The sequence below is a fragment of the Streptomyces sp. NPDC020489 genome (genome assembly GCF_044386545.1).
Classification (GTDB): Bacteria; Actinomycetota; Actinomycetes; order Streptomycetales; family Streptomycetaceae; genus Streptomyces.
On sequence record NZ_JBIRUZ010000001.1, the window covers coordinates 546,347 to 659,232 of the forward strand.

General features: G+C 72.2%; 103 protein-coding genes, 1 pseudogene and 2 riboswitches (2 of these 106 running past the window's edge). Of the genes and pseudogenes, 59 read left to right on the forward strand and 45 right to left on the reverse strand.

Going from position 1 to position 112,886, the window contains the following annotated elements:
- Together ACH41F_RS02440 and ACH41F_RS02445 are read right to left on the reverse strand one after the other, a co-directional pair.
- On the reverse strand, positions 1-506 hold the 5' portion of the coding sequence (locus tag ACH41F_RS02440) for an NAD(P)/FAD-dependent oxidoreductase (protein ID WP_398832323.1). Its footprint begins 838 nt before the window's first position; 506 of the gene's 1,344 nt are visible here — the first part of the coding sequence; it begins with the start codon at positions 504-506; the stop codon falls past the left edge of the window.
- Between the two features lie 149 nt (positions 507-655).
- Positions 656-1,552, reverse strand: coding sequence for a TIGR01777 family oxidoreductase (locus ACH41F_RS02445; RefSeq protein ID WP_398832325.1), 897 nt, complete (start codon positions 1,550-1,552; stop codon positions 656-658).
- Positions 1,553-1,614: 62 nt separating this feature from the next.
- Here ACH41F_RS02445 and ACH41F_RS02450 point away from each other — a divergent pair, with 62 nt between their 5' ends.
- Entirely contained in the window at positions 1,615-2,094 is a 480-nt protein-coding gene (locus ACH41F_RS02450; protein ID WP_398832327.1) for a GNAT family N-acetyltransferase, read from the forward strand.
- 34 nt (positions 2,095-2,128) lie between these two features.
- On the opposite strand, the gene ACH41F_RS02455 is transcribed toward ACH41F_RS02450, so the two are convergent.
- Positions 2,129-2,773: a TetR family transcriptional regulator gene (locus ACH41F_RS02455; protein ID WP_391229773.1), complete on the reverse strand. Its 645-nt coding sequence runs from the start codon at positions 2,771-2,773 to the stop codon at positions 2,129-2,131.
- Positions 2,774-2,846: 73 nt separating this feature from the next.
- Entirely contained in the window at positions 2,847-4,031 is a 1,185-nt protein-coding gene (locus ACH41F_RS02460) for a MarP family serine protease (RefSeq protein WP_398832331.1), read from the reverse strand.
- Between the two features lie 202 nt (positions 4,032-4,233).
- Between ACH41F_RS02460 and ACH41F_RS02465 the strand changes: the two genes are divergently transcribed.
- Entirely contained in the window at positions 4,234-5,094 is an 861-nt protein-coding gene (locus ACH41F_RS02465; protein ID WP_398832333.1) for a peptidoglycan recognition protein, read from the forward strand.
- A gap of 50 nt (positions 5,095-5,144) precedes the next feature.
- Here the strand turns inward: ACH41F_RS02465 and ACH41F_RS02470 are convergent, their stop codons facing one another.
- On the reverse strand, positions 5,145-6,284 hold the full coding sequence (locus ACH41F_RS02470; RefSeq protein WP_398832335.1) for a lipid II:glycine glycyltransferase FemX: 1,140 nt from the start codon (positions 6,282-6,284) through the stop codon (positions 5,145-5,147).
- A 236-nt stretch (positions 6,285-6,520) separates the two neighbouring features.
- Between ACH41F_RS02470 and ACH41F_RS02475 the strand changes: the two genes are divergently transcribed.
- A complete protein-coding gene (locus ACH41F_RS02475) occupies positions 6,521-6,742 on the forward strand; it encodes a hypothetical protein (RefSeq protein ID WP_391229783.1) in 222 nt (73 codons plus the stop codon).
- A gap of 4 nt (positions 6,743-6,746) precedes the next feature.
- On the opposite strand, the gene ACH41F_RS02480 is transcribed toward ACH41F_RS02475, so the two are convergent.
- The 8 genes from ACH41F_RS02480 to ACH41F_RS02515 form a co-directional block, all read right to left on the reverse strand.
- A complete protein-coding gene (locus ACH41F_RS02480; protein WP_398832339.1) occupies positions 6,747-7,286 on the reverse strand; it encodes a carboxymuconolactone decarboxylase family protein in 540 nt (179 codons plus the stop codon).
- Between the two features lie 20 nt (positions 7,287-7,306).
- Entirely contained in the window at positions 7,307-7,825 is a 519-nt protein-coding gene (locus ACH41F_RS02485; RefSeq protein WP_391230578.1) for a DUF4240 domain-containing protein, read from the reverse strand.
- A 56-nt stretch (positions 7,826-7,881) separates the two neighbouring features.
- Entirely contained in the window at positions 7,882-8,859 is a 978-nt protein-coding gene (locus ACH41F_RS02490; protein WP_398832341.1) for a helix-turn-helix transcriptional regulator, read from the reverse strand.
- Between the two features lie 177 nt (positions 8,860-9,036).
- Positions 9,037-11,742: a pyruvate dehydrogenase (acetyl-transferring), homodimeric type gene (aceE, locus tag ACH41F_RS02495; RefSeq protein WP_391229790.1), complete on the reverse strand. Its 2,706-nt coding sequence runs from the start codon at positions 11,740-11,742 to the stop codon at positions 9,037-9,039.
- A gap of 274 nt (positions 11,743-12,016) precedes the next feature.
- On the reverse strand, positions 12,017-12,646 hold the full coding sequence (locus ACH41F_RS02500) for an FCD domain-containing protein (RefSeq protein WP_391229792.1): 630 nt from the start codon (positions 12,644-12,646) through the stop codon (positions 12,017-12,019).
- A 245-nt stretch (positions 12,647-12,891) separates the two neighbouring features.
- Positions 12,892-14,697: a 2-oxoglutarate dehydrogenase, E2 component, dihydrolipoamide succinyltransferase gene (sucB, locus tag ACH41F_RS02505; protein ID WP_398832345.1), complete on the reverse strand. Its 1,806-nt coding sequence runs from the start codon at positions 14,695-14,697 to the stop codon at positions 12,892-12,894.
- Positions 14,698-14,763: 66 nt separating this feature from the next.
- The gene (lpdA, locus tag ACH41F_RS02510) at positions 14,764-16,152 is read right to left on the reverse strand and encodes a dihydrolipoyl dehydrogenase (protein WP_391229797.1); all 1,389 of its coding nucleotides are present in this window, start codon (positions 16,150-16,152) and stop codon (positions 14,764-14,766) included.
- A 301-nt stretch (positions 16,153-16,453) separates the two neighbouring features.
- A complete protein-coding gene (locus ACH41F_RS02515; RefSeq protein ID WP_391229800.1) occupies positions 16,454-17,995 on the reverse strand; it encodes a leucyl aminopeptidase in 1,542 nt (513 codons plus the stop codon).
- A gap of 342 nt (positions 17,996-18,337) precedes the next feature.
- Between ACH41F_RS02515 and ACH41F_RS02520 the strand changes: the two genes are divergently transcribed.
- From ACH41F_RS02520 to ACH41F_RS02540, 5 genes are all read left to right on the forward strand, one after another.
- Positions 18,338-20,362, forward strand: coding sequence for a hypothetical protein (locus tag ACH41F_RS02520; RefSeq protein ID WP_398832349.1), 2,025 nt, complete (start codon positions 18,338-18,340; stop codon positions 20,360-20,362).
- Positions 20,363-20,486: 124 nt separating this feature from the next.
- Positions 20,487-22,007, forward strand: a complete 1,521-nt coding sequence (gene pelF, locus ACH41F_RS02525) for a GT4 family glycosyltransferase PelF (protein ID WP_398832351.1) — start codon at positions 20,487-20,489, stop codon at positions 22,005-22,007.
- The gene (locus tag ACH41F_RS02530; protein ID WP_398832354.1) at positions 22,004-23,455 is read left to right on the forward strand and encodes a hypothetical protein; all 1,452 of its coding nucleotides are present in this window, start codon (positions 22,004-22,006) and stop codon (positions 23,453-23,455) included. Before pelF ends, ACH41F_RS02530 begins: the two co-directional genes overlap by 4 nt.
- The gene (locus ACH41F_RS02535; RefSeq protein ID WP_391229808.1) at positions 23,452-24,081 is read left to right on the forward strand and encodes a spherulation-specific family 4 protein; all 630 of its coding nucleotides are present in this window, start codon (positions 23,452-23,454) and stop codon (positions 24,079-24,081) included. The genes ACH41F_RS02530 and ACH41F_RS02535 overlap by 4 nt, the downstream gene beginning before the upstream one ends.
- Positions 24,078-24,857, forward strand: coding sequence for an endo alpha-1,4 polygalactosaminidase (locus tag ACH41F_RS02540; RefSeq protein WP_391229809.1), 780 nt, complete (start codon positions 24,078-24,080; stop codon positions 24,855-24,857). The genes ACH41F_RS02535 and ACH41F_RS02540 overlap by 4 nt, the downstream gene beginning before the upstream one ends.
- A gap of 10 nt (positions 24,858-24,867) precedes the next feature.
- Here the strand turns inward: ACH41F_RS02540 and ACH41F_RS02545 are convergent, their stop codons facing one another.
- Positions 24,868-25,662, reverse strand: coding sequence for an adenosylcobinamide-GDP ribazoletransferase (locus ACH41F_RS02545; protein ID WP_398832357.1), 795 nt, complete (start codon positions 25,660-25,662; stop codon positions 24,868-24,870).
- A gap of 60 nt (positions 25,663-25,722) precedes the next feature.
- Between ACH41F_RS02545 and ACH41F_RS02550 the strand changes: the two genes are divergently transcribed.
- A complete protein-coding gene (locus ACH41F_RS02550) occupies positions 25,723-26,475 on the forward strand; it encodes a hypothetical protein (protein ID WP_398832359.1) in 753 nt (250 codons plus the stop codon).
- Here ACH41F_RS02550 and ACH41F_RS02555 read toward each other — a convergent pair.
- Both ACH41F_RS02555 and cobT read right to left on the reverse strand, forming a co-directional pair.
- Complete coding sequence (locus ACH41F_RS02555) at positions 26,427-27,113, reverse strand: hypothetical protein (protein WP_398832362.1); 687 nt, start codon at positions 27,111-27,113, stop codon at positions 26,427-26,429. The genes ACH41F_RS02550 and ACH41F_RS02555 overlap by 49 nt on opposite strands.
- Before the next feature lie 157 nt (positions 27,114-27,270).
- The gene (gene cobT / locus ACH41F_RS02560) at positions 27,271-28,359 is read right to left on the reverse strand and encodes a nicotinate-nucleotide--dimethylbenzimidazole phosphoribosyltransferase (RefSeq protein WP_391229815.1); all 1,089 of its coding nucleotides are present in this window, start codon (positions 28,357-28,359) and stop codon (positions 27,271-27,273) included.
- Positions 28,360-28,496: 137 nt separating this feature from the next.
- On the opposite strand from cobT, the gene ACH41F_RS02565 reads away from it, so the two are divergent.
- Positions 28,497-29,012, forward strand: coding sequence for a methyltransferase domain-containing protein (locus tag ACH41F_RS02565; protein ID WP_391229817.1), 516 nt, complete (start codon positions 28,497-28,499; stop codon positions 29,010-29,012).
- On the opposite strand, the gene ACH41F_RS02570 is transcribed toward ACH41F_RS02565, so the two are convergent.
- On the reverse strand, positions 29,001-30,203 hold the full coding sequence (locus tag ACH41F_RS02570; RefSeq protein ID WP_398832364.1) for a bifunctional adenosylcobinamide kinase/adenosylcobinamide-phosphate guanylyltransferase: 1,203 nt from the start codon (positions 30,201-30,203) through the stop codon (positions 29,001-29,003). The genes ACH41F_RS02565 and ACH41F_RS02570 overlap by 12 nt on opposite strands.
- A 149-nt stretch (positions 30,204-30,352) precedes the next feature.
- Between ACH41F_RS02570 and ACH41F_RS02575 the strand changes: the two genes are divergently transcribed.
- A complete protein-coding gene (locus tag ACH41F_RS02575; RefSeq protein WP_391229821.1) occupies positions 30,353-30,565 on the forward strand; it encodes a hypothetical protein in 213 nt (70 codons plus the stop codon).
- A gap of 52 nt (positions 30,566-30,617) precedes the next feature.
- Here ACH41F_RS02575 and ACH41F_RS02580 read toward each other — a convergent pair whose 3' ends face one another.
- From ACH41F_RS02580 to ACH41F_RS02590, 3 genes are all read right to left on the reverse strand, one after another.
- Entirely contained in the window at positions 30,618-31,700 is a 1,083-nt protein-coding gene (locus tag ACH41F_RS02580) for a S1C family serine protease (RefSeq protein ID WP_398832369.1), read from the reverse strand.
- Between the two features lie 62 nt (positions 31,701-31,762).
- Positions 31,763-32,464, reverse strand: coding sequence for a methyltransferase domain-containing protein (locus ACH41F_RS02585; protein WP_391229825.1), 702 nt, complete (start codon positions 32,462-32,464; stop codon positions 31,763-31,765).
- 80 nt (positions 32,465-32,544) lie between these two features.
- A complete protein-coding gene (locus ACH41F_RS02590; protein ID WP_391229826.1) occupies positions 32,545-33,219 on the reverse strand; it encodes a DUF3043 domain-containing protein in 675 nt (224 codons plus the stop codon).
- A gap of 233 nt (positions 33,220-33,452) precedes the next feature.
- On the opposite strand from ACH41F_RS02590, the gene ACH41F_RS02595 reads away from it, so the two are divergent.
- The 5 genes from ACH41F_RS02595 to ACH41F_RS02615 all read left to right on the forward strand — a co-directional run bounded on the left by ACH41F_RS02595 (position 33,453) and on the right by ACH41F_RS02615 (position 40,023).
- Complete coding sequence (locus ACH41F_RS02595) at positions 33,453-34,217, forward strand: PspA/IM30 family protein (RefSeq protein ID WP_391230579.1); 765 nt, start codon at positions 33,453-33,455, stop codon at positions 34,215-34,217.
- A 23-nt stretch (positions 34,218-34,240) separates the two neighbouring features.
- On the forward strand, positions 34,241-34,519 hold the full coding sequence (locus tag ACH41F_RS02600) for a hypothetical protein (protein ID WP_391229828.1): 279 nt from the start codon (positions 34,241-34,243) through the stop codon (positions 34,517-34,519).
- A 98-nt stretch (positions 34,520-34,617) separates the two neighbouring features.
- Positions 34,618-35,838 carry a histidine kinase gene (locus ACH41F_RS02605; protein ID WP_391229830.1) on the forward strand — a complete coding sequence of 407 codons (1,221 nt, stop codon included), beginning with the start codon at positions 34,618-34,620 and terminating at the stop codon, positions 35,836-35,838.
- A 259-nt stretch (positions 35,839-36,097) separates the two neighbouring features.
- A complete protein-coding gene (locus tag ACH41F_RS02610) occupies positions 36,098-36,781 on the forward strand; it encodes a response regulator (protein WP_398832373.1) in 684 nt (227 codons plus the stop codon).
- Between the two features lie 134 nt (positions 36,782-36,915).
- Positions 36,916-40,023: an efflux RND transporter permease subunit gene (locus tag ACH41F_RS02615; RefSeq protein ID WP_398832376.1), complete on the forward strand. Its 3,108-nt coding sequence runs from the start codon at positions 36,916-36,918 to the stop codon at positions 40,021-40,023.
- 92 nt (positions 40,024-40,115) lie between these two features.
- On the opposite strand, the gene nadA is transcribed toward ACH41F_RS02615, so the two are convergent.
- Complete coding sequence (gene nadA, locus ACH41F_RS02620) at positions 40,116-41,300, reverse strand: quinolinate synthase NadA (protein WP_391229836.1); 1,185 nt, start codon at positions 41,298-41,300, stop codon at positions 40,116-40,118.
- A 305-nt stretch (positions 41,301-41,605) separates the two neighbouring features.
- On the opposite strand from nadA, the gene ACH41F_RS02625 reads away from it, so the two are divergent.
- Entirely contained in the window at positions 41,606-41,962 is a 357-nt protein-coding gene (locus ACH41F_RS02625; protein WP_007381494.1) for an iron-sulfur cluster assembly accessory protein, read from the forward strand.
- Positions 41,963-42,067: 105 nt separating this feature from the next.
- Here ACH41F_RS02625 and ACH41F_RS02630 read toward each other — a convergent pair whose 3' ends face one another.
- Positions 42,068-43,957 carry a hypothetical protein gene (locus ACH41F_RS02630; RefSeq protein WP_398832379.1) on the reverse strand — a complete coding sequence of 630 codons (1,890 nt, stop codon included), beginning with the start codon at positions 43,955-43,957 and terminating at the stop codon, positions 42,068-42,070.
- Between the two features lie 151 nt (positions 43,958-44,108).
- On the reverse strand, positions 44,109-44,318 hold the full coding sequence (locus ACH41F_RS02635) for a hypothetical protein (protein WP_391229841.1): 210 nt from the start codon (positions 44,316-44,318) through the stop codon (positions 44,109-44,111).
- 133 nt (positions 44,319-44,451) lie between these two features.
- Between ACH41F_RS02635 and ACH41F_RS02640 the strand changes: the two genes are divergently transcribed.
- Positions 44,452-45,426, forward strand: a complete 975-nt coding sequence (locus ACH41F_RS02640; protein ID WP_398832381.1) for a carbohydrate kinase family protein — start codon at positions 44,452-44,454, stop codon at positions 45,424-45,426.
- Between the two features lie 20 nt (positions 45,427-45,446).
- Here the strand turns inward: ACH41F_RS02640 and ACH41F_RS02645 are convergent, their stop codons facing one another.
- On the reverse strand, positions 45,447-46,811 hold the full coding sequence (locus ACH41F_RS02645) for a cysteine desulfurase/sulfurtransferase TusA family protein (RefSeq protein ID WP_398832383.1): 1,365 nt from the start codon (positions 46,809-46,811) through the stop codon (positions 45,447-45,449).
- A 257-nt stretch (positions 46,812-47,068) separates the two neighbouring features.
- Between ACH41F_RS02645 and coxB the strand changes: the two genes are divergently transcribed.
- From coxB to ACH41F_RS02665, 4 genes are all read left to right on the forward strand, one after another.
- On the forward strand, positions 47,069-48,028 hold the full coding sequence (coxB, locus tag ACH41F_RS02650; protein ID WP_391229847.1) for a cytochrome c oxidase subunit II: 960 nt from the start codon (positions 47,069-47,071) through the stop codon (positions 48,026-48,028).
- Complete coding sequence (gene ctaD, locus ACH41F_RS02655) at positions 48,025-49,761, forward strand: cytochrome c oxidase subunit I (protein ID WP_391229850.1); 1,737 nt, start codon at positions 48,025-48,027, stop codon at positions 49,759-49,761. Before coxB ends, ctaD begins: the two co-directional genes overlap by 4 nt.
- Entirely contained in the window at positions 49,758-50,156 is a 399-nt protein-coding gene (locus ACH41F_RS02660; protein WP_391229852.1) for a cytochrome c oxidase subunit 4, read from the forward strand. Before ctaD ends, ACH41F_RS02660 begins: the two co-directional genes overlap by 4 nt.
- 152 nt (positions 50,157-50,308) lie before the next feature.
- Positions 50,309-51,571, forward strand: coding sequence for an Ig-like domain-containing protein (locus tag ACH41F_RS02665; protein WP_398832386.1), 1,263 nt, complete (start codon positions 50,309-50,311; stop codon positions 51,569-51,571).
- A gap of 9 nt (positions 51,572-51,580) precedes the next feature.
- On the opposite strand, the gene ACH41F_RS02670 is transcribed toward ACH41F_RS02665, so the two are convergent.
- On the reverse strand, positions 51,581-51,982 hold the full coding sequence (locus ACH41F_RS02670; protein WP_391229856.1) for a hypothetical protein: 402 nt from the start codon (positions 51,980-51,982) through the stop codon (positions 51,581-51,583).
- Between the two features lie 171 nt (positions 51,983-52,153).
- Here ACH41F_RS02670 and ACH41F_RS02675 point away from each other — a divergent pair, with 171 nt between their 5' ends.
- From ACH41F_RS02675 to ACH41F_RS02705, 7 genes are all read left to right on the forward strand, one after another.
- Positions 52,154-52,774: a cytochrome c oxidase subunit 3 gene (locus ACH41F_RS02675; RefSeq protein WP_391229859.1), complete on the forward strand. Its 621-nt coding sequence runs from the start codon at positions 52,154-52,156 to the stop codon at positions 52,772-52,774.
- A 63-nt stretch (positions 52,775-52,837) separates the two neighbouring features.
- Complete coding sequence (locus tag ACH41F_RS02680) at positions 52,838-53,647, forward strand: c-type cytochrome (protein ID WP_391229861.1); 810 nt, start codon at positions 52,838-52,840, stop codon at positions 53,645-53,647.
- Complete coding sequence (locus tag ACH41F_RS02685) at positions 53,644-54,699, forward strand: Rieske 2Fe-2S domain-containing protein (protein ID WP_391229863.1); 1,056 nt, start codon at positions 53,644-53,646, stop codon at positions 54,697-54,699. The genes ACH41F_RS02680 and ACH41F_RS02685 overlap by 4 nt, the downstream gene beginning before the upstream one ends.
- Positions 54,696-56,336, forward strand: coding sequence for a cytochrome b N-terminal domain-containing protein (locus ACH41F_RS02690; RefSeq protein ID WP_391229864.1), 1,641 nt, complete (start codon positions 54,696-54,698; stop codon positions 56,334-56,336). Before ACH41F_RS02685 ends, ACH41F_RS02690 begins: the two co-directional genes overlap by 4 nt.
- A gap of 122 nt (positions 56,337-56,458) precedes the next feature.
- A complete protein-coding gene (trpD, locus tag ACH41F_RS02695) occupies positions 56,459-57,523 on the forward strand; it encodes an anthranilate phosphoribosyltransferase (protein WP_398832392.1) in 1,065 nt (354 codons plus the stop codon).
- Between the two features lie 238 nt (positions 57,524-57,761).
- Positions 57,762-57,878, forward strand: a riboswitch (SAM riboswitch).
- Between the two features lie 152 nt (positions 57,879-58,030).
- Positions 58,031-59,392 carry an aminotransferase class V-fold PLP-dependent enzyme gene (locus tag ACH41F_RS02700; RefSeq protein ID WP_398832394.1) on the forward strand — a complete coding sequence of 454 codons (1,362 nt, stop codon included), beginning with the start codon at positions 58,031-58,033 and terminating at the stop codon, positions 59,390-59,392.
- A 64-nt stretch (positions 59,393-59,456) separates the two neighbouring features.
- On the forward strand, positions 59,457-61,664 hold the full coding sequence (locus ACH41F_RS02705; RefSeq protein ID WP_398832397.1) for a PQQ-binding-like beta-propeller repeat protein: 2,208 nt from the start codon (positions 59,457-59,459) through the stop codon (positions 61,662-61,664).
- Positions 61,665-61,698: 34 nt separating this feature from the next.
- On the opposite strand, the gene ACH41F_RS02710 is transcribed toward ACH41F_RS02705, so the two are convergent.
- Entirely contained in the window at positions 61,699-61,980 is a 282-nt protein-coding gene (locus ACH41F_RS02710) for an Lrp/AsnC ligand binding domain-containing protein (protein WP_391229872.1), read from the reverse strand.
- A gap of 42 nt (positions 61,981-62,022) precedes the next feature.
- The gene (locus ACH41F_RS02715; RefSeq protein ID WP_391229874.1) at positions 62,023-62,781 is read right to left on the reverse strand and encodes a rhomboid family intramembrane serine protease; all 759 of its coding nucleotides are present in this window, start codon (positions 62,779-62,781) and stop codon (positions 62,023-62,025) included.
- Positions 62,782-62,944: 163 nt separating this feature from the next.
- Here ACH41F_RS02715 and ACH41F_RS02720 point away from each other — a divergent pair, with 163 nt between their 5' ends.
- The 6 genes and pseudogenes from ACH41F_RS02720 to ACH41F_RS02745 all read left to right on the forward strand — a co-directional run.
- The gene (locus ACH41F_RS02720) at positions 62,945-63,184 is read left to right on the forward strand and encodes a hypothetical protein (protein ID WP_391229876.1); all 240 of its coding nucleotides are present in this window, start codon (positions 62,945-62,947) and stop codon (positions 63,182-63,184) included.
- A gap of 38 nt (positions 63,185-63,222) precedes the next feature.
- The gene (locus ACH41F_RS02725; protein WP_398832401.1) at positions 63,223-64,566 is read left to right on the forward strand and encodes an NYN domain-containing protein; all 1,344 of its coding nucleotides are present in this window, start codon (positions 63,223-63,225) and stop codon (positions 64,564-64,566) included.
- Positions 64,567-64,798: 232 nt separating this feature from the next.
- On the forward strand, positions 64,799-65,833 hold the full coding sequence (locus ACH41F_RS02730; protein WP_391229880.1) for an NlpC/P60 family protein: 1,035 nt from the start codon (positions 64,799-64,801) through the stop codon (positions 65,831-65,833).
- A gap of 259 nt (positions 65,834-66,092) precedes the next feature.
- Positions 66,093-67,106, forward strand: a complete 1,014-nt coding sequence (locus ACH41F_RS02735) for an NlpC/P60 family protein (protein WP_391229882.1) — start codon at positions 66,093-66,095, stop codon at positions 67,104-67,106.
- A gap of 32 nt (positions 67,107-67,138) precedes the next feature.
- The gene (locus tag ACH41F_RS02740; RefSeq protein WP_398832404.1) at positions 67,139-68,329 is read left to right on the forward strand and encodes a hypothetical protein; all 1,191 of its coding nucleotides are present in this window, start codon (positions 67,139-67,141) and stop codon (positions 68,327-68,329) included.
- 119 nt (positions 68,330-68,448) lie between these two features.
- Positions 68,449-68,727: pseudogene (locus tag ACH41F_RS02745) on the forward strand (MATE family efflux transporter); the annotation flags it as partial.
- On the opposite strand, the gene ACH41F_RS02750 reads toward ACH41F_RS02745, so the two are convergent.
- The gene (locus tag ACH41F_RS02750; protein ID WP_398832406.1) at positions 68,688-69,923 is read right to left on the reverse strand and encodes a glycosyltransferase 87 family protein; all 1,236 of its coding nucleotides are present in this window, start codon (positions 69,921-69,923) and stop codon (positions 68,688-68,690) included. The pseudogene ACH41F_RS02745 and the gene ACH41F_RS02750 sit on opposite strands and share 40 nt — an antisense overlap.
- A 144-nt stretch (positions 69,924-70,067) precedes the next feature.
- Between ACH41F_RS02750 and ACH41F_RS02755 the strand changes: the two genes are divergently transcribed.
- Positions 70,068-71,210 carry a glycosyltransferase family 4 protein gene (locus ACH41F_RS02755; protein WP_398832408.1) on the forward strand — a complete coding sequence of 381 codons (1,143 nt, stop codon included), beginning with the start codon at positions 70,068-70,070 and terminating at the stop codon, positions 71,208-71,210.
- Between the two features lie 83 nt (positions 71,211-71,293).
- Positions 71,294-72,880, forward strand: coding sequence for a GMC oxidoreductase (locus ACH41F_RS02760; protein ID WP_398832776.1), 1,587 nt, complete (start codon positions 71,294-71,296; stop codon positions 72,878-72,880).
- A 19-nt stretch (positions 72,881-72,899) separates the two neighbouring features.
- On the opposite strand, the gene ACH41F_RS02765 is transcribed toward ACH41F_RS02760, so the two are convergent.
- On the reverse strand, positions 72,900-74,696 hold the full coding sequence (locus tag ACH41F_RS02765; protein ID WP_391229891.1) for an AMP-binding protein: 1,797 nt from the start codon (positions 74,694-74,696) through the stop codon (positions 72,900-72,902).
- A gap of 352 nt (positions 74,697-75,048) precedes the next feature.
- Here ACH41F_RS02765 and ACH41F_RS02770 point away from each other — a divergent pair, with 352 nt between their 5' ends.
- The 6 genes from ACH41F_RS02770 to ACH41F_RS02795 all read left to right on the forward strand — a co-directional run bounded on the left by ACH41F_RS02770 (position 75,049) and on the right by ACH41F_RS02795 (position 80,005).
- Positions 75,049-75,804, forward strand: coding sequence for a metallophosphoesterase (locus tag ACH41F_RS02770; RefSeq protein WP_391229894.1), 756 nt, complete (start codon positions 75,049-75,051; stop codon positions 75,802-75,804).
- A gap of 104 nt (positions 75,805-75,908) precedes the next feature.
- On the forward strand, positions 75,909-76,352 hold the full coding sequence (locus ACH41F_RS02775) for an SRPBCC family protein (RefSeq protein WP_391229895.1): 444 nt from the start codon (positions 75,909-75,911) through the stop codon (positions 76,350-76,352).
- Between the two features lie 102 nt (positions 76,353-76,454).
- Positions 76,455-77,624 (forward strand): ArsA family ATPase, encoded by a 1,170-nt coding sequence (locus ACH41F_RS02780; protein ID WP_398832411.1) that lies wholly within the window; start codon positions 76,455-76,457, stop codon positions 77,622-77,624.
- Positions 77,625-77,681: 57 nt separating this feature from the next.
- Positions 77,682-78,167, forward strand: coding sequence for a DUF5304 family protein (locus ACH41F_RS02785; protein WP_391229899.1), 486 nt, complete (start codon positions 77,682-77,684; stop codon positions 78,165-78,167).
- A gap of 54 nt (positions 78,168-78,221) precedes the next feature.
- On the forward strand, positions 78,222-79,175 hold the full coding sequence (locus ACH41F_RS02790; RefSeq protein ID WP_391229900.1) for an ROK family glucokinase: 954 nt from the start codon (positions 78,222-78,224) through the stop codon (positions 79,173-79,175).
- A gap of 116 nt (positions 79,176-79,291) precedes the next feature.
- Positions 79,292-80,005 carry an endonuclease/exonuclease/phosphatase family protein gene (locus tag ACH41F_RS02795; protein ID WP_391229902.1) on the forward strand — a complete coding sequence of 238 codons (714 nt, stop codon included), beginning with the start codon at positions 79,292-79,294 and terminating at the stop codon, positions 80,003-80,005.
- Between the two features lie 3 nt (positions 80,006-80,008).
- Here the strand turns inward: ACH41F_RS02795 and ACH41F_RS02800 are convergent, their stop codons facing one another.
- Positions 80,009-80,581 carry a hypothetical protein gene (locus ACH41F_RS02800; protein ID WP_391229904.1) on the reverse strand — a complete coding sequence of 191 codons (573 nt, stop codon included), beginning with the start codon at positions 80,579-80,581 and terminating at the stop codon, positions 80,009-80,011.
- The gene (locus tag ACH41F_RS02805; RefSeq protein WP_391230581.1) at positions 80,574-81,353 is read right to left on the reverse strand and encodes an alpha/beta fold hydrolase; all 780 of its coding nucleotides are present in this window, start codon (positions 81,351-81,353) and stop codon (positions 80,574-80,576) included. The genes ACH41F_RS02800 and ACH41F_RS02805 overlap by 8 nt, the downstream gene beginning before the upstream one ends.
- Before the next feature lie 160 nt (positions 81,354-81,513).
- Here ACH41F_RS02805 and ACH41F_RS02810 point away from each other — a divergent pair, with 160 nt between their 5' ends.
- The 7 genes from ACH41F_RS02810 (at position 81,514) to ACH41F_RS02840 (ending at position 90,851) form a co-directional block, all read left to right on the forward strand.
- Entirely contained in the window at positions 81,514-82,260 is a 747-nt protein-coding gene (locus ACH41F_RS02810; RefSeq protein WP_391229906.1) for a 1-acyl-sn-glycerol-3-phosphate acyltransferase, read from the forward strand.
- Between the two features lie 32 nt (positions 82,261-82,292).
- Positions 82,293-83,507, forward strand: a complete 1,215-nt coding sequence (gene macS, locus ACH41F_RS02815; RefSeq protein WP_398832416.1) for a MacS family sensor histidine kinase — start codon at positions 82,293-82,295, stop codon at positions 83,505-83,507.
- A complete protein-coding gene (locus ACH41F_RS02820) occupies positions 83,504-84,178 on the forward strand; it encodes a response regulator (protein ID WP_391229911.1) in 675 nt (224 codons plus the stop codon). Before macS ends, ACH41F_RS02820 begins: the two co-directional genes overlap by 4 nt.
- Positions 84,179-84,405: 227 nt before the next feature.
- Positions 84,406-85,434 (forward strand): ATP-dependent 6-phosphofructokinase, encoded by a 1,029-nt coding sequence (locus tag ACH41F_RS02825; RefSeq protein ID WP_391229913.1) that lies wholly within the window; start codon positions 84,406-84,408, stop codon positions 85,432-85,434.
- A 153-nt stretch (positions 85,435-85,587) separates the two neighbouring features.
- Complete coding sequence (locus ACH41F_RS02830; protein WP_391229916.1) at positions 85,588-89,289, forward strand: CHAT domain-containing protein; 3,702 nt, start codon at positions 85,588-85,590, stop codon at positions 89,287-89,289.
- A gap of 37 nt (positions 89,290-89,326) precedes the next feature.
- Positions 89,327-89,716: a hypothetical protein gene (locus ACH41F_RS02835; RefSeq protein WP_391229919.1), complete on the forward strand. Its 390-nt coding sequence runs from the start codon at positions 89,327-89,329 to the stop codon at positions 89,714-89,716.
- A 10-nt stretch (positions 89,717-89,726) separates the two neighbouring features.
- Positions 89,727-90,851, forward strand: coding sequence for a hypothetical protein (locus ACH41F_RS02840; RefSeq protein WP_398832421.1), 1,125 nt, complete (start codon positions 89,727-89,729; stop codon positions 90,849-90,851).
- Between the two features lies 1 nt (position 90,852).
- Here ACH41F_RS02840 and ACH41F_RS02845 read toward each other — a convergent pair whose 3' ends face one another.
- Positions 90,853-92,745, reverse strand: coding sequence for a chorismate-binding protein (locus ACH41F_RS02845; RefSeq protein WP_391229922.1), 1,893 nt, complete (start codon positions 92,743-92,745; stop codon positions 90,853-90,855).
- Positions 92,746-92,850: 105 nt separating this feature from the next.
- Positions 92,851-92,919 carry a trp operon leader peptide gene (locus ACH41F_RS02850; protein ID WP_391230582.1) on the reverse strand — a complete coding sequence of 23 codons (69 nt, stop codon included), beginning with the start codon at positions 92,917-92,919 and terminating at the stop codon, positions 92,851-92,853.
- Between the two features lie 96 nt (positions 92,920-93,015).
- Between ACH41F_RS02850 and ACH41F_RS02855 the strand changes: the two genes are divergently transcribed.
- Entirely contained in the window at positions 93,016-94,365 is a 1,350-nt protein-coding gene (locus ACH41F_RS02855) for a class II 3-deoxy-7-phosphoheptulonate synthase (protein ID WP_391229925.1), read from the forward strand.
- A gap of 164 nt (positions 94,366-94,529) precedes the next feature.
- Positions 94,530-94,763 carry a (2Fe-2S)-binding protein gene (locus ACH41F_RS02860; RefSeq protein ID WP_391229928.1) on the forward strand — a complete coding sequence of 78 codons (234 nt, stop codon included), beginning with the start codon at positions 94,530-94,532 and terminating at the stop codon, positions 94,761-94,763.
- Positions 94,764-94,785: 22 nt separating this feature from the next.
- Here the strand turns inward: ACH41F_RS02860 and bfr are convergent, their stop codons facing one another.
- Positions 94,786-95,265, reverse strand: a complete 480-nt coding sequence (gene bfr, locus ACH41F_RS02865; RefSeq protein ID WP_059197560.1) for a bacterioferritin — start codon at positions 95,263-95,265, stop codon at positions 94,786-94,788.
- A gap of 176 nt (positions 95,266-95,441) precedes the next feature.
- Between bfr and ACH41F_RS02870 the strand changes: the two genes are divergently transcribed.
- Positions 95,442-96,074, forward strand: coding sequence for a molybdopterin-dependent oxidoreductase (locus ACH41F_RS02870; RefSeq protein WP_391229931.1), 633 nt, complete (start codon positions 95,442-95,444; stop codon positions 96,072-96,074).
- A 16-nt stretch (positions 96,075-96,090) separates the two neighbouring features.
- Here the strand turns inward: ACH41F_RS02870 and ACH41F_RS02875 are convergent, their stop codons facing one another.
- The 6 genes from ACH41F_RS02875 to thiO form a co-directional block, all read right to left on the reverse strand.
- Complete coding sequence (locus tag ACH41F_RS02875) at positions 96,091-96,594, reverse strand: DUF4396 domain-containing protein (RefSeq protein ID WP_398832427.1); 504 nt, start codon at positions 96,592-96,594, stop codon at positions 96,091-96,093.
- A 75-nt stretch (positions 96,595-96,669) separates the two neighbouring features.
- Positions 96,670-97,530, reverse strand: a complete 861-nt coding sequence (locus ACH41F_RS02880; RefSeq protein WP_391229934.1) for a deoxyribonuclease IV — start codon at positions 97,528-97,530, stop codon at positions 96,670-96,672.
- Between the two features lie 164 nt (positions 97,531-97,694).
- Entirely contained in the window at positions 97,695-99,620 is a 1,926-nt protein-coding gene (gene pknB, locus ACH41F_RS02885; protein ID WP_398832430.1) for a Stk1 family PASTA domain-containing Ser/Thr kinase, read from the reverse strand.
- A 118-nt stretch (positions 99,621-99,738) separates the two neighbouring features.
- Positions 99,739-100,533 (reverse strand): thiazole synthase, encoded by a 795-nt coding sequence (locus ACH41F_RS02890; RefSeq protein ID WP_398832434.1) that lies wholly within the window; start codon positions 100,531-100,533, stop codon positions 99,739-99,741.
- 3 nt (positions 100,534-100,536) lie between these two features.
- Positions 100,537-100,737: a sulfur carrier protein ThiS gene (gene thiS, locus ACH41F_RS02895; RefSeq protein WP_391229937.1), complete on the reverse strand. Its 201-nt coding sequence runs from the start codon at positions 100,735-100,737 to the stop codon at positions 100,537-100,539.
- Positions 100,734-101,891: a glycine oxidase ThiO gene (thiO, locus tag ACH41F_RS02900; RefSeq protein WP_398832436.1), complete on the reverse strand. Its 1,158-nt coding sequence runs from the start codon at positions 101,889-101,891 to the stop codon at positions 100,734-100,736. Before thiO ends, thiS begins: the two co-directional genes overlap by 4 nt.
- Positions 101,889-102,000: riboswitch (TPP riboswitch) on the reverse strand. It overlaps the preceding gene by 3 nt.
- 52 nt (positions 102,001-102,052) lie before the next feature.
- Between thiO and ACH41F_RS02905 the strand changes: the two genes are divergently transcribed.
- From ACH41F_RS02905 to ACH41F_RS02930, 6 genes are all read left to right on the forward strand, one after another.
- Positions 102,053-102,424 (forward strand): hypothetical protein, encoded by a 372-nt coding sequence (locus ACH41F_RS02905; RefSeq protein WP_398832438.1) that lies wholly within the window; start codon positions 102,053-102,055, stop codon positions 102,422-102,424.
- A gap of 95 nt (positions 102,425-102,519) precedes the next feature.
- Positions 102,520-103,683, forward strand: coding sequence for an NAD(P)/FAD-dependent oxidoreductase (locus tag ACH41F_RS02910; protein WP_398832780.1), 1,164 nt, complete (start codon positions 102,520-102,522; stop codon positions 103,681-103,683).
- A 137-nt stretch (positions 103,684-103,820) separates the two neighbouring features.
- Positions 103,821-104,192, forward strand: a complete 372-nt coding sequence (locus tag ACH41F_RS02915; protein ID WP_391229943.1) for an Rv2175c family DNA-binding protein — start codon at positions 103,821-103,823, stop codon at positions 104,190-104,192.
- A gap of 279 nt (positions 104,193-104,471) precedes the next feature.
- Positions 104,472-105,161 carry a thiamine phosphate synthase gene (gene thiE, locus ACH41F_RS02920; RefSeq protein WP_398832441.1) on the forward strand — a complete coding sequence of 230 codons (690 nt, stop codon included), beginning with the start codon at positions 104,472-104,474 and terminating at the stop codon, positions 105,159-105,161.
- Between the two features lie 153 nt (positions 105,162-105,314).
- Entirely contained in the window at positions 105,315-106,238 is a 924-nt protein-coding gene (gene metF, locus ACH41F_RS02925; RefSeq protein ID WP_391229947.1) for a methylenetetrahydrofolate reductase [NAD(P)H], read from the forward strand.
- A 56-nt stretch (positions 106,239-106,294) separates the two neighbouring features.
- A complete protein-coding gene (locus ACH41F_RS02930) occupies positions 106,295-107,251 on the forward strand; it encodes a hypothetical protein (protein ID WP_391229949.1) in 957 nt (318 codons plus the stop codon).
- 81 nt (positions 107,252-107,332) lie between these two features.
- On the opposite strand, the gene ACH41F_RS02935 is transcribed toward ACH41F_RS02930, so the two are convergent.
- The 5 genes from ACH41F_RS02935 to ACH41F_RS02955 form a co-directional block, all read right to left on the reverse strand.
- The gene (locus ACH41F_RS02935) at positions 107,333-108,847 is read right to left on the reverse strand and encodes a phytoene desaturase family protein (RefSeq protein ID WP_398832444.1); all 1,515 of its coding nucleotides are present in this window, start codon (positions 108,845-108,847) and stop codon (positions 107,333-107,335) included.
- A 46-nt stretch (positions 108,848-108,893) separates the two neighbouring features.
- Entirely contained in the window at positions 108,894-109,511 is a 618-nt protein-coding gene (locus ACH41F_RS02940) for a DUF4126 family protein (RefSeq protein ID WP_391229953.1), read from the reverse strand.
- A 373-nt stretch (positions 109,512-109,884) separates the two neighbouring features.
- Positions 109,885-110,502, reverse strand: coding sequence for a TetR family transcriptional regulator (locus ACH41F_RS02945; protein ID WP_391229955.1), 618 nt, complete (start codon positions 110,500-110,502; stop codon positions 109,885-109,887).
- A 44-nt stretch (positions 110,503-110,546) separates the two neighbouring features.
- The gene (locus tag ACH41F_RS02950) at positions 110,547-112,631 is read right to left on the reverse strand and encodes a YhgE/Pip family protein (RefSeq protein WP_391229957.1); all 2,085 of its coding nucleotides are present in this window, start codon (positions 112,629-112,631) and stop codon (positions 110,547-110,549) included.
- On the reverse strand, positions 112,603-112,886 hold the end of the coding sequence (locus ACH41F_RS02955) for an ATP-binding cassette domain-containing protein (RefSeq protein ID WP_398832449.1). It continues 487 nt past the right edge of the window; the window shows 284 of its 771 coding nt (coding positions 488-771); the start codon falls outside the window, past its right edge; its stop codon occupies positions 112,603-112,605. The genes ACH41F_RS02950 and ACH41F_RS02955 overlap by 29 nt, the downstream gene beginning before the upstream one ends.

A 112,886-nucleotide genomic window follows, 5' to 3' on the forward strand; every position in this document is an offset into this window, starting at 1 on the left:
AGGGCCTGACCGGCGGGCGACTCGGGGCGGGACAGCAGGCGCTCGACCGGGGTGTTCGCGATCCGGGTGAGCGCGGCGCCGAGGCGGGCCTGGTCCACGGGACTGCCCAGCGGGCTGAGCACGGTGGCCGCCGTCGGCCGGGGGGCGCTCGCCAGGGCGCGCACCGCGTGGAGTGCGCCCCGCGCGCTCCCGGCGCCGACCGGGGCGTGCACGCGGTGGTGGCGCCCGTCGCTGTGCAGCAGGACACCCGGCGCGAACGGACGCAGCACGAGTCCGTCGAGCCCCGGCGTCATGCGTAGTTCCGGGTACGCCGTGGACAGCAGCTGTCCGATCCGGTCGAGCCGGAAACCGTCGACCTTCTCCGTCGACATACGGCCGCCCACCGCATGGGCGGCCTCCAGCACCGCGGTCGTCACTCCCGCGCTGGTCAACCGATGCGCGGCGGAGAGCCCGGCGACCCCGGCTCCCACGATCACGACGTCCGCCTGGTACGTGGGCTCAAGCACGTGCCCCTCCTCGAGGTTGCGCGGCCGGTGGAGACGTCATGCCCCCAACTGGCTCCGGGGATACCCGAGTTCGGCTCGAGGTTAAGACGCCGTCCGGTCAGGGACAGTCGCGCATCGACAGGGCACGGTCGCACGCCGGTCGCATGGCGTCACCCGGCGGCTCGGACGGCCCCTTCGATCTCCGGGAACGCGAAGGTGAACCCCGACTCCAACAGCCGCTTCGGCACCACCCGTTGGCTGCCCAGCACATCCGAGGACAGCTCCCCGAGCACCGTCCGCAGCACCGGCGCGGGCACCGACAGGAGGGTCGGCCGGTGCAGTACGCGTCCCATCGCCTCGGTGATCTCCCGGTTGGTCAGGGGGTTCGGGGCGGTCAGGTTGAACGGTCCGGACAGCCCGTCGGTGTCGAGGAGATGCCGGATCGCGGCCACCTCGTCGTGCAGCGAGATGAACGACCAGTACTGCCGCCCGTCGCCCAACCGCCCCCCGAGCCCCGCCTTGAACAGCGGGAACAACCGCCCCCAGGCCCCGCCCTCGCGGGACACCACCAGCCCGGTCCGCGTGAACACGGTCCGCACCCCCGCCTCCCGCGCCGGAGCCGCCGCCGCCTCCCACTCCACGCACAGCTCCGGCAGGAACCCCTCCCCGGGCGGCGCGCTCTCGTCGACGACCCGGTCGCCGGTCTCGCCGTAGTAGCCCATCGCGCTGCCGTTGACGAAGACCCGCGGCGGCTCGTCCAGCGCGGCGACGGCCTCCGCGAGCGCCGCGGTGCCGTCGACCCGGCTGGACCGGATCCGCGCCTTGTACGCCTCCGTCCAGCGCCGGTCGCCGATCCCGACGCCCGCGAGGTTCACCACGGCGTCGCACCCGGCGAGCCCCGCGGTGTCCACCCGCCTGCCCTCGGGGTCCCAGCGCACCTCGCCGTCGCCCCGGGGTGCCCGGCGCACCAGGCGCACCACCTCGTGTCCGTCGGCCGTCAGAGAGCGGACCAGGGCGCTGCCGATGAGTCCGGACGCGCCGGCCACCGCGATTCGGGAACGATGCATGCCGCCCATTGTGCTCCGAACCCCCACCGGGTCCCGCTCGCGCGCGCCGTAGGGTGGCCGGCATGCACATACGTCACGCCACCTTCGACGACGAGGACGCGCTGGGTCGCCTCGACCGCGCCACCTGGTCCACGCTGCACGCGGTCGCACCGCGCCCCCAGCCCCCGTACGAGCCCTTCTACGGTGAGCGGTTCGGGCCGCGCGACCATCTCGTCGCCGAACTCGACGGTGTGCTCGTCGGCTACCTCAGGCTCGCCTTCCCGACCCCGCTGGCCAGCAACGCGCACGTCCGCCAGATCCAGGGCCTGGTCGTCGCCGCCGAGGCACGCGGGGCCGGGGTGGGCCGGGGGCTGCTGCGCGCGGCGCAGGAGGAGGCCAGGAGGCTCGGCGCCCGCCGTCTCACCCTGCGCGTCCTCGCCCACAACACACCGGCCCGCAAGCTCTACGAGTCCGAGGGGTTCGTCGTGGAGGGCGTGCTGCCCGAGGAGTTCCTCCTCGACGGCGTCTACGTGGACGACGTCCTCATGGGGCGCGACCTGTGACCTGAGCGGCCCCCACGGCTCGCCGGCGGACCGCTCAGCGCCCGCCGTCGGTCAACAGCCGCATCCCGCCCGCCAGTTCCCGCAGGCACCGCACCGCCAGTTCCGCCGGGGAGCCGGGGCCGGTGGTGTCCGCGTCCGTCGCCGCCCAGGTCTCCATCGCGACCCGGATCGCGTCCGTGGCGGCCGCCGCCGCGAGCCGCACCGCCAGCGGGTCGGCGTCCGCTCCGGCGAGCTTCGTCAGCACCGGGAGCAGCTTCTCCTCGGACTCCTGGTTCACCCGGTACCACACCGCCCGCAGCGCCGGGTCCGCCGTCGCGGCCCGCAGCAGCGCCCGGGTCTGCCGCAACCCGTCCGCCGCGTGCGCGTCCGGCACCGACAGCGACTCCTCGATCGCCCGCTCCAGCGCCCGCGGCAGCCCGGCGGTACCCGGCTCGGCCACCGCCAGCAGCTCGCGCCAGCGGTCCGCGGCCCGGGCAAGCAGCGGGCCGACGGCGTCCTGTTTGCTGCGGAAGTACCGGTAGAAGGTGCGCGGCGCGACCCCGGCGCGCTCGGCGATGGCCTCGGCCGTGGTGCCGTCCGGCCCGTGCTCGGTGAACAGTTCGGCGGCGGCGCGTGCGATGTCCAGCTGGGTCGCCGCCTTGCGGCGCTCGGTCAGTGAGGAGGGGTGCTTGGTGCTCACCGGGGAAGCGTACGCCGCGGCTGTGACAGTGCCCCGCCGCCGAGCGGGGCGCCCGCCACCGCGCCGCGGACGGCTACGAGGTCGCCAGTTCGCCGGTGTCCACCGGAGCCGTCGCGCCCGCCGCGCGCCGGGCGTCGTCGGCCACCTCGTCGGCGGTCAGGACGTACCCCGTCTCGGCGTCGGAGGTCGAGCGGGCGAAGACGACGCCGTAGACCTCACCGGTCGTGGTGAGCAGCGGGCCGCCGGAGTTGCCGGGGCGGACGGTGGAGCGGATCGAGTAGATCTCGCGGGTGACCGTCTCGTCGTTGTAGATGTTCTGGCCGGTCGCCCGCACCCGGTTGGCCACGGTGGCCGCCTGGAGGTTCAGGTCCCCGTCCTGCGGATAGCCGGCCACGACTGCGGAGTCCCCGCGCGAGGCGTCGTCGTCGAAGCGCAGGACCGGCGCCCGAAGGCCGGGCACGTACAGCACGGCCACGTCCTTGTCCGGGTCGAAGAGCACCACGCGCGCCTCGTACGACCGTCCCACCCCGCCGACGCGAACGGTCGGCTCGTCGATGCCGGCCACCACGTGGGCGTTGGTCATGACGTGCTCGCGGGAGTACACGAAACCGCTGCCCTCGCGGCCCTGGGTGCCGGAGACGCCCTCGATCTTCACGGTGCTGCGCTGGGCGGCCCGGGTGGCGCTCGCGGTGACGCTGTCGCCGGTGGGCTTGGCGACCCGGGCCGTCGACTCGTTCTCGAAGGGGTTGAAGACCTGCGGGAAGCCCGCCTCGGTGAGCGCGGAGGTGGCCCGGGAGAACCAGGCCGGCGTGGTCTCCGGCATGGCGTCCTGGACCGCCCCGAGCAGCCGTGAGTCCTGGATCGCGGTGGTGAGGACGGCCGAGGAGGAGGCGCCCAGCACACTCGCCGCCACCCACGCCACGATCAGCACGGCGATCGAGTTCGCCGCGGCCCCGCCCACCCCGTCGGCGACCCTGAGCGGTCCCCGGTCCAGCTCCCGGCGCAGCCGCAGCGCCAGCCTGCCCGCCAGTTCGTGCCCGAGCACCGCCGGGAGCAGCACCGTGAGCACCGCGGTGATCGTCGCCGTGGTGCTGCCCGGCGTGACCAGGTCCATGATCCACGGCAGTACCCACACGCCGACGACCGCGCCGCCCACGAACCCGGCGAGCGAGACACAGCCGGCCACGAGGCCGCGCCGGTAGCCGGAGGCCGCGTAGGCCAGGATCGCCAGCACCAGCAGGATGTCGAGCAGGTCCACGGAGCCGCCTTTCTCTCGGACCCCTTAGTACGGGCGGGACGAGCCCGGTGATCACACATACCCGCGCGGGGTGCCCGGAACCGGCCACGCGTGCGTGCGGGTGTGCGTCGCATCCGGAGAAACGCCCCGGACCGGGACGATGGTTCCACCGGGTGGCACACCACACATCGCGGGCGCGGCGGATCCGGCAGACAGTGGGACCATGCGTGTCCGACGAGCCCGCGGGATGCGACGGCGGCGGCCGGTCCGCGCGCCCCTGCGCGCACCGGCCGGGCCCTCGCGGATATCCCCCCGCGCGCTGCGCGTGCTCGCCTGTCTGCCCGGGCTGACGGCCGTCGCGGCGCTCGTGCTCTGCGCACACGGCGTCGAACGCGCGGCCGGGGCCGCGCACCGCCTGGCGGCCCGTCCCGCGGGCGCGCACCACGCGGCGAGGCCGCCGATCGTGCCGAGGTCGGTCTGGGCGGCCGCCACCGGCGAGGCGAGCACCGCCGCGCTCACCCCGCCCCCGGCCCGCTACGACGACAAGGTCGTCGCCGTCTTCGTCCACCACACCGACTCGCCCAACGGCTACGACTGCGCCGAGGCGCCCCGCATCATCCGCTACCTCGCCGCGGGCCAGACCGGCGCCCGGCACTGGGACGACATCGGCTACAACTTCCTCGTCGACCGCTGCGGCACGATCTACGAGGGGCGCGCGGGCGGTACCGACCGCCCCGTCACCGGCGCCCACACCCAGGGCTTCAACCACCGCACGACCGGCGTCGCGGCCCTGGGCACCTTCACCGCGGGCGTCTCCGTACCCCGGGCGATGACGGACGCGATAGCGGCGCTGGCGGCCTGGAAGCTGGGCCTCGCGGACATCGACCCGCGCGCACGCGTGCGACTGACCTCCAGCAACGGCCTGAGCCGCTACGCCGCCGGCACCACCGCGACCCTGCCCGCCGTGGCGGGGCACGCCGAGGGCTACATGACCAGCTGCCCCGGCGCCGCCCTCACCGCCCGCCTCCCGGAGATCAGACAGACCGCGGCGCGCCTCCAGGGCAGGCTCCCGGCACCCCCCTGACGGCGACCGCGCTCCGACCCCCTGGACGGGGGCCTACGCCATGACGGTCGTCACCGGCTGACTCCCCGCCGCCCGAGATACGCCCGCACGGCCCGCTGGAGCACCTTCCCCTGGCTGCCCACGGGCCGCTCCCACTCGCCGAGGTACTCCACGGCACGGCCCCCCGCGCCCGTCTTGAAGCGCAGCCGCCCCAGCAGCCGGTCCTGGTCGAGGGCGGGCGTGACGGACCGCAGGTCGTACGTCTCCACACCCGCGGACCGCGCGTCGTTCATCATCCGCCACACCAGGGCACTGCTGGGCCGCAGCTGACGCCCCTGCCGCCCGGACGCGGCGTAGGAGTGCCAGGAGCACGAGCCGACGTTGATCATGAGCGCGGCGGAGAGCACCTCGCCCTGGTGCTCGGCCAGATACAGCCGCACCCGGTCGTCGTCCTCGGCGTTCAGGGCCTGCCACAGGCGGCGGAAGTAGTCCGGCGGGCGGGCCCGGAAGCCGTCGCGCGCGGCGGTCGCGGCGTACAGCCGGTAGAAGTCGGGCAGGTCCGCCGCCGTGCCCCAGGAGACCCGCACCCCGGCCCCCTCGGCCGTGCGCAGCGACCGCTCCCAGTGCCCGGCGAGGCCGGCGCGCAGATCGTCCGCGGTGCGCCCCGCCAGCGGGACGAGGCAGCCGTACCGCGGCTGGCCGAGACCGAAGCCGTGCTCCCCGCCCTCCTCGCACCGCCGCCACCCGAGCCGCCCCAGCCGCTCGGCCGCGTCCAGCGCGTACCCGTCGATGGCCGCCGCGGGCAGGTCGCGCAGATGGCGTACGGCGGGGTCGGCGATCCCCGCCGCGACCGTCGCCGGGTCCCACTGGCGCACGACGACCGGCGGACCGATCCGCACCGAGAACGCGCCGCGCGCCTCCAGATGGGCGACGAGCGGGTCCAGCAGGCGCTCCAGGCGCGGGTCCCGCCAGTCGATGCCGGGCCCGTCCGGCAGGTAGGCCAGGAAGCGCCGGGTGCCGGGCAGCGGCCGGTACAGCACCAGCGCCGCCGTCACCATCGCCCCGCCCTCGAACCAGCCGACGCTCTCCGCCAGCCAGTCCGGCTTCACGCCGGCCCACTCGGGGATCTGGAGGTGGCTCGTGTCGGGGTGCAGCCTGAGGTGGGCGAGGTGTTCCTCGCGCGTGATCTCCCGCACGGACGGGCTGGTCATGGGCAGGGCGCTCCTGTTCAGGGCCGCACACCGGCGGGAGCGGCCACGGTACGCCCGGGATCACGCCGCCGGTCAAGGGTGCGGAGGTGAACGTTCCGGACCCGCCCCGTGACCTCGGTCACCGCCGTCGCCCGGAGGTGGTCCCCGGTTCACAGACTTCTCGCAGCCGGCTCACGGATGACCCCGAGGCGGCGGCCCTAGCGTCGAGCCGTACACATCGACCGGAGGTGGGGAAGATGAACAGCAGGCACTCCGACGCGAGGACGGCCAGGACGGCCCGCGGCCCCTGGGCGGCCCTGACCGCGGCCGTGGCCGTGGTCCTCGGTCCGGCCGCGGTCACGGCGTCCGCCCTGGACCAGGCCAACGCGGCCCCGATGCACCACATGGTGCTGAAGGCCGACCAGACGCAGGCGTACCTCCCGGCGGACCCCGCCCGCAGGCGGGCGTCCGCCGCCTGAGGCTTCAGCCGGGACCGTCGCCCGTCAGCCCGAGGAACCGCTCGCCGGACGGATCGAGGTCGACCCCGAGCCCGTTCATGACGCCCGCCAGCATGACGTAGTAGCCGACCGTCGTGACGATCTCGACGACCTGCCGGTCGGTGTGGTGGGCCCGGAGCGCCGCCAGGACGTCCTCGGACAGGGTGTGCCGGGAGACGAGGTCGAAGGCCGCCGCGAGGGCCGCCGATTCCGCCGCGTCGAACTCCGGCCCATGGGCGCGCAGTTCGGCGACGGCCGCCAACTGGCCTTCCGTCACGCCCGAGTTGAGCGCGATCGGCCGGTGCTGCACGGCCTCGTACGCGCAGTCCGTGCCGGCGGCCACCGCCATGATCAGCAACTCTCGCAGCCGCACCGGCAGCGTCGACTCCAGCAGCACGGCGAGGCCCATGTCGATCGCCGTGTCCGTGAGCGGCGGGGCGTGGGAGAGCATGCGGAAGGCGTTCAGCGGCACCGGTAACTTCGCGACGCCGTCGGCGGGACGTTCCGGGTACGGGATGCGAGCCATGGTTCCCCCTGAGGTAGACGTCAGCCCCTGAACCGCTCCCACAGTTTGGGGTACCGCTCCGCCAGCAGCCGCTCGTTCTCCAGGTCCAGCGGCGCGCCCGCCGGCTCCGGGGGCGCCGGCGGGATGCCGAGGTCCGGTGCGACGACACCGGTGAGCTGCTCGTACGCCTCGTCCGCGACGTAACCGAGCTCCTCGCCGTCGCCGTCGATCTCCTCGTCGAAGTCGTCGAGCAGGTCGGCCAGCGCGTCCGGGTGGTGCACGGCGCCCTCGTAGACCTCGCGGCCCTGGCCGATCAGCCAGCAGCGGAAGAAGTCGAAGGTGTCGTCACCGGCCCCGTCGAGCAGCACCCGGGCCGCGCCCCACAGGTCCCAGGTGTACGCGCGGTTGTAGCGGGCCTCGAAGTGACGGGCGAAGTCCAGGACCATGTCGGGGTCCAGTTGCAGGAGCCGGTCGACGAGCAGGTCGGCCTGCTCCTCGGGGTCGCCCTCGGCGGCCTCGCGGGTGGCGTCCACCAGCTCCCAGAACTCCGTCTCGTCCATCACGGGTCCAGCATCGGCCCTGAACGGGTGAGGCGCACGTGGAGTGCGGAGGATTGTTATGTCCCGTACAGAGCGGCCAGACGTCTCGCGTCCGCGGCGAACAGCGCCCGCAGCCCCGCCGGGGCCAGCACCTCCACCTCCGGCCCCAGCGACAGCAACTGGGTACGGGCGACCTCCTCCGACTCCACGGCGACCGTCACCCTCACCCAGCCGTCCTCGTCCGCTGCCCCGGCCCGCTCCAGCGCCTGGGTGGCGGAGCCCCGGTCGGCGAGGACGTACGGCAGCCGCCGCGCCCCCTCCGGGGACAGCCGTACGACGACCTCGGCCCGCAGGATCGACCGCGCGAACCGCTCCGCCTGCTCCTCCCAGAAGGCCGGCAGCTCGAAGGCCTCGTCGCGGGAGAACCGGTCCGCCGAGGGCGTCACGGTCGTGAACCGGTCCACGCGGTAGACCCGGAACGCGCCCGGCTCGGCCACCCGTGCGCACAGGTACCACACCCCGGCCTTCAGCACGAGCCCGTACGGCTCCAGCTCCCGCTCGACCTCCGCCGCGCCCTTGCGGTACCGGGCGGTGACCCGCCGGTCGTCCCACACCGCGTCGGCGACCGCAGGCAGCAGCTCGGGCGTCTTCGGCTCGCTCCACCAGTTCGGGGCGTCCAGGTGGAAGCGCTGGGCAGCCGTCCTCGGGGCGTCCCGCAGCGAGGGGAGCAGTGCCGCGGACACCTTCAGCCGGGCGGCCGAGGCGGCGTCCTCCAGGCCCATCTCGCGCAGGGCCCCCGGCACCCCGCTCAGGAACAGCGCCTCCGCCTCGCCCCGGGCCAGCCCCGTGAGCCGGGTCCGGTACCCGCCGATCAGCCGGTAACCGCCGGCCCGCCCCCGGTCCGCGTAGACCGGGACGCCCGCCTCCGACAGCGCCTGGGCGTCCCGGGTGATCGTCCGCTCGGACACCTCCAGCTCGCTCGCCAGCTCGGCGGCGGTCATGGAGGGCCGGGACTGGAGCAGCAGAACCATCTTGATGAGGCGGGCGGCACGCATACAGCCCATGATGCGGGGCGCTCCGCGGGGTGGGCGGAGTCGGGGGCGTTTTCGGGTGCGTTTTCGGGTGCGGGCCGGTGGGGGCTGGTCGCGCAGTTCCCCGCGCCCCTGAAAGACAGGCGTGCCTGGGCCTACCTGCTGTCAGGGGCGCGGGGAACTCACGCATCCGTGGCGGAACTACAACCCGTACCGCTCCCGCGCTTCCTTCACGGCCGTCGCCTTGACCTCGCCGCGCCGTGCCAGCTGGGCGAGCGCCGCGACCACGACCGACTCGGCGTCGACGCCGAAGTGGCGGCGGGCGCCCTCGCGGGTGTCGGAGAGACCGAAGCCGTCCGCGCCCAGCGACGAGTAGTCCTGCTCGACCCACTGCGCGATCTGGTCCGGGACCTGGCGCATGTAGTCGGAGACCGCCAGCACCGGGCCGTCGGCGCCGTGCAGCGCCTGACGGACGTACGGCATCCGCTCCTCGCCGCGCAGCAGGGCCGCGTCGGCCTCCAGCGCGTCGCGGCGCAGCTCGGTCCAGGAGGTCGCGGACCACACGTCGGCGGCCACACCCCACTCCTCGGCGAGCAGCTTCTGCGCCTGGAGGACCCAGTGGATCGCGGTGCCGGAGCCCAGCAGCTGGATGCGCGGGGCGTTGGCGGCGGCCACGTCCAGGCCAGCCGACTCCGCCGTGTTGAAGCGGTACAGGCCCTTGACGATGCCCTCGTCGATGCCGAGGCCCGTGGGCTTCGCCGGCTGCGGCAGGGGCTCGTTGTAGACCGTGAGGTAGTAGAAGACGTTCGGGTCCTCGCCGGGGGCCGCCTCGCCGTACATCCGGCGCAGACCGTCCTTGACGATGGCCGCGACCTCGTAGGCGAACGCCGGGTCGTAGGTCAGCGCCGCCGGGTTGGTCGCCGCGATGACCGGGGAGTGGCCGTCGGCGTGCTGGAGGCCCTCGCCCGTGAGCGTGGTGCGGCCGGCCGTGGCGCCGATGAGGAAGCCGCGGCCCAGCTGGTCGCCGAGCTGCCACATCTGGTCGGCCGTGCGCTGCCAGCCGAACATCGAGTAGAAGATGTAGAACGGGATCATCGCCTCACCGTGCGTGGAGTACGCGGTGGACGCGGCGATGAAGTCGGCCATCGAACCGGCCTCGGTGATCCCCTCGTTGAGGATCTGGCCGTTCGTGGCCTCCTTGTAGTACATCAGCTGGTCACGGTCGACCGGCTCGTACGTCTGGCCCTTGGGGGAGTAGATGCCCAGGGACGGGAAGAGGCTCTCCATGCCGAAGGTGCGGGCCTCGTCGGGCACGATCGGCACCCAGCGCCGGCCCGTCTCCTTGTCGCGGACCAGGTCCTTGATCAGGCGGACGAAGGCCATGGTGGTGGCCACGTTCTGCGAGCCGGAGCCCTTGTCGAAGGAGGCGAAGGCCTTCTCGGCGGGGGCCGGCAGCGGGGCCACCGGGTGCACCCGGCGGGCCGGGGCGGGACCACCGAGGGCGGCGCGGCGCTCCTGGAGGTAGCGCACCTCGGGGGAGTCGGCGCCGGGGTGGCCGTAGGGCACGACCCCGTCGACGAAGTCGCTGTCCTTGATGGGCAGTTCGAGAAGATCACGCATCGCCTTGAACTCGTCCACCGACAGCTTCTTCATCTGGTGGTTGGCGTTCTTCGACGCGAAGCCCTCGCCGAGGGTGTGGCCCTTGACCGTCTGGGCCAGGATGACCGTGGGCGCGCCCTTGAACTCGACGGCGGCCTTGTAGGCGGCGTAGACCTTGCGCGCCTCGTGGCCACCGCGGGAGAGGTGGAAGCACTCGAGGATCTTGTCGTCGCTCAGCAGCTTCGCCATCTCGGCGAGCGCCGGGTCCTTGCCGAAGAAGTCCTCGCGGATGTAGGCGGCGCCCCGCGTCTGGTACGTCTGGACCTGCGCGTCCGGTACCTCGCGCAGCCGTCGCACCAGCGCGCCCGTGGTGTCGAGCTGGAACAGCTCGTCCCAGGCGGTGCCCCACAGCGTCTTGACGACGTTCCAGCCGGCGCCGCGGAACTGGGCCTCCAGCTCCTGCACGATCTTGAAGTTGGCGCGGACCGGACCGTCGAGGCGCTGCAGGTTGCAGTTGATGACGAAGGTCAGGTTGTCCAGGCCCTCGCGGGAGGCGAGCGCGAGTGCCGCGGTCGACTCGGGCTCGTCCATCTCGCCGTCGCCGAGGAAGGCCCACACGTGGGAGGCGGAGACGTCCTTGATGCCGCGGTTGGTCAGGTACCGGTTGAAGCGCGCCTGGTAGATGGCGGAGAGCGGACCGAGACCCATGGAGACGGTCGGGAACTCCCACAGCCAGGGCAGCCGGCGCGGGTGCGGGTACGACGGCAGTCCGTTGCCCCCCGCCTCGCGGCGGAAGTTGTCGAGGTGGTCCTCGTTCAGCCGGCCGTCGAGGAAGGCGCGGGCGTAGATGCCGGGGGAGGCGTGGCCCTGGATGTAGAGCTGGTCACCCGAGCCGTCCGCCTCCTTGCCCTTGAAGAAGTGGTTGAAGCCGGTCTCGTAGAGCCAGGCCGCGGAGGCGAAGGTGGCGATGTGGCCGCCGACGCCGTACTTGGAGCCACGGGTGACCATCGCGGCCGCGTTCCAGCGGTTCCACGCGGTGATCTTCCGCTCCATCTCCTCGTCGCCGGGCGCGGACGGCTCGGCGGCGGTGGGGATGGTGTTGACGTAGTCGGTCTCGAGCAGCTTCGGCAGCGCGATGCCGCCCGCCTCCGCCCTCTCCAGCGTGCGGCGCATCAGGTACGCGGCACGGTGCGGGCCGGCAGCCTTCGCGACCGCGTCCAGGGAGGCCTGCCACTCGGCGGTCTCCTCGGGGTCGCGGTCCGGGAGCTGGTCGAGCTCGCTCGGCTGGATGGCGTTGGGGTCGGTCATGTCGCCGCCTTCCTCAGTCGAAGGGGGTTCCCTCATCGGTAAGGGTTCGGGGTCGCCCTAGGTCTTTGGCAGGACAGGGCTGGGGCCTCGGTGGAGGCCCGTCGGCGACTGTAACTCCCTGATCGATGATCGATCAAAGGGTTGCGGGGCAAAACCTCTTGATTTCGAGAAAGTAGGCACGGGGTGCCTCGCCAGGAGACACCGGGTGCCGTCGTTTCCGGTGGTTTCCGCAGGTGGGGATACGCCCGAGGGGTACGTATGAGCGGGGTCGCGCTCAGGGTTCGTGGCGCGGGGCGCAGCCCAGGACGTGCGCCTTGACGAGTTCGGCGATACGCGGATCCCGGCGCCGGAAGGCCTGCACCAGCTCCTCGTGCTCCTCCGCGTAGGACTGCTGCACCGTCCCCAGCCAGCGGATCGACAGGGCCGTGAACACCTCGATGCCGAGCCCCTCCCAGGTGTGCAGCAGGACGGAGTTCCCGGCGGCGCGGACCATCTCCCGGTGGAACCCCACGGTGTGCCGCACCTGGCCGGTGCCGTCGGAGGCACGGTCGGCCTCGTAGAGCGCGGCGACATGCGGCTCCAGGGCCGAGCAGTCCGCCGCCAGCCGCTCCGCCGCCAGCTCCGCCGCGATGGCCTCCAGACCGGCCCTGACCGGGTAGCTCTCCTCCAGGTCGGCCGCGGTCAGATTCCGCACCCGTACGCCCTTGTTGGGCGCCGACTCGATCAGCCGCAGCGACTCCAGCTCGCGCAGCGCCTCCCGCACCGGCGTCTGGCTGACCTCCAGCTCGGTCGCGATCCGCCGCTCGACGATGCGCTCGCCCGGCTTCCAGCGCCCGCTCACGATCCCCTCCACGATGTGCTCGCGGATCTGTTCGCGCAGCGAGTGGACGACGGGCGCGGTCATGAGTGCTCCTTAGGGAGGGCTTTGACGCTTAGACAATAAGGCCGGTTCGCTCCGCGGGTGGGGCGGGTGAGGGTGCTTATGCGCAGGTGAGACGAGGCTTACACGTCCGGCCTGGTCGCGCCGTGGAGCGCGCGGCGGAACCGGACGATACAGCTCCGTGGTCCGGCGGCCGGCCCCGCCGCAACGGCGACGCCCCGTCCGGAGAGGTTCCGGACGGGGCGCCGTACAGCCTGTGCGCAGGACGGTCAGAGGCCGAGCTCGACCTCGAACTCGCCCGCCTCCAGGATCGCCTTGACCGCGGTCAGGTAACGGGCCGCGTCGGCGCCGTCCACCAGACGGTGGTCGTAGGACAGGGTCAGGTACGTCATGTCGCGGACGCCGATGACCGGGCCGTCCTCGGTCTCGATGACGGCCGGACGCTTGACCGTGGCACCGATGCCGAGGATCGCGACCTGGCCCGGCGGCACGATGATCGTGTCGAAGAGCGCGCCGCGCGAACCGGTGTTGGAGATGGTGAAGGTCGCGCCGGACAGCTCGTCGGGCGTGATCTTGTTCGCGCGGACCTTGCCCGCGAGCTCCGCCGTGGCCTTGGCGATGCCGGCGAGGTTGAGGTCGCCCGCGTGCTTGATGACCGGGGTCATCAGGCCCTTCTCGGAGTCCACCGCGATACCGATGCTCTCGGTGTCGAAGTAGGTGATCGTGCCTTCGCCCTCGTTGATCCTGGCGTTGATCGGCGCGTGCGCCTTCAGCGCCTGGGCCGCCGCCTTGACGAAGAACGGCATCGGGGAGAGCTTGACGCCCTCACGGGCCGCGAAAGCGTCCTTGGCCCGGGCACGCAGCTTCATCAGACGCGTGACGTCGACCTCGACGACCGAGGACAGCTGCGCCTGCTCGTGCAGCGCCTTGACCATGTTGTCGCCGATGACCTTGCGGATGCGCGGCATCTTGACGGTCTGGCCACGGAGGGGGGAGGCCTCCAGGCTCGGCGCCTTCTTCGCGGCGGGGGCGGCCGCGGCGGCGGGGGCCGGAGCGGCGGCGGTCTTCGCGGCCTCGGCGGCGGCGACGACGTCCTGCTTGCGGATACGGCCACCCACACCGGTGCCCTTGACGGCGGCCAGGTCGACACCGTGCTCGGCGGCGAGCTTGCGCACCAGGGGGGTGACGTAGGCGCCGTCGTCACCGGAGGTCGCGGCCGGGGCCGGAGCCGGGGCGGCGGCGGCCGGAGCGGGCGCCGGGGCCGGGGCCGGAGCGGCGGGCGCCGGGTCGGGCGCCGGAGCCGTCTGCTGCTGCGGGGCCGGAGCCGAGGGCGCCTGCGGGGCCGGGGTCGGCGCGGGCGCCGCGGGGGCGGGCGCCGGAGCCGGGGCGGGGGCCTCGGCGGCCGGGGCCGGGGCGGCGGGGGCCGGGGCAGCGGCCGGAGCCGCACCCGGGGCGCCGATGACGGCCAGCTTGGCGCCGACCTCGGCGGTCTCGTCCTCGCCGACCGTGATCTCCAGCAGCACACCGGAGGTGGGCGCCGGGATCTCGGTGTCGACCTTGTCCGTGGAGACCTCGAGCAGCGGCTCGTCGGCCTCGACGGAGTCGCCGACCGACTTCAGCCAGCGGGTGACGGTGCCCTCGGTGACGGACTCGCCGAGCGCGGGCAGGACGACGTCCGTGCCCTCGGCGGAGCCGCCGCCGGAGGCGGCCTCGGCGGTGGGAGCGGGCGCCGGGGCGGCCTGCTCGGTGGACGGCGCGGCAGCGGCCGGCTCCGGAGCCGCGGCGGGCTCGGGCTCGGGCTCGGCGGCCGGGGCCGGGTCGGCGGCGGGCGCGCCCGAGCCGTCGTCGATGACGGCCAGCTCGGCGCCGACCTCGACCGTCTCGTCCTCGGCGACCTTGATGGACGCCAGCACACCGGCGGCGGGGGAGGGGATCTCGGTGTCGACCTTGTCGGTCGACACCTCGAGCAGCGGCTCGTCGGCCTCTACTCGCTCACCCTCGGCCTTCAGCCAGCGGGTGACAGTGCCCTCGGTGACGCTCTCGCCGAGCGCCGGAAGGGTTACGGAAACCGCCATGGTTTCGGTTGCTCCTTACGAATTGCGGAAGTCTGTGTCGTCGCTTCGCGGGTGGTCGACCGAGGGTCAGTCGTGCGCGTGCAGCGGCTTGCCCGCCAGGGCCAGGTGGGCCTCGCCGAGCGCCTCGTTCTGCGTCGGGTGGGCGTGGATGAGCTGGGCGACCTCGGCCGGCAGCGCTTCCCAGTTGTAGATCAGCTGGGCCTCGCCGACCTGCTCGCCCATGCGGTCGCCGACCATGTGGACGCCGACCACGGCACCGTCCTTGACCTGGACGAGCTTGATCTCGCCCGCGGTGTTCAGGATCTTGCTCTTGCCGTTGCCCGCCAGGTTGTACTTCAGAGCGACGACCTTGTCCGCACCGTAGATCTCCTTGGCCTTGGCCTCGGTGATACCGACGGAGGCGACCTCCGGGTGGCAGTAGGTCACACGGGGGACACCGTCGTAGTCGATCGGGACGGTCTTGAGACCGGCCAGACGCTCCGCCACCAGGATGCCCTCGGCGAAGCCGACGTGCGCGAGCTGGAGCGTCGGGACCAGGTCGCCGACGGCGGAGATGGTGGGGACGTTCGTCCGCATGTACTCGTCGACCAGGACGTAGCCGCGGTCCATCGCGACGCCCTGCTCCTCGTACCCGAGACCGGCGGAGACCGGGCCGCGGCCGATGGCCACCAGCAGGACCTCGGCCTCGAACTCCTTGCCGTCGGCGAGGGTGACCTTGACGCCGTCCTGGGTGTACTCGGCCTTCTCGAAGAAGGTGCCGAGGTTGAACTTGATCCCGCGCTTGCGGAACGCGCGCTCCAGGAGCTTGGAGGAGTTCTCGTCCTCGACCGGCACCAGGTGCTTCAGGCCCTCGACGATCGTGACCTCGGTGCCGAAGGACTTCCACGCCGAGGCGAACTCGACGCCGATGACACCGCCGCCGAGGATGATCGCGGACTTGGGCACGCGGTCCAGGACGAGGGCGTGGTCCGAGGAGATGATCCGGTTGCCGTCGATCTCCAGGCCCGGCAGCGACTTCGGCACGGAGCCGGTCGCCAGCAGGACGTGACGGCCCTGGATGCGCTGGCCGTTGACATCGACGGAGGTGGGCGACGACAGCCGGCCCTCACCCTCGATGTAGTGGACCTTCCGGGAGGCGACGAGCCCCTGGAGGCCCTTGTACAGACCGGCGATCACGCCGTCCTTGTACTTGTGGACCCCGGCGATGTCGATGCCCTCGAAGGTGGCCTTCACACCGAACTGCTCGCTCTCGCGGGCCTGGTCGGCGATCTCGCCCGCGTGCAGCAGGGCCTTGGTGGGGATGCATCCCCGGTGCAGGCAGGTACCGCCGACCTTGTCCTTCTCGATCAGGGCGACGTCAAGCCCCAGCTGCGCCCCGCGCAGGGCCGCGGCGTAACCGCCACTACCACCGCCGAGGATCACTAGGTCGAAAACGGTGCTGGCGTCGTTCGCCACGTCACGTCCTCCATGCATGTGCGCCGTACGCCGGTCTCCAGTGACCGGGCGGCGGCTGGGTCCGGCCGCTCTTTCTTCGGCCCTGTGGTGGGGGCCCTGTCCTGCCGAGCCCCATCTTCGCACTTGTCCGAGGAGAACGAGACGCCGGGCCGGGGTGTGAGACACCACACGCTCACCTGTGAGGACCTCACTTTGAGCGGGGGTCGCGGTGAGACACGCAGGGGCGCGGGGAACTGCGCGACCAGCCACGACGGTCCCGCAGTCGCCCGCTCCCCGAAGGCACCGAGCTCTTAGGCGAACATCACCCCAGGTCACCCGCGGCGGTCAGCTCCGCCAGCCGCACGAGCGTGCGTACAGCGGTACCCGTGCCTCCCTTGGGCGTGTACCCGAACGGCCCACCCTCGTTGAAGGCCGGTCCGGCGATGTCGAGGTGCGCCCAGGTGATCCCCTCGCCCACGAACTCGCGCAGGAAGAGCCCGGCCACCAGACCTCCGCCCATGCGCTCGCCCATGTTCGCGATGTCCGCCGTGGGGGACTCCATGCCCTTGCGCAGGTGCTCCGGCAGCGGCATCGGCCACGCCGGCTCACCCACCTCCTCGGCGGCCTCGTGGACCGCGGAACGGAACGCGTCGTCGTTCGCCATGATCCCGAACGTCCGGTTGCCCAGCGCCAGCATCATCGCGCCGGTGAGGGTCGCGACGTCCACGATCGCGTCCGGCTTCTCCGCCGAGGCCGCCCACAGCGCGTCCGCGAGCACCAGCCGGCCCTCGGCGTCGGTGTTGAGCACCTCGACCGTCTTGCCGCTGTACATCCGCAGCACGTCACCCGGGCGCACGGCGGAGCCCGACGGCATGTTCTCGGCCAGCGCCAGCCAGCCGGTGACGTTGACCTCGAGCCCGAGCCGGGCGGCGGCGACGACCGCCGCGAACACCGCGGCCGCGCCGCTCATGTCGCACTTCATCGTCTCGTTGTGGCCGGCCGGCTTCAGCGAGATGCCGCCCGAGTCGTACGTGATGCCCTTGCCGACGAACGCGAGGTGCTTCTTGGCCTTGGAGGAGGTGTACGACAGCTTCACCAGCCGCGGCGGCGTCGCCGAGCCGCCGCCGACGCCGAGGATGCCGCCGTAGCCGCCCTTGAGGAGCGCCTTCTCGTCGAGCACCTGCACCTTGATGCCGTGCTCCTTGGCCGCGGCCTGCGCGACGGCCGCGAAGGCCTCCGGGTACAGGTCGTTCGGCGGGGTGTTGACGAGGTCACGGGCCCGGTTGAGCTCCTCGGCGACCGTCAGGGCGCGCTCGACGGCCGCCTTGTACGCCTTGTCGCGGGGCTTGCCGCCGAGCAGGACGACCTCGGCGAGCGGCGCCTTGCCGTTCTTCGCGTCGCCCTTGGTGCCGGCGGTCCCCTTGTACGCGTCGAAGGAGTACGCGCCGAGCAGGGCGCCCTCGGCGACCGCCCCGGCGTCCGCGGCGTCGGCCAGGGGCAGGGCGAAGGCGGCCTTCTTGGCGCCGGTCAGGGCGCGGGCGGCGGCACCGGCGGCGCGGCGCAGGGCCTCGGAGTCGAAGGCGGAGTCCTTCTCGGGCTCCGGGCCGAGCCCCACCGCCAGCACGAGCGGGGTCTTGAAGCCGGACGGCGCCGGCAGCTTCGTCACCTCGCCCTCCGCGCCGGCGGCACCCAGGGTCTCCAGGACGCCGGCGAGCTTGCCGTCGTAGGCCTTGTCCACGGCCTCGGCGCCGGGTGCGACGACCAGGGCCCCGGCCTTGGACGCCGTGCCCTTGGCGACACCGATCACGATCGCGTCGGCCCGCAGGCCGGGCGCCGCGGAGGTGCTGAGAGTGAGAGCAGTCACGGTGGTGAATTCTCGCTTCCGATGTGAAGTTCAGTTGGCGGTGCGGGTGGGTCGACCGGGCCCGACGGCCGACCCGGGATCTGTGTGCCGGGGCGGCATCGACCGGGGCCTTCACCCCGTCGATGAACACCCGGCACGAGCCTACGCGCGTGTGGCTGGTTCGCTCATTCCTACGGACGTTCACCTGTGAGTGGCGTCATGGCCACTTCTCGATCCTCACTCCCGGTGACCTCAGTCACACTCGTCGTGTTCCGGCGGGCGTCTCGCTCGCCGCTTTGCATGATTTCCACTGATCCTCCTCGGGTTTGCCCCAAGGGGATCTTCTGGGGGAGGACACACATAATGGCGCAGAGTGCGCACAGATGGAGGGGCGCGACCGCTGCCCTGACAGCCGCCGGACTGGTGGCGTTGGGGCTCGGAGCACCAAGCGCGGCGGCCGCCACGACGCCCCGCGTCGATCTCAAGGTTCTGGTCGTGGACAACGGCGACAGTCCGGTCCAGGCCATCACCGCCCAGCTGCGGAGCACGGGCGTCCCGTACACCACGGTCGACCTGAACGACGCGAACCGCCCGACCATCACGGCGACGTTCCTCAGCGACACCGTCAACGGCACGCCCCGGGCGCGGTACCAGGGCGTGGTGCTGCCCAACGAGGCCCCGTTCGGCGCCGGTTCGGCCGAGCAGACCGCGCTGGAGGCCTACGAGAAGACCTACGGCATCCCGCAGGTCGACGCCTACACCTGGGCCCACCCGGGGGTCGGCCTGGAGTACAGCAGCTACTCCGGCTCGCTGGACGGGCAGGAGGCGGACGTCACCGCCGCGGGGAAGTCGGGATTCTTCGGCTATCTCGACGGCGCCCTCGCCTTCGAGGACAACTCCCCCTCCGTGATGGAGAGTTACGGCTACGTCGCGACCCCCGGCAGCGGCTTCACCAGCTACGTCGACACGGCCGTGCCCGGCGCCGCGGGCCGCGGCAGCCTGATCGGCGAGTACGCCCACGACGGGCGCCGCGAGCTGGTGGTGACCTTCGCCTACAACCAGTACCAGCAGCAGTTCCGGGTGCTGGCGCGCGGCATCGTCGAGTGGCTCACCCAGGGCGTCCACCTCGGGCAGGCCCGCAACTACTTCGCCGTCCACGTCGACGACGTCTTCGCCCCCGACAGCCGCTGGGACACCGCACGCAACTGCACCCCGGGCGACTTCGACTGCGCGGGCGGCGACGGCGAGGGGACCACCCCGATCCGGATGACCGCCGCCGACGCGGCCTACGCCGCCCAGTGGCAGCAGGAACAGGGCTTCACGCTCGACATGGTCTACAACGCGGGCTCGGGCGAGCAGTGGAAGACCGAGAACGGCGGCACGGACGCCCTCGCCGCCCAACTGCTCGCCGACAAGGCCAAGTACCGCTGGATCAACCACACCTACACGCACCAGTTCCTCGGCTGTGTCCAGGACACCGCCACGGTGCCGTGGAGCTGCGCGAAGAACGCCGACGGCTCGACCCGGTACATGAGCCGGGCCGACATCTCCGCGGAGATCCGCGACAACTACAACTGGGGTGCCGCCAAGGGCCTTCCGATGACCCGCGGTGAGCTGGTCACCGGCGAGCACTCGGGCCTGAAGACCCTGCCGCAGCAGCCGGCCGACAACCCCAACCTCGCCGGCGCCCTCGCCGACAACGCCATCAAATGGACCGCCTCCGACAACTCCCGTGAGCCGGACCAGCGTTCCATCGGCAGCACCAGGACCGTGCCGCGCTACCCGATGAACGTGTACTACAACGTGGGCACCGACGCCGAGATGGCCGACGAGTACAACTGGATCTACACGTCCAAGGCCGACGGCGGCAGCGGCGTCTGCGAGAACAACCCGTCCTCCACCTGCCTGCCCGAGCCGCTCGACCCGGCCACCGGCTACCGCTCCTACATCGTCCCGCTGGAGGCCCGCACCGCGCTCGGCCACGCCATCGCCAACGACCCGCGCCCGCACTACGCCCACCAGTCGAACCTGGCCGAGGACCGGACCCTGTACCCGGTCATGACCAAGGTCCTCACCGACTACCGGGCGCTGTTCGCCGACAACACCCCGGTCCAGAACCTGTCGCAGACCGCGGTCGGCACCGAGCTCCAGCGCCGCGCCGCCTGGCAGGCCGCCGTGGCCTCCGGCAAGGTGACGGCGTACCGGATCGGCACGACGGTGACGATCACGGCACCGGGCGGGACCCAGATCCCGGTCACGGTTCCGGAGGGCACGAGGAAGCAACTCCTGCTCGGCACCAACGCGTTCGGAACCCCGTACGCGGGCAGGCGCTCGGCCTGGACCACGCCGGAGGCGCTGCAGAGCGCGGTCACTCTGAAGCTGCCGTAGAGCAGCAGCGCCCCTCTTCTCAGGGGCGCGGGGAACTGCGCGACACGCCACGACGCACCCGCGGTCGGCCACCCTCGCGCAGTTCCCCCCACACATTCCGCGAACAGGGGGGAACCGCACGCCCATGCGTACGGGCCGACACGTCACCATGCTCACCGAAGGCACCTATCCACATGTCCACGGCGGCGTCAGCACCTGGTGCGACCAGCTCGTCAAGGGCATGCCGGAGGTCGACTTCCACATCCTGTCGCTCACCGGGAGCGGCCGCGAACCCGTGACGTGGGAGCTGCCGCCCAACGTCTACCGCCACACCTCGGTGCCCACCTGGGGCCCGTGCCCGGGCCGCGGACACGCCCCGCGCGGCAGGGCAAGACGCCGCTTCATCGAGGCCTACGAGCGCTTCCTGCTGTCCTTCCTGGACCCCGAGACCTCCTGCGACTTCGGTGAGGCCCTGGACGAGCTGGCCCACCTCGCCCGCGACGGACGGCTGTCGGCGGCCCTGCGCACCGAGGCGGCCCTGCGCTCCCTGATGTGGATATGGACGATGCCGCACCTGCCGACGGCCGCGGCCCGCCCCACCGTCCACGACGCGCTCACCGCGACCGACCTGCTGGAGCACGCCCTGCGCCCGCTCGGCGTCCGCGTCCCCGAGGACTCGGTCGCGCACGCCGTGAGCAGCGGCCTCGCCACCCTCCCGGCCCTCGCCGCCCACCGGTTGGACGGCGTGCCGTTCCTCCTCACCGAGCACGGCATCTACCTGCGCGAGCGCTATCTCGGCTATCGCTCCGACTCCCAGCGCTGGCCGGTGAAGGCGTTCATGCTCGGCTTCTACCGCGAGCTGAACTCCCTGGGCTACCGCGCGGCCGACCTGATCACCCCCTGCAACCAGTACAACCGCCGCTGGGAGGAGCGCGGCGGCGCCGACAGCGACAAGATCCGCACGGTCTACAACGGCGTCGACCCCGCCGCCTTCCCGCACGCCGGCCCCGAGCCCGAGGTCCCCACCCTGACCTGGTGCGGGCGCGTCGACCCCATCAAGGACCTGGAGACGTTGATCCGTTCCTACGCCATGGTCCGCGCCGAGCTGCCCGAGACCAGGCTCAGGCTCTTCGGGCCGGTCCCGCCCGGCGGCGAGGAGTACCGCACCCGCCTGGAGAAGCTCGCCGCCGAACTCGGGGTCACCGACGGCCTCACCTTCGAGGGCCGCATCAGCGAGGTGTGGCGGGCGTACGCGGCCGGCCATGTCGTCATGCTGTCGTCGATCTCCGAAGGATTCCCCTTCTCGATCATCGAGGCCATGTCCTGCGGCCGTACGACGGTCTCCACGGACGTCGGGGGAGTGCGCGAGGCCGTCGGCGACACCGGACTGGTGGTGCCCCCGCGCGAGCCGGAGAAGCTGGCCGCGGCGGCCCTGACCCTGCTCAGGGACGACGAACGGCGCCTGAGACTGGGCGAGTTGTCACGCCAGCGGGTGATCGACCGCTTCACGTTGCGCCGCTCGGTGGACAACTTCCGGACGATCTACCAGGAACTGGCGGGCCTGCCCGAGGTGTACGAGCCCACCGTCGAGACCGTCGCCGACTGGACCCTGGAACTGCGCGACCCCTGGTACGCGGCCGTCGCCACGGACGGGACCGGCTGGTGAGCGGCTCCGTCTGGCTGCCCCCGGGCGCCCGCCCCGACACCGTGCCCGGCATCCCCCGGCAGCGCACCCCGAGCTGGGCCCAGCCCGACCCGGTCGACGCGCTGGCCGAGCGCCTCGACGACTTCGTGGCCGCCGCCGTCCACCCCGACGAGATAGCCGCGCTGCTGGAGTCCGACGGCCTGTCCGACGACCAGATACGCGAGCGGTACGGCGTCAAGAACTCCTTCGCGCTCGCCGAGGAGCTGTACGAGAGGGTCGAGCGCCGCTATCCCGAACCGGACGGCCCGTTCCACGACCCCTGGCAGGTGGGCCTGCTGGGCTGCCTCCTGCGCGGCGTGGTCTTCGCCCTGCCCGGCCTCGCCTACGTCCTGGGCGCCCCCCTGCTGACCGGCCCCAGGGACCACGGCCTCCCGGTCGGCACGATCCCCCTGCTGGCCGGCGCCCTGGTCGGCTGGACCTGGAACCAGGGCCTCGCCCACCGCGCGTACTCCTGGCTGGGCCTGGGCGACCGTGCGGCGGCCAGACGCAGCCTGCTCCTGGGGGCGCCGGCGGGCACGGTGCTCGGGGTCCTGGCGGCCCTGCTCGTGGCGAGCCCCGGAGACCTGTCGGGGCCGGCCTTCGCGGCCGGCCAGTCCCTGTACCTGGGCGCCTCCACGGTCCTCCTGGTCCTCGCCCGTGAACGCGCGCTGCTGCTGGCCCTGTCGCCGATGGCGGCGGGCGCGGCCCTGACCCTGCTCCACCCCCTGCCGGCCGCGGTGAGCGTCGTCCTGCTGCTGGGCTCCCTGACGGCGGTGGCGGTCCTGGCCCTCCGGGACGTCGTGCCGAGGGGCGACGCACCCGAGGGGCGCGGGGAGCCGCGCGACCGGCCACGACGAGGCCGCAGCCGACGAACGACCATGGGCCCCCGCCTCTCCGCATCCCTCCCGTACGCCCTCTTCGGCCTGGGCAGCGGCGTCCTGGTCCTCCACGCCGCCCTCGGTGACCCCCTCGCCGCCGTCGCCCTGACCCTCAGCATGGGACCGGCCGAGTACCTCCTGCACCGCTTCCGCAGCAGCGCCCTCGCGGGCCTGCGCAACACCAGCACCCCGAAGGCCTTCTCGCGCGCCACCACCCGCACGGTCGCGGCATGCCTGACCGTCTACCTGGCCGCCCTCCTCGCCCTCAGCCTCGCGATGTCCGCCCTGTGGCCGCAGGCCCCCGGCGTCACCGCCACCCGCCTGACCGCCCTGCTCCTGCTCGGCGTGGTCCTGTGGACCGGCCTGCTGCTCCAGTCCTTCGGCGCCATCCTCACCGCGACAGCGGTCTGCTGCGCCGCGGCCCTGGCCCAGACCCTGGCCGTGCTGACCCACGCGGGCGACTGGGCGGCCCTGTCCGTCCACGCGGCGGCCGCGGCGGCCCAGGCCACCTTGGTCTGCGCCCTGCTGGGAAGGGCGACGGCCCACCGATGAGCACGCTCCTGCTGCCGTACTACGAGCACCCGTCCGTCCGCCCCGCCGAATGGGAGGCGGTCATCGCGGCGGCGCCCCGCCTGTACGCGGTGGTCCTGAACCCGGCCAGCGGCCCCGGCGACCGGCCCGACGAGGCCTTCGCCGAGGTCTCCGGGCGGCTGCGTGGAGCGGGCGTACGGGTGCTGGGGTACGCCGACACCGACTACGCCCGCCGGCCGCCCGCCGACGTGGCCCGCGATCTCGCGCGCCACCGCGACTGGTACGGCACGGACGGCGCCTTCCTGGACCAGGTCGCCTCGGGCCCCGAGGAGTGCGCCTACTACCGGCGGCTCGCCACCGCCGTCCGCGGCACCCTCGTCCTGAACCACGGCACCACACCGCACCCCTCGTACGCCCGCGTCGCCGACGTCCTGGTCACCTTCGAGGGCACCTGGGCGACGTACCGCGAGCAGCCCCCGCGGCCCTGGCCCGGCGGCACGGGCGTCCGGCTGTGCCACCTGGTGTACGGCGTCCCGGACGGCGTCGACCTGGCGGCGGCGCCAGGGGTGGACCTGTACTGCGCGGTGCCGGGGATGGGGGATCATCCCTGGGGTACGTTGCCTTCCACTCTGGAGCCCGCTCGGTGAGACGCGTTTTCTGGCTGGTCCCCCTGCTCCTGCTGGCCGCCTGCACGACCGGCGGCCCCGACGCGAAACCCGGCACGCGCTGGCAGCCGACGCCGGGCCTGGACTGGCAGTGGCAGTTGAGCGGCCGGACGATCGACACCTCCGTCGACGTGCCCGTCTACGACATCGACGGCTTCGACCAGCCCCGCTCGACGGTCAGCGCCCTGCACCGCGAGGGCCGCAAGGTGATCTGCTACCTGTCCACAGGCGCCTGGGAGGACTGGCGGCCCGACGCGAAGAAGTTCCCCACGTCGGTGCTGGGGCGCGGCAACGGCTGGGAGGGCGAGCGCTGGCTCGACATCCGCGCGACCGACGTGCTGGAACCGCTGATGGCGGACCGCCTGGACATGTGCCGCGAGAAGGGCTTCGACGCGGTCGAGCCCGACAACATGGACGGCTACGCCAACCGCACCGGCTTCCCCCTGAAGGCCGCCGACCAGCTCCGCTACAACCGCCTGATCGCGAGGCTGGCCCACGAACGGGGCATGGCGGTCGGCCTGAAGAACGACCTGGCCCAGATCCCGGACCTGGTCGGCGACTTCGACTTCGCGGTCAACGAACAGTGCGCCCAGTACGGCGAGTGCGAGGCCAACACCCCCTTCGTCAAGGCGGGCAAGGCCGTCTTCCACGTGGAGTACGAACTCCCCACGAGCCGCTTCTGCGCCGAGTCCCGGAAGCTCAGGCTGAGTTCGATGCTGAAGAAGTACGACCTGGGGGTGTGGCGCCGAGCCTGCTAGGGCCGCGGCACTAGGACCCCAGCGACAGCACCACGAGCGCGGTCGTCGCCGCCGTCTCCGCGAGCCCGCCGAACACGTCGCCGGTGATGCCGCCGAAGCGCCGGGTGCAGTGCCGCAGCAGGAGTTCCGCGACGGCGAGCGCGGCGAGGACCGCGGCGCCCGCGCGGACGGCGTCGTACGGCCCGAGCAGGGCCCCCGTCCCCGCGGCCGCGAGCACGACCGCCACGGTGGCGACGGCCGCGCCCGTCGCCGGGACCACTCCGGCGACCGCCGCTCCCAGCCCCTCCGGGCGGGCGGGCGGCACCCCCGCGCGGGCCGCCAGGGTGAGCGCGAGCCGGGCCGTCGTCGCCGAGACGACGGCGGCCAGCGCGCCGTGGGCCCAGGAGGCGTCGTACGCCTGGGTCAGCGCGGCCACCTGCGCGAGCAGCACGAGGACCAGCGTGATGACCCCGAACGGCCCGATGTCGGACTGTTTCATGATCCGCAGCGCGTCCTCGGCGGGCTTGCCGCTGCCGAGGCCGTCGGCCGTGTCCGCGAGGCCGTCGAGATGCAGACCCCGGGTCAGGGCCGCGGGCACCGCGGCGGAGCCGACCGCGGCGAGCGGCGGATGCGCGCCCAGGGCGAGCAGCGCGACGCCGACCAGCGCCGCGAAGGCACCCACCACCAGCCCCGCCGGCGGGGCGCACAGCATCCCCCCGCGGGCCGCGTCACGATCCCAGCGGGTCACCTTCACCGGCAGCACGGTGAGGGTGCCGAAGGCGAAGCGGAGGCCGTCGGGCCAGGGGGTGGAAGAGGGCGCGGGCATCCGGCGAGGTTACCCGGCGGTCAGGAACGCGCCGGAGCCACCCCTGGATAAAGTGCGCTTATGGGACATTGGTTGCAGCGGAACATCATCGAGCCGGGCAAGCTGCCGCTGCTCCTCGCCCTGACCGCGTTCGTCGTCACCTTCCTGGTCACCCGGCTCGTCACCCGCCTCATCCGCGCCGGCAAGGGACCCTTCGGCAACATCAGCACCGGTGGGGTGCACATCCACCACGTGGTCCCCGGGGTCGTCCTGAGCGTGGTCGGCGGCTTCGGTGCCGTCGCCAGCGGGCGGCACGGGTTCGGGGCGGGCGTGTGCGCGGTGCTGTTCGGGGTCGGGGCGGGCCTGGTGCTGGACGAGTTCGCGCTGATCCTGCACCTCGACGACGTCTACTGGACGGAGGAGGGCCGCAAGAGCGTGGAGGTGGTCGTCCTCACCGCGGCCCTGGTCGGGCTGGTGCTGTCGGGCTTCTCGCCGTTCGGCGTCAACGACCTGAGCCAGGAGGAGGCCCAGGGCCGCGCGAACGTCGTCTCGACCGTGGTGGTCAACTTCGTCTTCGCCCTGGCCGTCCTGGCCAAGGGCAAGGCCCGGATGGCGATCTTCAGCGTGATCGTCCCGCTCGTCGGCCTGATCGGCCTCGTCCGGCTGGCCCGCCCGGGCTCGCCCTGGGCCCGCCGCTTCTACCGGCGCAGACCGCGGGCTCGCGCCAGGGCCACCCTGCGCGCCTACCACCACGACCGCCGCTGGGCGGGCCCCCGTCGCAGGCTTCAGGACCTGATCGGGGGCAAGCCCGACGCGTTGTCGGCGCGGCGGTGACGCAGTCCGCGGATCCCGCACAGCACCAGCACCGCCGCGATCGCCGCCAGGTGCTCCTTGCCCGCGAGGTTGTCCTTGAGCAGCACCTCCACGACCATCGCGACGATCACGACCCCCGCGGTGGCGTACGCCCGACAGCGCCAGGCGACGAACACCGCCAGCCCCACGACGGCCGCCGAGGGCCCGGTGTCCACCACCCGCGCGTCCGAGGCCGGCAGGCCGATCGGGCTGTCGGGGCCCAGCCAGATGCCGAGGCGGGCGTAGAGCGTGCCGGCGAGGGTGGCGGCGTAGGCGAGGGCGAGCGCGCGCCACCAGCCCAGGCAGATCTCCGCGATGCCGAACACGACCAGGATCTGCGCCAACGCGCCCCACACCGGCAGGTCCGGCGCCGGTACGAACAGCGACAGGGGTGTGCGCAGCAGCGCGAGCCACAGCGGGTCCTCCGCGCGCACGGCCCCGACGTCCTGCACGAACCCGTGGCCCCACGGCTGGTTCTGCGTGAACTGGAGCGCCGCCGTCAGACACACGGCCCCGATCGCCATCGGCACCGCCCGCCACCGCCGCCGCAGCAGCGGCCCGCGCACGGTGGCGTACAGCGGCCCCCATTCGGCACGGGCCCAGCGGGCGATCCAGGTCATCGGCGCGTCTCCAGGTGCTCTCCACCGGGGAAGACCGATCCGCAGACCGTGGAGTTGAGCGCCGCCCGAGTGACCTGGATCTCCCGGTATCGGGTGATGAATCGGGCATGCCCCATGCGTCGCGATCATAGGGGCGCCCGGGGCCGATCGGCCGGAGCTACTCCTGCTTCTCCGGCTCCTCCACGTCCACCTCGACGGCCGGCGCCCGCTCGGGCAGCTCGGCGGCCAGCGCCGCCGCGGCCTGCACCAACGGCAGCGCCAGCAGTCCGCCCGCGCCCTCCCCGACCGTCACCCCGTGCTGCAACAGTGGCTCCAGGGCCATCCGGTCCAGGGCCTTGGCCTGGCCCGGCTCGCCGCTGTCGTGCGCGGCCAGCCACCAGTCCGGCGCCCGGAAGGCGATCCGCTGCCCGACCAGCGCACAGGCGGCGACCACGACCCCGTCCAGCACGACCGGCAGCTTGCGCACCGCGCTCTGCAACAGGAACCCGGTGATCGCCGCGAGATCCGCCCCGCCCACCGTGGCCAGCAGCTGCAACTGGTCCCCGAGCACCGGCCGGGCCCGCCGCAGCGCGTCGCGGATCGCCGCGCACTTGCGCATCCAGGCGAGGTCGTCGATGGCCAGCCCGCCACGCCCGGTCACCACCGACGCGTCGGTCCCGCACAGCGCGGCGACCAGCACGCCCGCAGCCGTCGTCCCGCCGACGCTCACATCGCCGAGCACCACCAGGTCCGTACCGGAGTCGGCCTCCTCGTCGGCCACCGCGACCCCGGCCCGGAACGCGGCCTCCGCCTCCTGAAGGGTCAGCGCGTCCTCGACGTCGATACGGCCGCTGCCGCGCCGCACCCGGTGTCGCGCGACCTCGCCCGGCAGCGATGCCGGGTCGCAGTCCAGTGCCATGTCGACGACCCGCACCGGCACCCCGAGTCGCCGCGCGAGCACCGACACCGGTCGCCCGCCCTCCAGGACCTCGCGCACCAACTCCCCGGCGCTGCCCGCAGGTCGGGCCGAGACACCCAGCTCCGCCACGCCGTGGTCGCCGGCGAAGAGCACCACCCGGGGCCGTTCGATCGGCCGCACCGGCACCGCGGACTGCGCCGCCGACAGCCACTCGCCCAGGTCGTCCAGGCGGCCCAGCGACCCGGGCGGCACGATCTGGCGCTCCCGGCGCGCCTCCGCGTCCCGGCGCACCCCGCCGTCGGGGCGCTCGATCAGATCGGTGAAGTCGTCGAGATTAAGCGAGCTCATTCGCCGAACAGTACCGGCACCGATCGAACAGCACGGCGTCCCCCGGTCACCACGCGCCCCGGACGTCGTTGCTCCCGGGAAGGAGATCCCATACGTTCCGTTTTGAAGCGAATTGTCGGACGTCTCAGGGAGCCCCCATGCACCGCCTGCGCACCCTTCTCCGCGACCTCGACGAAAGACGCCGGCACCGCTCGACGGCCCGCGCGGTCCAGCGCGTCGACCCCGAACCGGAGAGCTGGCTGGACGTGGGCACCGGCGACGCCCGCTTCCCGGCGGCGGCCAGACGGCTCTTCCCCTACACGTCCTTCGACGGCCTCGACCCCACCCCCCGCGTCCTGCCGGCCTGGGACGCCGAACGCATCGACGAGGCGTACGTCGGCGACCTCACGGACCCGCACCTCACCCGGGTCCTGGCCGCGCGCTACGACGTGGTCAGCATGCGGCACTCCACCGACGGCCTCGACGCCGCCCTGACCCTGCTGCGTCCCGGCGGTCACCTGCTCCTGGAGACCACCGCGGCCGCGGCGGACGCCCTGCGCGCGGAACTCGCCGCCCTGCACTGCGCGATCGTCCCGACCCGCCGCCACCCCCTCCTCGACCGGCTGTCCGGGACGACCCGCCTCGTCGCGCGCCGGGCACCCTCACCCGCGTAGCACCACCGCCTGACCGGCCACCACCAGCACCACCTGCTCGCACTCGTCGGCGAACGCCGCGTTCAGGCGCCCGAGTTCGTCCCGGTAGCGGCGCCCGGAGGCGGTGGCCGGCACGATCCCCGACCCCACCTCGTTCGACACGGCGACCACGGTCCGCCGGGTCGCCCGCACCGCCCGCGTCAACTCCCGTACGCGCTCCCTCAGCGCCCGCTCCCCGCCGCCGGCCCACTCCGCGTCGTCCCACGCGCCGACGGCGTCCATGGCGTCCGTCAGCCACAGCGACAGACAGTCGACCAGCAGCGGCGGCCCGTCGTCGGCGAGCAACGGCACGAGGTCGCAGGTCTCGGTCGTACGCCAGGAACCGGGCCGCCGGTCCCGGTGCGCGCTCACCCGCGCCGCCCACTCGCCGTCCCCGTCGCGGGTGCCGCCCGTGGCCACGTACAGCACGTCCGCGAAAGCCTCCAGACGCCGCTCCGCCTCCACCGACTTCCCCGACCGCGCCCCGCCCAGCACCAGCGTCCGCCGCGGCACGTCGGGTACGTCCTCGAAGGCGCCCACGGTCAGCGTCGTGCCGTCCGGCACGGCCCGGGCGCCCGCCGCCGCGAGCCGGCGCCGCAACTCGGCGCCCGGCGGCACGTCGTGGTCGAGATGCACGGCGACGACGTCGGTGGTCGGCCCCACCGCGCCGACCGCCCGCAGCTTGGCGAGCGCGTCCGGCCGCCCCACGACGTCGGCGAGGACCATGTCGTAGCCGTCCCCGGAGTTCTCCTCCAGGCCCGCCGGAGCGCCCCCGGGCGGCAGATAGAGCAGCCGCTGCCCGTCCGGGCCGGTCACCGCGTACCCGGTGCCGGGCGCGTCCATCGCCACCGCCCGCACCCGATGCCCCGTCAGCAGCGCCAACTCCCGCCCGTCCGGCACCCGCGCCGGCTGCGGCAGCCCCGCGGGCACCTCCACGGCCGGCCCGTCGTGCGGATGCGACAGCAGCACCTGCCGCACCTGCCCCAGGGAATGCCCGGCACGCGCCGCCGCGAACGCCGCCCCGGGCGTCAGATCCAGCAGCAGCGCCCCGTCGACGAGCAGCGCGGTGGCCGCCCGGGCGTCAGGGCCGAGAGCGACGGCACAGGCGGCGCAGGGACAGTCGGGGCGGGGGAGCCCCGAGGGGGCGCCGGTGCCAAGGAGAGTCAGTTCCACGGCTCGATTTTCACCGGTCGCCGCTGATCTTGCGCGCGCTGGGGTGCCCCGGGGTCGCGGGGAACCCCGCCACCGGCCGCACGCGAACCGCACCCGACCGACTACCGTATGTTGATCACGGCCTGACCCAGCGGAGCGAGGAGGCGTACATGGCGGCATGGACGTGGCGGTTCGAGAAGGCCGACGGGACGGAGGTCCAGCCCGCGGTGCAGCCCGAGGAGTTCACCACGCAGGGGGATGCCGAGTCCTGGATCGGCGAGTACTGGAAGGACCTCGCCGAGGGCGGCGCGGACCAGGTGCACCTGTTCGAGGACAGCGCGAAGATCTACGGGCCGATGAGCCTGCACCCCGAGGAGGCGTAGGCCCCTCGACCGGCAGGGGGCGGCCACGGCTGTGGCCGCCCCTTCGTCGTCCCTACTGCTCGCCCAGCGTCACGTCCGCCGTCCGCTCGGCACCGTCGCGCGTGTACGTCACCCTCACCTTGTCGCCCGGCCTCTTCGCCGCCAGCGCCTCGGACAGGGACGTGATCGTCGTGATGTCCGTGCCACCGAGCCGGGTGATGACGTCCCCGGCCTCGATGCCCGCCCGGTCGGCGGCGTCCCCGCTCTTCACCTCGACGACCGCGACGCCGGCGGCCCGGTAGTCGTCGTCCACGACCGTACGGGCGGTGATGCCGAGCGCGGCCCGGCCCGAGTCGGTGACCTTGCCGTCCTTGACGATCTGGTCGGCGACCGTCCGCACCATCGACGAGGGGATCGCGAACCCGATCCCGGGCGCCGCGCCCTCCCCGAGGCCGGGGTCGGTCGCGGCGAGCGTCGGGATGCCGATGACCTGCCCGTCGAGGTTGACGAGGGCGCCCCCGCTGTTGCCGGGGTTGATGGCCGCCGAGGTCTGCACCATGTCGCCGATCGTCGCGCCCGTACCGCCGCCCGAGCGGCTCTCCGTGACGGTCCGTCCGGTCGCCGAGACGATGCCCTGCGTCACGCTGGACGACAGCCCCAGCGGCGAGCCCATCGCCAGCACGATCTGCCCGACCTCGACCTTCGAGGAGTCCGCGAAGGTGGCCGCCCGCAGCCCGTCCGGCACCTTGTCCAGCTTGATGACGGCGAGATCCTGCTCCGGATAGGAGGACACGAGCCTGGCCGACAGGGTGTCCTCGCTGTTCGCGGTCGTCACCCGGAACGTCTTGTCGTCGCCGACGACATGCGCGTTGGTGACGATGTGCCCCTTGTCGTCGTGGACCACCCCGGAGCCCAGGTCGCCGGAGGCCTGGATCTGCACCACCGACGGCAGGACGTCCCTGATGACCTTCAGATAGGCGGCCTGAAGATCACCGTCCGCGGCGGGCGCGGCGGCCTGCGTGGTCGAGGCCTCGGCGCGCGAGGACCCCGACGCCTTCGACGAGGAGTCCGAGCATCCGGCGACGAGCGCCAGCGCGCACGCGAGCGAGGTGACAGGCACGGCGAGACGGAGGGCACGGGTACGGGAAGCGTCCATGCCCCGAGTCTCCCCACGGGGTGACGGCCCGGCCTGCGCTGCTCACCCGAACGAGCGCACCCTCAGCCCCGCACCCCGCACAGATGCAGCAGCGCCGCGACCCGGCGGTACGGCTCGGTCCGCCCGGCCCGCTCCTCGGCGGCCAGCAACGACTCCAGGTCGGCCGGGACCTGCGCCCCGTCCACCGCCGTGTCCGTGAACACCCGCACCCCGTACCAGGCGCGCAGCGGTGCCCCGATCCCGGCGAGCGTCGCGGTGAGCGTCTCCAACCGGTCCGCGCGGACGTCCAGGCCGAGCCGGTTGGTGTACGCGACGGTGTCGAAGGCGCCGAGCGCGCCCGCCCAGTCCCCCGACAGCCCCGGCCGCATCGCCAGCGCGTCGCCGTTGCGCACGAGCAGGGACAGCAGCCCGCCCGGCGCCAGCATCCGCGCCAGCCCCGCCAGCAGCGGGTCCGGCTCCTCGACGTACATGAGCACGCCGTGGCACAGCACGACGTCGAAACTGCCCGGCAGGAAGTGGACGCCGGTGTCCCGGCCGTCCCCCTCGATGATCCGCATCCGCTCCCGGATGCCCTCCGGTTCGGCGCACAGGGCCTGCCGCGCCGCCGCGACCATCGTGGCGTCCTTCTCCAGCCCGGTCACCTGATGCCCGGCCCGGGCCAGCCGCAGCGCCTGCGTGCCCTGCCCCATCCCCACGTCGAGCACGCGCAGCCGCTGCCCGACCGGGTACCGGCCCACTATCTGCTCGTCGAGCTGCCGGGCCACCAGCTCCTGTCGTACGACATCCCGCAGCTCGCCCAGCCTGCTCAGCCAGGCCTCCGCGCCCCCGGTGAACGGCGTTGTGCTCAGGGCCGCTCTCCGCGCTTGACCTGCGGCTTGGGCAGCCGGAGCCGGCGCATCTGGAGGGAGCGCATCAGCGCGTAGGCGACCGCGCCCTTGCGGGACTGGTCGGGGAAGCGCTCGGCCAGCTTCTTCTTCAGCCGGAAGACCGTCAGGACCGAGTCGAGCACGATCATGACGATCACGACGAGCCACAGCAGCAGCGCGATGTTCTGCAGCGAGGCCACCCGCACCATGCTCAGCACCAGGATGACCACGGCCATCGGCAGGAAGAACTCCGCCACGTTGAACCGCGCGTCGATGAAGTCGCGGGCGAACTTGCGCACCGGGCCCTTGTCCCGCGCGGGCAGATACCGCTCGTCACCGCCGGCCAGCGCCTGGCGCTGCTTCTCCAGCGCGGCACGGCGCTCCTCGCGCTGGCGCTTGGCGGCGTCCTTGCGCGTCGTCGACGTGTTGGCCACGCTGCGGCGCTGCGACTGGGCCTCGCTCCGCTTGGGAGTCGGGCGCCCCTTCTTGGCCTCGGGGTGACGGGTCTGCGTGGAGTCGGTCACCGGCGCCTTGTCGGCGGGGGCCTTCTCGTCCTTGGTGGTGCGGCTACGGAACACAAAACCCAAGGGTACGGGGTGCCCGGGGTTGGACCCCAGCCCGGTGGGGAACGATCCGGCAACACCAGTCGTCATGTAGGGGGACAGAGGGGACGTCCGGTGACCGACCGCTCACCCTGAAGGTCACCTACTCCTTACGCCGGAGCAAGGCCTTCGCCGGTCGTCCTTGGGGATGAGCGCATCCGTCCCCGAACAGTGCGTCAATGGATGCAGGGCCCGTACTGTGGGTTCTGTCGCAGAGCTGGAGCTGGAAGTCCGTCAGAAGGGGGCGCGCGAAGCCCATGAGCGGTGTCATGAAGCGTATGGGGATGATCTTCCGCGCGAAGGCGAACAAGGCCCTTGACCGGGCCGAGGACCCGCGCGAAACCCTCGACTACTCGTACCAGAAGCAGCTGGAGCTGCTCCAGAAGGTGCGCCGCGGGGTGGCCGACGTGGCCACGTCCCGCAAGCGTCTGGAACTGCAGCTGAATCAGTTGCAGTCGCAGTCGTCCAAGCTGGAGGACCAGGGCCGCAAGGCGCTCGCGCTGGGCCGTGAGGACCTGGCCCGCGAGGCGCTCTCCCGGCGCGCCGCCCTCCAGCAGCAGGTGACGGACCTCGAGACCCAGCACGCGACGCTCCAGGGCGAGGAGGAGAAGCTCACCCTGGCGGCCCAGCGGCTCCAGGCCAAGGTCGACGCCTTCCGCACCAAGAAGGAGACCATCAAGGCCACCTACACCGCGGCCCAGGCGCAGACCCGCATCGGCGAGGCGTTCTCCGGCATCTCCGAGGAGATGGGCGACGTCGGCATGGCCATCCAGCGTGCCGAGGACAAGACCGCCCAGCTCCAGGCGAGGGCCGGCGCGATCGACGAGCTGCTCGCCTCCGGCGCCCTCGACGACCAGTCCGGCATGCGCAAGGACGACATCCAGGCCGAGCTGGACCGGCTCTCCGGTGGTACGGATGTGGAGCTGGAACTGCAGCGCATGAAGGCCGAGCTCGCCGGAGGGTCGTCCCAGCAGGCGATCGAGGGCGGCACCGGCCGGCCGCAGTCCCAGCAGCAGCCGCAGGACACCCCGCGCTTCGACAAGCAGTAGGACCCACGCCTCAGGAGGGCGACATGATCGTCAGGATCATGGGGGAGGGGCAGGTGAGGCTGGCCGACGGCCACCTCGCCGAGCTGAACACACTGGACGACGAACTGCTGGCCGAGATGGACAACGGCGACGGCCCCGGCTTCCGCCGCACCTTCGAGGCCCTGCTGTCCAAGGTCCGGGAGCTGGGCGAACCGCTGCCCGACGACGCCCTCGAACCCTCGGACCTCATCCTCCCCTCCCCGGACGCCACCCTCCAGGAGGTCCGGGACCTGCTCAGCGACGACGGACTGATCCCGGGGTAGTCACCGCGCCCGGGCACGCAGGACGCCGGGCAGGTGCACGGCACACCGACAGCTGACCCCCGTTCCACGCCCCGCGGGGCCCCCGTACCGTTGCAGGCGTGAGCACCCTCGAGCGTGTCCGGCAGCAGCTGAAGGCGCACCCCATGGCGCTGGACGCGATCCTCGCGGCCGGCGTCCTCGCCTGCATGGTGGCCGGTTCCTTCGTGGACCCGCGGGGCCCGGACGGGGTCACCTGGGGCTTGCGCACACCGGCCCCGCTGAGCCTGGTCCTCATCGGCCTGAGCGCCGCCGCCCTCGTCCTGCGCCGCCGCGCCCCGATGACGGTCCTCGCCCTCACCGGGGCCTTCTCGGTCGCCGAGTGCGTCACCGGCGACCCCCGCGCCCCGGTCGCCATGTCCGCGGTGATCGCCCTCTACACCGTCGCCTCCACCACCGACCGCCCCACCACCTGGCGGGTCGGCCTGCTCACGATGACCGTCCTGACCGGCGCCGCCATGCTCGGCGGCCCCCTGCCCTGGTACGCCCAGGAGAACCTCGGCATCTTCGCCTGGACCGGCATCGGCGCCACCGCCGGGGACGCCGTCCGCAGCCGCCGCGCCTTCGTGCAGGCCATCCGGGAACGCGCCGAGAAGGCCGAACGCACCCGCGAGGAGGAGGCCCGTCGCCGGGTCGCCGAGGAGCGCCTGCGCATCGCCCGCGACCTGCACGACGTCGTCGCCCACCACATCGCCCTGGTCAACGTGCAGGCCGGCGTCGCCGCACACGTCATGGACAAGCGCCCCGACCAGGCCAAGGAAGCCCTGGCCCACGTCCGCGAGGCGAGCCGCTCGGCACTCAACGAACTCCGCGCCACGGTCGGCCTGCTCCGGCAGTCCGGCGACCCCGAGGCCCCCACCGAGCCCGCCCCGGGCCTGGACCGGCTCGAGGAACTCGTCGGCACCTTCCGCAGCGCCGGACTGCGTGTCGAGGTCGCCCGCGCGGACGGCGACACCCGGCTCCCCGCCGCCGTGGACCTGGCCGCCTACCGCGTCATCCAGGAAGCCCTCACCAACATCCAGAAGCACGCCGGTACGGCGGCGAAGGCCGAGGTCAGCGTCGTGCGGGTGGGCCCGAACATCGAGATCACCGTCCTCGACGACGGCGCCGGGCACGACGAGGACCCGCCGAGCGGCGGCGGCCACGGCCTGCTCGGCATGCGCGAACGCGTCACCGCCCTGCGCGGCACCCTCACCACCGGCCCCCGGTACGGCGGCGGCTTCCGCGTCCATGCGATCCTGCCGGTCAGGACCCGCGGCCGCGCCGCCGACGACGCCGTATGACCGGGTCGGGGAACTCCGGCGCACCCCAGGAAAGTTGTCGTGACACCGGCCTGCCGGCGCCGGCCGTCGGCACCAGCCGTCAGTACCTGCCCGTCGGCACCAGTCGTCAGCACCTGCCCGTCCGCACCAGCCGCCAGCACCTGCCAGTCCCCACCAGCCCGTCGGCACCCGCCCGTCCCCACTCACCCACCGGCACCCGCCCTTCGGCACCCGCCCTACGTCCGCCGGTACCGAGACCATCTTCAGCTGAGGACCCCGTATGACCATCCGCGTCCTGCTCGCCGACGACCAGGCTCTGCTGCGCAGCGCCTTTCGGGTGCTCGTCGACTCCGAGCCCGACATGGAGGTCGTCGGCGAGGCCTCCGACGGCGCCGAGGCGGTGCGGCTGGCCCGCCAGGAGCGGGCCGACGTCGTCCTGATGGACATCCGGATGCCGGGCACGGACGGCCTGGCCGCCACCCGCATGATCAGCGAGGACCCGTCGCTCGCCCAGGTCCGGGTGGTGATCCTGACGACCTTCGAGGTGGACGACTACGTGGTGCAGTCGCTGCGGGCCGGCGCCTCCGGCTTCCTCGGCAAGGGCAGCGAGCCCGAGGAACTCCTCAGCGCCATCCGGATCGCGGCCGGTGGCGAGGCCCTGCTCTCCCCGGCCGCCACCAAGGGCCTGATCGCCCGGTTCCTCGCCCAGGGCGACGGCGCCGACGAGAACGCCGACCCGGCCCGGGCCGCACGGCTCGACGCCCTCACCGTCCGCGAGCGCGAGGTCCTGGTCCAGGTCGCCGGCGGTCACTCCAACGACGAGATCGCCGAGCGGCTGGAGGTGAGCCCGCTGACGGTGAAGACGCACGTCAACCGGGCCATGGCCAAGCTCGGCGCCCGCGACCGGGCCCAGCTCGTGGTGATCGCCTACGAGTCCGGGCTGGTACGTCCAAGGGTGGAGTGACCTCCCCCCGGACTACTGCGGGCGGAGTATGCGCGGGATAAGGAAATGGACCTGGGGGCTACGAAACACCCGTCCCTCAGGCCACAGGGTGTAGGGGCCGCTTCTGCCGCTCACAGAATTGAGATCCCTGACCCATGTCCTGGCTGTCGAGATTCAGCCTCGCGCAACGGGCCCTCATCGGCCTGATGTCGATCATCGCGCTCGCCTTCGGGGCGATCGCGATCCCCCAGCTCAAGCAGCAGCTGCTGCCCTCCATCGAACTGCCGATGGTGTCCGTGCTCGCCCCCTACCAGGGCGCCTCCCCGGACGTCGTCGAGAAGCAGGTCGTGGAGCCCATCGAGAGCAGCCTCGAAGCCGTCGACGGCATCGAGGGCGTCACCTCCACGGCCAGCGAGGGCAACGCCGTGATCATCGCGTCCTTCGACTACGGCCCCGACACCAAGCAGCTCGTCGCCGACGTCCAGCAGGCCGTCAACCGGGCCCGCGCCCAGCTCCCGGACGACGTCGACCCGCAGGTCGTGGCCGGCTCCACGGACGACATGCCGACCGTCGTCCTCGCCGTCACCTCCGAGGCGGACCAGCAGGCCCTCGCCGACCGGCTCGACCGGACCGTCGTACCGGACCTGAAGGCCATCGACGGCGTCGGCCAGGTCACCGTGGACGGCGTCCGCGACCTCCAGGTCACCGTCACCCCCGACGACGCGAAGCTCGCCAAGGCGGGCCTCACCTCGGCCTTGCTCGCCCAGGCCCTCCAGGCGGGCGGCGCGACCGTCCCGGCCGGCTCCTTCGACGAGGACGGCGCCAACCGCACCGTCCAGGTCGGCGGCGGCTTCACCTCGGTCGGCCAGATCGAGAACCTGATGGTCACCGGTGCGGCCGGGAAGAAGCCCGTACGCCTCGGCGACGTGGCCACGGTCCGGCAGGAGCAGGCCGCGGCCGACTCCCTGACCCGCACCGACGGCAAGCCGAGCCTCGCGGTCATGGTCACCATGGACCACGACGGCAGCGCGGTCTCCATCTCGAACGCGGTCGAGGACAAGCTGCCCGCCCTGCGCAAGGACCTCGGCGCCGGTTCCGACATCACCGTCGTCAGCGACCAGGGCCCCGCGGTCGCGAAGGCCATCGACGGCCTGACCACCGAGGGCGCGCTCGGCCTGCTCTTCGCGGTCCTCGTCATCCTGGTCTTCCTGGCGTCCGTCCGCTCGACGCTGGTCACCGCGGTCTCCATCCCGCTGTCGGTGGTCCTCGCCCTGATCGTGCTGTGGACCCGCGACCTCTCGCTCAACATGCTGACGCTGGGCGCGCTGACCATCGCCATCGGCCGGGTCGTCGACGACTCGATCGTGGTCCTGGAGAACATCAAGCGGCACCTCGGCTACGGCGAGGAGCGCCAGGAGGCCATCCTCAAGGCGGTCCGCGAGGTCGCCGGAGCGGTCACCTCCTCCACCCTCACCACGGTCGCCGTCTTCCTGCCGATCGGCCTGGTCGGCGGCATGGTGGGCGAGCTGTTCGGCTCCTTCAGCCTGACCGTCACGGCGGCGCTGCTGGCGTCCCTGCTGGTCTCCCTGACGGTCGTCCCGGTCCTGTCGTACTGGTTCCTGCGCGCCCCGAAGGGCACCCCCGAGGACGCCGAGGAGGCCCGCCGCCTCGCGGAGGAGAAGGAGGCCAGGAGCAGGCTCCAGCGGCTCTACGTCCCCGTCCTGCGGTTCGCCACCCGGCGCCGTCTGACCAGCGTGCTGATCGCGATCGTGATCCTCGTCGGCACGTTCGGCATGTCCGGGCTGCTGAAGACCAACTTCTTCGACCAGGGCGAGCAGGAAGTCCTCACCGTCAAGCAGGAGTTGAAGCCCGGCACCAGCCTGGCGGCCACCGACGAGCAGGCCCGGAAGGTCGAGGGGCTGCTGGCCCGCACCAAGGGCGTCAAGGACTACCAGGTCACCGTCGGCTCGTCCGGCTTCATGGCGGCCTTCGGCGGCGGCACCGACACCAACCAGGCCTCCTACCAGGTGATGCTGGACGACTCGGCCTCCTACGACGACGTCCAGGGCCGCATCGAGGCGGGCCTGAAGAAGCTCGACGGCATCGGTACGACGACCATCGCGGCCGGCGACGGCTTCGGCGCCCAGGACCTCAGCGTGGTGGTGAAGGCGGCCGACGCCGACGTGCTGCGCGAGGCGTCGGAGAAGGTCCGCAAGACGGTCGCCGGACTGGACGACGTCACGGACGTCACCAGCGACCTGGCGGTGAGCGTGCCGCGCGTCACGGTGAAGGCCAACTCCAAGGCCGCCGCGGCCGGTTTCGACGACCGGACCCTCGGCGCGGCCGTCGCCCAGGCGGTCCGGGGCACCACCGCCGCCCAGGCGATCCTGGACGACACCGAGCGCGACGTCGTCATCAGGTCGGCGAAGCCGGCGCGGACCCTCGCGGAGCTCAGGAACCTGAGGCTCGGCCCGGTGAAGCTGGGTGACATCGCCACGGTCGAGCTGGCCGACGGCCCGGTCTCGATGACCCGCATCGACGGTCAGCGCGCGGCGACCATCACCGCCAAGCCGACCGGCGACAACACGGGCGCGGTGAGCCAGGACCTCACCTCCAGGCTCGACGCCCTGAAGCTCCCGGCGGGCGCCACGGCCGAGATCGGCGGTGTCACCTCGGACCAGGACTCGGCGTTCAAGAACCTGGGCCTGGCGATGCTGGCGGCGATCGCGATCGTCTTCATGCTGCTGGTGGCGACGTTCCGGTCGCTGGCCCAGCCGCTGATCCTGCTGGTCTCGATCCCGTTCGCCGCGACGGGCGCGATCGGCCTGCTGATCCTCACCGACACCCCGATGGGCGTCCCCGCGATGATCGGCATGCTGATGCTCATCGGCATCGTGGTGACCAACGCGATCGTGCTGATCGACCTGATCAACCAGTACCGCAGGCAGGGGTACTCCACGGTCGACGCAGTCATCGAGGGCGGCCGCCACCGGCTGCGCCCGATCCTCATGACGGCCCTGGCGACGATCTTCGCCCTGCTCCCGATGGCCCTCGGGGTCACCGGCGAGGGCGGCTTCATCGCCCAACCGCTCGCGGTGGTCGTGATCGGCGGTCTGATCACCTCGACCCTGCTCACCCTGCTCCTGGTCCCGACCCTCTACACGATGCTGGAGCTCCGCAAGGAGCGCCGCGCGAAGAAGCGGGCGGCCAAGCGGGAGAAGAAGGCCGAGGTCCCGGCCCAGCCGGAACCCGCCGGGGTGTAGGACGAACACGACGAACTAGACGCGCAAGACGAACGGCCGGGTACGGAGCTGCTCCGTACCCGGCCGTTCACGTCCGCCGCCGCTCGGCAGGGCTACGGCAGCGCCAGCATCCGCTCCAGCGCCAGCTTCGCGAACGCCTCGGTCTCCTTGTCGACCTCGATGCGGTTGACGAGCTTGCCCTCGGCGAGGGACTCCAGCGTCCACACCAGGTGGGGGAGGTCGATGCGGTTCATCGTCGAGCAGAAGCAGACCGTCTTGTCCAGGAAGACGATCTCCTTGCCCTCGGGCGCGAAACGGTTCGCCAGCCGCCGGACCAGGTTCAGCTCGGTCCCGATGGCCCACTTGGAGCCGGCCGGAGCAGCCTCCAGCGCCTTGATGATGTACTCGGTCGAGCCGACGTAGTCCGCCGCGGCCACGACCTCGTGCTTGCACTCGGGGTGCACCAGCACGTTCACGCCGGGGATCCGCTCGCGCACGTCGCGGACCGACTCCAGGCTGAAGCGGCCGTGCACCGAGCAGTGGCCGCGCCAAAGGATCATCTTCGCGTCCCGCAGCTGCTCGGCGGTCAGCCCGCCGTTCGGCTTGTGCGGGTTGTAGACGACGCAGTCCTCCAGCGTCATCCCCATGTCCCGTACGGCGGTGTTCCGGCCGAGGTGCTGGTCGGGGAGGAAGAGGACCTTCTCGCCCTGCTCGAAGGCCCACTCAAGGGCTTTCCTGGCGTTCGACGAGGTGCAGATCGTGCCGCCGTGCCTGCCCGTGAACGCCTTGATGTCCGCGGACGAGTTCATGTACGAGACGGGCACGACCTGCTCGGCTATCCCGGCCTCGGTCAGCACGTCCCAGCACTCGGCGACCTGCTCGGCGGTGGCCATGTCGGCCATCGAGCAGCCGGCGGCGAGGTCGGGCAGGACCACCTTCTGGTCGTCCGAGGTCAGGATGTCCGCCGACTCCGCCATGAAGTGCACACCGCAGAACACGATGTACTCGGCCTCCGGGCGCGCGGCCGCGTCCCGGGCCAGCTTGAAGGAGTCGCCCGTGACGTCCGCGAACTGGATGACCTCGTCGCGCTGGTAGTGGTGGCCGAGCACGAAGACCTTGCCGCCGAGCTTCTCCTTGGCCGCGCGGGCGCGCTCCACGAGGTCGGGGTCGGACGGCGAGGGCAGGTCGCCGGGGCACTCGACACCCCGCTCGCTCTTCGGATCGGCCTCCCTGCCGAGGAGCAGCAGGGCGAGCGGAGTCGGCTGTACGTCGAGCTCCTGGGTCTGGGCGGTGGTCACGACACGCACCCTTTCTGTTCTGCGGCTCGCCGGCCCGTGGGCCGGACCGGCGGTAGTTTTCGTCGAATTGACGTTATCTATCATAACCGCTTCACGTCACTTTGACGATGGCCATAGTGTCGGTGTGACATGAATCCCGGTGCCGCACCGGCGGATCGGCTCGGCGGTCGCTGTTCGCTTCGTCGGCGGTGTGCGAGCATGAAAGGACAGGCGGAAAGACAAGTCGCTCGGCCCGGAATGAATCCGCGGCCCCGACGGTTGCAACCGTCGGCAAGCAGTCTCCGTACAACCCGGGAGAGATCTAGATGTCCGTATCGGACGAGACCGGCACCGTCACCGACGGCATCATCCTGTCCGACGCCGCCGCGGCGAAGGTCAAGGCCCTGCTCGACCAGGAAGGCCGTGACGACCTGGCCCTGCGCGTCGCCGTTCAGCCCGGTGGCTGCTCGGGCCTGCGCTACCAGCTGTTCTTCGACGAGCGGTCCCTCGACGGCGACGTCGTCAAGGACTTCGACGGCGTCAAGGTCGTCACCGACCGCATGAGCGCTCCGTACCTCGGTGGCGCCTCCATCGACTTCGTCGACACCATCGAGAAGCAGGGCTTCACGATCGACAACCCCAACGCCACGGGCTCCTGCGCCTGCGGCGACTCGTTCAGCTAGATCCGGCTAGATCCGGCTGGACCGGCCGGGCAACGGAACACACGCGAAGGCGGCGGCCCCCTCCGACGGGGCCGCCGCCTTCGCGCGTTCCGGGGCGGGATCAGGTCACCGCGCCCCGGACGTCCCCGGCAGCCGGGCCCCCGGCTTCTCCAGCGGGACCTCCTTGCCGTCCGAGCCCACGACCTCGCGGTCGCCCAGCGGCGCCTTCAGCCGCAGCGTCTCGTGGTAGACCTTCGCGATCAGGATGCAGACCTTGTCCGGCATGGGCGTCTCGGTCACCCGGACCGTCACCTTGCCGGAGCCCTCCACCACCGACGCCTTGTAGTCGGCGCAGACTCCGCCCGTGTAACTCACGGTCAGCTCGTCGCCCTCGGCGGTGTAGCCGTCCACCGCCACGTCACGGGTGGCCGGCGCCGCGGTCGGCTGGTCGGGGTCGGGCCCGGTCGGCCGGGGGCTCGGTCGCTCGGTCGGCTCCGCGGAGGGCGTGTCCGAGGCCAGGTACTCGGGGTCGATCGCCGGATACGTCACCGTGAAGCCGTCCTGCGCGCCCTGCGCCCGCACCTGGAACAGCCAGGACGGCACCAGCGCCTGCCGCCCGTCCACGTAGTGCGAGGCCAGCCCGAACACCGCCTTCTCGACGGTGATCGTCTCCTGCTGCGGCGTACTCGCCGACGCCTGCGACCCGCACGGCGCCTCCAGCCGGTCCTTCTGCGGTACGGCGCTGGCGCAGCCCCCGATGCCCATCCGGTGCCCGTCCGCCGGCCGCGCGTTCAGCAGCTGAAGCGCCTTCGCGGCGTCCACGACGGGATACGTGTCGCTCTTCGCCGGCGTCTTCAGCTGACCGCTGCCGCCGACGACCTCGCCTTGGGCGTTCACGGTGACCCCGGTCGTCCAGCCGTGCGTCGGCAGTCCGCCGACCACCGGATCGGCGTTCACCACCCGCTGGGCGCCCATGACCTGGCCCGCGTCGACCTTGGCGTCGTCCTGCCCGACCGCCTTCAGCACCGGCGCCGCCGCCTTCTTCGCGGCGTCCTCGCTCACCGGGTCGCCGGCCGGTGCGGCGGGGTCGCTCGCGCACTCGGTTCCGCTGCCGCAGTCGTTGGTGCCCGGCGCGTACCGGTGGAACGTCCACGCCCCCGGCGCCTGCTGGTTCACCTGCAGACTCGGCCCGGCCGGCTCCTGCGCGCCGACCTTCCAGGCCTGCCCCTCCAGGACCGGCGTCCCCGTCACCCCGAGCGCCTTCGCCAGCCGTGCCACCTCGTCCGCGGTGACCTGGCCGGTCGCCCGGTAGACGGGGGCCTCGTCGGGACCGTCCGCGAGCGGGCCCCCGGCCCGGTAGGTGACGCCGTACGGATTCGGCTCACCCGGCGCGATCCCGGCCGTGCCCTCGTCGCCCCCGGTGTATCCGTCGAGCCGGAGCGGCGGGGGAGTGCCGTCGCCGCGCGCCCCGGTCGTCGTACCCCCGCCCGACCCGCCGGACGCGGACGCGGCGAGATACGCCCCACCGCCCCCGACGAGCAGCACGGCGGCGGCGACGGAGGCGACCAGCACGGGGGTACGGGGCCGACCGGAACGCGGCGCCTCGGGCTCACCGTCCCGGGGCACCTCGTCCTCGGCGGGCTCGGGCTCGGGCCCAGGGGCCGCGGGCTGGGCCTGCGCGGAGGCCTCGGGGCGCTCGGCGGGCTCGGTGGGCCGGTCGGATTCGGTGGGCCGGTCGGGTTCCGTGGGCCGGGAGGATTCGGGCGCCTCGGCAGCCTCGGCGGGGCCGGAAGCGGCACCCGAAGGCTCGGCGGTCTCGATCGCCCCGGCCGCCTCCACAGCCTCAGGGGCCTCAGGGTCCTCGGGGGCCTCAGCGGGAGTGTCCTCCTGGGCCGCCCGCGCCCCCTCCGCCGCCGTACCGCCCTCGTCCTCGGCGATACCGGCGGCACCCTCATCGGCGTCCGTGGTCCTGCCGACCTCGGGGTCGTCGTCGTTCTCGGGTCGCTCGGTGTTCACCGCATCGCTCCTTCGGCCGCGCCATGTCCCGGTGACCCTGACCCGACCACGTCAAAACGGCCGGGCGGTGGGTCGTATCCCATGTCCCCTTTACGGGGGACAGCGATGGGACGCGGCGGGGGAGCGCGCGGTTCCCTTCCGAGCGCTGGTTTCAGTCGCCGTAGTCCGACATCGCGTCCAGCAGGCGCGCGGACCTGGTCGGAACGGTCACGCCGTGGATGAGGGAGGGCGGGACGGGACGGGCGGTGACCCGGTCGGGAGCCGCCCAGTGCGGGACCATCCGGGCGCAGTCGCCGCGCAGCGACGCCAGGTCGCCGTCCAGGTCGGCCGGAGCGGGGGCGTGGACCTCGAGGTTCGTCATGACCGCACCGTATGCATGTCCGAGCCCGCGAAGAAAGATCTACTATCGGGTAGTTTTGGCCGCTACAGAGGTCCGCGGCGACCGGGTAGCGTGAACCGTCAACCCAGTTTCTCCCCACAGGAGAGTCCACGCCGTGCGCATCGCAGTCACCGGCTCCATCGCCACCGACCACCTCATGACCTTCCCCGGCCGCTTCGCCGACCAGCTCGTAGCGGACCAGTTGCACACGGTCTCGCTCTCCTTCCTGGTCGACAACCTGGACGTACGCCGGGGCGGAGTGGGCGCGAACATCGCCTTCGGTATGGGCCAGCTCGGCACCTCGCCGATCCTGGTCGGGGCCGCGGGCTTCGACTTCGACGAGTACCGGGCCTGGCTGGACCGGCACGGCGTCGACACCGCGTCCGTGCGCATCTCGGAGACGCTGCACACCGCCCGCTTCGTGTGCACCACCGACGCCGACCACAACCAGATCGGCTCCTTCTACACCGGCGCGATGAGCGAGGCCCGCCTCATCGAGCTCAAGACCGTCGCCGACCGCGTGGGCGGTCTCGACCTGGTCCTCATCGGGGCCGACGACCCCGAGGCGATGCTGCGCCACACGGAGGAGTGCCGCTCGCGCGCCATCCCGTTCGCCGCGGACTTCTCCCAGCAGATCGCCCGGATGAACGGCGACGAGATCCGGATACTGCTGGAGGGCGCCACCTACCTGTTCTCCAACGAGTACGAGAAGGGGCTCATCGAGTCCAAGACCGGCTGGACCGACGAGGAGATCCTCACCAAGGTCGGCCACCGCGTCACCACGCTCGGCGCGCAGGGCGTGCGCATCGAGCGGGTCGGCGAGGCCCCGATCGTCGTCGGCTGCCCGGACGAGGAGCGCAAGGCGGACCCGACGGGCGTCGGCGACGCGTTCCGCGCGGGGTTCCTGTCGGGACTGGCGTGGGGGGTGTCGCTGGAGCGCGCGGCCCAGGTCGGCTGCATGCTGGCGACCCTCGTCATCGAGACGGTGGGCACGCAGGAGTACCAGCTGCGCCGGGGCCACTTCATGGAGCGGTTCACGAAGGCGTACGGGGACGAGGCCGCGGCCGAGGTGCAGAAGCACCTGGTCTGAGCCGACCGGACCGGCAGCGCCTAGACGAGCCGGCGGACGAGATAGGCCGTCCCCTTCTCCGCCGGCTCCTCACCCACGTACTGCTGCTCCCGCATCTCGCACCACGCAGGGATGTCCAGGCGGGCCGCCTCGTCGTCCGACAGGACACGGATCAGCCCGCCCACGGGCACGTCGCCGACCACCTTCGCCAGCTCGATCACCGGGATCGGGCAGCGCTTGCCGAGGGCGTCCACGACCAGCTCGTCCGCCCGTACGACGGCCGAGGGCGTCGGCGCGCCCAGCTTCTCGCGCACCCCCGCCACCGCACCCGGCAGCACGGCGAGAAACCTCTCCACGTCCTCCTCGGTCGCCCCGGACGGCAACGAGATCCGCACATTCCCCTCACTCAGCACCCCCATCGCCTTGAGCACGTGGCTCGGCGTCAGCGTGCTGCTGGTGCAGGACGAGCCGGACGAAACGGAGAAACCCTCCCGGTCCAGCTCGTGCAGCAGGGTCTCCCCGTCGACATAGAGACAGGAGAAGGTGACGATCCCGGGCAGCCGCCGCTCCGGGTCCCCCACCACCTCCACGTCCGGCACCAGCCGCGGCACCCGGTCCCGGATCCGCCGCGTCAGCTCCCGCAGCCGTACCGCCTCCTGGGCCGCCTCGGCCCGCACCGCCCGCAGGGAAGCCGCGGCGGCGACGATCGCGGGCAGGTTCTCGAAGCCGTGTCCCCGTTCGTCCGTCGGCCCCTGAGCGGCGAACCGCACGCCCTTGCGCACGACAAGCAGTCCGACCCCGGCAGGTCCACCCCATTTGTGCGCACTGCCCGCCAGCAGCGACCAGCCCCCTTCGACCGGCCCCCACCCGAGGGACTGCGCCGCGTCCACCATCAACGGCACCCCGGCCGCCCGGCACACCTCGGCGACCTCGGCCACCGGCTGCTCGGTGCCCACCTCGTGGTTGGCCGACTGAAGACAGGCCAGCGCGGTGTCCTGGCGCAGCGCGGCGGCGTAGGCCGAAGGGTCCACCCTGCCGGATCGCTCGACACTCACTCGAGTGACCGAACCGCCCTCCGTCTCCAGCGCTTCGGCCGAATGGAGCACGGAGGAATGTTCCACCGCTGACACGATCAGGTGACGCCCGACGCGCCGCCGCCCGGCCAAAGCCCCCGCGATTCCGCTGTGTACGGCGTGCGTCCCGGAGGGCGTGAAGTGAAGCTCGTCCGCCCGGCACCCCACCGCCTCGGCAGCGGCCTCCCGGGCGGCATCCAGCAACATCCGAGCCCGCCGCCCCTCCCGATACAACCGCGAGGGATCGGCCCACCCTTCGTCCAGCGAGGCCAACAGCGCCTGACGGGCCACGGGATGGAGGGGGGCGCTGGAGGCAGCGTCAAAGTAGGACACGCGTCAACGGTAGAACGCCGGACGCGGAACCAGGGGCGCGGGGAACTGCGCGATCAGCCCAAAACAACCCGCAGCCGCCAATCCAGCGAACCACCCCACCCACTAGGCACCCCTCCCCGCGAACGCCCGGAACGCGTCGGCTAGGGTTTGGTCCGCATAAACATCCAAACCCCTGCCCGACGCAGGGCGGCGACCGACCACCGAGTAAGGCAGGCCGCAGCCAATCCGCGCGGGCGAGACTCTCGGGAAGGCGCTACGTGAGTCCCAACGGCTCCGACCGCTCGCCGCGGCGCCCGATGCGGCGGAAGCTGCTGCAGGCAATGACCGCGGGCCTGGTCCTGGCGACCGCGACCGGTTGCACATACAAGGACTTCCCCCGCCTTGGTATGCCCACCCCCACCACCGAAGAGGCTCCGCGGATCCTCTCCCTGTGGCAGGGCTCGTGGGCGGCCGCGCTCGCCACCGGCGTGCTGGTCTGGGGCTTGATCCTGTGGAGCGCCATGTTCCACCGGCGCAGCCGCACCAAGGTCGAGGTTCCTCCGCAGACCCGGTACAACATGCCCATCGAGGCGCTGTACACGGTGGTCCCCCTCATCATCGTCTCGGTGTTGTTCTACTTCACGGCTCGCGACGAGTCGAAGCTCCTGAGCCTCGAGAAGAAGCCCGACGTCACGGTCAACGTGGTCGGCTTCCAGTGGAGCTGGGGCTTCAACTACGTCGAGAACGTGGACGGTTCCACCGGCGACGCGAAGACCGACGAGAACCTGGCCGCCATTCCGGACCGGTTCAAGAAGGACTTCCCCGCCAACGCCGGCGGCGTCTACGACGTCGGTACGCCCGGCACGCGGAACCCGCAGACCAACAACCCGGGTCCGACCCTCTGGCTCCCCAAGGGCAAGACGGTCCGCTTCGTCCTCACCTCGCGTGACGTCATCCACTCCTTCTGGGTGGTGCCGTTCCTGATGAAGCAGGACGTCATTCCGGGGCACACCAACTCCTTCCAGGTGACCCCCAACAAGGAGGGCACCTTCCTGGGCAAGTGTGCGGAGCTCTGCGGGGTCGACCACTCCCGCATGCTGTTCAACGTGAAGGTCGTCTCTCCCGAGCGCTACGAGCAGCACCTCAAGGAACTCGCCGAGAAGGGGCAGACCGGTTACATTCCCGCGGGCATCGAGCAGACCGCCCATGAGAAGAACCGGGAGACGAACAACCTGTGAGCATCCTCAACGAACCTCAGGGTGCCGCGGCGGCAGGGTCCCACTACGAGGACGAACTGCCGGTCCGGCGCAAGCAGCCCGGCAACGTCGTGGTCAAGTGGCTCACCACCACTGACCACAAGACGATCGGGACGCTGTATCTGGTCACGTCCTTCGCGTTCTTCTGCATCGGTGGTCTGCTGGCGCTGTTCATGCGCGCCGAGCTGGCCCGGCCGGGCTTGCAGATCATGTCGAACGAGCAGTTCAACCAGGCGTTCACGATGCACGGCACGATCATGCTGCTGATGTTCGCGACGCCGCTGTTCGCCGGCTTCACCAACTGGATCATGCCGCTGCAGATCGGCGCGCCGGACGTGGCGTTCCCGCGGCTGAACATGTTCGCCTACTGGCTGTACCTGTTCGGATCGACGATCGCGGTGGGCGGCTTCCTCACCCCGCAGGGCGCGGCCGACTTCGGGTGGTTCGCCTACACCCCGCTGTCCGACGCGATCCGCTCGCCCGGCGTCGGCGCCGACCTGTGGATCATGGGCCTGGCCTTCTCCGGCTTCGGCACCATCCTCGGCGCGGTCAACTTCATCACCACGATCATCTGCATGCGCGCGCCGGGCATGACCATGTTCCGCATGCCGATCTTCACCTGGAACGTGCTGCTGACCGCCGTACTGGTCCTGCTGGCCTTCCCGGTCCTCGCGGCGGCGCTGTTCGCGCTGGAGGCGGATCGTAAGTTCGGCGCGCACATCTTCGATCCGGCCAACGGCGGCTCGTTGCTGTGGCAGCACCTCTTCTGGTTCTTCGGCCATCCAGAGGTGTACATCATCGCCCTGCCGTTCTTCGGCATCATCTCCGAGGTCATCCCGGTCTTCTCGCGCAAGCCGATGTTCGGCTACATGGGTCTGATCGGCGCGACCATCGCGATCGCGGGTCTGTCCGTGACGGTGTGGGCGCACCACATGTACGTCACCGGCGGTGTGCTCCTGCCGTTCTTCTCGTTCATGACGTTCCTCATCGCGGTCCCGACCGGTGTGAAGTTCTTCAACTGGATCGGCACGATGTGGAAGGGCTCGCTGTCCTTCGAGACACCGATGCTCTGGGCCACCGGCTTCCTGATCACCTTCACCTTCGGTGGTCTGACCGGTGTCATCCTGGCCTCGCCGCCGATGGACTTCCACGTCTCGGACTCGTACTTCGTGGTGGCGCACTTCCACTACGTGGTGTTCGGCACGGTCGTCTTCGCGATGTTCTCCGGCTTCCACTTCTGGTGGCCGAAGTTCACCGGCAAGATGCTCGACGAGCGGCTCGGCAAGATCACCTTCTGGACGCTGTTCATCGGCTTCCACGGCACCTTCCTGGTCCAGCACTGGCTGGGTGCCGAGGGCATGCCCCGTCGTTACGCGGACTACCTCAACGCCGACGGCTTCACCGCCCTCAACACGATCTCCACGATCAGCTCGTTCGTGCTCGGCGCGTCGATCCTGCCGTTCTTCTACAACGTCTGGAAGACCGCCAAGTACGGCAAGAAGGTCGAGGTCGACGACCCGTGGGGCTACGGCCGTTCGCTCGAGTGGGCGACGTCCTGCCCGCCGCCGCGGCACAACTTCCTCACCCTGCCGCGGATCCGCAGCGAATCCCCGGCGTTCGACCTGCACCACCCGGAGATCGCCGCTCTCGACCAGCTCGAGAACGCGCCTCACGGTGAGAAGGCCCTCGCTGGCGGCAAGGAGGCCGGCAAGTGAAGATCCAGGGCAAGATGTTCATGTGGCTGAGCGTCTTCGTGCTCGTCATGGCGGTCGTCTACGGCTACTGGTCGAAGGAGCCGGCCGGTACCACGGCCCTCTTCCTGGCCTTCGGTCTGTGCATCATGATCGGCTTCTACCTCGGCTTCACGGCCAAGAGGGTCGACGCGGGCGCGCAGGACAACAAGGAGGCCGACGTCGCGGACGACGCCGGCGAGATCGGGTTCTTCAGCCCGCACAGCTGGCAGCCGCTCTCGCTGGCCGTCGGTGGCGCGCTGGCCTTCCTGTCGATCGCGATCGGCTGGTGGCTGATGTACTTCTCGGCGCCGCTGATCCTGCTCGGCCTGTGGGGCTGGGTCTTCGAGTACTACCGCGGTGAGAACCGCACCCAGTAGCACGGCCTGGAACCAAGGAAGCCCGGACACTCCGTCAGGAGGGTCCGGGCTCCCCCTTTTGGAGCAGTTGCGGTCTCCTTCTGCAGCAGCCCGGGTCCCCCAGAGGGGTGACCCACCGCGCCGCCGCCGACGAAGCTTCTTAGCGTGAGCTCATGAGCCAGACTCCGCGTACGCGCACCGTCCTCTCCTGCACGCTGCTGGTGGTCGCCCTGACCGCCGGGGCCACCGCCTGCGGCAGCGACGGCAACCCGCTGTCGGCGGCGCCGTACGACGCGGCGGACCAGGTGTCCTTCAACGGCCCCGCGGGCGAGGGCCGGAAGGCCGACCCGGACAAGCCCCTGGAGGTCACCGCCGAGGACTCCGACGGGCGCATCACGGACGTCACGGCCCTGGACGCCACAGGACGCTATGTGGCGGGCGAACTCTCCGCCGACGGCACCCGCTGGCACAGCACCAGCCCGCTGGCCGCCAGCGCCCACTACACCGTCCGGGTGAGCACGGAGGACGAGGACGGGGCGCCGGGCCGCGAGGTCCTCGCCTTCGACACCGGCAAGCCGCTCACCAAGAAGCGCCTGAAGGTCACCTTCGGGCCCAAGGCGGGCACGTACGGCGTCGGCCAGCCCATCACGGCCGAGCTCAGCAAGCCCGTCAAGGACAGGGCGCAACGCGCGGTCGTGGAGCGGGCGCTCAAGGTCGACTCGATGCCCGCCGTGGAAGGCGCTTGGCACTGGGTGGACGACAAGGAGCTGCACTACCGCCCCAAGGAGTACTGGCCCGCCCACGCCACCATCCAGGTGCGAAGCAACCTCGAGGGCATCAAGATCAGCGATCGACTGTGGGGCGGCGAGGTGAAGCCGCTGAAGCTCACCACGGGCGACCGGGTCATCGCCGTCACGGACGCCTCCTCGCACTCCATGACGGTCTACAAGAACGGCAAGGCGATCAACGAGATCCCCGTCACCACCGGCAAGCCCGGCTTCGAGACCCGCAACGGCGTCAAGGTCGTCCTCGGCAAGGAGCACTTCGTACGGATGCGCGGCACCAGCATCGGTATCGCCGAGGGCTCCTCGGAGTCGTACGACCTGCCCGTCTACTGGGCGACCCGGGTCACCTGGAGCGGTGAGTACGTGCACGCCGCGCCCTGGTCCGTGGGGTCCCAGGGGTACGCGAACGTCAGCCACGGGTGCACGGGCATGAGCACCGGCAACGCCGAGTGGTTCTTCGACAACGTCCGCGAGGGTGACGTCGTCAAGGTCGTGAACTCCTACGGCGACACCATGGAGACCTTCGGCAACGGCTTCGGCGACTGGAACCTCGGCTGGCCGAAGTGGCGCAAGGGCAGCGCCCTGGTGGGCGGGAGCCCCGACGGCCCCCGCCCCGAGGAGAAGGCGAGACTGCGTCCCGAATCGGTCTGAGCGGCCGTGTCAGGCGCTCAGGGCCTTCCTGCCGCGCAGCAGCGACGCCAGCGCCGACGCGAACTCCACCGGGTCCACCGGCAGCGTCACGGCCGCGTCCGCACGGCTCCAGGTGGCCAGCCAGGCGTCCTGGGGCCGGCCGATCAGCAGCAGGACCGGCGGGCAGTCGAACACCTCGTCCTTGACCTGGCGGCACAGTCCCATGCCGCCCATCGGCGCGGCCTCGCCGTCCAGCACGGCGACATCGATGCCGCCCCGGTCCAGTTCCTTGATCGCGGCGGCCGGGGTCGCGCACTCGACGAACTCGATCAGGGGCGCGTCGGGGGCGGGCCTGCGCCCGGTGGCCAACCGCACCTGCTCGCGGGTGCCTGCGTCATCGCTGTAGACCAGCACCGTGGCGGTCGCCTGCATCGTTCCTCCGCGCGTCATTGGTCGGGTACCGATGCGGCGGATGCTACTCCCTCGGACTCGCCGTCAACACCCGCTGGAACACCCCTGCGATGGGCCATCCGGGCAGTACACACGCTGCGGACACTCCGAACGGCACCCCCCGGGGTGAGGGCGGGATAAGCGACCGACATAATGTCGGTCGTGGCGACAGCAACGACAGTAGAAACCGGGCACGCGCACCCGTCGGTCAACCGGCCGAACCTCACCAGCGTCGGAACCATCATCTGGCTGAGTTCCGAGCTGATGTTCTTCGCGGCCCTCTTCGCGATGTACTTCACCCTGCGATCGGTGACCGGTCCGGATCACTGGAAGGAAATGGCTCATGCCCTGAACTTCCCGTTCTCCGCGACGAACACCACGATCCTGGTGCTCTCCTCCCTCACCTGCCAGCTCGGCGTGTTCGCCGCCGAGCGCGGTGACGTGAAGAAGCTCCGGATGTGGTTCATCGTCACCTTCGTGATGGGTGCGATCTTCATCGGCGGTCAGGTGTTCGAGTACACCGAGCTGGTCAAGAAGGACGGGCTCTCGCTCTCCTCGGACCCGTACGGTTCGGTCTTCTACCTGACCACCGGCTTCCACGGCCTGCACGTGACAGGTGGCCTCATCGCCTTCCTGTTCGTCCTCGGCCGCACCTACGCGGCCAAGAGGTTCACTCACGAGCAGGCGACCGCCGCCATCGTCGTGTCCTACTACTGGCACTTCGTCGATGTCGTCTGGATCGGCCTCTTCGCCACGATCTACATGATCAAGTAGCCGGGCCCGCTCCCGCACATTCCAGAAGCATCGACGCAGAAGATCCTGACACCGGGGTAATCCGTGAAAAAGCTCTCCGCACGACGACGCCATCCGCTGGCGGCGGTCGTCGTCCTACTCCTCGCGCTGGCGGCCACTGGGGGGCTGTACGCCGCGTTCGCGCCCGCGGACAAGGCGCAGGCCGATGAGACCGCCCAGTCCCTCACCATCGAGGAGGGCAAGAAGCTCTACGCCGTGGGCTGCGCCAGCTGCCACGGCACCGGTGGTCAGGGCACCACCGACGGCCCGAGCCTCGTGGGTGTGGGCGCCGCGGCCGTCGACTTCCAGGTCGGCACCGGCCGTATGCCGGCGCAGCAGCCGGGCGCGCAGGTCCCGAAGAAGAAGGTCATCTACACGCAGGCCGAGATCGACCAGCTCGCCGCGTACATCTCCTCCCTGGGGGCCGGTCCGGCCATCCCGACGAAGAACGAGTACAGCCCGGACGGGGCGGACATCGCCAAGGGTGGCGAGCTGTTCCGCACCAACTGCGCGCAGTGCCACAACTTCACCGGCAAGGGCGGTGCGCTCACGCACGGCAAGTTCGCGCCGAGCCTCGAAGGCGTCGACCCGAAGCACATCTACGAGGCCATGCAGACCGGCCCGCAGAACATGCCGTCGTTCCCCGACACCACGCTGTCGGAGCAGAACAAGAAGGACATCATCGCGTACCTCGACGCGGTCAACGGCGACGACACCGAGAGCCCCGGCGGCCTCGAACTGGGCGGACTCGGTCCGGTCAGCGAGGGCCTGTTCGCGTGGGTGTTCGGACTCGGTGCGCTCATCGCGGTTGCCGTCTGGCTCGCCGCTCGGACCGCAAAGGCCAAGAAGTCATGAGTAGCCAAGACATTCCGGAAGAGAACCTGCCCGCAGAGCAGGACAAGCACGGCGCGGTGGACGTCCCGGACGACAAGAACCCCTTCGCCGACCCGGGTCTGCCGCCCCACGAGCACCGTGTGCAGGACATCGACGAGCGGGCCGCCCGGCGGTCCGAGCGCACGGTGGCCATGCTGTTCACGGTGTCGATGCTGGCCACGGTCGCCTTCATCGTCTCCTACGTGGCGGTGCCGCACGACAGGTCGATCTTCGTCTTCCCGATCGGTCACATCAACGCGCTGAACTTCGCGCTCGGTCTGACCCTCGGTGTGGCGCTCTTCTCGATCGGCGCGGGCGCGGTCCACTGGGCCCGCACCCTGATGTCCGACGAGGAGATGGTCGACGAGCGGCACCCGATCGCCGCCCCGCCGGAGCTGCGCGAGAAGGTCTTCGACGACTGGAAGGCGGGCACCAAGGAGTCCGCGATCGGCCGTCGCAAGCTGATCCGCAACACGATGCTCGGCGCGCTCACCCTGGTGCCGCTCTCCGGCGTCGTGCTGCTGCGCGACCTCGGCCCGCTCCCCGGGACCAAGCTCCGCCACACCATGTGGAAGAAGGGGCTGCTGCTCGTCAACATGAACACGAACGAGCCGCTGCGCCCCTCGGACGTCGCCGTCGGTTCGCTCACCTTCGCCAAGCCCGAGGGCCTGGAGGAGCACGACCACGACTTCCAGACGGAGATCGCCAAGGCGGCCCTGATGATCGTCCGCATCCAGCCGGACGACATCAAGGACAAGCGCGAGCTCGAGTGGTCCCACGAGGGCATCGTCGCGTACTCGAAGATCTGCACCCACGTCGGTTGCCCGATCTCCCTGTACGAGCAGCAGACGCACCACGTGCTCTGCCCCTGCCACCAGTCCACCTTCGACCTCTCCGACGGTGCCCGAGTGATCTTCGGCCCCGCCGGTCACGCCCTGCCGCAGCTGCGCATCGCCGTGAACGACGAGGGCTACCTCGAAGCGCAGGGCGACTTCGAAGAGCCTGTCGGTCCTGCCTTCTGGGAGCGCGGATGAGCACCAACGCGAACACCGAGTCCGCCCGCGACCGCGGGAAGGCACCGGCCGGCGAGAAGTTCGCCGACTGGGCCGACGGCCGACTGGGGATCTACTCCCTGGCCAAGGCCAACATGCGCAAGATCTTCCCCGACCACTGGTCGTTCATGCTGGGCGAGATCTGCATGTACAGCTTCATCATCATCATCCTCACGGGTGTGTACCTGACGCTGTTCTTCCACCCGTCGATGAACGAGGTGGAGTACCACGGCAGTTACGTCCCGCTCCAGGGTCAGCTGATGTCGGAGGCGTTCAGCTCCACGCTGCACATCTCCTTCGACGTCCGTGGCGGTCTGCTCATCCGGCAGATCCACCACTGGGCGGCGCTGATCTTCCTCGCCGGCATGTTCGTGCACATGATGCGCGTGTTCTTCACGGGCGCGTTCCGCAAGCCGCGTGAGGTCAACTGGCTGTTCGGCTTCCTGCTGTTCGTCCTGGGCATGTTCACCGGCTTCACCGGTTACTCCCTCCCGGACGACCTGCTCTCCGGCACCGGTGTGCGCTTCATGGAGGGCGCGATCCTGTCCGTGCCGATCGTCGGCACGTACCTGTCGTTCTTCCTGTTCGGCGGCGAGTTCCCGGGCGGCGACTTCGTGGCCCGCTTCTACTCGGTCCACATCCTGCTGCTGCCGGGCATCATGCTCGGCCTGATGGTGGCGCACCTGATCCTGGTGTTCGTCCACAAGCACACGCAGTACGCGGGTCCGGGCAAGACCAACAAGAACGTCGTCGGCATGCCGCTGTTCCCGGTCTACACGGCCAAGGCCGGAGGCTTCTTCTTCCTGGTCTTCGGTGTCATCGCGGTCATTTCGGCCATCGCCTCGATCAACCCGATCTGGGCCATGGGTCCCTACCGGCCCGACCAGGTGTCCACGGGCGCCCAGCCGGACTGGTACATGGGCTTCTCCGAGGGCCTGATCCGTGTCATGCCGGGCTGGGAGATCGACTTCTGGGGCCACACGCTCGTCCTGGGTGTGTTCATCCCGCTGATGATCTTCCCGCTGGTCCTGGTCGCGATCGCGGTCTACCCGTTCATCGAGGCCTGGGTCACCGGCGACAAGCGCGAGCACCACATCCTGGACCGCCCGCGCAACGCCCCGACGCGTACCGCCTTCGGTGTCGCCTGGCTGACGGTGTACTTCGTGCTGCTGATCGGTGGCGGCAACGACCTGTGGGCCACGCACTTCCACCTGTCGATCAACTCGATCACCTGGTTCGTCCGGATCGCGTTCTTCGTCGCGCCGGTGCTCGCGTTCATCGTCACCAAGCGGGTCTGCCTCGGCCTCCAGCGCCGCGACCGGGACAAGGTGCTGCACGGCCGCGAGTCCGGCATCATCAAGCGCCTGCCGCACGGTGAGTTCATCGAGGTGCACGAGCCGCTCAGCCAGGAGCAGCTGCACACGCTCACGGCGCACGAGCAGTACAAGCCGGCCGAGATCGGCCCGACGGTCGACGAGAACGGCGTCGAGCGCAAGGTGAAGGGTTCCGAGAAGCTGCGCGTCAAGCTGAGCAAGGCTTACTACGGCGAGGAGTCCCAGATCCCCAAGCCGACCGTCGAGGAGTACAAGGAGATCACGAGCGGCCACGGCCACCACTGATCGCTGCGCTCGCCACGCGCGCCCGCAGGGCCCCCGTCCGGTCTTCGGACGGGGGCCCTGCCGCGTGCTCCGAGCTGGATAGGGTGGGCCCACCACGTTCTACGACAACCAGGAGCGGCCTGATGAGCGCTGTGACCCCCGCTGGAGGCGACACCGCGGCGGGCCGTTCCTGGCCCGAGGTGCTGAGCACCCTGCTCGGCGGGCGGGACCTGACCGCCGGTGACACGGCGTGGGCCATGGACCGCTTCATGAGCGGCGAGGCCACGGACGCCCAGATCGCGGGCTTCATGGTGGCCCTGCGGGCCAAGGGCGAGACGGTCGAGGAGATCACCGGTCTGGTGGAGGCGATGTACGCCCACGCCCAGCCGCTGGACATCCCCGGCCCCGCCGTCGACATCGTCGGCACCGGCGGCGACCGGGCGAAGACGGTCAACATCTCCACGATGTCCGCCATCGTGATCGCGGGCGCCGGTGCCAAGGTCGTCAAGCACGGCAACCGGGCCTCCTCCTCGGCGAGCGGTTCGTCCGACGTGCTGGAGAAGCTCGGCATCAACCTGGACCTGTCGCCCGCGCGGGTGGCCGAGGTGGTGGACGAGGCCGGCATCACCTTCTGCTTCGCGGCCAAGTTCCACCCCTCGATGCGGTTCGTCGGCGGGGTCCGACGGGATCTGGGGATCCCGACCTCCTTCAACCTCCTCGGCCCGCTGACCAACCCCGCCCGGGTCACCGCCTCGGCGGTCGGCTGCTTCGACACCCGCATGGCGGGGCTCATCGCGGGGGTGCTCGCCGAGCGCGGTTCCTCCGCGCTGGTCTTCCGCGGCGACGACGGCCTGGACGAGCTGACGACCACGGCCACCTCGCACGTGTGGATCGTCCGCGACGGCACGGTGCGCGAGGAGGCCTTCGACCCGCGGGACGTCGGCATCGAGCTGGTGCCGGTGGAGGCCCTGCGCGGCGCGGACGCCTCGTTCAACGCCGAGGTCGCGCGACGGCTGCTGGACGGCGAGACCGGCGCGGTGCGGGACGCCGTGCTGCTCAACTCGGCCGCCGCGCTGGTGGCGCTGACACCGACCGGGGCGCCGCTGGTGGACCAGATCAGGGCCGGCATGGAGAGGGCCGCCGAGTCCATCGACTCCGGCGGGGCCAAGCGGACGCTGGAGCGCTGGGTGGCGGCAAGCAACGCGTAGCGCCGGCCTCGAGAGGCGGCACCTCGTCAGCGCGGCTGAGCGGGGGGCGGCGGGGCGTCGACGCGACAGGGGTCCCAGGAGTGGGGGAGTCGGCAGCCTCGGGGCAGTGCGGAAGGCGCGCCGGCTCCCGCGACGCCGGCATGATCCGCCGGGCGGGCCCCGGCGTGCCCCGGCTGTCGTCCCGCGATCCGGACACGGGTTGCGGGGCGACGATCACATCGCGTACGTTCCTGTACCAGGTCATGAGTGACAGTCATGAGGCCCCGGCCGACTGTCCGGCAACCCTCCGTCCGTGGCGGGGTGCCCCGGGTGAGGACCAGGTCGTAGGCAGCGAGGTCTACGACAAGCGCGGACCCCTCGAGATACCAGGGGTCCTGGTCGTCGAGGAGCCTTCCGTGAGCAAGCGAATGCGATAGGGCCGCCGAGCCCCGCCTCCGCGCACCCTTCTCTTTTCCTTTTCCCGCATGCCGTGCCGTCCTTCCGCATGCCCTCTCACGGGAGTTCCCCATGTCTGTCTCCACCGCTGCCGCCGCCCAGACGCTGTGCGCCCCGCTGCCCGTTCTGGGGCGTGATGTCACCGTCCCGCTCGTCACGGGCGGCGAGACCACCTATGCGGCCCTCGACTACGCGGCCAGCGCCCCCGCCCTCCAGCGGGTCTGGGACGACGTGGCGGCCTACGCCCCCTACTACGGCAGCGTCCACCGGGGTGCCGGCTACCTCTCCCAGCTCTCGACGGACCTGTTCGAGAACGCCCGCCGGACCGTCGCGGAGTTCCTGGACTGCCGGGACGACGACCAGCTGATCTTCACCCGCTCCACCACGGACTCCCTCAACCTGCTGGCCCAGGCCCTCCCCGCCGACTGCCAGGTCTTCGTCTTCGAGACCGAGCACCACGCGAGCCTGCTGCCCTGGCAGGACGCCCGGGTCAGCTACCTCGACGCCCCGCGCACCCCGGCCCAGGCCGTCGAGACCCTGGAGAAGGCCCTCGCCGACCGCGCCCCCCACGGCCCGGCCCTGGTCTGCGTGACCGGCGCCTCCAACGTCACCGGTGAGCTGTGGCCGGTCCGTGAACTGGCCGCCGCCGCCCACGCGCACGGCGCCCGGATCGTGCTGGACGCCGCCCAGCTGGCCCCCCACCACCCGGTGTCGGTCCAGGACCTCGACGTCGACTGGGTCGCCTTCTCCGGGCACAAGCTGTACGCCCCCTTCGGCTCCGGCGTCCTGGCCGGCCGCGCCGACTGGCTCGTCGCGGCCGACCCCTACCTCGCCGGCGGCGGCGCCAGCCGGAAGGTCACCCGGCGCGAGGACGGGGGAGTGGACGTGGAGTGGCACGAGAGTGCTGCCCGCCACGAGGCCGGTTCCCCCAACGTCATCGGCGCCTACTCCATCGCCTCCGCCTGCAAGGCCCTCACCGAGGCCGGCTTCGACACCCTGGTCGCCCGCGAGCAGCACCTGATCGAGAAGGTCCGCCAGGGTCTCGCCGAGGTCCCCGAGGTCCGCGTCCTGTCCCTCTTCGGGGACGACGCCCCCCGGGTCGGCGTGATCTCCTTCGTCGTCGAGGGCTGGAACAGCTCCCACTTCGCCGCCGCCCTCTCCGCCGAGTACGGCATCGGCGTGCGCGACGGCCTCTTCTGCGCCCACCCCCTCGTGCGCACCCTCCTCGGCAGCGACCCGCAGACCCAGGGCGAGTGCGGGGCCCCGGAGGCCGCGCCCGGCGAGAAGTCCCTGAACGCGATCCGGGTGAGCTTCGGTGCGGGCACGCCGGACGAGCACGTGGAGCGGTTCGTGACCGCGGTGCGCGAGCTCGTCGCCGAGGGGGCGAAGTGGACGTACCGCACGGAGGACGGCCGTTGCGTCCCGGCGGTCTGACCTGCCGACAGGCCTGCTATACCCTGCCTCCTCGAGAGGTTCACGCGGGACGGGGGAGCGGGAAGTGCAGGCGCTGCGCGCGACGGACCCACGCAGGATCGGCCCGTACGAGGTGCGGGGCCGGCTCGGCTCGGGCGGTATGGGCGAGGTCTATCTCGCCGAATCGCGGACGGGACTGCGGCTGGCGGTGAAGGTCGTGCGGTCCGAGTACGCCCAGGACCGCACCTTCCGCGCCCGGTTCCGGCAGGAGGTGCGGGCCGCCCAGACGGTCGGCGGGTCCGGGACGTACACCGCGCGGGTGGTCGACGCCGATCCCGAGGGCGAGCACCCCTGGATGGCGACCGAGTTCGTGACGGGGCCGAACCTCCGGGACGCGGTGCTGGACGGCGGGCCCCTGCCGGAGCCGGCGGTCCGGGTGCTGGCGGGGGCGCTGGGCGAGGCGCTGGCCGCGATCCACGCCAAGGGCATGGTCCACCGCGACCTGAAGCCGTCCAACATCCTGCTGGCCCCCGACGGCCCCCGGGTCATCGACTTCGGGATCGTCCGGGCGCTGGAGGCGACGGCGATGACCCGTACGGGTGCGATCGTCGGTTCGGTCGGCTATGTCTCCCCCGAGCAGATCCGCAACGGCGGGCAGGTCGGTCCGCCGAGCGACGTCTTCGCGCTGGGCGCGGTGCTGGCGTACGCGGCCAGCGGCCGTGAGCCCTTCGGGGAGGGGCAGGACTCGGTGATCCTGCTGCGCGTGCTGACCCGGGACTTCGACCTGAAGGGCGTGCCGGAGGGACTGCTGCCGCTGGTGGAGTCGTGTCTGCGTGAGGAGCCGGGAGAGCGGCCGACGCCCGAGGCGGTGGTCGAGGCCGTGGGGCACACGGCGGGGTCGCTGCGGGAGAGCGTGCGGGCGGGCTGGTTCACGGCCGCCGCGCCGGACCCCGTGGCCGCCAGGGCGGACGGACGGTGGGTTCCGCAGGGGGAGCGGGAGAGCCGGGTCGAGTACGTGGCGCCGGTGACGGTGACGGACGCGGTGGTGCCGGGCGCCCCCGAGGCGCCCGTGCCGTCGGCCGCGACCGCGCCGGAGACGGTGGGCTCCCGGCCGGTGCCCTCGCGGCGCGGGCTGCTGCGGGCCCTGGCGGGCGGGGCCGTGGTCGCCGGTGCCGGGGGAGCGGGCGGCTGGTGGTGGCTCAAGGAGTCCGACGGCGGCGCGACAGGCGACCAGTCGGGTGCGGGCACGCCGACCGTGGCGAAGAAGGCGACCGTGAGCTGGACGTACGACGTCGGCGCGCCCAGTGTGGCCGACGGGCCCTGCGGTGCCCTCTCCGCCGACGGCGGGGTGTTGTACGTCGCCGTGGAGGGCGGGACCCTGCGGGCCGTGGGCAGCGACGGCGCCGAACGCTGGAAGGTGAGCCTCATCGAGGGGCAGGCCACCGTCACCAGGCCGGTCGTCACGGACGACGGGATCTTCATCGCCGTGGTCACCGACGAGGAGGCCGCGCAGGGCGGACCGGCCGCCCCGGGACGGCTCGTCGCGGTGAGCGTCAGAGGCGAGCAGATGTGGTCCAAGACGCTGCCCAGCGGCTACTTCCGTCAGCCCGTGGCCCTCGGGGACACCGTCGTCGTCGCCAGTGCGGTGAGCGCGTTCGACGGCAAGGGCATCGTCCAGGCGTACGACACCACGGGCAACGTGCGCTGGGACGCGTCACTGGGCGGGGGGCCGACGGAGAGCCCCGTGGTGGCCGACGGCGTGCTCTATGTGCCCAGCTACGACAACCACCTCTACGCGCTCGCCGACGACGGCGCCACCGTGCTGTTCAAGGCCGACCTGAAGGGCGATGCCGACCGGCCCGCCGTGCACGGCGGCACCGTGATCGTGAGCCCCGGGAACGACGCGCACGACCTGCTCGGGCTGGACCTCAAGGGGAACCTGCGCTGGCGGAAGGCGGGCCTCGCCGGTTCGTACGTCGCGGCCGAGGGCGTGGACACCTTCGACTTCCTGGGGGTGGCCGACGACGACGCCGTGCTCAGGGCGCTCACCAGGGACGGGGACGTCGTCTGGGAGTACTCCACCGGCGGGGCCTGCTCGGACCCGGCGCTGGTGGACTCCACGATCTATGTGCGCGCGGACACCGACGTCCACGCCCTGGACACGGACGGCAAGATGATCTGGCGGGCCGGGGCGGGCGTGGACGGAGGCGCCGTCCTGACGCCCGTGGTCACCGGCCGCCGCGTCTACGCCGCCACGGCCAAGGGCATCACCGCGCTCGACGTCGAGGGCTAGTGCCGCGCCGGGGCGAGCGTCGCCTGCCGCGGCGCTAGCTGTCCAGCCCGATCGCGAACGCCGCCTCCAGGTCGTGCTGGGAGTACGTGCGGAAGGCGACGTGGGTGTCGGTGCCCTCGACGCCCGGGATCTTGCTGATGTTGCCAGGGATGACCTCGGCGAGGTCCTCGTGCCGCTTGACCCGGACCATGGCGATCAGGTCGTAGGTGCCGGTGACGGAGAAGACCTCGCTGACGGAGTCCAGGGCCGCGATCGACTCGGCGATCTCGGGGATCCGGTCCACGCTGGTCTTGATGAGGACGATCGCGGTGATCACGGCTGGTTCTCTCCCTCGGGGGCCGCTGCTGGGGCTCTCACCCTACTCGCGGTCCACCTGGCCCGGTTGGTCCGCCGGGGGTCCCGGGGCCGCTCCCCGGAAGGGCACGGCGGGGGCGCGGCCGAAGCGCACCCACGCGAAGGCGAAGCCCAGGCCGAAGCCCACCAGATGGGCCAGGTACGCCACCCCGGGGCCGCGCGAGGCCTGCCCCGCCGCCAGCCACTGGAGGGCCGCCCAGAAGGGCAGCACGACCCAGGCCGGGAAGCGCAGGGGGAGGAAGAAGAGGAACGGCAGCAGGCTTGTCACCCGGGCCCCGGGGAAGAGATACAGAAACGCCCCGAGCACCGCCGAGATCGCCCCCGAGGCGCCGACCAGGGACTGTTCGGACTCGGCGTTGGCGGCTGCGTAGCCCAGCAGCGCGAGATAGCCGCAGCCCAGGTAGAAGAGGGTGAACTGGACGCGGCCCATCCGTTCCTCGGTCATCCCGCCGAAGACGTAGAGGAAGAGCATGTTGCCGAGGAGGTGGACCCAGCTGCCGTGGACGAAGAGTGCGGTCGCCGGGGTGAGCAGGGCTCGGGCCGAGCCCTCGAACAGTTCTGCGGGGACGACACCCCAGCGGTGGAAGTAGGCGCGCTGGGCCGCGAGCAGCTCGTCGCCGGTGCCGTACGCCGGGTTGAGTCCCGCCGGCGGACCGATCACGAAGAGCGCGCAGCACAGGGCGATGAGGCCGTAGGTCACCGGCGCGGACCGCCACAGCGACCTGCTGGCCCGGGCGGCTCCTGCGCTCCAGTTGCTGATCATGAACACAGAGCATGACGTAACGGGACGCAAGCGGGCAGACCGCCTCGCCGCCGTGGACGGACCAGCGGCGAGTCCCCGCCAGGCCGTAGGGTTACCGCCACACGCCCGGCCGCCCGGTGCGTCGCGGACAATGGAAGACCTAGAAGGAAAGAGCTCAGTCACGATGACGGTTCCCCTGCCGACCGCCTCGACGCGCTGGCGCTGCAGCCTGTGCGGCAACCTCACGCGCTTCGATGTGACCCGCTCCTCGAAGGTCGTCGAGTACGTCCACCTCGACCTGGCCGGTGAGCCGAACGTCGAGGAGCGTGAGGTGGTCAGTGAGACCATCGAGTCGGTCCGCTGCCGCTGGTGCAACGCCGTGGACCAGGTGGAACTCGTGGACAGGCCGGGCGCCGGCTCCTGAGGGAGCGGGCCTCGCCGCAACGGTTGGGGTGTTGACGGATGGTGGAGAGCGCAGGCGGGGGGCCGGGCGACGGCGCCGCTGAGGTGCTCGACCGTCCGCTGCCCGAAGGTGTGCGCCGACGCGTCGTGCAGATCGTCTCCGACGGCTTCGGCGGGCTGACCGTCGGTGAACTGCCCGCACAGCTCAGACAGTACGCGCGGTTCGCCCCCAACCGGCGCGCCAAGTTCGCGGGCAACGCGATGGCGGCGGCGCTGGAGACGGACCCGCTGTTCCGGCAGCGGATCGGGGAGAAGTTCAGAGAGGCCCAGCCGGAACTGGCCGGCGCCCTCGACTCCGGCTCGCCGCCCCCGGCCGCGGACCCGCTCGACGTGGCGGCCGCGGCCTATGTTCTGCGCCCCACGGGCTGGGTGAAGCTCGTGACGGCCGCCGGCGAGGAGGCGCAGCGGGCCGACGCCGAGCGCGCCGACGAGGAGAACCGGGCCGAGCTGGAACGGCTGCGCGGGGAGCTGGCGCTCGCCCGGGAGCAGACCCGGAGCGAGACCGAGCGGCTGCGCGCGGAGCTGGAGTCGGCCAAGAAGGAAGCCGAATCGCTTCACCGCAAGCTGCGGGCCGCCCTCAGCGACGTCAAGCGCGGTGAGGCCGCCCTGCGCAAGCTGCGGGGCGAGATGGAGTCGGTCCGGGCGGAGGCACACACCCAGGTGTCCGCCTCCGAGGGCGAGGCGCGGCGCCTCAAGGCCCGCCTGGGCGAGGTCGAGGCGGCGCTGGAGGCCACCCGGCGGGCGGCCAGGGAAGGGCGCAGCGTCGAGGACATGCGGGTCCGGCTGCTGCTGGACACCGTGCTCGACGCCGCCCAGGGGCTGCGCCGCGAGCTGGCCTTGCCGCCGGTGTCGGTGCGCCCCGCCGAGACCGTGGACGCGGTGGAACCGGGCCGGATGACCCCGAAGGACATCGCGGCGCGGGCGCTGTCCGAGCACGACCCCGCGATCCTGGACCAGTTGCTCGCCCTGCCGCAGGCGCATCTGGTGGTCGACGGCTACAACGTCACCAAGACCGGCTATCCCCAGATGCCGCTGGAGAAGCAGCGGCTGCGGCTCCTCGGCCAGCTCTCGCAGCTCGCCGCGCAGACCGGGGCGGAGGTGACGTGCGTGTTCGACGGGGCCGAGCTGGCCGCGCCGGTGCTGCTGGCGCCGCCGCGCGGGGTGCGGGTGCTGTTCTCCAAACCGGGCGTCACGGCCGACGAGTTGATCCGCCAGCTGGTGCGCGCCGAGCCGCCGGGGCGGCCGGTCATCGTCGCCTCCACCGACCGTGAGGTGGCGGACGGGGTGGCCAGGGCGGGGGCGCGGCCGGTCGCCTCCGCGATGCTGCTGAAGCGGCTTTCCTGACCCCTGCGTATCACCTGCCCCAAACGTCAAAGCCCGGGCTCAATGCCCGAATTGGCGCAATCGTCACGCAACGTAGGGTCAAGCGGGCATCACCGCACGTGAGTTGTGTGTAAAGAATGCAGCCTGTGACGGGTTTTTTCGCGTGAGGATTTGAACTGATCACAAGAAGGTCACTAGGGTCTGGGCTCGAACCTCCGAACGGGTGATCACTCACAAGAAGGAGCTCACCTCCGTGGCGTCCCACCGTCGACCCAAGCAGCCCAGTCGCACGCGCGTGACCGTGCTGACCACCGCTGCTGCCGCTGCCGTCGCTCTGAGCGCCAACGCCGCCAACGCGGCGCCGAGCGAGAAGCCCAGCAAGGACGAGGTCAAGTCCAAGGTCGACAAGCTCTACGAGGAGGCCGAGCAGGCCACCGAGAAGCTCAACGGCGCCAAGGAGAAGCAGGAGAAGCTCCAGAAGGAGATCTCCACCATCCAGGACAACGTCGCCCGCGGCCAGGAGGAGCTCAACGAGCTCCGCGACTCCATGGGTCTCGCGGCCGCCGCCCAGTACCGCACGGGCAGCATCGACTCCTCCCTCCAGCTCTTCCTGTCCTCGAACCCGGACGACTACCTGGACAAGGCCTCCACGGCCGACCAGCTCAGCGCCCAGCAGGTCGAGGCGCTGAAGAAGATCCAGGAGAAGCAGCGCGAGCTGGCCCAGGAGCGTTCCGAGGCCTCCGAGAAGCTCAAGGACCTCTCCAGCACCCGCACCGAGCTGGCGAAGAAGAAGAAGGAAGTCCAGGGCAAGCTCGCCGAGGCGCAGAAGCTCCTCAACACCCTGACGGCCGCCGAGAAGGCCGCCATCACCGCCGAGGAGAACCGCGCCAGCCGCTCCGCCACCGAGCGCGTGGACCTCGGCAGCACCGCCCCGGCCTCCGGCCGCGCGCTGGCCGCCTTCCAGGCCGCCCAGAGCAAGATCGGCTCGCCGTACGTCTACGGCGCCTCCGGCCCCTCCTCCTTCGACTGCTCGGGCCTGACCTCCTGGGCCTTCGCCCAGGCCGGCGTCGGCATCCCCCGCACCTCGCAGGCCCAGGCCAACTACGGCACCAAGATCTACAGCCAGTCCGACCTCAAGGTCGGCGACCTGGTCATCTTCTACGGCGACCAGCACCACGTCGGCTTCTACGCCGGCAACGGCCAGGTGCTGCACGCCCCGCGCACCGGCACGGTCGTCCGCTACGAGTCGATCAACAACATGCCGTTCCAGTTCGGCGTCCGGATCTGACCCGCCCCCAGGGACCGATTCACCCTGAGGGTCCACCTCAAGATCACGACACCGCGCCGCCCGAACGGGCGAATCGCGCCGACGTGAACTGACCCCACGCCCCGCCCATGACCTGCGTCCTAGGCGGGGCGTCACTGTGTGTGCCCACGGAGGTCGTTGGTCGGCGCCCGGTCACGGGGCTACTGTCTGCCGCGTTTCCCCGAGCGACACCGCTCCGGGGGAAGGTCCTTGTCCGCCAGCGGAAGGAGTGCGGCTTCCCGTGGGGTTCCATCGCCGCCTTGTACCGTCCGGGTTCGACCGGGGCGCCAGTGCCGCGCTCTGTGTCCTGTCAGCCACCGCCGCGGCCCTCGGGGTCGTACCGGCGTCGGCCGCGCCGCACGACGACACCCGTGCCGAGGTGGACCGTCTCTACGAGGAGGCCGAGAAGGCCACCGAGGCCTTCAACAAGGCCGACGAACGCGCCGACGCCCTCCGCGAGGAGGTCGGCACCGCGCAGGACCGGATCGCCCGCCAGCAGGAGCGCATCAACTCCATGCGGGACGCGCTCGGTTCGCTGGCCGGCGCCCAGTACCGCGCGGGCGGCCTCGACCCCTCCCTCGCCCTGCTCTTCTCCGACGACCCGGACGACTACCTCGACAAGGCGGCCGCCCTGGACCGGATCACCGCCCACCAGGCCGGTGAGCTGAGCGACCTCCAGGAGGCGATGCGCGAACTCACCCAGGAGCGCGCGGAGGCGACCGGGAAACTCGCCGAGCTGGACCGGAGCCGCAAGGCGGTGGCGCTGCACAAGCGGACCGTGGAGAAGAAGCTCGCCAGGGCCCGCGCGCTGCTGAACTCCCTGCCGTCCGAGGAGCGCGCCGCCTACGACCGTGCCTCCCGCTCCGGCCGCGAGGAGATGCCCGACCTCTCGGGCGCGGTCCCGCCCAACGGCCGCGCCGGTGCCGCGGTCGCCGCCGCCCGTGCCGCGCTCGGCAAGCCGTACGTCTGGGGCTCCACCGGCCCCTCCGGCTTCGACTGCTCGGGCCTGATGGTGTGGTCGTACCGCCAGGCCGGGGTCTCCCTGCCGCGTACCTCGCAGGCCCAGCGCCACGCCGGACGGCAGGTCCCGCTCTCCCAGGCGCAACCCGGTGACCTGGTCACCTACCGTTCCGACGCCAGCCATGTCGGCATGTACGTGGGCAACGGCCAGGTGATCCACGCGCCCTACCCCGGCGCTCCGGTGCGTTACGACCCGGTGGGCATGATGCCGGGGGCGACGGTCACCAGGGTCTGACCTTCGCCCGCTGCCCGCCGTACGATCGGGAAGTGGCTGGTCGAGGGCGGGTGCCGATGCACGGTGTCGTGCTGCTGTGTCTGCTGCTCGTCTCCTTGGTGGGATGCGGCGGCGGACCCGCCTCCGACACCGCCCGGGCCGACGTCCAGCGGTTGCTGGACCGGCGCTCGGCCGCCGTCCTCGACCGGGACCGGGCGGCCTTCCGCAGGACGGGGGACCTGGGCTGGTTCGAGAACGCCCGGGGAGTGCCGTTCGCGGCCTGGGCGTACCGGCTGACGGATCTGCGCCGGGACGGTGCCACGGCCACCGCCGAGGCCGAACTCAGCTACCGGATACAGGGGTACGACAACGCGCCGGTCAGCGTCGGCCGCACCCTCACCCTGAGTCTGGACGCGGGCGGCCGGTGGTACGTGGACACGGAGAAGCCCGCCGAGAAGTCCGCCGAACAGCTGTGGGACCAGGGCGAGGTGGCCGTCGTGCGCGGCGAGCACAGCCTGGTGATGGGCGCCGAGCAGTCGACCGAGGCGCTGCACTCCTACGCCGACCTCGCGGACCACGCGGTGCCGGCCGTCTCGGCGGCGTGGGGCACCGACTGGTCCCGGCACGTCGTCGTCCTGGTGCCGGACTCCCTGAAGGGCATGGCGGGGCTGCTCGCGTCCCCCACCTCCTCGTACCGCGGGATCGCGGCCGTCACCACCGGCGAGACGGGCGCCCCGGCGAACGCGCCCGCGGACCGGATCATCGTCAACCCCGACGCGTACGGCGTCCTCGGCGACGTGGGCAAGCAGGTCGTGCTCACTCACGAGACCACCCATGTCGCCACCCGCGCCCACACCACCGCGGCCACGCCGTTGTGGCTGTCCGAGGGGTACGCCGACTTCGTGGGCTATCTCGGATCCGGCCGCTCGCCCGTCCAGGCCGCCCCCGAGCTGTGGCGGGCCGTCAGGGACGGGCGGGTGCCCGAGGCGCTGCCCGAGGACGCCGACTTCGGGTTCGGCGGCGACGCGGCCGAGCTCGCGCGGGCCTACGAGAGCGGCTGGATGGCCTGCCGGATGGTCGCGGAGCAGTGGGGCGAGCCGAAGCTGCGGGAGTTCTACCAGGCGGTGGGCGCGCACAAGGAGCGGGCCGGGGCGGTCGAGGAGGCGTTGGAGCGGGTGCTCGACACGAACCTGGACGACTTCACCGCGCGGTGGCGGGACCATCTCCGGCTTCAGCTCGGCTGAGCCGCTCGATGGCCTCCTCCAGCCAGGTGCGCTCCGCCTGCCCGGTCGCCCGGGCCACGCGCAGCATGCCCTCGCGGAACAGGCCGCCGCTGTCCTCCGCGCGTCGGTGAGGGAGAGGTCTGTTCCTGCGCTGCGTCGGGCCCTATCTGCTGCTCGCGGCCTGCTTCATCGCGCTCGGTGGGGTCTTCGAGGGCAGCGGCGGCGCCCCGGTGCTGCTTCGGGTGACGCTGCTCGGCACGGCGCTCCAGCTGCCGCTGGCGTACGTCCTGTCGGGGTTCGGGCTGCCGGGGGTGTGTCTCGCGCCGGCCCTGTCCATGGCGGTGCAGTGCGCGGTGGTCCTCCGGGTGGCGGCCCGGCGTCAGGAGGTGACCGAGCTCTCCGTGGTGCGGGTCGCCTGAGGGGGCGGCGGCGTCTCGGTCCGGGCCGCCACCGTGGAGCGCCACAGCTCCACCGCCCCGAGGACGGTGGCGGTGACCAGCAGGCCGTTGCGGAGGAACAGCAGGGTGACGCCGAGCCCGTCGCTCGCGACGACGTTGCCGAAGTAGACCGGGAACTCCAGGACCGTCACGAAGGAGGCCAGCAGCACGATCAGGGCCGGCGCCCCCATCCGGCTGGCCCGGAAGCACAGACAGACGGCCGCGAGACCGATCAGCCACACCATGTACTGCGGGCTGATCACCCGGCTGGTGGTGGTGAACATCAGCACCGCCACGAAGGCCGCGTCGGCCGCGGTGTGCGCCTGGAACCGGGTCGCCGTCAGCCGCCACAGCAGCAGCCAGCCGAAGACCAGGCCGGTCAGGGCGAGGGCGGCCGTGCTGACGACGTTCACCCAGGGGCCGAGGAACTCCACCGAGCCGTAGTTGAGCAGCACCTGTCCGTCCCAGCCGTACCGCCGGGCCACATGGAAGACGAGGGAGCCCAGCGACTCCACCTCGGTGCCGCGGTCGGCCTGGAAGGTCAGGAAGGCGAAGGCGCCGGGCATGGTCACCGCGAACAGCGCCGCGAGGCCGGCCGCGGTCACCGCCGCCGCCGTCCAGGTGCTCCGCCTGCGCACGGCCACCAGCAGCAGCACCGGCCACACCTTGAGCATCGCCCCGAACCCCACGAGGGCGCCCGCCACCCGCGGATGCCGGGCGCCCGCGAGCAGCGCGGCGACCGCGACGGCGGTGACCATCACGTCGTAGCGGGCGTACACGGTGGGCCCGAGGAGGGGGACGCCGCCCACCCACACCCAGGCGCCGCGCATCGAGCGGCCGGGGCGCAGGCCCGCGTACAGGAGCAGGGACAGCACGACCAGGTCGGCGAGGAAGGCGAGGACGAAGAACGCGGTCGCGTACGGGAGGAAGGGCAGCAGCGCGGGGGAGAGGATCGCGAGGGCGGCGGCGGGCGGGTACTGCCAGGTGACGTCGTCCTGCGGGAACGTTCCGGTGCCCAGGACCTCGTACCAGCCCCGGTAGATCACCGAGACGTCGCTCGTGACGTCCGGGCCGGGGAAGACGAACACCTTGAGCACGAACAGGAGCAGCACCAGCCTTGTCAGCCCCCAGGTCGCCAGCAGCCCGGCCGGAGACCGCCTCGCACCCGCAATGTCCACCGGATCCCCTGTTCGCGTGTCGCCCGTCTTGAGATGGCCATGATGTCCCGGCCACCTGTGTGCTGGCCATTAAACGCGGCCGGGCGACGCCGTGGGCGGGCCGTCGGGCAGGTGGTGCGGGCGCTTTGGATAGGGTCGGCGGCGATGCACAAGACCCTGATCGTGACGAACGACTTCCCGCCGAGGCCGGGCGGCATCCAGGCCTTCCTGCACAACATGGCGCTGCGGCTGGACCCGGAGCGGCTCGTCGTCTACGCGTCCACCTGGAAGCGCGGCCGCGAGGGCGCCGAGGCCACGGCGGCCTTCGACGCCGAGCAGCCCTTCACGGTCGTACGCGACCGTACGACGATGCTGCTGCCGACGCCCGCGGCCACGCGTAAGGCCGTCGGACTGCTCAGGGAGCACGGCTGTACGTCGGTGTGGTTCGGCGCGGCCGCCCCGCTCGGGCTGATGGCCCCGGCCCTGCGCAGGGCCGGGGCGAAGCGGCTGGTGGCCACGACCCACGGGCACGAGGCGGGGTGGGCCCAGCTGCCCGCGGCCCGGCAGCTGCTGCGCCGGATCGGGGAGGGCACGGACACGATCACCTACCTCGGGGAGTACACGCGGTCGCGGATCGCCGGGGCGCTGACGGCGGAGGCGGCGTCGCGGATGGTGCAGCTGCCGCCGGGGGTGGACGAGAAGACCTTCCACCCGGGGTCGGGCGGCGAGGCGGTACGGGCGCGGCTCGGGCTGACCGACCGTCCGGTGGTGGTGTGCGTCTCGCGGCTGGTGCCGCGCAAGGGCCAGGACACGCTGATCCTGGCCATGCCGCGCGTTCTCGCCGCCGAGCCGGACGCGGTGCTGCTGATCGTCGGCGGCGGCCCGTACGAGAGGGAGCTGCGCAAGCTGGCGCGGGAGACGGGTGTCGCCGGCTCCGTCCGCTTCACCGGTTCCGTGCCCTGGTCCGAGCTGCCCGCGCACTACGGCGCCGGGGACGTCTTCGCCATGCCCTGCCGGACCCGTCGGGGCGGGCTGGACGTGGAGGGGCTCGGCATCGTGTACCTGGAGGCCTCCGCGACCGGGCTGCCCGTCGTCGCCGGGGACTCCGGCGGCGCCCCGGACGCGGTGCTGGACGGGGCGACCGGCTGGGTGGTGCGGGGCGGCTCGGTGGCGGAGACGGCCGAGCGGATCGTCGTCCTTCTCGGCGACCCGGAACTGCGGAGCCGGATGGGGCAGCGGGGGCGGGAGTGGGTCGAGGAGAAGTGGCGGTGGGACCTGTTGGCGGAAAAGTTGAAGGCGTTGCTATAGCCGGACGCGGATAATCCGCCGATGCTGCGTCCATGACAGCACAACTGATGCAGCGTCAGCTGACGAGACGTCAAATCCTGGGCATGGCCGCCCTCCAGACGGCCGCCGCCTCGGGTCTCACCCGCATCGGTCTTCAGTCGGCACAGGCCGTCGAACCGGCCGCCGTCGACAACGCGCCCGCCATCGTGGTCGGTTCGGGCTACGGCGCCGCCGTCGCCGCCCTCCGTCTCGGCCAGGCCGGCATCCGCACCATCATGATCGAGATGGGCCGGCTCTGGAACACCCCCGGCCCCGACGGCAAGGTCTTCTGCTCCACCGCGCGTCCGGACCAGCGCTCCATGTGGTTCCGCACCCGCACCGAGGCGCCGCTGGCCACCTTCCTGTGGCTGGACGTCGTCAACAAGAACATCAGCCCCTACCCCGGCGTCCTGGACCGGGTGCGCTTCGCCGACATGTCGGTCTACGTGGGCCGCGGCGTCGGCGGCGGCTCCCTGGTGAACGGCGGCATGGCGGTGACCCCGCGCAAGTCGTACTTCGCCGAGCAGTTCCCCACCGTCGACGCCGACGAGATGTACGGCACCTGGTTCCCGCGCGCCAACTCCATGCTCGGCGTCAACACCGTCGACCCGGCCTGGTTCGAGTCGACGGAGTGGTACCGCTTCTCGCGGATCTCCCGCAAGCACGCCCAGAACACCGGCCTGCGGACCACGTTCGTACCCAGCACCTACGACTTCGCCTACATGCAGAAGGAGGCCGCCGGCACCGCCACCAGGTCCGCGCTCGCCCAGGAGGTCATCTACGGCAACAACCACGGCAAGCGCAGCCTCGACAAGACCTACCTCGCCTCGGCGCTCGGCACCGGCAACGTCACCATCAACACGATGGAGCGGGTGCGGGCCGTCAGCCGGGAAAGCGACGGTACCTACGTCCTGACCGCCGACCGCGTCGACGTCACCGGCAGGGTCGTCGAGACCAAGCAGTACCACTGCACCTACCTCTTCCTCGGCGCCGGCAGCCTCGGCACCACCGAACTCCTCGTCCGGGCCCGGGAGACGGGCACCCTGCCCGCCCTGGACCCGAGCGTCGGCGCCGGGTGGGGGCCCAACGGCAACACCATGCTCGGCCGGGCCAACCACCTGTGGGACACCGTCGGGGCGAACCAGTCGACCATGCCGGTCATGGGCATCGACGACTGGGCGAACACCGCCAACCCCGTCTTCGCCGAGATCGCTCCCCTGCCCACGGGACTGGAGCACTGGGTCAGCCTCTACCTGGCGATCACCAAGAACCCGTCGCGCGCGACCTTCTCGTACGACAGCGCCACCGACGGGGTGAAACTCGGCTGGACCGCCGCGCAGAGCGCCGTGTCCTCGGGCATGGCCAAGAAGCTGTTCGACCGGATCAACGCGGCGAACGCCACGATCTACCGCTACGACCTGTTCGGCTCGTCCGACAAGGTCTTCGCCGACGACTTCACCTACCACCCGCTGGGCGGCTGCGTGCTGGGCAGGGCGACGGACAACTACGGGAGGGTGAAGGGGTATTCGAAGCTGTACGTCACCGACGGCTCGCTCGTGCCCGGGTCGATCGGGGTGAACCCGTTCGTCACGATCACCGCGCTCGCCGAACGGACGATGGCGCGGGTCCTCGTGGAGGACACCGCGCCATGACGCTCCGTCAGGGAGCCTGCTACTTCTGGTAGATCGCCTCGATCTCGTCCGCGTAGTCCTTCGCCACCACGTTCCGCTTGAGCTTCAGCGACGGCGTCAGGTGGCCCGAGTCCTCCGTGAACTGGGAGGAGAGAATGCGGAACTTCCGCACCGATTCCGCTTTCGACACCGCGGCGTTGCCGTCGTCGATCGCGGCCTGGACCGCCGCGTTCAGGTCCGGGTCGTCGACCAGCGACGCCGCGGTGACACCCGCCGGCTTGCCGTGCTCGGCGGCCCACCGGCCCAGGAACTCCTCGTCGATGGTGACCAGCGCGCCCACGAACGGCCGCCCGTCGCCCACCACCATGCACTCCGCGACCAGCGCGTGCGCGCGGATGCGGTCCTCGATGACCGCCGGGGCGACGTTCTTGCCGCCCGCGGTGACGATGATCTCCTTCTTGCGGCCGGTGATCCTGAGGTAGCCGTCCTCGTCGAGGGTGCCGATGTCACCGGTGTGGAACCAGCCGTCGGCCAGCGCCTCCTCGGTGGCGCCCGGGTTGTTCCAGTAGCCGGTGAACAGGTGCTCGCCGTGCAGCAGGACCTCGCCGTCGTCGGCGATGCGGACCACCGAACCCGGCAGCGGCTGACCGACCGTGCCGATCTTCTGCCGGTCCCAGGGGTTGAAGGCGGTCGCCGCACAGGACTCGGTCAGGCCGTAGCCCTCCAGGACCGTGAAGCCGATGCCGCGGAAGAAGTGGCCGAGGCGCTCGCCGAGCGGGGCGCCGCCGGAGATGGCGTACTCGCCCTTGCCGCCGAGGACCGCGCGCAGCTTGCTGTAGACCAGCTTGTCGAAGGCCCTGTGCTTGATCTTCAGGCCGAGCGACGGGCCCGAGGGGGTGTCCAGCGCCTTGCTGTAGGCGATCGCGGTGTCCGCGGCCTTGTCGAAGATCTTGCCCTTGCCGTCCGCCTGCGCCTTGGCGCGCGCCGAGTTGTAGACCTTCTCGAAGACGCGCGGGACGCCCAGGATCAGGGTCGGCCGGAAGGAGGCCAGCTCGTCGGTGAGGTTCTTGATGTCCGGGACGGTGCCCAGCTTGATCGGCGCCATCATGGGCGCGACCTGCACGAGCCGGCCGAAGACATGGGCGAGCGGGAGGAAGAGCAGCACCGAGCACTCGCCGGTGCGGAACAGCGGCCGCAGGCGCTCCACGACGTTGCCGCACTCGGCGAAGAAGCTGCGGTGGGTGAGCACACAGCCCTTGGGGCGGCCGGTGGTGCCGGAGGTGTAGACGATGGTCGCCGGGTCGTCGGCCTTGGCGAGCGAGCCGCGCTCCTCGACGGCGGCGTCGGTGATGCCGGCGCCGAGGCGGCCCAGCTCCTCCACGCCCCCGGCCTCGATCTGCCAGACGTGCTTGAGGTCGGGCAGGGTCGCGCGCACCGACTCGACGGCGGCGGCGTGGCCGTCCAGCTCGACGATCACGGCGGTGGCGCCCGAGTCGGACAGGATCCACTGGACCTGCTCCGGCGAGCTGGTCTCGTACACCGGCACGGTGACGGCGCCCGCGCACCAGATCGCGAAGTCGAGCAGCGTCCACTCGTAGCGGGTGCGGGACATCAGGCCGACACGGTCGCCGGGCTGGACACCGGAGGCGATCAGACCCTTGGCGGCGGCGTGCACCTCGGCCAGGAAGGTCGTGGCGGTCACGTCCTGCCAGGCGCCGCCCACCTTGCGGGCGATCACGGCGACGTCGGGATGCTGCGCGGCGTTTCTACGGACGATGTCCGTGAGGTTGCCGTCCGCAGGGACCTCGTACAAAGCCGGAAGGCTGAACTCGCGCAAGACTGCTGCTCCTCATAGGGCGCCGGCGCCACGACGTTGTGCGATGCGACGGTGCGGTCCAAGGCTCGGGCAGGTGCTCGGGGCCCAGCGGTTGCGACCACTGGTTGAAATCCTGAGCACGACTGGACTGCCCGGACGTTACCCGCCGGTATGGCGTCTCCGACAGGGGGGCCCGGCGAGATGTTCGCTGCGTCACACAGATTTGGTGTCTTTCTCGCGCACAGTAGTCCACGCATTTGATGACTAGCCAGTAACCGCAGGTCCCGCCGCCACTGTTCACGTCTGCCGCACGGGCCTACCCTTGATCGCCATGGCACCCACACCGGCCGGTAACCGGAGGACACGCGTACATGTGGTCAGCGACGTACACGGCAACGCCCGTGACCTGGCCAGAGCCGGCGAGGGCGCGGACGCCCTGATCTGCCTGGGGGACCTGGTCCTCTTCCTCGACTACGCCGACCACTCCCGCGGCATCTTCCCCGACCTGTTCGGGGAGGCGAACGCCGACCGCATCGTGGAACTGCGCACCGCCCGCCGCTACGAGGAGGCCCGGGAGTTCGGCGCCCGGCTGTGGGCGGGCATCGGCACCGACCGGGCGGCGGCCATCGAGAAGGCGGTGCGCAGCCAGTACGCCGAGCTGTTCGCCGCGTTCCCGACCCCGACGTACGCCACCTACGGCAATGTCGACATGCCGTCTCTGTGGTCCGAGTACGCCGGACCGGGCACGACCGTGCTGGACGGGGAGCGGGTGGAGATCGGGGGCCGGACCTTCGGCTTCGTCGGCGGCGGACTGCGCACGCCCATGCGCACCCCGTACGAGATCAGCGACGAGGAGTACGCGGCGAAGATCGAGGCCGTCGGCGAGGTCGACGTGCTGTGCACCCACATCCCGCCGGAGGTCCCGGAGCTGGTCTACGACACCGTCGCGCGCCGCTTCGAGCGCGGCAGCCGGGCGCTGCTGGCGGCGATCCACCGCACCCGGCCGCGCTACGCGCTGTTCGGCCACGTCCACCAGCCGCTCGTGCGCCGGATGCGGATCGGCGCGACCGAGTGTGTCAACGTCGGCCACTTCGCCGGGAGCGGCAGGCCGTGGGCCCTGGAATGGTGAGCGGGCGGTGACGTCGGGTGCTCACGTGCGCGGTAGCCTTCACGCTGCACACACGTGGGCAGGACGACTTGCCCTACCGGCCCGCATCTGGAGGAGCCACGGCGATGGCGGAACACACCAGCTCGAGCATCACGATCGAGGCGGCACCGGCCGACGTCATGGCGGTGATCGCCGACTTCGCCCGCTACCCGGACTGGACCGGCGAGGTGAAGGAGGCGGAGATCCTCTCGACCGACGCCCAGGGGCGTGCGGAACAGGTGCGGCTCGTCATGGACGCCGGGGCCATCAAGGACGACCAGGTCCTCGGCTACACCTGGACCGGTGACAACGAGGTCTCCTGGACGCTGGTGAAGTCCCAGATGCTGCGCTCGCTCGACGGCTCGTACATCCTCAAGCCGGCCGGGGCCGGGGCGACCGAGGTGACCTACGTCCTGACCGTGGACGTCAAGATCCCGATGCTCGGCATGATCAAGCGGAAGGCCGAGAAGGTCATCATCGACCGGGCGCTGGCCGGACTGAAGAAGCGCGTCGAGTCGGGGCCGAAGTAGCCGAGCGACACCGGGGACCGGGGCCGGACCCGCGCGCGGGGGCCGGGAGCGAGACGGCGCGACGGCGCCGGAGGGCGACGCGGAGAGTTACCGTTCACTCCCATGCGCACCCTCCTGATCACCGGTCCCGGCGGTGGCGGTCGTACGACCCTCGCCGCCGCCACCGCCCTGGCCGCCGCCCGTGACGGCGTCCGCACTCTCGTCCTGAGTGCCGACCGCACCGACACCCTCGGCGCGGTGCTGGGCGCGGCCACCGGACCGGTGCCCGTTCAGGTCCGGGACCGGCTCACCGCCTGGCGTCCCGACGCCGCCGCCGGCTTCCGGGACGACCTCGCCGCCTTCCAGCAGCGCGCGTCCTCCGTGCTCGACCTCCTGGGCGCCTCCCGGCTGGACCCGGAAGAGGTCACCCCCCTGCCCGGCGCCGAGGAACTCACCCTGCTGCGCGCCCTGCGCGACGCCGCCCTCTCCGAGGTCCACGACCTGCTCGTCGTGGACCTCCCACCCACCCCGCAGGCGCTCGCCCTGCTCGCCCTGCCCGAGGAGCTCCGCCGGTACCTGCGACGGCTGCTCCCGGCCGAACGGCAGGCGGCCCGCGCCCTGCGCCCCGTCCTCGGCCGCCTCGCCGGGGTGCCGATGCCCTCGGAGTGGCTGTACGAGACCGCCGCCCGCTGGGACAGGGACCTGGCCGCCGTCGAGGCCGTCGTCACGGACCGCGACACCGTCGTACGGCTGGTCGCGGAGCCCGGACCCGGCGGCGCCGACGCCGTGCGCGCCGCGACCCTCGCCCTCGCCCTGCGCGGACTGCGCCCCGACCACGTCGTCGCCAACCGGGTCCTGCCCGAGGCCGTCGCCGACAGTTGGCTCGCCGGCCTCGTCGCCCAGCAGCGCAAGACACTGGAGGAGTGGACCGAGACGCACGACGTCGTACCCGTCGCCCATCTCGGCCGGGACCCGCGGGGCACCGACGACCTCGCCGCGCTCGCCGTGCCGGGGGCGCCGACCGGGTCCTCCCGCACCGAGTGGCCGGTGCGGGACCAGCTCGCCGACGACGGCGTCCTCGTCTGGCACATCCCCCTGCCCGGCGCGCTGCGCGACGACCTCGACCTGATCCGGCGCGGCGACGAACTCGTGCTCACCGCCGGGCAGTTCCGTCGGGTGGTGCCCCTCCCGTCCGCCCTGCGCCGCTGCGCCGTCGCCGGTGCGGGCCTGCGCGACGGGCAGCTGCGCGTCCGGTTCACGCCGGACCCGGATCTCTGGCCGCGGACCCGGTGAACCCGGTGCGCCCGTTCGGGTAACGTCGTAGGGACGAACCGCAGTCAGGAGTCCGTCATGAGCGAAGAGCTCCCCCCGTCAGAGGCCGCCCGTCGTGAGGCTGCCGACGAGGTGCGGGCCACCGACGCCGACGCCTGGGCGACGGCGTGCGCCGAAGACCTCGCAGCGGAGAAGGCCCGCCGCCGCACCGAGCACGGCACGCCCCCGGGCTCGGCCGCCGAGGAACTGCGCAAGCTCGTCGACGCCGTCACCGACAAGCTGTCGTCGATCCAGTCACCCCTGTTCGGCGCGGTCGCCGGGCCCGCCGCCCAGCAGGTGGTGAACCAGGTCGTCCAGCAGGCCAGGGCCGCCGTCGAACCCGTCATCGAACGCAACCCGGACGTCTTCGACCACCTCGCGGCCGCGGGCAGCGAACTGCTCGCCGCGTACCGCTCCGCGGTCCAGGCCCAGGAACAGCGCTGGACGACCCGGGACAAGCCGTCCCGCGACCCGGAGGACCGGGGCGAGGACCCCGGCCCCGGGGAGCGGATCGACCTGGACTAGAGCCCCCTCCGGTACGGTGGGCCGTAGCGGGGCTCGACCGAAACTGAGGGATTCATGGGACTCACCATCGGCGTCGACATCGGCGGCACGAAGATCGCGGCCGGCGTGGTCGATGAGGAAGGCAACATCCTCTCGACCCACAAGGTGCCGACCCCGGGTACGCCCGAGGGCATCGTGGACGCCATCGCCTCCGCGGTGGACGGGGCGCGCGCCGGGCACGAGATCGTGGGCGTGGGCATCGGCGCGGCCGGTTACGTCAACCGGCAGCGTTCCGAGGTGTACTTCGCGCCGAACATCGACTGGCGCAACGAACCGCTGAAGGACAAGGTCGAGGCCCGCGTGGGCCTTCCCGTCGTCGTCGAGAACGACGCCAACGCGGCCGCGTGGGGCGAGTACAGGTTCGGCGCCGGCAAGGGCCACCGCAACGTCATCTGCATCACCCTCGGCACCGGCCTCGGCGGCGGCATCATCATCGGCAACAAGCTGCGCCGCGGGCACTTCGGTGTCGCGGCCGAGTTCGGCCACATCCGCATGGTGCCGGACGGCCTGCTGTGCGGCTGCGGCTCCCAGGGCTGCTGGGAGCAGTACGCCTCCGGGCGCGCCCTGGTCCGGTACGCCAAGCAGCGCGCCAACGCCACCCCGGAGAACGCCGAGCTCCTGCTGAGCCTCGGCGACGGCTCCCCGGACGGCATCGAGGGCAAGCACATCTCCATGGCCGCCCGCCAGGGCGACCCGGTCGCCGTGGACTCCTACCGCGAGCTCGCCCGCTGGGCCGGCGCCGGTCTCGCCGACCTCGCCTCCCTCTTCGACCCGTCCGCCTTCATCGTCGGCGGCGGCCTCTCGGACGAGGGCGAGCTGGTCCTGGACCCGATCCGCAAGTCCTACAAGCGCTGGCTGGTGGGCGGCAACTGGCGCCCGGTGGCCGACGTGATCGCCGCCCGGCTGGGCAACAAGGCGGGCCTGGTGGGCGCGGCGGACCTGGCGAGGGAACCCGACCCGATCATGTGAGCAGGGGGCGCTTCTGCCCACCCAGGGGGCGCGGGGGCACCGCGCGACCGGCCGCAACGCACCGGCCGTCGCGCGCACACCTCGCGCCCCGGGCCCTGAGGCGCAAAAATCACCCCATGGCACCCGACGACTCCGCCCTCGTCCGCGTCCTCAGCTACAACGTCCGCTCCCTGCGGGACGACACCGACGCACTGGCCGAGGTCATCCGCGCCTGCGCGCCGGACCTCGTCCTCGTCCAGGAAGCCCCCCGCTTCTTCCGCTGGCGCAAGAAACTCGCCCGCCTGGCCGGCGCGGCGGACCTCGTGATCCTCTCCGGCGGCGCCACGGCGGCCGGCCCCGCGATCCTGTGCGACCTGCGGGCCACCGTCGAACGCACCGAGGACGTCCTGCTGCCGCTCACGCCCGGACAGCACCGCCGCGGCTTCGCCACCGCCGTCGTCCGCTTCGGCCGCGCCCGGCTCGGCGTCCTGAGCTGCCACCTCAGCCTCCACAAGGACGAGCGCTACGAACAGGGCGGCATGCTCCTCGACCGGCTGGCCGGCATGGGAGTCGAGCACGCCGTCGCGGGCGGCGACCTCAACGAGGGCCCCGGCGGCCGCACCTTCCGCCGGCTCTCGGACAACCTCCAGGACTGCTGGGCCACGGCCCCCTGGGGCGGCGAGCACACCTGGACGCACACCGAGCCCCCTCGCCGGATCGACGCGATCTTCGCCACGAAAGGCATCGAGGTGCTGCGCTGCGGTGTCCCGCAGGACGTCCCCGAGACACGGCTGAGGGCGGCCACCGACCATCTGCCGGTCCTGGCCACCCTCAGGATCCCCGCGAGCTGAGCCTCAGACGACCGCGCCGCGTCCCGGGTCGTCCTCGTCCTCCTCATCGGTCCGCATCCGCGCCACCAGCGTCGCGAACCCGCCGAGGAAGCCGCCGATGCCGAGGGTCGCCAGCCACCAGGTCATGTCCCAGCGCAGCAGTATCGCCAGCAGGAGCAGCAGCGGGCCGCCCAGCACCGCGAGCCAGGCGAACTTCGCGGTGGTGTCCGCGGTCGGCAGCGGCGGCGGCTCCGGCGGGACGAAGTGGCCCTCGTCCTCCTCGTCGAAGTCCTCCTCGGCCGGCTCGGCGGGCGCGTAGTCACGCGGGCCGACTCCGGGCGCGAAGGAGACCGAGCTGCCCAGCGGCTTGGCCGAGGCGGGCTTCTCCTTCTCCTCCTCCGGCTCCGGCTTGTCGTCGTTGGTCTCCGGCTCCAGGAGCGCCAGGTCCTCCACCGACTTGAACGGCTTGGCACCCGGCGGGTCCGGCGGCTCCTCGCCGTACCCGGCGACGATCGCCGCCCAGGCCGCCGCCTCGTCGAAGGGGACGCCCCGCTCTTCCGGCTCACGGTCCTCGCGGTCGGAGTCGTGCTCAGCCACGTGCGGCCGTCCCTTCCTTGCCGATACCGGTCGCGAGCCGGCCGATGAAGGCGAAGCTCTCCTCGAAGACGCGCTCCGCGTCATGGTCCAACGTCGCCACGTGGTAGCTCTGTTCCAGCACGATCTCCGATACGTCCGTCGAGGACACCCGGCTCAGCACGCGCGCGGAGTCGGCCGAGGGCACCACGTGGTCCGTCGCGCTGCGCAGGACCAGCAGCGGCTGGGTGACCTGCGGGAGCTCGCCGTCGACCAGCCGGAAGAACTGCCGCAGCGAGTGCGCGGCGTGCAGCGGCACCCGGGTGTACCCCAGCTCGTGGGCGCCCTCCTTGGCGATGTCGTCGGCGATCCCCGGCGTCGACCGCAGCAGGTGCCGGACCACCGGAAGGGCGTACGGCGCGAGGCCGTGCATCCGGTTCGCCGGGTTGACGACCACCACACCGCTCACCGCGTCGCCGTGCTTGGCGGCCAGCCGCAGGGCGAGGGCGCCGCCCATGGACAGCCCCGCCACGAACACCCGGGTGCAGCGCTCGCGCAGGGCCCGCAGCTCGCGGTCCACCTCGGCGTACCAGTCCTGCCAGCCGGTGAGCGCCATGTCCTCCCAGCGGGTGCCGTGGCCCGGAAGGAGGGGCAACGACACGGTCAGACCCCGCTCGGCGAGGTACTCCGCCCAGGGGCGCAGCGACTGCGGGGAACCGGTGAAGCCGTGACAGAGGAGGACCGCCGTCTCGCCGCCCTCGTGGCGGAACGGCTCGGCTCCAGGGAGGACCGGCACCTTCGGTCTCCTGTTCATGAGAAGGGTGTGAACGTGTCCAGGTGGGGTTCACCGTACGCGACCGCACTGACACCGACCAGGGCCGTCGGGGCCTTTGACAGTGCTCCGGGTTAAGGTCTGATCGACACACACAGGAGGCACGGGGTTGTTGTACGGAACCATGAAGGTCGCCATCGGAGGGCCGCTGAAGGTCGCCTTCAGGCCCTGGGTGGAAGGCCTGGAGAACATCCCGGCCGAGGGCCCCGCGATCCTGGCGAGCAACCACCTGTCCTTCTCGGACTCCTTCTTCCTGCCCGCGGTGCTCGACCGGAAGGTCACCTTCATCGCCAAGGCGGAGTACTTCACCACCCCCGGCCTCAAGGGCCGTCTGACGGCCGCCTTCTTCAAGGGCGTCGGCCAGCTCCCCGTGGACCGCTCCGGGGGGCGCGGCGCGGGCGAGGCGGCGATCAGGAGCGGGGTCGAGGTGCTGGAGCGCGGTGAGCTGTTCGGGATCTACCCGGAGGGCACCCGCTCGCCCGACGGCCGCCTCTACCGGGGCAAGCCGGGCGGCCTCGCGCGCGTGGCGCTCGCCACCGGCGCGCCGGTCATCCCGGTCGCCATGATCGACACCGAGAAGATCCAGCCGCCCGGCCAGGTCATGCCCAAGCTGATGCGGCCGGGCATCCGGATCGGCGCCCCGCTGGACTTCAGCCGGTACCAGGGCATGGAGCACGACCGTTTCGTGCTGCGCGCGGTGACCGACGAGGTCATGTACGAGATCATGAAGCTCTCCGGCCAGGAGTACGTCGACATGTACGCGACCGCCGCCAAGCGGCAGATCGCGGAGGCGGCGAAGGCCGAGAAGGAAGCGGAGAAGGCGGCGAAGGCCGCCCTCGCCAAGGCGGAGAAGGAACGCTCCGAGTCCTAGACGGGGCTACGGGGGCGGGGTGGGGTTCATTCATGGCCAGGCGTGAGCGTGTGATGAGGATGTCGGTGGAGCTGCCGCTGTGGCGCGCGCTCACCGGCTACCGGGTGCTGACCCTGCTGTACGCGGTCGGCCTGTTCGCGACCAACCACGAGAACTACGACCGTCCCGGCATCGCCCTCGCCTACTACGCCGTCCTGTGCGTCTGGACGCTCGCCACCCTGCCCCGGGTCCAGAACGAGGCCGCCTGCACCCGGCGCTTCCTCGCCGTCGACCTCGGTATCGCGCTCGTCGGCATCCTGCTCACCCCGCTGGCCGTCAGCGAGCACCACATCGACACCGGCGGTCCCACCCTGCCGTCGATATGGACCGCCGGTTCGGTCCTCGCGTTCGCCATCAAGGGCGGCTGGCGCTGGGCCGCGCTCGCCTCCACGCCGGTCGCCGTCGCCAACCTGATCGAGCGCGGCCAGCCGGCCCGGGACACCGTCCACAACGTGATCCTCGTCTGGGTCGCCTCCATCGCCATCGGCTACGTCGTCGAGGTCGCCCGCGCCTCCGAGCGCACCCTCGCCCGGGCCCTGGAGATCGAGGCCGCGACCCGGGAGCGGGAGCGGCTCGCCCGGGACATCCACGACAGCGTGCTCCAGGTGCTCGCCATGGTGCAGCGGCGCGGTGCCGTCCTCGGCGGCGAGGCGGCCGAGCTGGGCCGGATGGCCGGCGAGCAGGAGGTCGCCCTGCGCACGCTGGTCTCCGGCGGGCTCACCCGCGTGTCCTGGGCGTCGGAGGACGGGGCGAAGGGGGCGGTCGTACGCGCCGTCGACGAGCCGGACACCGACGGCCCCGTCGATCTGCGCGCCCTGCTCGCCCCGTTCGCCGCCGCCAGGGTCAGCCTCGCCGACCCCGGCGCCCCGGTGGAGCTGGACGCGGCCGCCGCGAGGGAGCTGGCCGCCGCGGTGGGCGCCGCCCTGGACAACGTACGCAGGCACGCCGGGCAGGACGCGCGTGCCTGGATCCTGGTCGAGGACGAGCCCGACGAGGTCGTGGTGACCGTGCGGGACGACGGGCCCGGCATTCCCGAGGGCCGGCTCGCGCAGGCCGAGGGGGAGGGGCGGATGGGGGTCGCCCTGTCGATCCGGGGGCGGTTGCGTGAACTCGGCGGCAGCGCCGATCTGATCTCGGTGCCCGGACAGGGCACGGAGGTCGAGCTGAAGGTACCGAAGGTCTCCCGGGGGAAGGCAGGACAGCGATGAGCGACAAGGGCCCGATCAAGGTGATGGTGGTCGACGACCACCCCATGTGGCGCGACGCGGTCGCCCGCGACCTGGCCGAGGCCGGCTTCGACGTGGTGGCCACCGCGGGCGACGGCGACCAGGCCGTGCGCCGGGCCAGGGCCGCCGGGCCCGATGTGCTCGTGCTCGACCTGAACCTGCCGCTCAAGCCCGGCGTCCAGGTCTGCAAGGAGCTCGTCGGCCACAACCCGGCGCTGCGGGTCCTGGTGCTGTCGGCGAGCGGGGAGCACGCGGACGTGCTGGAGGCCGTGAAGTCGGGCGCGACCGGCTATCTGCTGAAGTCGGCGTCCACCGAGGAACTGCTGGACGCGGTGCGCCGCACGGCCGTCGGCGACCCCGTCTTCACGCCCGGCCTCGCCGGTCTCGTGCTCGGCGAGTACCGCCGGCTCGCCTCCGAGCCCGCGCCCGCCGCGGACCCCGACCAGCCCAGGGCGCCGCAGCTGACCGACCGGGAGACCGAGGTGTTGCGGCTGGTCGCCAAGGGCCTGAGCTACAAGCAGATCGCCGAGCGCCTGGTCATCTCGCACCGCACGGTCCAGAACCACGTCCAGAACACCCTCGGCAAGCTCCAGCTGCACAACCGGGTGGAACTCGTCCGGTACGCCATAGAGCGCGGGCTGGACGACGAGTAGCGGGCGGGACGGCGAGTAGCGCACGGACGAAGAGCAGGGCGCGCGATGCCGAGTGGTGCGCGTGCCGGCGACCAGCGCGCCTGACCACGACGGACACGCGCCCCTTTGACGGCCCGTGAACGAACCACCCGCTGATTCACCGGAATTGCCTTTCCCACCCATCGCTGTGTGACCTGGATCACCATTAGCGTGACTCTCACAGGCAACTGCGGCGAAGGGACTTTTCCATGCGCGTCGGAGTACTGACCGGAGGCGGCGACTGCCCCGGGCTCAACGCCGTCATCCGGGGCGTCGTCCGCAAGGGCGTGCAGGAGTACGGCTACGACTTCGTCGGCTTCCGGGACGGCTGGCGAGGACCACTGGAGAACGACACCGTCCGCCTCGACATCCCCGCCGTGCGCGGCATCCTGCCCCGCGGCGGCACCATCCTCGGCTCCTCGCGCACCAACCCCCTGAAGATCGAGGGCGGCATCCGCCGGATCAAGGAGAACCTCGCCAAGCAGGAGGTCGAGGCGCTCATCGCCATCGGCGGCGAGGACACCCTGGGCGTGGCGGCACAGCTCACCGACGAGTACGGCGTACCCGTCGTCGGCGTACCGAAGACCATCGACAACGACCTGTCCGCCACCGACTACACCTTCGGCTTCGACACCGCCGTCGGCATCGCTACGGAGGCCATCGACCGGCTGCACACCACCGCCGAGTCCCATATGCGCGTCCTGGTCTGCGAGGTGATGGGCCGTCACGCCGGCTGGATCGCCCTGCACTCGGGACTCGCGGGCGGCGCCAACGTCATCCTCATCCCCGAGCAGCGCTTCGACGTCGACCAGGTGTGCGCCTGGATCACCTCCCGCTTCAAGGCCTCCTACGCCCCGATCGTGGTCGTCGCCGAGGGGGCCATGCCGAAGGACGGCGACGTGGTCCTCAAGGACGCGTCGCTCGACTCCTTCGGGCACGTCCGGCTCTCCGGCGTCGGCGAGTGGCTGGGCAGGGAGATCGAGCGGCGCACGGGCAAGGAGGCCCGCACGACCGTCCTCGGGCACATCCAGCGCGGGGGCACCCCCAGCGCCTTCGACCGGTGGCTCGCCACCCGCTTCGGCCTGCACGCCATCGAGGCGGTACGGGACGGCGACTTCGGCAAGATGGTCGCGCTGCGCGGCACGGACATCGTGCGGGTGCCGATCGCGGAGGCCACGGCGAAGCTGAAGACGGTCGACCCCAAGCTGTACGAGGAGGTGGGGGTGTTCTTCGGCTGAGGCCGACGCTGATGCTCACGCAGAGGCCGAGCGCGGGAGCAAGACAACCTCCCAGCCCGTGAGGTGAGTTGTGCGACAGCCGGGCGCCGCCGCGGTTACCGTGGCGGCGTTCGGTGTACGGGGCACCGGAGGGCGTGGCACGGGGGAGGCGGCGTGGTCGGGTGGTTCAGCGGACGCGAGCTGCGGGCGCTGCTGGAGCGGCACCACGAGGAACTCGCCGCGGTCTGGCCCGCCGTACGGGACGGCGGGGCGCCCCCCGCGCCCTCGCCGCAGCGATCGGCCGGGCTCGTCGAACTGTTCCGGGTGGCCGGGCGATCGGCCGAGGACCGGGGTGCGCGGGGCGACCACCCGCCCGAGACCGCGCCGGTCCTCCTGGCCCTTGCCCTGCGGCACCGCCTGCACCCCGCGGCCACGCCCGCCGCACTGCGCCCCCTGGTCGCCCCCGCGGCACACCTCGACCCGGAGACGCTGAACACGGCCGCGAACATGACCGTCGCCTACTTCGACCACGCCAGGGACGAGGGCACGCCCGAGCACCTGCGCCGCTGGTGCCTGGACGCCGCCCTGCTCTGCGGCACCCGCTGTCTGCGCGGCTCCACGCCCGCCGACCCGCGCCGGGCCACGCTGCACCAACTCCTCTCGCACATCGCGGAGTCACGCCACCGCCACACCGGCGACCCGGCCGACGAGGAGACGGCGATCGAACACACCCGCGCGGCGTACGAGCACCGCCCGCCCGGGACACCGGGCGCCGACACGGCCGTCCGGCTCGCCGAGTTGCTGGCGAACCGCTGCGCCAGGCTGCGGGACGCCTCGCCCATGCGGGACGTGACCGCCCTCGTCCGGACCGCCCTCGCCGCCATGGACCCTCGCGGCGTGGAGTGGTCGGCCTACGCCGTGGCGGCCTGCGGCGCCTTCGTCACCGCGACCGCCCACGAGCCGAAGGACGTCCAACTGCTCGACGAGGCACTCCGGTTGCAGCGCGCGCTCCGCCAGAATCCGTACTACGGCCGGGTCAGGGACCGCATGGCGCCGGTCACCGCGGGCCTGCTGGCCCAGCGCTTCGCCCGGTCCCGGGACCCGGAGAGCCTCGCGGAGGCGATCGAGGCCTTCGAGGAGCTGTACGCCGCCCGGCCGTCGAGGTACGCGGCCGAACTGGGCCGGCACCTCCAGTACCGCTACCAGCTGAGCGGCGACCGGGCGGACCGGCAGCGCGCGCTGGACCTCATGGGCGAGGGCCTCACGGGACCGGACACCTCACGCGCGGCGGTGAGCTCGTACGGGATCGCCGCCGTGCACGCCTGCCGCGAGACCGGCGACCCCGAGGTGATCACCCGCGCCCTGGCCGTCGTGACCCCGCTGACCGCGCCGGGCGGGGCGCACGCCGGCGACGCCCCGGCCCTGCGCGCGCTCTGCCTTCTGCACCTCGCCCGCACGGAAGGCGAGCCCGAGCCCGACCACGGCCCCGCCGAGGAGGCCGCCCGCCGCAGCCTCGCCCACGCCCGCTCCGACGCCGAACGGGCCCTCGCGCTGTCCGTCCTCGCCACCGTGCTCGTGCACCGCTACCGGTTCGACCACGACCTCTCCCTGCTCGACGAGGCGATGGCCCGCTGCCGCGAGGGCCTCGCCGGGACGGCCGAGGACGAGGACATCGAGGTGGTCAACGCGCTGCGGGGCGCCCTGATCATGGCCCTCGCCGAACGCCACACCCGGACCGGCCATCTCGCCTCGCTGCGGGAGGCGGTCACCGTGGGCGAGGAACTGGCCTCCCACATACCGCGGTTCGAGGCCGAGACGCCGGTGCTCCTCGGCAACGTCACCACCCTGCTGGCCGACCACGCCCGCCGGACCCGGGACCCCGCCCAACTCGACCGCGCGCGGCGGCTCGTCGAACGCGCCCTGGCCACCACCCGGCCCGGCCACCACATGCGGCACAGCCTGGTCACCGCGCTCGGCGGCGTCCTGCTCGCCCGCTTCCGGCTGCCCGGCGCCGGGACCGAGGACGCCGAGGCCGCCGTACGCCACTTCGAGACGGCCCTGATGGACCCGCCCGCCGACCCGCTGCGCCGCCTGAGCCTCTACGGCTACCTGTCCCACGCCCTGCGCGAGCGGTACCGGCACGGCGGCGACCGGGAGGATCTCGACATCGCGCTGGCGGCCGCCCGCAAGTGCGTGCGCCTGGCGCCGCCCGGGCATCCGCTGCGCGGCGGCGCACTGGGCGCCGTCTCCTGGGCCCTCGAGGACATCGCCCGCGCGGACGGAGGCTACGACGCCGTCCGGGACCAGGCGCTCGACGTCAACACCGCACTGGCCGCCGACCCGGCGCAGCCTCCCGCGCACCGCCTCGCCGCCTCGGTGCGGGTGGCCGGTGTGGCGCACGCCGTCGGCGACGCGGAACGGGCGCTGGCCGCGGTACGGGACGCGGTCGACGAGCTGCCGCTGGCGGTGTGGCGCGGTGCCGACCGCTCCGACCAGGAACAGGTGCTCAGCGACGAGGAGTTGGGGTCGTTCGCGGCGAGGGTCGCGCTCGCCGCCGGGAGGCCCGGGGACGCGCTGGAGCTGCTGGAGGCGAGCCGCGGCGTCCTCGCCGCCCAGGCCCTCGAACTGCGCACCGACGCCGAGGACCTGGCCGCGGCCGACCCCGAACTCGCCGCCCGCTTCACGCGGGTGCGCGGGGAACTGGAGCGGGCCGCCGACGACCTGTCCGTGTCCGGGGCCGACCGCCGCCACCGGCTGGCCCGCGCATGGCAGGAGACCCTCGACACGATCCGCGCCCGCGGCGACTTCCGGGACTTCCTGCGGCCGCCCCGGGCGGAACGGTTGCTGACCGCGGGCGACCAGGGGCCGGTCGTGGTGGTCACCGTCGACCGGGAAGGCCCCGGCCACGCCCTGCTGCTCGACGGCACCGGCGTACGGGTCCGCACGCTGCCCGGCCTCACCCACGCCGAGGCCCGGGAACGCGGCGAACTGCTCGTCCAGGCGGTCGCCGCCGCGGGCCGCTCGGGTCTGGCCCGCGCCTTCGCCGAACAGTTCGTCGGGGACCTTTTGGACTGGTTGTGGACGACGATCGCCGAACCGGTCCTGACCGCGCTCGACATCACCGGCCCGCCCCTGCCCGGTGAGCGGCCGCCCCGGCTGTGGTGGTGCCCCTCGGGACCGCTGACCTTCCTCCCGCTGCACGCCGCCGGCGCGGTGCCCGACCGGGTCGTCTCCTCCTACACACCGAGCCTCACGGCCCTGCTGCGGGCCAGGAGCCGCACGGCCCCCGCCGGTCGACAGCCACTGATCGTCGCCGTACCGGAGACCCCGGGGCAGGCTCCGCTGCCGGGCGCCCTGCGCGAGGCCGAGCTGGCCCACCGCGCGGTGGGCGGCACGCTGCTGTCGGGCGCCCCGGCCCACGCCGACGCCGTACGCTCCGCGCTCGCCGGTCACGCCTGGGTGCACTTCGCGTGCCACGGCGTCCAGGACCCTCAACACCCCTCGCAGGGACGGCTGCTGCTGTCCGAAGGCACGCTCTCGGTGCTGGACATGGCCCGACTCCACCTGCCCGAGGCCGAGTTCGCGTATCTCTCGGCGTGCGAGACGGCGGTGGGCGGGGCCCGGCTGCCGGACGAGGCGCTGCACCTGGCGGGCTCCCTCCAACTCGCCGGGTTCTCCCAGGTGATCGGGACGCTGTGGAGGACGGACGACGAGGCCTCGGCGGAGATCGCCGAGGGCGTCTATGGCGAGTTGGCGGCGGCCGGACCGGGGACGCCGCCCGCCGCGGCGGCCCTGTGGCACGCCGTACGACGACTGCGGGAACGGCACCCGGACCGGCCGTTGAGCTGGGCGGCCCATGTGCATTCGGGGGCGTGAGCGGCGGGGGAGGAGCCTGGGGTCCTACGATCGGGGCATGACCTCCGCGGACGGCGACACCCCCTACGGCGAGCTGCATGCCGAATTCTGCCGGGAGTTGGCGTTGCTGCGGGCGTTCCAGCGCGGCGCCCGACGAGCCGCGCTGGAACAGGCCGTACGACGGTTGCGCGAGGGCGCGGACTTCTCCGAGGTGTTCGAGTCGCTCGGCGTCGAGGTCACCGCCTCGCTGTCCACCTCCCGTCATGCCACGCCGGTCGGCAGCCCGGGCGCGGCCCCGCCGCCGGTCGGCGGTCCGGGGGCACCCGTCCGCGGCCAGTACCTCTGCCCGGCGGGCGCCTGCGACCGCGTCGAGCAGCGGAGAGCGGCGGAGGGACCACCGGAGTGCCTGCTCCACGAGCGGGTGTTGACCTTCGTGCCGGACGCGTGAGGTCCGGCCGGTGACGGGATTCCTCGCCGAGCTGGGCCGCAAGCTGGCCGAGCGCTGGTTCACCCTCCTCGTGCTGCCGGGCCTCGCCTACCTGCTGGTCGCGGCGGTCGCCGTACGGCTCGGACAGCGCGACTGGCACGACTGGCGCGCTCTGTGGGACGGCTTCACCGCGCTCACCGAGGGCGAGGCGGGCGGGCAGGACAGCCTCGTCGCCCGAGCCGTCCTGCTGGTCCTCGCCGCGGTCCCGGTCTCCGCCGCCGTCGGAGCCCTGGCCCAGGCCCTCGCCGGCCCGGTCGAGCGCGCCCTGTGCGGTCCCTGGCCCCGCCCCCTCGGCAGCCTCTCGGCCCGCCTGACCACACGCCGACAGACCCTCTGGACCACCGCCGACGCCGCCCACCGCAGACAGCGAGCCCTGGCCGAGGCCGCCCACCGCAGACAGGCCGTCCAGAGCCGAGCGGCCCGCCACGCAGGCACGCGGACGGCACGGACGGCCGACCCGGCGGGGTCGGGAACGCGGGGTCCAGCCGCCGGATCCGGAACCCCAGACCCCGCCACCGGATCCGTCCCGCCCGTCCCGACCCCGTCATCCCCCGGCCGTGCCGGTGTCCAGGACGCCCGCCAGCACGCCGCCCGCGCCGACCGGTACGCCGCCATCGCGGCGCACCATGAGCAGGGCGCCGCCGGGCACGCCGCCCGACGTAACGCCCTCGCCCTGATCCGTCCCGAGCACCCCACCCGGCTCGGCGACCGCCTCCGCGCGCCCGCCGTGCGTCTGGGACAGGAGTACGGCATCGACCTCGCCACCATCTGGCCCCGCCTCTGGCTCCTGCTGCCCACCCCCACCCGCGAGACCCTCACCGCGACCCGGTCCCGGCTGGACGCCGCGTTCGCGCTGGGCGGCTGGGCGCTGCTGTATCTACCGCTCGCCCTGTACTGGTGGCCGGCCGCGCCGATCGCCCTCCTCGCCGCCCTCGTCTCCCGGCGCCGTGCCGAGCTCGCCGCCGCGGCCTACGCCGAACTCGTCGAGGCCACCGTCGACCTGCACCTGGACCGCCTCCACACCCGCCTCGCCGAACCCCGGCCGTCCCCGCAGCAGGGTCGGGCGCTGACGGAGCGCCTCCGCAGGGGGCTGTGAGTCACGCGCCGCACGTCGGGAACGGCCGCCGCTCGGAGGACGTGCTCGTCCCGCGCAGCTGACCCAGCAGCTCCCGCACGACCGCCGCCCCGTTCAGCGTGAGCACCGACTCCGGGTGGAACTGCACCCCCGCGAACCCGGGCCCGCGCACGGCGTGCACCTCACCCGACGCGCTCCGGTTCACCTCCACCCCGTGCGCGGCGAGCTCCGCCGCCGTCTCGTCGTCGCAGCGGGCCACGAAGCTGTTGTAGAAGCCGACGGTCTCCTCCCGCCCGAACAGGTCGACCGTCGTCTGCGCCCCCTGGTACGGCACGTCCTTGCGGACGATCTCCAGTCCCAGCTCCGCCGCGAGGAGCTCGTGCCCGAGGCAGACGCCGAGCACGCCGTGCGGGTGCGCACGGACGAGGCGCGCGGCCAGGTCGCGCAGGAAGGTCATCTTCGGGTCGGTCAGGTCGCCGGGGTCGCCCGGGCCGGGGCCGAGCACCACCGGACCCGGGTGGGCGAGGACCGCCTCGCGCAGCCCGGGCTCGTCGTAGCGCCGCACGGTGACCTCCAGGCCGCTGGAGCGCAGGACGTGCGCGAGCATCGCCGTGAAGGTGTCCTCCCCGTCGACGACCAGGGCGTGCCCGGTCAGCGCGGCCGACCGCTCCTGCATCCGCAGCCAGAAGGGGGCGAGGGAGGACCGGCGCCCGTCCAGCGCGGCACGCACGCGCGGGTCGTCGGCGAGACGTACGCGCGCGTGCTCGGTGCGCGGCGCCCGCTGGACGACCCCCAGCGCGGCCAGCACCCCCGCGGCCTTGGCGTGCGTCTCGGCGACCTCGCCCGCCGGGTCGGACCCGCGCACGAGCGTGGCGCCGACCGGCACCCGCAGCCGCCCGTCCGCACCGATGTCCGCGGTACGGATGAGGATCGGGGAGTCCAGCGTCTGGGCCCCGCCGGAGTCCTTCCCGAGCAGCGCCAGCGCCCCGGCGTAGTACCCGCGCCCGCCGACCTCGTGCCGCTCGATGACCCGGCAGGCGTTCTGCACCGGTGAGCCGGTGACCGTCGCGGCGAACATGGTCTCCTTCAGAACCTCGCGCACGTCCAGCGACGACTTCCCGCGCAGCTCGTACTCGGTGTGCGCGAGGTGGGCCATCTCCTTCAGGCGCGGCCCGACGACGACCCCGCCCATGTCGCCGACGGTGCACATCATCTTCAGCTCCTCGTCGACGACCATCGACAGCTCCTCGATCTCCTTGCCGTCGGCGAGGAAGTCGAGCAGGTGCTCGGTGGTGGGCCCGCCGGCCGGATAGCGGTACGTCCCACTGATCGGGTTCATCACGACCGTCCCGCCGGACATCCGCACGTGCACCTCGGGGCTGGCCCCGACCAGGGTCCGCTCGCCGGTGTGCACCACGAACGTCCAGTACGCGCCCCGCTCGCCCTCGAGCAGCCGCCGGAACAGGGCGAGGGCGTCGGCGCGGCCGAATCCCGGGACGTCCCCCTCGTACGTGCGCCGGATCACGAAGTTCGCGCCCTCGCCCTGCCCGATCTCCTCCCGCAGCACCCGTCCGACGATCCGGGCGTACTCCTCGTCGGCGACGTCGAAGCCGCCCCGCTCGACCCGCACGTCGTGCCCCGGGAGCTGGGCGAGGGCCTCGGCCAGCGGCAGGGTGTGCGTCTCCTCGGGGATCAGCACCGACAGCGGCGTCCCGTCGTCGCGGACGTCGAAGCCGCGCTCGCGGATCTGCCGGAACGGCACCAGCGCGAGGCCCTCGTCGGGCAGGTCGGCGAGCCGCTCGTACGTGGCGACCGGGCCGAGGAGCAGCTCCACGCTCTGCCCGTCATGGCCCGGTGTGCGGCGGCGCAGCAGCGCGAACGGGCGGGGGTCGTCGATCAGGTCGGGCAGACGCATGGTCCGTGTCCTTCTCACTCAGAGGAATCGTGGAGAGGAACGGACCCCGACAAACGCCGAAGGCCGCCCCTCGGGCGGCCTTCGCGAAGTCTTGCCTACGCGCAGTCAGTGGGCCGCCGGATGAGCGGTCCACCACCAGTTCTGGTTCGTCTTCTGGTTCGTCGGCGCGTACATGCGACGCACCCTATCCCATGTCCACACCGTGTACCCCGTGTCTCATTTGCTGGGCATGGGGCGGGACGCGCGACATCACCCCGTAATGTTGAGGCCGTGACCGTGAACGCTAAGACCAGCGCGAGCGCTGGCAACACCTGGCGAGACCTGCCCGCGGCGCAGCAGCCCGAGTACCCCGACACCGAGGCTCTGCGCGCAGTCGTTGCGGACCTCGAGTCGTATCCGCCGCTCGTCTTCGCGGGCGAGTGCGACCAGCTGCGCGCCCGGTTGGCGGCCGTCGCCAAGGGAGAGGCGTTCCTCCTCCAGGGTGGCGACTGCGCCGAGGCCTTCGACGCGGTGAGCGCCGACCACATCCGCAACAAGCTCAAGACCCTGCTGCAGATGGGCGCCGTGCTGACGTACGCCGCCTCGGTCCCGGTCGTGAAGGTCGGCCGTATCGCCGGCCAGTACTCCAAGCCGCGCTCCAAGCCGACCGAGACCCGCGACGGCGTGACCCTGCCGACCTACCGCGGTGACTCCGTCAACGGCTTCGACTTCACCGAAGAGGCCCGCATCCCGGACCCCGAGCGCCTGAAGCGGATGTACAACGCCTCCGCCTCCACGCTCAACCTGGTGCGTGCCTTCACCACCGGCGGCTACGCCGACCTGCGCCAGGTGCACGCCTGGAACCAGGACTTCGTGAAGTCCTCCCCGTCCGGCCAGCGCTACGAGCAGCTCGCCCGGGAGATCGACAACGCGCTGAACTTCATGCGGGCCTGCGGCACCGACCCGGAGGAGTTCAAGACGGTCGAGTTCTACGCCTCCCACGAGGCGCTGCTGCTCGACTACGAGTCGGCGCTGACCCGGGTCGACTCGCGTACGGGCCACCTGTACGACGTCTCGGGCCACATGGTCTGGATCGGTGAGCGCACCCGCCAGCTGGACGGCGCGCACATCGAGTTCGCCTCCCGGATCCGCAACCCGATCGGGATCAAGCTGGGCCCGACGACGACGGCCGAGGACGCGCTCCAGTACATCGAGCGCCTCGACCCGGACCGCGAGCCGGGCCGGCTCACCTTCATCGTGCGCATGGGCGCGGACAAGGTCCGCGACAAGCTGCCCGAGCTGGTCGAGAAGGTCACCGCCTCCGGCGCGACCGTGGCCTGGGTGACCGACCCGATGCACGGCAACACCTTCGAGGCGGCCTCGGGCCACAAGACCCGCCGCTTCGACGACGTGCTCGACGAGGTCAAGGGCTTCTTCGAGGTCCACAAGTCACTGGGCACCCACCCGGGCGGCATCCACGTGGAGCTCACCGGTGACGACGTCACCGAGTGCGTGGGCGGCGGCGACGAGATCTTCGTCGACGACCTGCACCAGCGCTACGAGACCGCCTGCGACCCGCGCCTGAACCGCAGCCAGTCCCTGGACCTGGCGTTCCTCGTCGCGGAGCTGTACCGCGACTAGTAGCAGATCAGCAGGGCGTGCGCCTGTTACAGGAGCATGAGGTGGGGCGCGGATCACACACGATCCGCGCCCCACCGCACTTTTGTGGCTCGCGCACGACGGGTAAGGTTAGGTTAGCCTCACCGATCAACGGGGATGGCGAGACCGATCAATCCCGTCGGGAGGTGACCCGCGTGTACGTATGCAGTTGCTTCGGGGTCACCGAGCAGCAGGTGAGGAAGCACGCGGAGGACGGTGCCTGCACCCCCCGCCAGATCGCCTCGGCCTGCAAGGCGGGCACCGACTGCGGTTCCTGCGTACGCCGGATCCAGGCGATCCTGGGCAGGGGCGCGTGCCCCCGCCGCGAGCTGGTCGACCAGGGTCAGCCGGTCCTCGCCGAGCTCGACGAAGCGGCTTGATCCGCCCCGCTCGCCTTCCGGCTCAGCTCTCCGGCTGCTCGATCAGCTGGGCGATGTAGAGCGCCTCGCCGAGCTTCTCCAGAAGCTCCAGCTGGGTGTCGAGGTAGTCGATGTGGTGCTCCTCGTCCTCGAGGATCGACTCGAAGATGTTCGCGGACGTGATGTCGCCCTTGGCGCGCATCACCTCGATACCGCGCTTGAGGCGGTCGATCGCCTCGACCTCGATCTGCCGGTCGGCCTCGAACATCTCCTTGACCGTCTGTCCGACCCGGACGTGGAACAGCCGCTGGTAGTTCGGCAACCCGTCCAGGAACAGGATCCGGTCGGTGAGCACCTCGGCGTGCTTCATCTCGTCGAACGACTCGTGGCGCGTGTACTTCGCGAGCTTCGTCCAGCCGAAGTTCTCCTGCATCTTCGCGTGCAGGAAGTACTGGTTGATCGCGGTGAGCTCGCCGGTGAGCTGCTCGTTGAGGAATTCGATGACCTCGGGGTCGCCCTGCATCGCAGAGGCTCCTTCCAACCGGGGGGAACTGGCAGGTTGCGCCGCATCCTTGCACCGGTATCGAAGATCGTCCAGTAAGTCTTCACTTAGTAAGTAAGGGCATGCTTAGTCCGGTTTGAGGTGAATCGAGCCGGGGCTGGTCCCGCGCACCACCCGGGGTCTGTCAGGATGGAGTCATGGGTCAGCCGGTGGAACGCGAGTCAGGAGAAGCGGCACACTCCGAGCTTCCGCCGGGGCAGCGCAAGCAGCGCGGCTGGCCGGTCACGCACTACGGACCCGTCCCCAAGTTCCGGCCCGAGCGCTGGGAGTTCCGGGTCTTCGGCGCCACGGCGGACGGCGGCAAGGAGTGCTGGACCCACGAGGAGTTCACGGCCCTGCCGCACACCACCGTCGTGGCGGACCTGCACTGCGTGACGAAGTTCAGCATGCTCGGCGCCGAGTGGGGCGGCGTCCCCGCCCGGTCCATCCTCGAGATCGCCCCGCCCGCCCCGTCCGTCACCCATGTGATGGTGTGGGCGGAGTACGGCTTCAGCTCCAACCTGCGCCTCGCGGACTTCGCCGCCGAGTCCACGATCTTCGCCACCCACAAGGACGGCGAGCTGCTCACCGCCGAGCACGGCTTCCCGCTGCGGCTGGTCGTCCCTCATCTGTACGCCTGGAAGGGGCCCAAATGGGTCCGCGGCGTCGAGTACATGACCGCCGACCGCCGCGGCTTCTGGGAGGAGCGCGGGTACCACAACATCGGCGACCCCTGGAAGGAACAGCGCTACTCCTACCAGGAGGAGCCCGGGGACGGCCCCGAGCTCTGACTCCTCGTGCCGGGGCTCAGTGGTGGTACTGGTGCACCACCGCGTGCCCCTTGCCGCGGCCGATCATCCACTTGTTGACCGGCGTGGTCAGGACGAAGGCGATGGCCAGCGCGATCGCCAGGGCGCCCCAGAACAGCGGGTCGGCGAGCTCGGCGTCCATGGCGCCCGGCCACAGCACGATCACGCCGTTGTCGACCAGCTCCATCACCGCGATCGACAGGGTGTCCGCGGCCAGCGCCACCTTCAGCGCGGCGCGCAGGCCGAGGCCCGCCTTCGTGACGCCGCGCAGGGTGAGCGCGTAGCCGAAGAAGAAGGCGAGGGCGATCGCCAGGATCAGGGTCGGGGTGTTGCCCCAGCCGAGCGCGGTGCCGATGACCATGCCGAGCACCTCGCCGATGGCGCACCCGGTGAGGCAGTGCAGGGTGGCCCGCGCCGCCATGGACCAGCTGCTGCCCGCCTGATGACCCTCGTGCCCGTGGTCCCCGTGGTGAGCGTGCTCTGTGTGCGCGTTGTGCTGCATGACTGCCCCCAGCGTGAGGTAACGGTTCCTGCGTCGAGCAGAACCGTATACCCCCCAGGGGTATTCCCCAAGGGCTTACGCGTCGCGGAGTTTCTTCAGTCGCTCCACGTCCGCGGCGTGCCCCTCCTTGCCCCCGGGGGTCTCGATGATCAGCGGTACGCCCTCGGTGGCGGGGTGGGTCATCAGCGCCCGGAACGGGTCCTCGCCGATGTGGCCGGCGCCGATGTTGGCGTGCCGGTCCTTGTGGGCGCCCACCACGTCCATGGAGTCATTGGCGTGGATCAGCTTCAGGCGGCCCTCGCCGACGGTGTCCACCAGCAGGTCCAGGGTCTGGTGCATGCCGGAGGGGCCGGTCAGGTCGTGGCCCGCCGCGAAGACGTGGCAGGTGTCGAGGCAGATCCCGAGCCTGGGGTGGGCGTCCAGGGCCTCGAAGTACGGCCCGAAGTCCCAGGTCCGCGAACAGAGCGAGGACCCCTGTCCGGCGGTCGACTCCAGCAGCAGGAACGGGTCGTCGTCATGGGTGAGCTCGTCCAGCAGCGGCAGCATGTACTCGCGGACCTGCTTGAGCGCGACGGACCGGTCCCGGCCCCCGGTCGCGCTGCCCGTGTGCACGACCACGCCGAGCGCCCCGATCTCCCGGCCGCGGCGCAGTGAGTGCCGCAGGCTCTCCACGGACCTCTCCACCGTCGCCTCGGTGTGCGAGCCGAAGTTGATCAGGTACGGGGCGTGCACGTACGCCGGGATCGACTCCGCCGCGCAGGCCGCGCGGAACTCCTCGTCCTGCCGCGGGTTGCCGGTGGGTGTGGCCCAGCCGCGCGGGTTGGCGACGAAGACCTGCACGGTCTCCGCCTGGAGATCACGGGCATAGGACAGACCGACGGAGTTCAGACCGCCGGCCACGGGGACGTGCCCGCCGACGGGGTTGCGCTGAGTCATCACCCGCTCAGGGTGTCATGCGAGCTCGGACGCGCTGTCGGGGGTGCTGGTGGCGGAGGAGGTGAGGGGGGCGAGGGGGCGGTGGTGCCCGCGTGAGCGTCCCCCGGTCCCCCCCGGCCCGCCGGTCCCCCCGGCCCCCGGCCGCCGTCCCCGCGGCGGCCGTGTCAGCGGATCTCGATCGTGATCGTCGAGCCCTTGGGGGCCGTCTGGCCGCCCTCCACCGACTGGCTCTTGACCGTGTCGCCGAACAGACCGAGGAGGCCGCGGTCCTCGTCGACCTCGAAGCCGGCGCCCTCCAGCTCGGCCCTGGCGTCGTCGACGCTGTCGCCGACCACGTCCGGGACCTCGACCATCTCGGGGCCCTTGGAGATCGTCAGCGTCACGGTGTCGCCCTCGGTGGCCTCGCTGCCGTCCTTCGGGGTCTGCGCGGCGACCAGGCCCTTGTCGTACTCCGACGTGACCTGCCGGGAGGCGACCTTCACCTTCAGGCCCGCCTCCGCCAGGTCCGCCTTCGCGTCCTCCAGGCTCTCGCCGGTGACGTCGGGGACGTCCACCGGGCTGCCCTTGCTGACGACCAGCGCCACCGCCGTGCCCGCGCGGAGCGTGGTCCCCGCCGCCGGGTCGCTGCCGATGACGAAGCCCTTGATGACGTCCTCGCTGAACTCCCGGGTCACCATGCCCGGTTCGAGGCCGTCGTTCTCCAGCCGGGTCTTCGCCTTGTCGAGCCGGTAGCCCTTCAGGTCGGCCAGGTCGACGGTGTCGGGACCCTTGGAGATGGTCAGCGTCACCGAGTCGTTGCTCCGTATGCGGGTGCCGACCGTCGGGTCCGAGCTGATGACCCGGCCGCGCTTGACGGTGTCGCTGTACTCCCGCTTCACCTTCCCGGCCTCGAGCCCGGCCTCCTCCAGCCGGTCCCGGGCCTGCGCCTCGGTCTTCTCCACCAGCGGCGGGACCTTGGTGAACTGCCCGGAGTTGATGTACCAGACGCCCGCGCCGACCCCGAGGATCAGCAGCAGGGCGGCCACGATCGCGAGCGGACCGCGCGGGCGGCCCGAACGGCGCCGGGGCGGCGGGGGCGGGGGCGACTGGAGGCGGCTCGTGCGGTTGAGCGCGGGCTCCGCCTCCTCGTCGACCGGCAGGGGGCGCGGCACGGTCAGCGACCGCGGGATCACGCTGGTGCGGTCCTCCGCGTTGCTGTGCTGGGCGGTCAGCGCCTGGGGCGGCATCAGGTCCAGCTGGTCCTCGCTGAGCGCGGAGCGGGCCTCGCGGGCATGCGCGAACAGCGCCACCGCGTCGTACGGGCGGAGGTCCGGGGTGCGGGCGGTGGCGGAGGCGACCAGCTCGTCCAGCGCGAACGGCAGCCCCGGCACGACGGCCGAGGGCGGCGGGACGTCCTCGTGGAGGTGCTTGTAGAGCACGATGGCGGGGGACTCCCCGTCGTGCGGCTTCTCGCCGGTCAGCATCTCGTACAGCACGACACCGCACGCGTAGACGTCCACGCGGGCGTCGGTGGCACCCGGCTGCTCGATCTGCTCGGGCGCGAGATAGGAGACGGTGCCGAGCACGGCACCGCTGGTGCTGGTGACGGTGTCGACGGACCGCACCAGTCCGAAGTCGGCGACCTTCACCCGGCCGTCGTCCCCTATCAGGACGTTCTCCGGCTTCATGTCCCGGTGCACGAAGCCCGCGCGGTGCGCGGCGCCGAGCGCGGCCAGCACCGGTTCCAGGATGTCGAGCGCGGCCCGCGGCTGCAGCGCCCCGCGGTCGCGCAGCACGTCACGCAGGGTGCAGCCGGCCACGTACTCCATGGCCAGGTAGACGTACGACCCGTCGGTGCCCTGGTCGAAGACCTGCACCACGTTGGGGTGGGCGAGCCGGGCGACGGACTTGGCCTCGCGGATGAACCGGTCCACGAAGGTGCCGTCGGCCGCGAGGCCCGGGTGCATCACCTTCAGCGCGAGCACGCGGTCCAGGCGGGTGTCCACGGCCCGGTAGACCGTGGCCATCCCGCCGACCGCGATCCGCGCGTCCACGCGATAACGCCCGTCGAGCACCTGCCCGACCAAAGGGTCCTGAAGGGTCGTATCCACGCAGGTGAGTGTACGAGCCGCGACTGACAGGGCCGCCGGTTCGGGCGAGATCGGGGCGGGACTGAAGCCGTCCTGTGACGGACGTCGCCACGACTCCCGGCCCCTCTCGAACGTACGTTCAGAACGCGGGACGTTCCGGATCGAGCCGCGCCAACCCCTCGGCGGGCGACGAGGCTTCGGCGAAGTGCCGCCGCGGGATGCGCCCCGCGCGGTGCGCCAGCCGGCCCGCCTCCACCCCGTGCCGCATCGCGTGGGCCATCAGCTCCGGCTCCCTAGCCCGCGTCACCGCCGAGGCGAGCATCACACCCGCGCACCCCAGCTCCATCGCGAGCGTCACGTCCGACGCCGTCCCCGCGCCCGCGTCCAGGATCACCGGCACGCGCGCGTGCTCGACGATCAGCTGGAAGTTGTGCGGGTTGCGGATGCCGAGCCCGGAGCCGATCGGGGAGCCGAGCGGCATGATCGCCGCACAGCCCACGTCCTGGAGCTTCCGGGCCAGCACCGGGTCGTCGTTGGTGTACGGCAGCACCGTGAAACCGTCGTCGACCAGCGTCTCCGCCGCGTCCAGCAGCTCGATCGGGTCCGGCAGCAGGGTGCGCTCGTCGGCGATGACCTCCAGCTTGACCAGGTCGGTGCCGAGCGCCTCGCGCGCGAGACGGGCCGTCAGCACGGCCTCGCCCGCGGTGAAGCAGCCCGCGGTGTTGGGCAGCACCGCGATGCCGAGCCGGTCCAGCACCGACAGGACCGAGCCGTGCACGTTCGGGTCCACGCGGCGCATCGCGACCGTGGTCAGCTCGGTCCCGGAGGCGACCAGCGCCCGCTCCAGCACGTCCAGGCTGGGCGCCCCGCCGGTGCCCATGATCAGGCGGGACGAGTACGTCGTACCGCCCAGGAGGAAGGGATCGTCGGCCATGGGTCAGCCTCCCTGGACGGCGGTGAGGACCTCGACGCGGTCTCCCTCGGCGAGGGGCGTCGAGGACCACTGTCCGCGCGGGACGACGGTTTCGTTGAGGGCGGCGGCCACGCCGGAGGGCGCCGGGGTGAGGGCCCGTACGACGGTGTCGAGAGCCGTGCCGGGAGCGACCTCGCGCGGCTCGCCGTTGAGAGAGATGTTCATGCGGGCTGCTCCACGAGTTCCCTGAATCGCCTGGGGGTGAACGGGCGCACCTCGTCGGGGAGTTCGCCCGTGGTCAGGACGTCGGCCAGCGCGTCGCCGGTGACGGGTGCGAGCAGTACGCCGTTGCGGTGGTGGCCGGTCGCCAGGAGCAGCCCGGGCAGCTCGGTCGGCCCGAGCAGCGGCGCGTTGTCCGGCGAGCCGGGACGCAGCCCCGCGCGGGTCTCCGTCAGCGGCAGCTCGGTGATGCCGGGGACCAGCTCATGGGCGTCGCGCAGCAACTCGTACACCCCGCCCGCGGTCACCGTCGTGTCCCAGCCCAGCTCCTCGCTGGTCGCCCCGACCACCAGCTCGCCGTTCTCGCGCGGCACCAGGTAGACCTGGCTGCCGCGGACCACGGCCCGCACGGTCCGGTTCAGGAACGGCGCGTACCGCGGCGGCACGGTCAGCCGCAGCACCTGCCCCTTCACCGGCCGCACCGGCGGCAGTACGGCCTCCGGGACCCCGGCCAGCCGCCCGCTGAGGCTGCCGGCCGCCAGGACGACCTGTCCCGCGCCCAGCCGCGTGCCGTCCGTCGTCGTGAGACCGGCGGCCCGGTCCCGTACGACCTCCAGGCGCTCGGCCCACGCGCGGTGGAAGACCACCCCCGCGCGCTCGCACGCGGTCAGCAGCGCCTTGACCAGCCGCCGCGGGTCGATCTGGTGGTCCCCGTCGACCCGCAGGCCGCCGCGCACCCCCGGCGCGAGCATCGGCTCCAGACGCCGGCACTCGCGCCCGGACAGCCACTCCGACTCCAGGCCCGACTCCCGCTGGAGAGCGTGCAGTTCGCGCAGGTGGGCGCGGTCGTCGGCGTCCAGAGCGACGGCGAGCGTGCCGCAGCGGCGGTAGCCGAGGTCCTGGCCGGTCAGCTCGGTCAGCTCGGCCGCGAACCGCGGATAGCGGCGGGCCGAGGCGAGGTTCAGGCCCAGCAGGGTCTGCTCGCCGTGGTGCAGTTCCGTGACGGCGGCCAGCATCCCGGCGGCCACCTGGGCGGCCCCGCCGCCGGGTTCGGGGTCCACGACGGCCGTGGCGAGACCGCGCTGTGCGGCCCGCCAGGCCGTGACCAGGCCGATGATGCCGCCCCCGATGACGAGGACGTCTGACGTACGTGAGGACATGGGCGTCCAGCCCCTCCCTTCGCCGGCATGACCCGGATCAGGTTCGTACGGTCGGAGGCCGCCAGCCTCCCTCTCAGCCCGGTGCGTCCGGGCTCCCGCGAGTGCTCTACGGTGGCCACCCTAGCCCGCAGAGCACCGCATGTGTAAGGGAGCCCACGGTCATGCCCCGCTCGCTGGACGGCCTCGTCCTCGCCCCCGTCGCCGACCAGGCCCCGGGCCAGGTGGGCACGCGCACCCGCTTCACGTACCACGAGAAGGACGGCGAGATCTGGGCCGAGTACGCGGGCGGGGACGTCGTGCGGGGGCATCTGGTGGGTACCCGGGACGGGGACCGGCTCGACTTCCGGTACGTCCAGCTGAGGCAGGACGGGACGACCGCGTCCGGGCACTGCGTGTCCACCGTGGTCGAACTCCCGGACGGGCGCGTGCGCCTGGAGGAGACCTGGGAGTGGGAGTCCCGGCCCGGCAGCGGGACGAGTGTCGTGGAGCAGATCGCGGCAGGTGTGGAGCAGGTCACTGCGCACGACTCCTGACTGACAAATTGTCAGTTGTCTATGGTGATCAGGTGAGCGAGGACACGCAGACGCAGGCACAGGCGCCACGGCGGGTCGTGGTGGTCGGCGCGGGCATGGCCGGCGTGCAGACCGCGGTCGCGCTGCGCGAGCAGGGCTTCACCGGCACCGTGACCCTGATCGGCGCGGAGCCGCACCAGCCGTACGACCGGCCGCCGCTGTCCAAGGCGGTCCTGCTCGGCAAGGCCGAGGGCTCCGCCTTCGACGTCGACTTCGAGGCGCTCGGCATCGGACTCGAACTCGGCCGCGAGGTCCTGGGCGTCCGCCCCGCCGAGCACACCCTGGACACCGAGTCCGGGCCCGTGCCGTACGACGTCCTGGTCCTCGCCACCGGTGCCGAACCGATCCGGCTGCCCGGCGCGGAGGGCGTCCCCGGCGTCCATCTGCTGCGCACCCTCGACGACGCCGAGCGGCTGCGGCCGGTGCTCGCCCGGCAGCACGACATCGTGGTGGTCGGCGCGGGCTGGATCGGCGCCGAGTTCGCGACCGCCGCGCGTGAGGCGGGCTGCTCGGTCACCGTCGTGGAGGCCGCCGAACGGCCGCTCGCGGGCGCGCTGCCCGCTGAGGTGGCGGCGCCGATGGGCGCCTGGTACGCCGACGCGGGCGCCGACCTGCGCACCCGCACGCGCGTGGCGCGTGTCGAGCCCGGCACGGTCGTCCTCGACGACGGCACCCGGCTGCCCGCGGGCGCCGTGGTGGTCGGCATCGGCGCCCGCCCCGCCACGGCCTGGCTGGCCGACTCGGGCGTGGAGCTCGGCGCGCACGGCGAGGTGGTGGCCGACGACGGGCTGCGCACCTCCGTGCCGGACGTGTACGCGGTCGGCGACTGCGCGTCCTTCCCCTCGGGCCGGTACGGCGAGCGCCTGTTGGTCCACCACTGGGACAACGCCCTCCAGGGGCCGCGCACGGTCGCGGCCAACATCATCGGCGAGACGCCCGCGGTCTACGACCCGGTGCCGTACTTCTGGTCCGAGCAGTTCGGCCGGTTCGTCCAGTACGCCGGGCACCACGCCCGCGCCGACACGGCCCTGTGGCGCGGCGACCCGTCCGGGCCGGCCTGGTCGGTGTGCTGGCTGCGCGAGAACCGCCTGGTCGCCCTCCTCGCGGTGGGCCGGCCCCGGGATCTGGCCCAGGGACGGAAGCTGATCGAGGCGGGCACGGAACTGGATCCGGAGCTGCTGCTCGACCCGGCGCGGCCGTTGAAGGCGGCGACGGCGTAGGGGCGGGGGACGCGGACGCGAGGGGGCCGGCGGGGCGCGGGGCCGGGCGTCGGGGAGGCGTGCGCGGGGGAGCTGGAACCCCCTGGTCGGAGGGGTCCGGCTTCCTCCTGTCAGTGCGGGATGGCAGGCTTGATGTCGTGACCGAGATTGACGCAAAGATCGATGCTCTCGTGCCCGCCTGGCTCACCCTCCCCGACATCGCGGAAATCCTCGATGTCGAGGTGACGCGTGTGCGGCAGCTGGTCAGGGAGGGCCAGCTCATCGCCGTACGCCGGGGTGAGAACCGCGCGCTGCACGTCCCCGCCGCCTTCATCGACGGGGCCGAGCAGAAGGTCGTCAAGGGCCTCACCGGGACCCTGACGCTCCTGCGGGACGACGGCTTCAGCGACGAAGAGATGCTGGAGTGGCTCTTCACCCCCGACGACAGCCTGCCCGGCACCCCCGCGCAGGCACTCAGCGAGAATCGCGGCACGGAGGTGAAGCGCCGGGCCCAGGCGCTCGCCGTCTGACCCGGGCGCGGCAAGAACCGAAAACCGTCTGACGTACGGGCGGGGCCCTGCGGGCCACGGTCGCGGGTGACCGCGGCCGTGGCGCGGCGGCGAGGGACCGGCGGCGGTCCCCTCGGGGCGGGCCGACCGCACGGGCACCGGCACGCACCGCCGCGGTCGTGCGGCCCGGGAACCGGCGCGCACCGCCGCGGCCGTGCGCCTGTGGTTCACTACGCCCGGTCCGCCGAGGCCGACCGCACCGGTCCGCGGCCCGTACGCCATCCACACCGGGGGACACCCATGCCCGTCACGCCCGTCACGTCCGACACCGCCGCCCGCGCCCAGCTCGCCGACGCCCGGCTCTATCTGTGCACGGACGCCCGCAAGAAGCAGGGCGACCTTCCCGAGTTCCTGGACGCCGTCCTGGCGAACGGCGTCGACTTCGTCCAACTGCGCGACAAGACGCTGGAGGCGGACGAGGAGCTGGGCCTGCTCGCGCTGTTCGCCGACAAGTGCCGGGAGAACGGCAGGACCCTGTCGGTGAACGACCGCGCCGACGTGGCGCACGCCGCCCGGGCCGCCCACCCCTGGCCCCCCGCGATCCTGCACCTGGGTCAGGGTGACCTCCCGGTCCCCGCGGCCCGCGCGATCCTCGGCGACGACATCCTCGTGGGCCGCTCCACGCACTCCGAGACCGAGGCCGCCGCGGCCGCCGTCCAGGAGGGCGTCGACTACTTCTGCACCGGCCCGTGCTGGCCCACGCCCACCAAGCCCGGCCGCCACGCCCCCGGCCTGGACCTGGTCCGGTACACCGCCGCCCTCGGCACCGACCGCCCGTGGTTCGCCATCGGCGGCATCGACCTGGGCAACCTGGACGAGGTACTGGCGGCCGGGGCCCGCCGGGTCGTGGTCGTGCGGGCCATCACGGACGCGGACGACCCGGGCGCGGCGGCGGCGGAGTTCGCCAAGCGGCTCCGGGAGGCGGTGTGAGGCGGTGCGAGGGAAGGTGAGGCGGGCGGGCGGTCCGGCGTGAGCCCGGGGGTGGACGGCCCGGGTGTCCGAGGGGTGGACAACAAGTCGACAAAAAGGGCAAATTTCCCCGATCCGGTTGGGTGACCGTCACCCCCTGGCTAACCTGCCGGTATGGCCCTCGGAACCGCATCCACCAGGACGGACCGCGCACGCACCGTGCGCGACATGCTCGCCACGGGCAAGACGACGTACTCCTTCGAGTTCTCGGCGCCGAAGACACCCAAGGGCGAGCGGAACCTGTGGAGCGCGCTCAGGAGGGTCGAGGCGGTCGCCCCGGACTTCGTCTCGGTGACGTACGGTGCCGGCGGTTCCACGCGCGCCGGCACGGTCAAGGAGACCCAGCAGATCGTCGCCGACACCACGCTGACGCCGGTCGCCCACCTCACCGCGGTCAACCACTCCATCGCGGAACTGCGCAACATCATCGGCCAGTACGCCGACGCCGGGATCCGCAACATGCTGGCCGTGCGCGGCGACCCGCCCGGCGACCCCATGGGCGAGTGGGTGGCGCATCCGCAGGGCCTGACCTACGCGGCCGACCTCGTCCGGCTCATCAAGGAGTCGGGTGACTTCTGCGTCGGCGTCGCGGCCTTCCCGGAGATGCACCCGCGCTCCGCGGACTGGGACGCCGACGTCACGCACTTCGTCGACAAGTGCCGGGCCGGCGCCGACTACGCCATCACGCAGATGTTCTTCCAGCCGGAGTCCTATCTGCGGTTGCGCGACCGGGTCGAGGCGGCCGGTTGCGCGACCCCCGTCATCCCCGAGGTCATGCCGGTGACCAGCGTGCGGATGCTGGAGCGGCTGCCGCAGCTCAGCAACGCGGCCATCCCCTCCGCCCTGGAAGAGCGGATCCTCACAGCCAAAGACGATCCGGCCGCTGTACGCTCCATTGGCATCGAATTCGCCACGGAGTTCTGCGCGCGGCTGCTGGCCGAGGGAGTGCCCGGACTGCACTTCATCACGCTGAACAACTCCACGGCGACGCTGGAGATCTACGAGAACCTGGGCCTGCACCACCCACCGCAGGCCTAGACCGGCCGCACGGACATACGACACACTGCGTAGCGGCTACTGGGAGAGGGGCGTACATGGGCTGGACGGTCCTCTACATCGCGTTCGGAGTCGTCGCGCTGTGGCTGCTCGGCGAGGTGCTGCTGCAGTACAAAGCGCGTCTGCGCTGGCGACTGCTCGCCTTCGCGGGCTTCGTGGGCGTGGTGCTCGGTGTCCTGATCCCCTCGGTGATCGTCATCGGCCTGGGCGCGGCCGCCTTCGCGGTCGGCCAGACCTACGTCACCCTCTCCTTCCGCCGCGGCTTCGAGCAGGGCTGGGCGGTCAACCCGCCCGAGGCCCTGGGCGGCCTGGTCGGCGGCAAGCGCGCCGGCCGCCGCGAGCGAGGCCGCGCGGAGCCCACCCTGGAGGTCTCCGACCTCCAGGCGACCGACACCGGTTACGGCAACGCCGCCCCCTACGCCGCGGACACGGCCGGTTACGGCCACGACGACTACGACCGCGACGACGTCTTCACGCCCGCCCGCCCCGTCGCCGCCCCGGCCGCCGAGACCACCGCGGTCTACGAGCCCCAGCCCCTGCCCGACGACACCGGCTCCTACGGCGTGTACCGCGACGGCTCCTACGCCGACCAGGGCCGGCCCCAGGGCCAGGACCAGTACGCGACGGCCGCCCAGGGCGCCGACCAGCCCTACGGCTACGACGGCTACACGGGTTACGACCAGCAGAACTACGGCTACGACATGGCCGGCCAGCAGCAGTACGCCGCCTACTCCGACCCGTACATCGGCACCCAGACCTACGGCGGCTACGACACCTCCTACGGCGGCCAGCAGACCTACGGCCAACAGGCCTACGGGCAGGACCAGTACGGCAACCCCACCTACGGCGGGGAGACCCCGGCCGGCGGCGTCTGGGTCCCGCAGCAGCGCACCGACGAGACGTACGGCGGCGAACTCCCGCCGGAGCAGCAGCAGTACCCCTACCAGGACAACAGTCAGCAGGGGAACGGCTACGACGAGCAGTACCGCTTCTGACCGACGGTCACGCAGCGGACCGCGGCCCCAGGGCACCGCTTCTGACCGGCGGTCACGTGGTGGGCCGCTTCCGGTAGGCGGTCACTGGGAGCCCCGGAAGTCCGGGCCCTCCACGATCAGTCCGGCGACCAGCGCGCCCGACATGCCCGCGTGGGGCAGCCCCCCGCCGGGGTGCGACCAGCCGCCGACGGCGAACAGCCCGTCGAGCGCCGTGGTGTTCGCCGGGTGCAGCAGGCGCCCCCCGGCCGCCGCCAGCGCCGGGGCCGGAACCGCGCCGCCCGCCGCGCCGGTCGCGTCCGCGATGTCGGCCGGTGTGCGGACCTCGTGCCAGAGCAGGCGCTCGCGGAGGTCCGGGACGGCCCGTTCGGCGGCGCTGATCAGCTTCTGCGCGTGGTCACCGAAGACCTCGGACTCCGGTCCCTGCCCACATGGGAAGGCGGGCACGGTCGCGGTGAGGGTGATCGCCTCGTGGTCCGCGTCGGGGACGAGAGCGGGGTCGTCGGGGCGCAGCACGGTGAGCGTGGGGCGCGCGTCCAGCCCCCGCGCCGACCCGAACAGCAGCTCCAGCTCGCGGTCCCGGTCCTCCGCGTGCACGACCGTCCGGTGCGCCGCCCCCGCCGGGCGCCCGCCCCGCAGCGCCAGCAGCACCGTCATACGGCTCGGCGGCCCGGGCACCGGGGGGACGTCACCGCTCCCGCGCGCGCCGGCGCCCCGCACACAGCGGTTCAGCACCTCGGGGGCGACGCCGGCGACCACGAACTCCGCCTCCACCGGCGTCCCGTCGCCCAGCTCGACGCCCACCGCCCGGCCGTCCTTCTCCAGCACCCCGGTGACCTCGGCACCGAAGTGGAACTCCACCCGGCGCGCCACACACCGCTCGTACACCGCGCGCGCCAACTCCCTGATGCCGCCGCGCACGTACCAGGTGCCGAAGGCGTGCTCCATGTACGGCAGCACCGCCGCGCTCGCCGGGGCGACACGCGGGTCCAGCCCGTACGCGAGCGCGTGGCTCTCCAGGAGCGCGGTGAGCCTGGCGTCGCGCAGCTCCCAGGCGCCCACCTCGGCGAGCGTGCCGGCCCGGCGGGTGCGCAGCAGCTTCTTGTGGGGGACCGACGGATAGGGCTCGCGGTCGGCCAGCACCGACCAGTTCGGCCAGAGCGGCTCCTCCAGCAGCGGTCTGCGGGTGCGGTCCCAGGCCTCGCGGGCCCGGACCAGGAAGTCGCCCCATCGGGCGCCCGCGCCCGAGCCGAGCGCCTCGTCCAGCGCCGCGACGACGCCCGCGCGCGAGGCGTTGGGCAGCGAGGCCTCGGTGCCGTCCGCGAAGAGGTGACGGGAGGACGGGTCGACCTGGACCAGCTCGACGACCGACTCCAGCGGCTCCTTGCCGGTCTTGACGAACAGGTCGCGGTAGACCGCGGGCAGCGGCAGCAGTCCGGGACCGGTGTCGAAGGCGAACCCGTCGCGTTCGAGGCGGCGCACCGCACCGCCGTAGGTCTCCGTACGCTCGTACACCGCCACCCGGTGGCCCGCGACGGCCAGCCGGGCAGCGGCCGCCATCGCGCCCATCCCGGCGCCGATCACCGCAATCCGTGCCATGCCGGCGACTTTATCGGCCGCCACTGACAGCCCCGGCCGCGGGCGGTCACCAGTGGGGCGGGGGCCCGGTGCGGCCCGCGAGCCGCTTCTCCTCCCGGCGCTGCGCCCGGCGCCGCAGGAACCGGCGGATCCGGGAGATCAGGAAGACGAGTATCACCAGCCCGCCGAACAGCAGTACCGCCGCGATGATCGCCGCCGCCTGCGGATGGAACATGGCGAAGGTGACGAGAGCGCCGACGCCGAGGTCCTCGGCCAGGCTCACGATCACGTTGCTCATGGGTTCCGGCGAGGTGTTCACCGCCATCCGCGTCCCGGCCTTGACGGCGTGGCTGGCCAGCGCCGTCGAACCGCCGACCAGGCCCGCGACCGCGTCGTTGAGCGAGCCGCTCTGCCCGGCGAGGACCGCGCCGACCCAGGCACCGGCGGCCGGCCGGATCAGGGTGTGCACCGAGTCCCACGCCGAGTCGACGTACGGGATCTTGTCCGCGACCGCCTCGCACACGAAGAGCACGCCGGCCACGACGAGCACCTCGGGGCGCTGGAGCGTCTCGGGGACGTCGTCGCTCAGCCCGGTCGCGCCGAAGACGCCGAGCAGCAGCACGACGGCGTAGGCGTTGATTCCGCTGGCCCAGCCGCTGGTGAAGACGAGAGGGAGTACCGACACGGACGCGATCGTAACCACTCGCCGACGCGGGGTCCTGGGCCCGCGCACCCAGGACTGAGTATCCGTACCTAGCCGACGAGATGAGTACGCGCGCGGATGGGGCCCGACCTGCGGGAACGAGAGAGTGGGGGCACGGAGAAGGGAACGGCTGCGGCACCGGCGACACGGGGCGCCGGAACGGAGCCGGCCCGGATCCGCTCCTTCCGCCGGCGCAGGTCGGCGGGAGCGAGGCACGGGGGCCCGGGGGACGACCGAACGGGGGTCCGACGGGGGAACACGGGGGAGCACGAGAAGGCGCCGGTTCGAGGTGGCCCGCGGGGGACGCGGCCACATCGGACCGGCGCTTTCGTGCGTCCCCGCGCGGGGCGCGCGCTCAGCCCCGCCCGCTCACCCGTCCCTGCAGCAGCCGTGACAGCGCCGCGTGCACGTCGTCCAGGGAACGCTCCGCCTGGAACGCCTTCCAGTCCAGCGCCGCCACCAGCACCATGCCGACCAGCGCGGGCGCGGTCAGCGGGATGTCGATGGCCTCGTGGAACTCGCCGCCCTCGACGCCCTCGCGCAGCACGTCCTCGACGACCGCGACCGCCTGTTGCCGGACCACCATGAGCGTGGACTGCCAGGCCCGGTTGGTGCGCCACAGCTCGGCCACGTACAGCTGGGTGAAGGCCGGGTAGCGGTCGATGAAGACCAGGCCGGCCCGGATCATCGCGTCCAGGGCGTCCGTCTTGCTGCCGCCCTGCGCCGCCGTCCGCTCCGCGGCCTCCCGCAGGGAGGCGGTGAGCAGGCCCACACCGTGCCGCAGCAGCTCCTCGAAGAGGACGGACTTGCTCGCGAAGTTGTAGTAGACCGTGCCCTTCGCCACCCCGGCGCGCTCGGCGATCTCGTCGACGGTGGTGGCGGAGAAGCCCTGCTCCGCGATGAGCGTCACGGCCGCCTCGTAGAGCTTCTGCCGGGTGGCCTCGCGGCGCGTGCTGCCGCTGCTGCTTTCCATGGCCCCGATTCTCACAGCTGCCGGGGGCCCGGCGGTCGTCGAGGTCACAGGCTCAGCTCCGGGTGCAGCCGGTCGAGCGTCCACACCTGACGGCGACGGGCCGACAGGGCGGTGAGCGCGAGCGCGCCCGCGGTGAACGCCGTGAGCACCACGCACGCGTGCCACACCGGACCGAGACCGCCGCCCGTGATGAGCCGGCGGAGCGCCTCCACGACGTAGCTCATCGGCAGGAACGGGTGGAGGGCGTTGAAGAAGCCGGGGCTGGTCTGCACGGGGTAGGTGCCGCCCGCGGACGTCAGCTGGAGCATCAGGAAGGCCAGGACGAGGATCCGTCCCGCGGCTCCGAAGCGGGCGTTCAGCCACTGCACGATCGCCGCGAAGCACGCCGTCACCAGGAACAGGAAGCCCACCGTCCCGGCCGCCCGTGCCATCTGCAGGCCGATCGCCCAGTGCAGCACCGACATCAGGGCCACGGTCTGGAGCACCCCGATCGCCACCACAGGCAGCCAGCCCGCCAGCGCGATCCGCCAGGCGGGGGCGCCCACGGCGAGCGCCCGCCGGTTCATCGGCGCGATCAGCATGTACGCCACCATCGCGCCCACCCACAGGGACAGCGGGATGAAGTACGGGGCGAAGCCGGTGCCGTAGTTGGGCGCCTTGTGCAGGTCCCGGGAGACCAGCTGGACCGGGTCGGCCATGACACCGGTGCGCTCGTCGCGGTCGTTCTTGTCGTAGTCGGGGATCCGGTCGGCGCCGTCGTGCAGTCCGTCGGAGAGCTTGCCCGAGCCGTCGACGAGCTTGTACAGGCCGCCGTTCAGGTCGAAGGCGCCGGTCTTGAGCTTGCCGAGCCCTTCGTCCAGGTCGCCGGCCCCGGTCCGGGCGGTACCGAGCCCGGTGTGCAGCTTCTCGGCGCCCGCGGCGACCTTCCCCGCGCCCTTGTTCAGCTCGTTGATCTTGGACACGGCGTCGTCGAGGTCCTCCGAGAGGTGCGGAGCGCGGTCGGCCAGGGCCTGGGCCTGCTTCTGCAGGGTCGCCAGATTCTTGTCGAGCGTCTTCAGGTCGCCGCCCTGGTCCTCCACCAGGGTGTCGATGTCGTCGGCGATCGTCGACACGTCGGCCGCCGCGTCCCTGGCCTTCTCCAGGTCGGCGCAGGCCGCGTCGGGCAGGAGGGGCTTCTCGCAGCGGGCCCGGTAGACCTTGTCCAGGGTGTCGGAGGCGCCCCGGGCACCCTCTGCGGCCGCGGGCGCGGTCTTCGCCAGGGTGTCCAGGTGCTTGCGGATCACCTTGCTCGAGTCGGCGACGAGCTGGGCGGTGTCACCGATCGTCCGCTCGTTGTCCTCCAGGAACGGGCCCACCTTCGACGCGACCCCGTTGACCTTGTCGGCGAGCGTCTGGGTGCCGTCCGCGACCCGCCGCGAACCGTCCTGGAGGTCGCCGGCGCCCTTGTCGAGCTTCTTCAGCCCCTTGGCCAGCTTGCCGCTTCCGCTCTTGGCGTCCTTCAGCCCGTCGGCGAGGTCCTTGGAGCCCTTCTCGGCCTTCCCGAGGCCGCCCTCCAGCTTGTCGGCGCCCTTGGCGGCCTTCACCGTCGCGCCGTGGATGTCGGAGAAGGAGATGAAGATCCGGTCCAGGAAGGACCGTGACGCCTTCGTGGACGCGGCCCGGCGCACCTCGCTGAAGACGGTGCGCGAGATCTGTCCGACGATGTAGTTGTTGGCGTCGTTGGTGCGCACCTGGAGGGCGCCCGTCTCCGGGGAGTCGCCCGCGCTGGACGCGATCCGCTCGCTGAAGTCGGTCGGCACGGTCAGCGACAGGTAGTACCTGCCGTCCTCCACGCCCGCGCGTGCCTCGGCGGAGCTGACCTCGTGCCACTCGAAGACGTCGCTGTCGCGCAGCCCTCGGGTGATGTCGTCGCCCGCGGCGAGCTTCCTGCCGTCGGTGGTCGCCCCCTTGTCGTCGTTGACGAGCGCGACGGGGATGCGGTCCAGCCGCCCGTACGGGTCCCAGAACGACCACAGGTACAGCGCGCCGTACAGCAGGGGCAGCACCAGCAGCGCGACCAGCGCGGCCCGCGGCAGCTTCCCCCGCCCGAAACGGCGCAGCTCAAGCGCGGCCAGGCGTGGCGAGCGCATCGGCGTCCTCCTTCGACTCGGTCGACCCGTGCCCCGTGGACTGCGCCTGGGCGGGCTCGTGGTCCGTGGAGACCGTCAGGGCGTCGTCCGGGGCCTGACCGCACACCGCCAGGACCGTGGTCCCCGCATCGGTCAGTGACCTCAGCAGCGCCCAGACCTCCGCCCGCTCCGCCTCGGACAGCTTCAGATCGGCGTCGTCCACGCCGAGCAACCGGGGCCGCCCGATCAGGGCCAGCGCCACGGACAGCCGCAGCG

What these genes read in the sequence shown, in the direction of transcription:
- ACH41F_RS02445 (WP_398832325.1), bottom strand. Translation starts at nt 1,552, where the DNA reads ATGCATCGTTCCCGAATCGCGGTGGCCGGCGCGTCCGGACTCATCGGC.
- ACH41F_RS02450 (WP_398832327.1), top strand. Translation starts at nt 1,615, where the DNA reads ATGCACATACGTCACGCCACCTTCGACGACGAGGACGCGCTGGGTCGC.
- ACH41F_RS02465 (WP_398832333.1), top strand. Translation starts at nt 4,234, where the DNA reads ATGCGTGTCCGACGAGCCCGCGGGATGCGACGGCGGCGGCCGGTCCGC.
- ACH41F_RS02470 (WP_398832335.1), bottom strand. Translation starts at nt 6,284, where the DNA reads ATGACCAGCCCGTCCGTGCGGGAGATCACGCGCGAGGAACACCTCGCC.
- ACH41F_RS02475 (WP_391229783.1), top strand. Translation starts at nt 6,521, where the DNA reads ATGAACAGCAGGCACTCCGACGCGAGGACGGCCAGGACGGCCCGCGGC.
- ACH41F_RS02480 (WP_398832339.1), bottom strand. Translation starts at nt 7,286, where the DNA reads ATGGCTCGCATCCCGTACCCGGAACGTCCCGCCGACGGCGTCGCGAAG.
- ACH41F_RS02485 (WP_391230578.1), bottom strand. Translation starts at nt 7,825, where the DNA reads ATGGACGAGACGGAGTTCTGGGAGCTGGTGGACGCCACCCGCGAGGCC.
- ACH41F_RS02490 (WP_398832341.1), bottom strand. Translation starts at nt 8,859, where the DNA reads ATGCGTGCCGCCCGCCTCATCAAGATGGTTCTGCTGCTCCAGTCCCGG.
- aceE (WP_391229790.1), bottom strand. Translation starts at nt 11,742, where the DNA reads ATGACCGACCCCAACGCCATCCAGCCGAGCGAGCTCGACCAGCTCCCG.
- ACH41F_RS02500 (WP_391229792.1), bottom strand. Translation starts at nt 12,646, where the DNA reads ATGACCGCGCCCGTCGTCCACTCGCTGCGCGAACAGATCCGCGAGCAC.
- sucB (WP_398832345.1), bottom strand. Translation starts at nt 14,697, where the DNA reads ATGGCGGTTTCCGTAACCCTTCCGGCGCTCGGCGAGAGCGTCACCGAG.
- ACH41F_RS02520 (WP_398832349.1), top strand. Translation starts at nt 18,338, where the DNA reads ATGGCGCAGAGTGCGCACAGATGGAGGGGCGCGACCGCTGCCCTGACA.
- pelF (WP_398832351.1), top strand. Translation starts at nt 20,487, where the DNA reads ATGCGTACGGGCCGACACGTCACCATGCTCACCGAAGGCACCTATCCA.
- ACH41F_RS02535 (WP_391229808.1), top strand. Translation starts at nt 23,452, where the DNA reads ATGAGCACGCTCCTGCTGCCGTACTACGAGCACCCGTCCGTCCGCCCC.
- ACH41F_RS02545 (WP_398832357.1), bottom strand. Translation starts at nt 25,662, where the DNA reads ATGCCCGCGCCCTCTTCCACCCCCTGGCCCGACGGCCTCCGCTTCGCC.
- ACH41F_RS02550 (WP_398832359.1), top strand. Translation starts at nt 25,723, where the DNA reads ATGGGACATTGGTTGCAGCGGAACATCATCGAGCCGGGCAAGCTGCCG.
- ACH41F_RS02555 (WP_398832362.1), bottom strand. Translation starts at nt 27,113, where the DNA reads ATGACCTGGATCGCCCGCTGGGCCCGTGCCGAATGGGGGCCGCTGTAC.
- cobT (WP_391229815.1), bottom strand. Translation starts at nt 28,359, where the DNA reads ATGAGCTCGCTTAATCTCGACGACTTCACCGATCTGATCGAGCGCCCC.
- ACH41F_RS02565 (WP_391229817.1), top strand. Translation starts at nt 28,497, where the DNA reads ATGCACCGCCTGCGCACCCTTCTCCGCGACCTCGACGAAAGACGCCGG.
- ACH41F_RS02575 (WP_391229821.1), top strand. Translation starts at nt 30,353, where the DNA reads ATGGCGGCATGGACGTGGCGGTTCGAGAAGGCCGACGGGACGGAGGTC.
- ACH41F_RS02580 (WP_398832369.1), bottom strand. Translation starts at nt 31,700, where the DNA reads ATGGACGCTTCCCGTACCCGTGCCCTCCGTCTCGCCGTGCCTGTCACC.
- ACH41F_RS02590 (WP_391229826.1), bottom strand. Translation starts at nt 33,219, where the DNA reads ATGACGACTGGTGTTGCCGGATCGTTCCCCACCGGGCTGGGGTCCAAC.
- ACH41F_RS02595 (WP_391230579.1), top strand. Translation starts at nt 33,453, where the DNA reads ATGATCTTCCGCGCGAAGGCGAACAAGGCCCTTGACCGGGCCGAGGAC.
- ACH41F_RS02600 (WP_391229828.1), top strand. Translation starts at nt 34,241, where the DNA reads ATGATCGTCAGGATCATGGGGGAGGGGCAGGTGAGGCTGGCCGACGGC.
- ACH41F_RS02610 (WP_398832373.1), top strand. Translation starts at nt 36,098, where the DNA reads ATGACCATCCGCGTCCTGCTCGCCGACGACCAGGCTCTGCTGCGCAGC.
- ACH41F_RS02615 (WP_398832376.1), top strand. Translation starts at nt 36,916, where the DNA reads ATGTCCTGGCTGTCGAGATTCAGCCTCGCGCAACGGGCCCTCATCGGC.
- ACH41F_RS02625 (WP_007381494.1), top strand. Translation starts at nt 41,606, where the DNA reads ATGTCCGTATCGGACGAGACCGGCACCGTCACCGACGGCATCATCCTG.
- ACH41F_RS02635 (WP_391229841.1), bottom strand. Translation starts at nt 44,318, where the DNA reads ATGACGAACCTCGAGGTCCACGCCCCCGCTCCGGCCGACCTGGACGGC.
- ACH41F_RS02665 (WP_398832386.1), top strand. Translation starts at nt 50,309, where the DNA reads ATGAGCCAGACTCCGCGTACGCGCACCGTCCTCTCCTGCACGCTGCTG.
- ACH41F_RS02670 (WP_391229856.1), bottom strand. Translation starts at nt 51,982, where the DNA reads ATGCAGGCGACCGCCACGGTGCTGGTCTACAGCGATGACGCAGGCACC.
- ACH41F_RS02675 (WP_391229859.1), top strand. Translation starts at nt 52,154, where the DNA reads ATGTCGGTCGTGGCGACAGCAACGACAGTAGAAACCGGGCACGCGCAC.
- ACH41F_RS02685 (WP_391229863.1), top strand. Translation starts at nt 53,644, where the DNA reads ATGAGTAGCCAAGACATTCCGGAAGAGAACCTGCCCGCAGAGCAGGAC.
- ACH41F_RS02690 (WP_391229864.1), top strand. Translation starts at nt 54,696, where the DNA reads ATGAGCACCAACGCGAACACCGAGTCCGCCCGCGACCGCGGGAAGGCA.
- trpD (WP_398832392.1), top strand. Translation starts at nt 56,459, where the DNA reads ATGAGCGCTGTGACCCCCGCTGGAGGCGACACCGCGGCGGGCCGTTCC.
- ACH41F_RS02700 (WP_398832394.1), top strand. Translation starts at nt 58,031, where the DNA reads ATGTCTGTCTCCACCGCTGCCGCCGCCCAGACGCTGTGCGCCCCGCTG.
- ACH41F_RS02715 (WP_391229874.1), bottom strand. Translation starts at nt 62,781, where the DNA reads ATGATCAGCAACTGGAGCGCAGGAGCCGCCCGGGCCAGCAGGTCGCTG.
- ACH41F_RS02720 (WP_391229876.1), top strand. Translation starts at nt 62,945, where the DNA reads ATGACGGTTCCCCTGCCGACCGCCTCGACGCGCTGGCGCTGCAGCCTG.
- ACH41F_RS02725 (WP_398832401.1), top strand. Translation starts at nt 63,223, where the DNA reads ATGGTGGAGAGCGCAGGCGGGGGGCCGGGCGACGGCGCCGCTGAGGTG.
- ACH41F_RS02755 (WP_398832408.1), top strand. Translation starts at nt 70,068, where the DNA reads ATGCACAAGACCCTGATCGTGACGAACGACTTCCCGCCGAGGCCGGGC.
- ACH41F_RS02760 (WP_398832776.1), top strand. Translation starts at nt 71,294, where the DNA reads ATGGCCGCCCTCCAGACGGCCGCCGCCTCGGGTCTCACCCGCATCGGT.
- ACH41F_RS02775 (WP_391229895.1), top strand. Translation starts at nt 75,909, where the DNA reads ATGGCGGAACACACCAGCTCGAGCATCACGATCGAGGCGGCACCGGCC.
- ACH41F_RS02780 (WP_398832411.1), top strand. Translation starts at nt 76,455, where the DNA reads ATGCGCACCCTCCTGATCACCGGTCCCGGCGGTGGCGGTCGTACGACC.
- ACH41F_RS02785 (WP_391229899.1), top strand. Translation starts at nt 77,682, where the DNA reads ATGAGCGAAGAGCTCCCCCCGTCAGAGGCCGCCCGTCGTGAGGCTGCC.
- ACH41F_RS02790 (WP_391229900.1), top strand. Translation starts at nt 78,222, where the DNA reads ATGGGACTCACCATCGGCGTCGACATCGGCGGCACGAAGATCGCGGCC.
- ACH41F_RS02795 (WP_391229902.1), top strand. Translation starts at nt 79,292, where the DNA reads ATGGCACCCGACGACTCCGCCCTCGTCCGCGTCCTCAGCTACAACGTC.
- ACH41F_RS02810 (WP_391229906.1), top strand. Translation starts at nt 81,514, where the DNA reads ATGAAGGTCGCCATCGGAGGGCCGCTGAAGGTCGCCTTCAGGCCCTGG.
- macS (WP_398832416.1), top strand. Translation starts at nt 82,293, where the DNA reads ATGGCCAGGCGTGAGCGTGTGATGAGGATGTCGGTGGAGCTGCCGCTG.
- ACH41F_RS02820 (WP_391229911.1), top strand. Translation starts at nt 83,504, where the DNA reads ATGAGCGACAAGGGCCCGATCAAGGTGATGGTGGTCGACGACCACCCC.
- ACH41F_RS02825 (WP_391229913.1), top strand. Translation starts at nt 84,406, where the DNA reads ATGCGCGTCGGAGTACTGACCGGAGGCGGCGACTGCCCCGGGCTCAAC.
- ACH41F_RS02835 (WP_391229919.1), top strand. Translation starts at nt 89,327, where the DNA reads ATGACCTCCGCGGACGGCGACACCCCCTACGGCGAGCTGCATGCCGAA.
- ACH41F_RS02845 (WP_391229922.1), bottom strand. Translation starts at nt 92,745, where the DNA reads ATGCGTCTGCCCGACCTGATCGACGACCCCCGCCCGTTCGCGCTGCTG.
- bfr (WP_059197560.1), bottom strand. Translation starts at nt 95,265, where the DNA reads ATGCAGGGCGACCCCGAGGTCATCGAATTCCTCAACGAGCAGCTCACC.
- ACH41F_RS02870 (WP_391229931.1), top strand. Translation starts at nt 95,442, where the DNA reads ATGGGTCAGCCGGTGGAACGCGAGTCAGGAGAAGCGGCACACTCCGAG.
- ACH41F_RS02875 (WP_398832427.1), bottom strand. Translation starts at nt 96,594, where the DNA reads ATGCAGCACAACGCGCACACAGAGCACGCTCACCACGGGGACCACGGG.
- ACH41F_RS02880 (WP_391229934.1), bottom strand. Translation starts at nt 97,530, where the DNA reads ATGACTCAGCGCAACCCCGTCGGCGGGCACGTCCCCGTGGCCGGCGGT.
- ACH41F_RS02890 (WP_398832434.1), bottom strand. Translation starts at nt 100,533, where the DNA reads ATGGCCGACGATCCCTTCCTCCTGGGCGGTACGACGTACTCGTCCCGC.
- thiS (WP_391229937.1), bottom strand. Translation starts at nt 100,737, where the DNA reads ATGAACATCTCTCTCAACGGCGAGCCGCGCGAGGTCGCTCCCGGCACG.
- thiO (WP_398832436.1), bottom strand. Translation starts at nt 101,891, where the DNA reads ATGTCCTCACGTACGTCAGACGTCCTCGTCATCGGGGGCGGCATCATC.
- ACH41F_RS02905 (WP_398832438.1), top strand. Translation starts at nt 102,053, where the DNA reads ATGCCCCGCTCGCTGGACGGCCTCGTCCTCGCCCCCGTCGCCGACCAG.
- ACH41F_RS02910 (WP_398832780.1), top strand. Translation starts at nt 102,520, where the DNA reads ATGGCCGGCGTGCAGACCGCGGTCGCGCTGCGCGAGCAGGGCTTCACC.
- thiE (WP_398832441.1), top strand. Translation starts at nt 104,472, where the DNA reads ATGCCCGTCACGCCCGTCACGTCCGACACCGCCGCCCGCGCCCAGCTC.
- metF (WP_391229947.1), top strand. Translation starts at nt 105,315, where the DNA reads ATGGCCCTCGGAACCGCATCCACCAGGACGGACCGCGCACGCACCGTG.
- ACH41F_RS02930 (WP_391229949.1), top strand. Translation starts at nt 106,295, where the DNA reads ATGGGCTGGACGGTCCTCTACATCGCGTTCGGAGTCGTCGCGCTGTGG.
- ACH41F_RS02935 (WP_398832444.1), bottom strand. Translation starts at nt 108,847, where the DNA reads ATGGCACGGATTGCGGTGATCGGCGCCGGGATGGGCGCGATGGCGGCC.
- ACH41F_RS02945 (WP_391229955.1), bottom strand. Translation starts at nt 110,502, where the DNA reads ATGGAAAGCAGCAGCGGCAGCACGCGCCGCGAGGCCACCCGGCAGAAG.
- ACH41F_RS02950 (WP_391229957.1), bottom strand. Translation starts at nt 112,631, where the DNA reads ATGCGCTCGCCACGCCTGGCCGCGCTTGAGCTGCGCCGTTTCGGGCGG.